At 57.3% G+C, this 84,767-nt stretch carries 78 protein-coding genes and 1 riboswitch (1 of these 79 running past the window's edge); of the genes, 38 read left to right on the top strand and 40 right to left on the bottom strand.

Annotated features, from left to right (window positions below; genetic code table 11):
- Positions 1–115 (bottom strand): hypothetical protein (locus tag DW56_RS22925; RefSeq protein WP_412778676.1); only part of this gene is annotated, 115 nt, incomplete at its 3' end.
- Positions 116–329: 214 nt separating this feature from the next.
- Between DW56_RS22925 and DW56_RS17210 the strand changes: the two genes are divergently transcribed.
- Positions 330–956: a glutathione S-transferase family protein gene (locus DW56_RS17210; RefSeq protein WP_024553158.1), complete on the top strand. Its 627-nt coding sequence runs from the start codon at positions 330–332 to the stop codon at positions 954–956.
- Between the two features lie 3 nt (positions 957–959).
- Here the strand turns inward: DW56_RS17210 and DW56_RS17205 are convergent, their stop codons facing one another.
- Both DW56_RS17205 and DW56_RS17200 read right to left on the bottom strand, forming a co-directional pair.
- Entirely contained in the window at positions 960–2,078 is a 1,119-nt protein-coding gene (locus tag DW56_RS17205; protein ID WP_024553157.1) for a PQQ-dependent sugar dehydrogenase, read from the bottom strand.
- Positions 2,079–2,185: 107 nt separating this feature from the next.
- A complete protein-coding gene (locus DW56_RS17200; protein WP_024553156.1) occupies positions 2,186–2,569 on the bottom strand; it encodes a biofilm formation regulator BssR in 384 nt (127 codons plus the stop codon).
- 610 nt (positions 2,570–3,179) lie between these two features.
- Here DW56_RS17200 and DW56_RS17195 point away from each other — a divergent pair.
- Positions 3,180–3,581: a hypothetical protein gene (locus tag DW56_RS17195; protein WP_139152816.1), complete on the top strand. Its 402-nt coding sequence runs from the start codon at positions 3,180–3,182 to the stop codon at positions 3,579–3,581.
- A gap of 204 nt (positions 3,582–3,785) precedes the next feature.
- The gene (rimO, locus tag DW56_RS17190) at positions 3,786–5,093 is read left to right on the top strand and encodes a 30S ribosomal protein S12 methylthiotransferase RimO (protein ID WP_024553154.1); all 1,308 of its coding nucleotides are present in this window, start codon (positions 3,786–3,788) and stop codon (positions 5,091–5,093) included.
- Positions 5,094–5,136: 43 nt separating this feature from the next.
- On the opposite strand, the gene gsiD is transcribed toward rimO, so the two are convergent.
- The 5 genes from gsiD to iaaA form a co-directional block, all read right to left on the bottom strand.
- Positions 5,137–6,048 carry a glutathione ABC transporter permease GsiD gene (gsiD, locus tag DW56_RS17185; protein WP_024553153.1) on the bottom strand — a complete coding sequence of 304 codons (912 nt, stop codon included), beginning with the start codon at positions 6,046–6,048 and terminating at the stop codon, positions 5,137–5,139.
- Positions 6,049–6,050: 2 nt separating this feature from the next.
- Positions 6,051–6,971: a glutathione ABC transporter permease GsiC gene (gene gsiC / locus DW56_RS17180; protein ID WP_024562199.1), complete on the bottom strand. Its 921-nt coding sequence runs from the start codon at positions 6,969–6,971 to the stop codon at positions 6,051–6,053.
- Positions 6,972–7,155: 184 nt separating this feature from the next.
- Positions 7,156–8,694, bottom strand: a complete 1,539-nt coding sequence (gene gsiB, locus DW56_RS17175; RefSeq protein ID WP_024553151.1) for a glutathione ABC transporter substrate-binding protein GsiB — start codon at positions 8,692–8,694, stop codon at positions 7,156–7,158.
- A 35-nt stretch (positions 8,695–8,729) separates the two neighbouring features.
- Positions 8,730–10,604, bottom strand: a complete 1,875-nt coding sequence (gsiA, locus tag DW56_RS17170; RefSeq protein ID WP_024553150.1) for a glutathione ABC transporter ATP-binding protein GsiA — start codon at positions 10,602–10,604, stop codon at positions 8,730–8,732.
- A gap of 9 nt (positions 10,605–10,613) precedes the next feature.
- A complete protein-coding gene (iaaA, locus tag DW56_RS17165; RefSeq protein WP_024553149.1) occupies positions 10,614–11,555 on the bottom strand; it encodes a beta-aspartyl-peptidase in 942 nt (313 codons plus the stop codon).
- Between the two features lie 204 nt (positions 11,556–11,759).
- On the opposite strand from iaaA, the gene moeA reads away from it, so the two are divergent.
- Together moeA and moeB are read left to right on the top strand one after the other, a co-directional pair.
- Positions 11,760–12,989, top strand: coding sequence for a molybdopterin molybdotransferase MoeA (gene moeA, locus DW56_RS17160; RefSeq protein ID WP_024553148.1), 1,230 nt, complete (start codon positions 11,760–11,762; stop codon positions 12,987–12,989).
- Position 12,990: 1 nt separating this feature from the next.
- Positions 12,991–13,743 (top strand): molybdopterin-synthase adenylyltransferase MoeB, encoded by a 753-nt coding sequence (moeB, locus tag DW56_RS17155; protein ID WP_024553147.1) that lies wholly within the window; start codon positions 12,991–12,993, stop codon positions 13,741–13,743.
- A 33-nt stretch (positions 13,744–13,776) separates the two neighbouring features.
- Here the strand turns inward: moeB and DW56_RS17150 are convergent, their stop codons facing one another.
- Complete coding sequence (locus DW56_RS17150; RefSeq protein ID WP_161808554.1) at positions 13,777–14,856, bottom strand: LacI family DNA-binding transcriptional regulator; 1,080 nt, start codon at positions 14,854–14,856, stop codon at positions 13,777–13,779.
- A gap of 288 nt (positions 14,857–15,144) precedes the next feature.
- Between DW56_RS17150 and DW56_RS17145 the strand changes: the two genes are divergently transcribed.
- Together DW56_RS17145 and DW56_RS17140 are read left to right on the top strand one after the other, a co-directional pair.
- A complete protein-coding gene (locus DW56_RS17145; RefSeq protein ID WP_071789772.1) occupies positions 15,145–16,458 on the top strand; it encodes an MFS transporter in 1,314 nt (437 codons plus the stop codon).
- A 14-nt stretch (positions 16,459–16,472) separates the two neighbouring features.
- Entirely contained in the window at positions 16,473–18,836 is a 2,364-nt protein-coding gene (locus DW56_RS17140; protein ID WP_024562200.1) for a glycoside hydrolase family 31 protein, read from the top strand.
- A 457-nt stretch (positions 18,837–19,293) separates the two neighbouring features.
- Here the strand turns inward: DW56_RS17140 and DW56_RS17135 are convergent, their stop codons facing one another.
- Positions 19,294–20,886 carry an ABC-F family ATPase gene (locus DW56_RS17135; RefSeq protein WP_024553160.1) on the bottom strand — a complete coding sequence of 531 codons (1,593 nt, stop codon included), beginning with the start codon at positions 20,884–20,886 and terminating at the stop codon, positions 19,294–19,296.
- A gap of 218 nt (positions 20,887–21,104) precedes the next feature.
- On the opposite strand from DW56_RS17135, the gene ldtB reads away from it, so the two are divergent.
- Entirely contained in the window at positions 21,105–22,025 is a 921-nt protein-coding gene (gene ldtB / locus DW56_RS17130; protein ID WP_024553161.1) for a L,D-transpeptidase, read from the top strand.
- A gap of 52 nt (positions 22,026–22,077) precedes the next feature.
- Here the strand turns inward: ldtB and DW56_RS17125 are convergent, their stop codons facing one another.
- The 10 genes from DW56_RS17125 to mntR all read right to left on the bottom strand — a co-directional run bounded on the left by DW56_RS17125 (position 22,078) and on the right by mntR (position 32,705).
- Positions 22,078–22,794: a GntR family transcriptional regulator gene (locus DW56_RS17125; protein WP_024553162.1), complete on the bottom strand. Its 717-nt coding sequence runs from the start codon at positions 22,792–22,794 to the stop codon at positions 22,078–22,080.
- 25 nt (positions 22,795–22,819) lie between these two features.
- Positions 22,820–24,142 carry a PTS sugar transporter subunit IIC gene (locus DW56_RS17120; protein WP_024553163.1) on the bottom strand — a complete coding sequence of 441 codons (1,323 nt, stop codon included), beginning with the start codon at positions 24,140–24,142 and terminating at the stop codon, positions 22,820–22,822.
- A gap of 51 nt (positions 24,143–24,193) precedes the next feature.
- The gene (locus DW56_RS17115; protein WP_024553164.1) at positions 24,194–25,570 is read right to left on the bottom strand and encodes a glycoside hydrolase family 1 protein; all 1,377 of its coding nucleotides are present in this window, start codon (positions 25,568–25,570) and stop codon (positions 24,194–24,196) included.
- A 150-nt stretch (positions 25,571–25,720) separates the two neighbouring features.
- The gene (locus tag DW56_RS17110) at positions 25,721–26,227 is read right to left on the bottom strand and encodes a YqhG/Tai3 family protein (protein WP_024553165.1); all 507 of its coding nucleotides are present in this window, start codon (positions 26,225–26,227) and stop codon (positions 25,721–25,723) included.
- Positions 26,227–26,595, bottom strand: a complete 369-nt coding sequence (locus tag DW56_RS17105) for a hypothetical protein (RefSeq protein WP_024553166.1) — start codon at positions 26,593–26,595, stop codon at positions 26,227–26,229. The genes DW56_RS17110 and DW56_RS17105 overlap by 1 nt, the downstream gene beginning before the upstream one ends.
- Positions 26,596–26,758: 163 nt before the next feature.
- Positions 26,759–28,300, bottom strand: a complete 1,542-nt coding sequence (locus DW56_RS17100) for an efflux transporter outer membrane subunit (RefSeq protein ID WP_024562201.1) — start codon at positions 28,298–28,300, stop codon at positions 26,759–26,761.
- 1 nt (position 28,301) lies between these two features.
- Positions 28,302–29,873 (bottom strand): DHA2 family efflux MFS transporter permease subunit, encoded by a 1,572-nt coding sequence (locus DW56_RS17095; protein WP_024554399.1) that lies wholly within the window; start codon positions 29,871–29,873, stop codon positions 28,302–28,304.
- Positions 29,870–31,018 carry an HlyD family secretion protein gene (locus DW56_RS17090; RefSeq protein WP_024554400.1) on the bottom strand — a complete coding sequence of 383 codons (1,149 nt, stop codon included), beginning with the start codon at positions 31,016–31,018 and terminating at the stop codon, positions 29,870–29,872. The genes DW56_RS17095 and DW56_RS17090 overlap by 4 nt, the downstream gene beginning before the upstream one ends.
- Positions 31,019–31,119: 101 nt before the next feature.
- Positions 31,120–32,235, bottom strand: a complete 1,116-nt coding sequence (locus DW56_RS17085) for an SLC13 family permease (protein WP_035890169.1) — start codon at positions 32,233–32,235, stop codon at positions 31,120–31,122.
- Entirely contained in the window at positions 32,232–32,705 is a 474-nt protein-coding gene (gene mntR, locus DW56_RS17080; protein ID WP_024554402.1) for a manganese-binding transcriptional regulator MntR, read from the bottom strand. Before mntR ends, DW56_RS17085 begins: the two co-directional genes overlap by 4 nt.
- 191 nt (positions 32,706–32,896) lie before the next feature.
- Between mntR and mntS the strand changes: the two genes are divergently transcribed.
- Positions 32,897–33,031, top strand: coding sequence for a manganase accumulation protein MntS (gene mntS, locus DW56_RS17075; RefSeq protein WP_035890167.1), 135 nt, complete (start codon positions 32,897–32,899; stop codon positions 33,029–33,031).
- A gap of 300 nt (positions 33,032–33,331) precedes the next feature.
- A complete protein-coding gene (locus DW56_RS17070; protein WP_024554403.1) occupies positions 33,332–34,915 on the top strand; it encodes a phosphoethanolamine transferase in 1,584 nt (527 codons plus the stop codon).
- A 71-nt stretch (positions 34,916–34,986) separates the two neighbouring features.
- On the opposite strand, the gene ompX is transcribed toward DW56_RS17070, so the two are convergent.
- Positions 34,987–35,502, bottom strand: a complete 516-nt coding sequence (gene ompX / locus DW56_RS17065; protein ID WP_024554404.1) for an outer membrane protein OmpX — start codon at positions 35,500–35,502, stop codon at positions 34,987–34,989.
- Between the two features lie 354 nt (positions 35,503–35,856).
- Between ompX and rhtA the strand changes: the two genes are divergently transcribed.
- The 6 genes from rhtA (at position 35,857) to ybiO (ending at position 42,615) form a co-directional block, all read left to right on the top strand.
- Positions 35,857–36,744, top strand: coding sequence for a threonine/homoserine exporter RhtA (gene rhtA / locus DW56_RS17060; protein ID WP_024554405.1), 888 nt, complete (start codon positions 35,857–35,859; stop codon positions 36,742–36,744).
- A 303-nt stretch (positions 36,745–37,047) separates the two neighbouring features.
- Positions 37,048–37,551, top strand: coding sequence for a DNA starvation/stationary phase protection protein Dps (gene dps / locus DW56_RS17055; RefSeq protein WP_024554406.1), 504 nt, complete (start codon positions 37,048–37,050; stop codon positions 37,549–37,551).
- 369 nt (positions 37,552–37,920) lie between these two features.
- Positions 37,921–38,664 (top strand): glutamine ABC transporter substrate-binding protein GlnH, encoded by a 744-nt coding sequence (glnH, locus tag DW56_RS17050; RefSeq protein ID WP_007711680.1) that lies wholly within the window; start codon positions 37,921–37,923, stop codon positions 38,662–38,664.
- A gap of 82 nt (positions 38,665–38,746) precedes the next feature.
- Positions 38,747–39,406 carry a glutamine ABC transporter permease GlnP gene (glnP, locus tag DW56_RS17045; protein ID WP_024554407.1) on the top strand — a complete coding sequence of 220 codons (660 nt, stop codon included), beginning with the start codon at positions 38,747–38,749 and terminating at the stop codon, positions 39,404–39,406.
- Positions 39,403–40,125: a glutamine ABC transporter ATP-binding protein GlnQ gene (gene glnQ, locus DW56_RS17040; protein WP_024554408.1), complete on the top strand. Its 723-nt coding sequence runs from the start codon at positions 39,403–39,405 to the stop codon at positions 40,123–40,125. Before glnP ends, glnQ begins: the two co-directional genes overlap by 4 nt.
- 219 nt (positions 40,126–40,344) lie before the next feature.
- Entirely contained in the window at positions 40,345–42,615 is a 2,271-nt protein-coding gene (gene ybiO / locus DW56_RS17035) for a mechanosensitive channel protein (RefSeq protein WP_024554409.1), read from the top strand.
- Here the strand turns inward: ybiO and rlmF are convergent, their stop codons facing one another.
- Positions 42,616–43,545, bottom strand: a complete 930-nt coding sequence (rlmF, locus tag DW56_RS17030) for a 23S rRNA (adenine(1618)-N(6))-methyltransferase RlmF (protein ID WP_024554410.1) — start codon at positions 43,543–43,545, stop codon at positions 42,616–42,618.
- A 113-nt stretch (positions 43,546–43,658) separates the two neighbouring features.
- Between rlmF and DW56_RS17025 the strand changes: the two genes are divergently transcribed.
- The 3 genes from DW56_RS17025 to bhsA all read left to right on the top strand — a co-directional run bounded on the left by DW56_RS17025 (position 43,659) and on the right by bhsA (position 45,217).
- Entirely contained in the window at positions 43,659–44,285 is a 627-nt protein-coding gene (locus tag DW56_RS17025; RefSeq protein WP_024554411.1) for a flavin reductase family protein, read from the top strand.
- 93 nt (positions 44,286–44,378) lie between these two features.
- Positions 44,379–44,645 carry a DksA/TraR family C4-type zinc finger protein gene (locus tag DW56_RS17020; protein ID WP_024562202.1) on the top strand — a complete coding sequence of 89 codons (267 nt, stop codon included), beginning with the start codon at positions 44,379–44,381 and terminating at the stop codon, positions 44,643–44,645.
- 314 nt (positions 44,646–44,959) lie between these two features.
- Positions 44,960–45,217: a multiple stress resistance protein BhsA gene (gene bhsA / locus DW56_RS17015; RefSeq protein ID WP_024562203.1), complete on the top strand. Its 258-nt coding sequence runs from the start codon at positions 44,960–44,962 to the stop codon at positions 45,215–45,217.
- A gap of 66 nt (positions 45,218–45,283) precedes the next feature.
- On the opposite strand, the gene ybiB is transcribed toward bhsA, so the two are convergent.
- The gene (gene ybiB / locus DW56_RS17010) at positions 45,284–46,246 is read right to left on the bottom strand and encodes a DNA-binding protein YbiB (protein WP_024555126.1); all 963 of its coding nucleotides are present in this window, start codon (positions 46,244–46,246) and stop codon (positions 45,284–45,286) included.
- A 332-nt stretch (positions 46,247–46,578) separates the two neighbouring features.
- On the opposite strand from ybiB, the gene DW56_RS17005 reads away from it, so the two are divergent.
- The 5 genes from DW56_RS17005 (at position 46,579) to DW56_RS16985 (ending at position 51,964) form a co-directional block, all read left to right on the top strand.
- Positions 46,579–47,115, top strand: coding sequence for a fimbrial protein (locus DW56_RS17005; RefSeq protein ID WP_029697481.1), 537 nt, complete (start codon positions 46,579–46,581; stop codon positions 47,113–47,115).
- A gap of 69 nt (positions 47,116–47,184) precedes the next feature.
- Positions 47,185–47,856, top strand: coding sequence for a fimbrial biogenesis chaperone (locus tag DW56_RS17000; protein WP_024555129.1), 672 nt, complete (start codon positions 47,185–47,187; stop codon positions 47,854–47,856).
- Positions 47,857–47,897: 41 nt separating this feature from the next.
- Positions 47,898–50,444, top strand: coding sequence for a fimbria/pilus outer membrane usher protein (locus DW56_RS16995; protein WP_024562204.1), 2,547 nt, complete (start codon positions 47,898–47,900; stop codon positions 50,442–50,444).
- A 22-nt stretch (positions 50,445–50,466) separates the two neighbouring features.
- The gene (locus DW56_RS16990) at positions 50,467–51,447 is read left to right on the top strand and encodes a fimbrial protein (RefSeq protein ID WP_024555131.1); all 981 of its coding nucleotides are present in this window, start codon (positions 50,467–50,469) and stop codon (positions 51,445–51,447) included.
- Positions 51,448–51,457: 10 nt separating this feature from the next.
- Positions 51,458–51,964 carry a fimbrial protein gene (locus tag DW56_RS16985; RefSeq protein WP_024555132.1) on the top strand — a complete coding sequence of 169 codons (507 nt, stop codon included), beginning with the start codon at positions 51,458–51,460 and terminating at the stop codon, positions 51,962–51,964.
- Here the strand turns inward: DW56_RS16985 and dinG are convergent.
- From dinG to rhlE, 5 genes are all read right to left on the bottom strand, one after another.
- Positions 51,958–54,132 (bottom strand): ATP-dependent DNA helicase DinG, encoded by a 2,175-nt coding sequence (gene dinG, locus DW56_RS16980; RefSeq protein ID WP_024555133.1) that lies wholly within the window; start codon positions 54,130–54,132, stop codon positions 51,958–51,960. The genes DW56_RS16985 and dinG overlap by 7 nt on opposite strands.
- A gap of 153 nt (positions 54,133–54,285) precedes the next feature.
- Complete coding sequence (locus DW56_RS16975; protein WP_024555134.1) at positions 54,286–55,611, bottom strand: 6-phospho-alpha-glucosidase; 1,326 nt, start codon at positions 55,609–55,611, stop codon at positions 54,286–54,288.
- 12 nt (positions 55,612–55,623) lie between these two features.
- Entirely contained in the window at positions 55,624–57,225 is a 1,602-nt protein-coding gene (locus DW56_RS16970) for a PTS transporter subunit EIIC (RefSeq protein ID WP_029590046.1), read from the bottom strand.
- A gap of 125 nt (positions 57,226–57,350) precedes the next feature.
- Complete coding sequence (locus tag DW56_RS16965) at positions 57,351–58,085, bottom strand: GntR family transcriptional regulator (RefSeq protein WP_024552805.1); 735 nt, start codon at positions 58,083–58,085, stop codon at positions 57,351–57,353.
- 69 nt (positions 58,086–58,154) lie between these two features.
- Positions 58,155–59,594, bottom strand: a complete 1,440-nt coding sequence (gene rhlE / locus DW56_RS16960) for an ATP-dependent RNA helicase RhlE (RefSeq protein ID WP_024552804.1) — start codon at positions 59,592–59,594, stop codon at positions 58,155–58,157.
- A gap of 238 nt (positions 59,595–59,832) precedes the next feature.
- Between rhlE and cecR the strand changes: the two genes are divergently transcribed.
- Genes cecR through DW56_RS16935 form a run of 5 tightly spaced genes read left to right on the top strand, consistent with a single transcriptional unit; the run spans position 59,833 to position 65,489 of the window.
- A complete protein-coding gene (gene cecR, locus DW56_RS16955; protein ID WP_029590043.1) occupies positions 59,833–60,513 on the top strand; it encodes a transcriptional regulator CecR in 681 nt (226 codons plus the stop codon).
- Positions 60,510–61,517, top strand: coding sequence for a secretion protein HlyD (hlyD, locus tag DW56_RS16950; protein ID WP_024552802.1), 1,008 nt, complete (start codon positions 60,510–60,512; stop codon positions 61,515–61,517). Before cecR ends, hlyD begins: the two co-directional genes overlap by 4 nt.
- Positions 61,504–63,237, top strand: a complete 1,734-nt coding sequence (locus tag DW56_RS16945) for an ATP-binding cassette domain-containing protein (protein WP_024552801.1) — start codon at positions 61,504–61,506, stop codon at positions 63,235–63,237. The genes hlyD and DW56_RS16945 overlap by 14 nt, the downstream gene beginning before the upstream one ends.
- Positions 63,234–64,373 carry an ABC transporter permease gene (locus DW56_RS16940; RefSeq protein ID WP_024552800.1) on the top strand — a complete coding sequence of 380 codons (1,140 nt, stop codon included), beginning with the start codon at positions 63,234–63,236 and terminating at the stop codon, positions 64,371–64,373. The genes DW56_RS16945 and DW56_RS16940 overlap by 4 nt, the downstream gene beginning before the upstream one ends.
- 9 nt (positions 64,374–64,382) lie before the next feature.
- The gene (locus DW56_RS16935) at positions 64,383–65,489 is read left to right on the top strand and encodes an ABC transporter permease (RefSeq protein ID WP_024552799.1); all 1,107 of its coding nucleotides are present in this window, start codon (positions 64,383–64,385) and stop codon (positions 65,487–65,489) included.
- Here DW56_RS16935 and DW56_RS16930 read toward each other — a convergent pair.
- Positions 65,451–65,867, bottom strand: coding sequence for a YbhQ family protein (locus DW56_RS16930; protein WP_024552798.1), 417 nt, complete (start codon positions 65,865–65,867; stop codon positions 65,451–65,453). The two genes, DW56_RS16935 and DW56_RS16930, sit on opposite strands and share 39 nt — an antisense overlap.
- 135 nt (positions 65,868–66,002) lie before the next feature.
- Here DW56_RS16930 and DW56_RS16925 point away from each other — a divergent pair, with 135 nt between their 5' ends.
- Genes DW56_RS16925 through DW56_RS16915 form a run of 3 tightly spaced genes read left to right on the top strand, consistent with a single transcriptional unit; the run spans position 66,003 to position 69,060 of the window.
- Positions 66,003–66,764 carry an endonuclease/exonuclease/phosphatase family protein gene (locus DW56_RS16925; protein ID WP_024552797.1) on the top strand — a complete coding sequence of 254 codons (762 nt, stop codon included), beginning with the start codon at positions 66,003–66,005 and terminating at the stop codon, positions 66,762–66,764.
- Positions 66,761–68,005, top strand: coding sequence for a cardiolipin synthase ClsB (gene clsB, locus DW56_RS16920; RefSeq protein WP_024552796.1), 1,245 nt, complete (start codon positions 66,761–66,763; stop codon positions 68,003–68,005). The genes DW56_RS16925 and clsB overlap by 4 nt, the downstream gene beginning before the upstream one ends.
- Entirely contained in the window at positions 68,005–69,060 is a 1,056-nt protein-coding gene (locus DW56_RS16915) for a lysylphosphatidylglycerol synthase transmembrane domain-containing protein (RefSeq protein WP_024552795.1), read from the top strand. The genes clsB and DW56_RS16915 overlap by 1 nt, the downstream gene beginning before the upstream one ends.
- Before the next feature lie 287 nt (positions 69,061–69,347).
- Here DW56_RS16915 and DW56_RS16910 read toward each other — a convergent pair whose 3' ends face one another.
- The 6 genes from DW56_RS16910 to moaA all read right to left on the bottom strand — a co-directional run bounded on the left by DW56_RS16910 (position 69,348) and on the right by moaA (position 72,831).
- Entirely contained in the window at positions 69,348–70,055 is a 708-nt protein-coding gene (locus DW56_RS16910) for a Bax inhibitor-1/YccA family protein (protein ID WP_024552794.1), read from the bottom strand.
- Between the two features lie 73 nt (positions 70,056–70,128).
- Positions 70,129–70,578, bottom strand: a complete 450-nt coding sequence (gene moaE, locus DW56_RS16905) for a molybdopterin synthase catalytic subunit MoaE (RefSeq protein WP_024552793.1) — start codon at positions 70,576–70,578, stop codon at positions 70,129–70,131.
- Positions 70,579–70,580: 2 nt separating this feature from the next.
- Positions 70,581–70,826 (bottom strand): molybdopterin synthase sulfur carrier subunit, encoded by a 246-nt coding sequence (moaD, locus tag DW56_RS16900; RefSeq protein WP_024552792.1) that lies wholly within the window; start codon positions 70,824–70,826, stop codon positions 70,581–70,583.
- A complete protein-coding gene (moaC, locus tag DW56_RS16895; RefSeq protein ID WP_024552791.1) occupies positions 70,819–71,304 on the bottom strand; it encodes a cyclic pyranopterin monophosphate synthase MoaC in 486 nt (161 codons plus the stop codon). Before moaC ends, moaD begins: the two co-directional genes overlap by 8 nt.
- Before the next feature lie 3 nt (positions 71,305–71,307).
- Entirely contained in the window at positions 71,308–71,820 is a 513-nt protein-coding gene (gene moaB, locus DW56_RS16890; protein WP_024552790.1) for a molybdenum cofactor biosynthesis protein B, read from the bottom strand.
- Between the two features lie 21 nt (positions 71,821–71,841).
- Positions 71,842–72,831, bottom strand: coding sequence for a GTP 3',8-cyclase MoaA (gene moaA, locus DW56_RS16885; RefSeq protein WP_049291960.1), 990 nt, complete (start codon positions 72,829–72,831; stop codon positions 71,842–71,844).
- Positions 72,819–72,950, bottom strand: a riboswitch (molybdenum cofactor riboswitch). Its footprint overlaps the gene before it by 13 nt.
- Before the next feature lie 228 nt (positions 72,951–73,178).
- Here moaA and yvcK point away from each other — a divergent pair.
- Entirely contained in the window at positions 73,179–74,087 is a 909-nt protein-coding gene (gene yvcK, locus DW56_RS16880; RefSeq protein WP_024552788.1) for a uridine diphosphate-N-acetylglucosamine-binding protein YvcK, read from the top strand.
- 88 nt (positions 74,088–74,175) lie between these two features.
- Here yvcK and uvrB read toward each other — a convergent pair whose 3' ends face one another.
- Entirely contained in the window at positions 74,176–76,197 is a 2,022-nt protein-coding gene (gene uvrB / locus DW56_RS16875; RefSeq protein ID WP_024552787.1) for an excinuclease ABC subunit UvrB, read from the bottom strand.
- A gap of 896 nt (positions 76,198–77,093) precedes the next feature.
- Here uvrB and DW56_RS16870 point away from each other — a divergent pair.
- On the top strand, positions 77,094–77,804 hold the full coding sequence (locus DW56_RS16870) for an ABC transporter ATP-binding protein (protein WP_024552786.1): 711 nt from the start codon (positions 77,094–77,096) through the stop codon (positions 77,802–77,804).
- Between the two features lie 114 nt (positions 77,805–77,918).
- Here the strand turns inward: DW56_RS16870 and bioD are convergent, their stop codons facing one another.
- The 4 genes from bioD to bioB are packed head-to-tail and all read right to left on the bottom strand — an operon-like array spanning position 77,919 to position 81,525.
- Positions 77,919–78,602, bottom strand: a complete 684-nt coding sequence (gene bioD / locus DW56_RS16865) for a dethiobiotin synthase (protein WP_024552785.1) — start codon at positions 78,600–78,602, stop codon at positions 77,919–77,921.
- The gene (bioC, locus tag DW56_RS16860) at positions 78,595–79,353 is read right to left on the bottom strand and encodes a malonyl-ACP O-methyltransferase BioC (protein ID WP_024552784.1); all 759 of its coding nucleotides are present in this window, start codon (positions 79,351–79,353) and stop codon (positions 78,595–78,597) included. The genes bioD and bioC overlap by 8 nt, the downstream gene beginning before the upstream one ends.
- Positions 79,334–80,488 carry an 8-amino-7-oxononanoate synthase gene (gene bioF, locus DW56_RS16855; RefSeq protein ID WP_024552783.1) on the bottom strand — a complete coding sequence of 385 codons (1,155 nt, stop codon included), beginning with the start codon at positions 80,486–80,488 and terminating at the stop codon, positions 79,334–79,336. Before bioF ends, bioC begins: the two co-directional genes overlap by 20 nt.
- Positions 80,485–81,525, bottom strand: coding sequence for a biotin synthase BioB (gene bioB, locus DW56_RS16850; RefSeq protein WP_024552782.1), 1,041 nt, complete (start codon positions 81,523–81,525; stop codon positions 80,485–80,487). The genes bioF and bioB overlap by 4 nt, the downstream gene beginning before the upstream one ends.
- A gap of 86 nt (positions 81,526–81,611) precedes the next feature.
- On the opposite strand from bioB, the gene bioA reads away from it, so the two are divergent.
- The 4 genes from bioA to DW56_RS16830 all read left to right on the top strand — a co-directional run.
- On the top strand, positions 81,612–82,901 hold the full coding sequence (gene bioA, locus DW56_RS16845; RefSeq protein ID WP_024562005.1) for an adenosylmethionine--8-amino-7-oxononanoate transaminase: 1,290 nt from the start codon (positions 81,612–81,614) through the stop codon (positions 82,899–82,901).
- 78 nt (positions 82,902–82,979) lie between these two features.
- Positions 82,980–83,660, top strand: a complete 681-nt coding sequence (locus DW56_RS16840) for a type 1 glutamine amidotransferase domain-containing protein (RefSeq protein WP_024554372.1) — start codon at positions 82,980–82,982, stop codon at positions 83,658–83,660.
- A 17-nt stretch (positions 83,661–83,677) separates the two neighbouring features.
- Positions 83,678–84,154, top strand: a complete 477-nt coding sequence (locus tag DW56_RS16835; protein WP_024554373.1) for a kinase inhibitor — start codon at positions 83,678–83,680, stop codon at positions 84,152–84,154.
- A gap of 111 nt (positions 84,155–84,265) precedes the next feature.
- A protein-coding gene (locus DW56_RS16830; RefSeq protein WP_024562006.1) for a putative acyl-CoA thioester hydrolase crosses the window boundary here: on the top strand, positions 84,266–84,767 show its 5' end (the start). It continues 809 nt past the right edge of the window; the window shows 502 of its 1,311 coding nt (coding positions 1–502); its start codon is at positions 84,266–84,268; its stop codon lies off the right edge, out of view.

Below are 84,767 nucleotides of genomic sequence, written 5' to 3'. Positions count from 1 at the left end.
CTTCAGCGGCATTAACGGCGGGAACCAGAGCAAGTAACAGAACGGAGCCCGCCGTTACGGCGCGCAGTAAAGGGGAGAGAGAGAAAGGGTTGGTAAGTGCCATCCGAGTATCCATTCCAGAAATCACGTCAAAATAAACGCATCGAGTGAAGTGGTGAGTAATAACGCACATTAGCTCGTAATGAAACAGGAAGCGGGTAAAGTTTTTTCAAGTGTCAGCGGGATCGGGTTCCGCATGGCCGGTTTTTACGAGAGTTGCGAAAAAGTGGGCTTTATCTCACCATAAGTTTTGACCACCCTGTCACCCTACCCGTTTTAAGGAGCGAACCATGATTACCGTCTGGGGCAGAGAAAACTCGACCAATGTGAAAAAAGTGCTCTGGTGCCTCGAAGAGCTGGAGTTGCCCTATAACCGCATCCCCGCGGGCATGCAGTATGGCATCAACCATGATCCGGATTACCTGGAGATGAACCCTAACGGCCTGGTGCCCTGCCTGCGCGATGACGAAACCGGGCTGGTGCTGTGGGAATCCAACGCCATTGTTCGCTATCTTGCCGCGCAGTATGGCCAGAACCGCCTGTGGATAGACAACCCGGTGCAGCGCGCCACGGGGGATAAATGGATGGACTGGACGGCCACCATGCTGCCGCCGCCGCACCGCGGTCTGGTTTTCAGCCTGGTGCGTACGCCGCCGGAAAAGCGCGATCCGAAACTGATTGAGGAAAGCACCCAGAAATGTGACGAATTGCTGGGCATTCTGGATGCGGAACTTGCGAAAACGCCATGGCTTTCAGGCGAAACGTTCGGCCTGGGCGATATTTCTCCGGCGCCCTATGTCTATAACCTGAAAAATGTCGGCGTGGAATTTACGCCGCGCCCGCACCTGGACCGCTGGTATCAGCAGCTGTGCGAGCGTCCGGCGTTTCGCAAAATCGTTATGATCCCGGTGAGCTGAACCTTACGCGGCGGGGCTGACTTTAAGCAGTTGCCCGTCCGTTTCATCCGTCAGCACATAGAGATAGCCATCCGGCCCAACGCGCACATCGCGAATGCGCGCGTTGCGCTCGCCAAGCAGCCTGCCATCTTCAGTCACTTTATTGCCGTCCACGCTCATCTGAATCAGGTCCTTATCCTTAAGCGCGCCGATAAACAGTTTGTTTTGCCACTGCGGGAAGGTGCTGGCGTTGTAAAACGCCATACCGCTAACGGCTGGCGAGTCTTTCCAGTAAAAGAGAGGTTGCTCAGTGCCTGGCGCAGAGGTGCCTTTCGCTTCGGGAATGGGCAGGCCGCTGTAGTTAATGCCCCAGGTCGCGAGCGGCCAGCCATAATTTTTGCCCGCCTCGGGAAGGTTAATTTCATCGCCGCCGCGCGGGCCGTGTTCATTCAGCCAGAGCGCCTTGCTCCAGGGGTTGAGCGCCATACCCTGCGGGTTGCGGATACCGTATGACCAGATTTCCGGGCGCACGCCTGCTTTACCAACAAAGGGATTGTCCTGCGGCACTTTGCCGTCTTGCGTCAGGCGCACCAGTTTGCCCTGAAGCTTGTCAAGTTCCTGCGCGGTGGGCCGCTGGTTGTTCTCCCCCAGCGCGATAAAAAGATACCCTTTGCCGTCAAAAACCATCCGGCCGCCAAAATGGTTGCCGACGGAAAGCTTCGGCTGCTGGCGAAAGACCACGGTGAAATCCTCAAGCTGCTGCATATCTTCGCTTAAGCGTCCGTAACCTACCGCGGTGCCTGCTTTCCCGTCATCGCCCGCTTCAGCGAAGCTCAGCCACACTTTGCGGCTTTGCGCGAAGTCTGGCGCCAGCGCCACATCCAGCAGTCCGCCCTGCCCCTGCGCCCAGACTTTCGGCACGCCGCGAATAGCAGGAGAAAGCCCTTTGCCAGGCTGCCAGCGTTTAAGTTCGCCGCCTTTAAGGGTGATTAAAATACCCTGATCCTGCGGCAGAAAAGCGAGCGCCCAGGGATGGGCGAGCCGGTTTTGCAACACATCGACTTTCACTTCTGCGGCCTGAACCTGCGAAGCGGTAAGCAGCGCGATAGCGGCGAGCCAGTGACGGGATGAGAGCAGCGGCATGAGAGTCTCCTTTATCGGTTATCCCGATAAGGGTAGCCAGCGGCAGCGTCGGCAGGTTTACTTTTACAAAAACTTAAGCAGGACGGGGGAGTCGCCTCCCCCGGGTTTCAGGCCTCAGCGGGCTTTTTGCTGTCGGTCAGCAGACGGGTGCATTTCTGAAGCGTGGCGATGGCGCGTTCAAGCTTTTCGGCATCAACCGTGATATAAAGCGGGCAATCATGCTGGCCTGTCATCAGGCACACCGCTGCGCTGGAGAGCGCATCCAGGCTTTGCGTAAAGGCGGCTAAATCGCTGCTTTCCTGAGTCTGTTTCAGCAGCGCGTAGTGCCGCCGGTACTCCTTACAAAGTTCAAACAGGTTCTCCCTCAGGCAGTGGCTTTCAGCGACCGACATATACCCCTTCGCCTTCCTCAGTTGTAGATAAGCCATGAGGTCAACTTTTGCGATGATCGTCTTTTTCAAGAGATCATGCCGGACTCTGTCAGAGATCATACTGCTTCCTCCCTGTGGTACATCGATGGATCGATCCAAGCATATGGTCACTTTTTGAGCTTAATCATGCGCTGGGTCAATATTTCGACACTAATTAACATTCTTTACAATACAATAACCTAACGGCAGAAACCGGTAGCGTCAGGCTTCGCACCGCTTAAAGCATGAACCAACACGGCCCGATAAAAGATCGTTAATGTTGTCAGGGATAAGCAAAACCTTTTCAGGAATAAGCCGCCATAAATAAAAAAGATGATATTGCCTGCTTCCGGTTAAATAAGAACGGCGCATAAAAATATAACGCAACAGCTTTTGTCTGACTGAATAATGTAATAAGCAAGAGAGAAATAAATAAGGCGAACTGATAAAAAATGCGCAGGCAGTAAAAAAATTTATAAACAGAATAAGTAACTAATTATTAATTTTTAAGCCGTGAAGATGTAGCCTGGCGATTATTTTATGTCGGTAAGCCAGAACGCAAAAGGCGGCTCATACTTTTGTCTTAGCGCTTTATTTAAACATGACGACATGCAGAATTACATAACGACACATTTACCCCGCAGGCGCTGTACTACTGTTGAGATCATCGAGCCGGAGTGGGGAATATGCTATGTATCACAAAATGTTATTGTGTTCTGGTCTGGCGCTTTTCGGTTGTCATCACCCTTCTCAGCAGCAACCTGTGCGTGCAATTAATACTTTTGATGAACAACAAATGAGAGAGATCAGCGGTGATGCTTTTTTGCGTTTATATAATACCCGGTCGATGGATGAAGGACGGGTATCGCCTTTTGTTAACCTCGAAGATTTATGTTCCCGCTATAGCCCGCAAGCCGCCCCCTCGAAAAACAAAAATCAATTCACCGAAGCGATGCGTGAAGGCTTTAACGACACATTTAAACCGATGATGAAAACGGATTACGATAAAGACATTTATATGAATATGTCAGTCAGTTTCGTCAGCGTTGCTTTTAACGTATGCGAAAGCGCTTATCAGCGAAGGCCCACCTGAAAAAAAGCGGGCGGCCGCCACCCGTTCATAAAGTGATTACATGACAGCGCCAGAGATACGCCAAAGCCCGCGCCCGGCGCCTGTAGCGCAGAGACGCCCTGGCTGTTTCATCCTCCGGCGGCCTGAAGGTAAGCGCATGTATAGCTGTCTCGTTTGCTCATGATGTATACTCCGCGTTTTCCCGAGCAATGTATTGTATAAAAAATGTCCAAGATTGGTTTCATCTCGTTAGGCTGCCCGAAAAATCTGGTGGATTCTGAGCGCATCCTGACCGAACTGCGTACTGAAGGCTATGACGTTGTGCCGAGCTATGACGATGCCGACATGGTCATCGTCAACACCTGCGGTTTTATCGACAGCGCCGTACAGGAGTCGCTGGAAGTGATCGGCGAGGCGCTGAACGAAAACGGCAAAGTGATTGTCACCGGCTGCCTCGGCGCAAAAGAAGATCAAATCCGTGAAGTGCATCCGAAGGTGCTGGAAATCACCGGGCCGCACAGCTACGAGCAAGTCTTAAAGCATGTTCACCACTACGTGCCGAAGCCGAAACATAATCCTTTCTTAAGCTTGGTGCCGGAACAGGGCGTGAAGCTGACGCCGCGCCATTATGCCTACCTGAAAATTTCCGAAGGCTGCAACCATCGCTGCACTTTCTGCATTATTCCTTCCATGCGCGGCGACCTCGACAGCCGTCCGATTGGCGACGTGCTGGCGGAAGCGAAACGCCTTGTGGAAGCAGGCGTAAAAGAGTTACTGGTGATTTCGCAGGATACTTCCGCCTATGGCGTGGATGTTAAACACCGTACCGGCTTCTGGAACGGCGAACCGGTGAAAACCAGCATGGTCAGCCTGTGCGAACAGCTGGCGAAGCTCGGCGTCTGGGTGCGTCTGCATTACGTTTACCCCTATCCGCACGTTGATGACGTTATCCCGCTCATGGCGCAGGGCAAAATCCTGCCTTATCTGGATATCCCGTTGCAGCACGCCAGCCCGCGTATTCTGAAGCTGATGAAACGCCCCGGCTCGGTAGACCGCCAGCTGGCGCGTATTAAGCAGTGGCGTGAAATCTGCCCCGAGCTGACGCTGCGCTCTACGTTTATCGTCGGCTTCCCGGGTGAAACCGAAGAAGATTTCCAGATGCTGCTCGACTTCCTGAAAGAAGCGCGCCTCGACCGCGTTGGCTGCTTCAAATACAGCCCGGTAGAGGGCGCCGGCGCGAACGATCTGCCGGATCAGGTGCCGGAAGAGGTGAAAGAGGAGCGCTGGAACCGCTTCATGCAGCTGCAACAGCAGATCTCTACCGAGCGTTTGCAGGAGAAAGTGGGCCGCGAAATCCTTGTCATGATCGACGAAGTGGATGAAGAAGGCGCCATCGGCCGCAGTATGGCGGATGCGCCGGAAATTGACGGCGCGGTCTACCTTAACGGCGAAACCAACGTGAAGCCTGGCGATGTGGTTCGCGTGAAGGTGGAAAACGCCGACGAATATGATCTGTGGGGCAGCCGCGTTTAACGTTTTTGCCTGCGAAAAGGCCGCCGTCAGGCGGCCTTTTTTATTACCCTTTCAGCCTGGGATCGAGCGCGTCGCGCAGCCCATCGCCCAGCAGGTTAAAGGCCAGCACGGTCAGGAAAATCGCCAGGCTTGGGAAAATCGCCACGTGCGGCGCTATCACCATGTCGGCCCGCGCTTCGTTGAGCATGGCGCCCCACTCCGGCGTCGGCGGCTGCGCGCCCAGGCCGAGAAACGAGAGGCTCGCCGCCGAAATAATCGAGGTGCCGATGCGCATGGTGAAATAGACCACGATTGACGACACTGTGCCCGGCAGGATATGGCGAAACAGGATAGTGGCGTCAGAAGCGCCAATGCTGCGCGCCGACTCGATAAACGTCTGGTGTTTCAGCACCAGCGTATTGCCGCGCACCAGACGCGCAAAGGCCGGAATACTGAAGATCGCCACCGCGATAATCACGTTCGCCATGCCGCTGCCCATCACCGCCACCACCGCGATGGCGAGCAGAATGCCCGGGAAAGCGAACAGCACGTCGCAAATACGCATGATGATGCGGTCCCACCAGCCCTCGTAATAGCCCGCCAGCAGCCCGAGCACCGTACCGATAAGCGCGCCGATCAGCACCGCGAACACCCCCGCCGCGAGCGAGATTTGCGCGCCGACCAGCACGCGGCTAAAAATATCGCGTCCCAGAGAGTCCACGCCAAACCAGTGCATCATCGACGGCCCCTCGTTGAGCCGGTCGTAATCAAAATAATTTTCCGCATCGAAGGGCGCTATCCACGGCGCGACGACGGCAAGCACGATAAGCATAAGCACGAACGCGCCGGCGATAAGCGCCACCGGCTGGCGTTTGAACCGCCGCCAGAACTCATGCCAGGGAGTGCGTACCTGCTGCGGGCGTATTGTCGGCATTGCATTGAGAATGGCCTGTCGGCGCCAGTTGAAAAGTCGCATCCTTACTTATACCTGATAGCCGGGTTAATGGCGGCATAGAGCACATCCACCACTAAGTTGATAAGAATAAATTCCAGCGAGAAGAGCAGCACCTCCGCCTGAATCACCGGATAATCGCGCATCTCGACGGAATCCACGAGCAAACGGCCAAGCCCCGGCCAGTTAAATACCTTTTCCACCACAATCGAGCCGCCGAGCAGGAAACCAAACTGCAACCCCATCATGGTCACGACCGGGATCATGGCGTTGCGCAGGCCGTGTTTAAGAATCACCCACTTTTCACTCACCCCTTTGGCGCGGGCGGTGCGCATATAATCCTCGCCCAGTACATCCACGAACGAGGCGCGGGTGAAGCGCGCCATGACCGCCGCTACCGCCGCGCCAAGCGTAATGGAAGGCAGAATATAGTGCAGCCAGCTGTCGGCGCCCACGGTCGGCAGCCAGCCCAGCTCCACTGAAAACACCTGCATCAGCAACATGCCGAGCGCAAAGGCGGGAAAGGAGATGCCGGAGACGGCGAGCGTCATGCTGATTCTGTCCGGCCAGCGGTTGCGCCAGACGGCGGCGATAATACCGGCGAAGAGCCCGAACAGCACCGCCCACACCATGCTGGTCACGGTAAGCAAAAACGTCGGCATAAAGCGACTGGCGATCTCTTGCGAGACTGGACGGCGGGAGACCAGTGAATAGCCGAAGTCGCCTTGCACCACATGGCTGATATAGTGCCAGAACTGCCGCCACAGCGGCTGGTCCAGCCCCAGTTGCGCGCGCACCATCGCGATAACCTGCGCATCCGCCTCCGGGCCTGCAATTAAGCGCGCCGGGTCGCCTGGCAACATATGGACAAATAAAAACACCAGCACCGCCACAATAAGCAGCGTCGGGATAAGCCCCAGCAGGCGTTTTACGACGTAACTAAACATGCGTAACCCTGTAGTTTTTTCTTCATTGTTTCTTCTTGATTGTCTCTTCTTGCCGTATTACCCGTAACACAGCATGACCACTGCCCGCCCTTCCCTGCACGGCGAGGGCGAGGCGCCGGGGTTCTTTTCGTCGCCCCGGCCGCTCTGCATCGGAAAAAGATCAGGCTAAGGGAAAAGCGCGCTTTTATTTCAGGTCCGCATTTTCAAAGCTGAACCCGGTGTCCGGCATGACGTAGAAACCGGTCAGGGATTTGCTGTGCGCGGAAACCAGTTTTTCCACCACCAGCGGCACCCACGGCGACTCTTTCCAGATAATCTCCTGCGCTTCTTTATAGAGCTTCGCTTTTTGAGCGTTATCGGTGGTTTTCAACGCGTCAGCCAGATCGCTATCCACGTGTTTGTTGCTGTAAAACGCGGTGTTGAAGAGCGTCGGCGGCCAGTTCTGGCTGGCGAACAGCGGCGAAAGCGCCCAGTCCGCCTCGCCGGTTGACGCGGTCCAGCCGGTATAGAACATGCGCACGCCGCTCTCTTTCTGCCCTTTGCCTTCCACTTCCGCCGCGCGCTGGCCAGCGTCCATCGCCGTGACCTTCGCTTTGATACCCACCTGCGCCAGCTGCTGCTGCGTAAACTGCAACACTTTCTGCGCGGTGCTGTGGTTATGGGAAGACCAGAGCGTGGTGCTAAAACCGTTCGGCAGGCCAGCTTCTTTCAGCAACTGACGCGCTTTCGCCGGGTCGTAGGGCCACGGCGAAAATTGCGCAGCATAAGCGATGGAAGGCGGCACTACGCCGGTAGCAGGCGTCGCATAACCGGCAAAGGCCACTTTTACCAGCGCCTGGCGGTTAATGGCGTAATTAATGGCTTCACGCACCTTTGGGTTATCGAACGGCTTTTGCGTCACGTTCATGCTGATATAGCGCTGCATGATGGAGGGCGAAGCGACCAAATCGAGCTTGTCGTTTTGCTCCAGCAGCTTCGCCTGCTCGTAAGGGATCGGGAAAGCGAACTGCGCTTCGCCGGTTTGCAGCATCGCCGCGCGGGTATTGTTGTCGACGACCGGGCGCCAGGTGATGGTATCGAGCTTCGGCAGCCCCTGCTGCCAGTAACCGGCGAATTTCTTCACCTTCACAAAATCGGTCTGGTTCCAGGTGACAAGCTCATACGGGCCGGTGCCTACAGGGTGAAAGCCTATCTCTTTGCCATATTTTTGCAGCGCGGCGGGCGAAATCATGGCCGTGGCCGGGTGCGCCAGAATATTAATAAAAGCCGAGAACGGCTGTTTTAAGGTGATTTTTACGGTGGCGGGATCGACCGCCTCGGTGCTGGCGATGTTTTTATAAAGGTTGTAACGCTTGAGGCGATTATCCGGGTTGCTGGCGCGATCAAGGTTCGCTTTTACCGCTGCGGCATCAAAGGCCGTGCCATCCTGAAACTTCACGCCGGATCGCAGCTTAATGGTGTAAATCAAACCATCGTCAGAAACGGTGTAGCTTTCCGCCAGTACGTTTTGCAGCTTCATGTCCTTATCCAGCCCGAATAATCCCTGGTAGAAGGACTTCGCCACCGCCTGGGAGAGCGTGTCGTTCGCGTCATACGGGTCGAGCGTGGTGAAGTTAGAGGCTACCGCGACCACCACATCTTTAGCGGCGAAGGCGGGCGCGGCGGCAAGCGCGGAGGCGATACCCACCGCGGCCAGCCACTTACGAGTTGCGTGTTGAGTCATTTTGTTATTCTCCTTATTATCCCTGCCCTAATGAATTAATAGTGGTGCGAAGCGCCGCCTATTTCGTGGCGCGCCACAAAATGGCCAGGCCCCACGGCCACCAGCGGCGCGACGAAAGGTTCGTCGCCGCGCTTGCGGGTGGCGCTGGGTATCTCATCGGAAAGCAGCACCGGCTGACGGCGCGGATGATCCGGGTCAGCCACAGGCACGGCCGCCATCAGTTTGCGGGTATAGGGGTGCTGCGGGTTCTCAAACACCGCCCGCCGCGGGCCTATTTCCACAATCTGCCCCAGGTACATCACCGCCACGCGATGGCTGATGCGCTCAACGACCGCCATATCGTGCGAAATAAATAAAAACGCGATGCCGAACTCTTTTTGCAGGTCGAGCAACAGGTTGATTATCTGCGCGCGTATAGAAACATCGAGCGCAGAAACGGATTCGTCGGCGATAACCACTTTCGGGTTCAGCGCCAGCGCCCGGGCGATGCAAATACGCTGTCGCTGCCCGCCGGAAAACTCGTGCGGATAGCGCCACGCATGTTCAGGCTTAAGCCCTACGCGCTCCAGCAGCCAGGCCACGCGCTGCTGCGCCGCTTCATCGCTCATCATCTTGTGCACTAACAGCGGCTCCATAATGGAATAGCCCACGGTGAGGCGCGGGTCGAGCGAAGCGTAAGGATCCTGGAAGATAATCTGGATATCGCGCCGCACCGGCTGCAAAGCGTGCTGCGCCAGCGTATCGATTCGCTGACCGGCGAACGTGACGCTGCCGCCCTGGGTTTCGACAAGCCGCAGCAGCGCGCGCCCGGTGGTGGATTTACCGCAGCCCGATTCGCCGACAAGCGAAAGCGTTTCGCCGGGCCACAGGTCAAAGCTTACTTTCTCTACTGCGTGCACCTCGCTTTTCACGCGGTTGAGAATGCCGCTGCGCACCGGGAAACGGGCTACCAGCTCCCGCACCTGCAAAATGGGGCCGCGGTCGGAAAGCACCGTATCCTGCGCGCCTTCAGCCTGGTCCAGGCCCGCCTGCGCATGAAAATCGTGCGGAAATTTTTGCGGCAAATCGGTGCCGTTCATGGCGCCGAGGCGCGGCACCGCCGCCAGCAGTTTTTGGGTATAGGGATGTTGCGGGGCGCGGAAAATATCGCGCACGCTGCCGGTTTCCACCGCTTCGCCCTGATACATCACCAGCACGCGGTCAGCCATGTTCGCCACTACGCCCATATCGTGCGTGATGAAAATCACCCCCATCGCCATTTCGTCCTGCAACACCCGAATGAGCTGGAGGATCTGCGCCTGAATAGTGACATCCAGCGCCGTGGTCGGTTCATCGGCTATCAATACCGCCGGGCGGCAGGAGAGCGCCATGGCTATCATCACCCGCTGGCGCATACCGCCGGAAAGCTGATGCGGATAACGCTCCAGAATGCTTTGCGCTTCGGGAATACGCACCAGCTCCAGCATGCGCTTCGCTTCCCGCAGCGCTTTTTCCCGGCTTAACCCCTGATGCAGGCGAATAGATTCCGCTATCTGCTCCCCTACCGGAAACACGGGGTTAAGCGAGGTCATCGGCTCCTGGAAAATCATTGCTATGTCGGCGCCGCGTACCGAGCGCATCTGCGACTGGCTCATTTCGCGCAGGTCAATAACCTGCTTATTGCGTCGGCGCAGCAATAAATGGCCGCTCTGGGTTTCGCCCCCCGCCTGCTCAATCAGGCGCATCAGGGAGAGCGCAGTCACTGATTTGCCGGAGCCGGATTCCCCCACAATAGCGAGCGTCTCGCCGCGCCTGAGGTCGAAAGAGAGCTGGCGCACCGCCTCGGTCGTCTGTTCTTGCTGGCGAAAGCGCACGGTTAAATCGGCAACCGAAAGCACCTGATCTTCAGGTAATGCGTGGCTGTATGGCACCGTAACTCCTTATTCGCGATAGATCCCAACGCAGGGCGCATCGCCTGCATAACCAAAACCGCGATACATCCCCTCGCTGTTAAAGGGCATCGCTACGTTGCCTTCACGGTCGACGGCGATAATGCCGCCGCTGCCGCCAAGGGCAGGCAGCTTTTCCATCACCACCCGCTCGCTTGCCTGTTGCAGGCTTAGCCCGGCGTAGTCCATCAGCGCGGCAATGTCATAAGCCGCAAGCGTTCGGATAAACACTTCTCCCGTGCCGGTAGCGGAAACCGCAACGCTTGCGTTGTTGGCGTAACAGCCAGCGCCAGGCAGCGGCGAGTCGCCCACCCGGCCCGGCAGCTTGTTGGTCATGCCGCCTGTAGAGGTCGCCGCCGCCAGATTGCCATGCTCGTCGAGGGCAACGGCGCCGACGGTGCCGAATTTTTGGTCTTCGTCCAGCGGGCCGCTGTCGTGATCAAGCCGCGTTTCGCCCTGCTGGCGGGCGCGCGCAAGCTGTTCGCGCCGTTCGGGCGTGGAGAACAACGACGGCGAGACAGGCTCAACGCCATGCTCAAAAGCGAACAGCTCGGCGCCTTCGCCAGTCAAAAGCACATGCGGACTCTGCTCCATCACAAGCCTTGCGGCCAGGATCGGGTTGCGCAGACGGCTGACGCCCGCTACCGCGCCCGCTTTAAGCGTGTTGCCATCCATCACGCAGGCGTCGAGTTCGTGGGTGCCTGCCCGGGTAAAAACCGCGCCGATGCCGGCGTTAAACAGCGGACACTCCTCCAGCAGACGCACCGCTTCCGTTACCGCATCAAGCGCGCTGCCGCCCTGCGCCAGTATCGTCTGGCCCGCTTCGATTACGCCCGACAGCGCCTCAATGTAACGTTGCTCTTGCTCTGCGCTCATCTGCGCGCGGGCAAGCGCGCCCGCTCCGCCGTGTATGGCGATTACCGCTTTTGCCATTGACCCATCGCTCTGTTTTTGTGACCTGGCCGCACTTTTTTTATAAATATCATTATCGTTGCCGCGACTTCATATGAATTTTGAATATAGAAAGAGCCAATAGTGATGTAAAGCCCGCGCGTGGCTTGCTACGCGAAACATGCCTATCAGTTACCCTTTCTGCCATAATGGGCGCTTTCCCTTTTCCCGCGCAGGAGTAATAAGATGGAACCTACCGCCGGACTGATGGCGCTCGACGCCGCCCTTGAAAAGATGCTCGCGTCGCTTTCTCCCCTTACTGACGCTGAAACCTTGCCGCTTTCGCAGTGCTTTGGCCGCATACTGGCGCGCGATATCAGCTCGCCCATCGACGTACCGGGGTTTGATAACTCCGCCATGGACGGCTACGCCGTGCGGCTGGCAGATCTGACGCCTGAGAAACCTCTGCCGGTGGCGGGCAAAGCGTTTGCCGGCCAGCCGTTTAGCGGCGAATGGCCAGCAGGCAGCGTTATTCGCATTATGACCGGCGCGCCGGTGCCTGCCGGTTGCGAGGCGGTCGTTATGCAGGAAGAGGCCCAGGTTGTTGATGACGGCGTGCTGATCCGCGCAACGGTTCGCGCCGGACAGAATATTCGCCTGCGCGGCGAGGACATCGCGAAAAACGCGGTGGTGTTTAAAGCCGGTCAGAAAATGAGCGTGGCGCAGGTGCCCGTACTCGCCTCGCTGGGCGTTGCCGAGGTGGAAGTGGTGCGCAGGCTCCGCGTTGCGGTTTTCTCTACCGGCGACGAGCTGCGTCTGCCGGGCGAGCCGCTTGATGAAGGCCAGATTTACGATACCAACCGCCTTGCGGTGCAGCTCATGCTAGAGCAGCTTGGCTGCGAGGTGATCAATCTCGGGATTATTCGCGATGACCCGGCGGCGCTGCGCCAGGCGTTTATTGAAGCCGACCGTCAGGCGGATGTGGTGATAAGCTCCGGCGGCGTCTCGGTAGGCGAAGCGGATTACACCAAAACGCTGCTGGAAGAACTGGGTGAAATCAGCTTCTGGAAGCTTGCTATCAAGCCGGGCAAACCTTTTGCTTTCGGCCGCCTGCCCAACAGCTGGTTCTGCGGCCTGCCCGGCAACCCGGTTTCCGCCGCCCTGACTTTTTATCAACTGGTGCAGCCGCTGCTGCTGAAGCTTTCCGGCGCGCAGCCTGTAGCGCCTCTGCGCATGAAAGTCCGCGCGGCGGGACGTTTTAAAAAATCCCCTGGCCGCCTCGATTTTCAGCGCGGCGTACTGCGCAACGGCGAGGACGGCCAGCCGGAAGTGGTCACCACCGGCCACCAGGGCTCGCATATTTTTAGCTCCTTCAGTCAGGGCAACTGTTTTGTCGTGCTGGAACGCGAGCGCGGCAACGTCGAGCCTGGCGAATGGGTCACCGTTGAATGTTTTAATCACCTGTTTGGAGGCTGATGTGGAAGCGTTAACCGATGCTGAAATGCTGCGCTATAACCGGCAGATTATTTTGCGCGGTTTCGATTTTGACGGCCAGGAGCGGCTGAAGGCGGCGCGGGTGTTAATTGTCGGGCTTGGCGGGCTGGGTTGCGCGGCGGCGCCTTACCTTGCCGCCGCAGGCGCGGGCCACCTTACGTTGCTGGATTTTGATACGGTCGCGCTTTCTAATTTGCAGCGTCAAATTTTGCACCGCGACGCGGCCATCGGCACCCCAAAAGTGGAGTCCGCCCGCGCGATGCTGGCGGCAATGAATCCGCATATCGTTATTGAAACCGTTAACGCCATGCTGGATGACGCGGCGCTCGGCGAGCTTATCGCCCGCCATGACCTGGTGCTCGACTGTACCGACAACGTGGCGGTGCGTAACCAGCTTAATCAGGGCTGCTTTAGCCATAAAGTGCCGCTGGTCTCCGGCGCCGCTATACGTATGGAAGGGCAAATCAGCGTCTTTACTTATCAGCCCGGCGAGCCTTGCTACCGTTGCCTGAGCCGCCTGTTTGGCGAAAACGCGCTGACCTGCGTCGAAGCGGGCGTGATGGCGCCGCTGGTCGGCGTTATCGGCGCGTTGCAGGCGATGGAGGCGATCAAACTGCTCGCGCGCTACGGCGAACCGTGCAGCGGGAAACTGGTCATGTATGATGCCCTTCGCTGTCAGTTCCGCGAGATGAAGCTGCCGCGAAATCCCGGCTGCGAGGTGTGCGGCGGGCAGTAAACGAAAACCGCCCCGCCGGCGGTCTTTACAGGCTTAATCGTAAAGGCCGTCGCGCTGTACGGCGGTGTGGCCTTTGCCGGAGCGAATACGGCGCACTGAATCGCGCACCGCCAGCGTGCCGTTCAGCAACAGCGTGCCGCAGGCCGCCTGCGGGCGCACCAGCCGGTGCTGCAACATCCGCACCGCCTCCTCCCCCAGTTCATCACGCGGAACGTGTACCGCCGTCAGCGGCACATCCTGGATAGCCGCCAGGTTGAAACCATCAATGCTCATGACGGAAATGTCCTGCGGCACCCGCAGCCCCGCTTTTTGCAACGCATTCATCGCGCCCTGCGCCATAAAATCGCCCCCCACCAGCAGCGCGCTTGGCGGCGGGCCGTTAAGGGCGGAAAGATACGCAGCGACCAGCGCCTCGCTCTCTTTAGCGCTAAAGCTCTGCGCGGCGATAAGGTGCTGTTCTTCGTCGAAATGCAGGTTCTGCGCCTCCCAGGCGTCCCGGATGCCAGCCAGACGCAGCTCCATAGTGTAACGGCGCAGGCAAAGCAGGTTCAGCACCTGCCGGTGGCCCATTTCAAAAAGGTAGCGGGCGGCGAACTCGCCAATCAGGCGGTGATCGGGCGAGACGGCGGGCAGACGCATGCGGCTGTCGCGACAGTTAATTAACACACAGGGTTTGCCAAGGTCGGCGGCGAGATCGTGAATATGCGGATCGTCAATGCCTAACAGCACTACCGCTTCCGTTTCCGGCTCGTTCATTCGGGCCAGAAAAAGGTTGGCGTCGCTGTCGTTCTCTTCCAGCGCGCAGTAGCGCAGCCTGACTTCATAAGCCTGCAACGCGCCGCTGATGCGCTGGATAACGCGGTGATAAAAGATGTCTGAGCGCTCATCAAAAGCCCGTTGCGGCGCAAAGACCAGCAGACTGTTCAGCAGCATTCGCCCTGCCGCCAGGCCATCCATTACGCCAAGCTGGGCGGCGCAGGCGCGCACCTTACGCCGCGCTTTTTCGCTGGTATTGGCCTTGCCCGCCAGCACGCGTGAAACCGTACTGACGGAAAGCCCGGTTTGCGCCGCGATTTCGGCGATCTTTAACTTTTTACTCATTTTGTGATCCATCTCCGTTTGTGAAATGAATAAATTTTCATGAATAAAAAAGGCTGCAATAGTGGCTCATAACGTTATTCATTTCCGTAATAGCGTCATTTTATGAAAATTTTTGCATAAATTACACTACTACCATTCCAGTGCTTGCCCTACTCTCAAAATCGCGACCACATACTGGCGCGCCACTTTTCGTTTAACCCTACATAAATCGCGTTGATTCAAAGAGATAAAGAAATCTCTGCCGTCTCTCGCCCTGCGGGGGACGCACAGTCCGAACAGGTACGGCAACGCCAACCGAACGTGGAGAAAGAGATGAGCCAAGGTATCAATCAGGAGATGACGGCGGTGAAAAGCAAACGCGTCATCCGCAACCTGCGCTGGTGGGTGTTGGTGCTGTTTTTAATGGGCGTGACCGTTAACTACATTACCCGCAACTCGCTGGGCATTCTGGCGCCGGAGCTGAAAACCAGCCTCGGCATTACTACCGAACAGTATTCGTGGATTGTGGGCGCGTTTCAGCTTGCCTACACCCTTTTCCAGCCTTTGTGCGGCTGGCTTATCGATGTTATCGGCCTCAAGCTCGGCTTTTTAATTTGCGCTTCGCTTTGGGCGCTGATGTGCATTTTCCACGCTGGCGCCGGAAGCTGGCTGCATCTGGCCATTCTGCGTTTTCTGATGGGCGGCGCCGAAGCGGCGGCCACCCCCGCTAACGCCAAAACGCTGGGCGAATGGTTCCCTAAAAAGGAACGTCCTGTCGCCGCAGGCTGGGCGGGCGTCGGTTTTTCGATTGGCGCTATGCTTGCCCCGCCGATTATCTACTTTGCGCATGCGACTTTCGGCTGGCAGGGCGCGTTTCTCTTCACCGGCATCCTGGCGCTGGGCTGGGTCGTGCTCTGGTGGCTTTTTTACTACAACCCGGAACAGCACCCGCGGCTGAGCAAAGAAGAGCTGGCGTTTATCAAGCAGGATAACGAACCGCCCGCCGTCAAGCTGCCGTTCTTTACCGCGCTGAAGACCGTTTCGAAAAACAAGCGCTTTTACGGCATCGCCATTCCCGCGTTTATGGCGGAACCCGCCTGGGCGGTGATGAGTTTCTGGGTGCCGCTGTATCTCGCCAAAGAGCACGGCATGGATTTAAAACAGATAGCCATGTTCGCCTGGCTGCCTTTCCTTGCCGCCGATCTCGGCTCTATCGCCAGCGGCTACCTGACGAAGCTTTATGTGAGCTGGTTCGGCTGCACCCGCGTTAACTCTGTGGTGGCAAGCTCGGTGACCGGCGCGTTCCTGATGGTGTCGCTCGCTATCGTCACCCTCACCCGCGACCCGTATATCACCATCGTGCTGATCTCCATCGGCGGCTTCGGCCACCAGATTATCTCCTGCATGCTGAGCGCGCTGGTGGTGGAGTCGTTCGATAAAGGCCAGATGGCGACGGTAAACGGCATGCGCGGCTCCTGCGCATGGATTGCCAGCTTTATCTTTTCGCTGATTATCGGCGTAACCGCCGACAAAATCGGCTTCAACCCGCTCTTTATCGCCATGGGCTTTTTCGACCTGATTGGCGCCTTCTTCCTTATCGCTTTTATTGCTGAACGCCGCGCAAAACGCGCCTGAAATGGATAGTTAAGATGAAAACGCTCAAACACTGGAAATTAACGCAGTCAGACAAGCACCACGTCGAGTTAACGGTGGATGGAGAACATCGGCTTTGCCTCTGCGTGCTGGAGCAAGGGATGTTCCGCGTACTGGTCAAACGCCGCGGCGAACTCGCCCTTAACCGCACCTGGAGCATCGCGCCGGAAAACGACGTGCCCTGGGAAGGACGGGATCGGGAAAGCCTTGAAGGCTTCAGCCTGCCTGGGTTTACGCTGGAAGAGACGCCGGAGCGGTTAACGCTTGCTACCGATAAGCTGCGCGTTACTGTGCATCAGCCGCTGTGGCTTGAGTGGCACTACCGCGACGAGGCGGGCGAGTGGCAGTTCCTGACAGCCGATCGCCCCACCAGCGCTTATCTGCTCAACGCGCATGGCGACGGCGTGGCGCACTATCAGCGTCGTCAGAAAAACGACCGCTTTTATGGCCTTGGCGAAAAGGCCGGGCCGCTTGAGCGCACCGGCAAGCGTTATGAAATGCGCAACCTGGACGCCATGGGCTATAACGCGGCAAGCACCGACCCGCTCTATAAACATATTCCGTTTACCATTACGCGCCGCGACGAAGTGAGCTTCGGCCTCTTTTACGACAACCTGAGCAGCTGCTGGCTCGATCTGGGCAACGAAATCGACAACTATCACCAACCCTACCGCCGCTGGCAGGCGGAAGCGGGCGATATCGATTATTACCTGTTTGTCGGCCCGCGCGTGCTGGACGTAACAAAAGCCTTTGTGCGGCTGACCGGCAAGACAGTCTTCGGGCCAAAATGGAGCCTCGGCTACAGCGGCTCGACCATGCATTACACCGACGCGCCGGACGCGCAGAACCAGCTGATGAATTTTATTCGTCTGTGCGAAGAGCATGCGATCCCGTGCGACTCCTTCCAGCTCTCTTCGGGCTACACCTCTATCAACAATAAACGCTACGTCTTTAACTGGAACTACGACAAAGTGCCGCAGCCGAAAGCGATGAGCGGCGCATTCCACGAGGCGGGGCTGAAGCTTGCCGCCAACATTAAGCCGTGCCTGTTGCAGGATCATCCTCGCTATAACGAAGTGGCGCAGAAAGGGCTGTTTATTCGTGATTCCGAAAGCGACGCGCCGGAGCGTTCGAGCTTCTGGGACGACGAAGGGTCGCACCTTGATTTCACCAACCCGGCGGCCATCGCCTGGTGGCAGGAAGGCGTAACCACCCAACTGCTGGAGATGGGGATTGACTCCACCTGGAATGATAATAACGAATACGAAGTGTGGGACGGCGAAGCGCGCTGTCACGGCTTCGACGCTCCCATCGCCATTAAGCATATTCGCCCGGTCATGCCGCTGCTGATGATGCGCGCCTCAATGGAAGCGCAGCAGCGTTTCGCGCCGGAAAAACGCCCTTATCTGATCTCCCGTTCCGGCTGTGCGGGCATGCAGCGTTATGTCCAAACCTGGAGCGGCGATAACCGCACCAACTGGGAAACGCTGCGCTATAACATCCGCATGGGCGTGGGGATGAGCCTTTCAGGGCTGTATAACGTGGGCCACGACGTAGGCGGCTTTTCCGGCGACAAGCCAGACGCGGAGCTGTTTGTCCGCTGGGTGCAGAACGGCGTTATGCATCCGCGCTTTACCATTCACTCGTGGAACGACGACCATACGGTTAACGAACCCTGGATGTACCCGGCGGCGACGCCTGCCATTCGCGCGGCTATTGAGCTTCGCTACCGGCTGCTGCCTTACCTTTATACGCTGCTGTGGCAGGCGCATGCCGACGATGAACCCATGCTGCGTCCGACCTTCCTTGACCATGAGCATGACCCCCGCACTTTCGAGGAGTGTGACGAGTTCATGCTGGGCCGCGACCTGCTGGTGGCAAGCGTGGTGGAGCCAGGGCAGCGCGAACGTACGCTGTGGCTGCCGGCCAACGATGCAGGCTGGTATGACTTTTACACCGGCGCCTGGTACAGCGGCGGCCAGCAGATAACGCTGAACGCGCCGCTGGAAACCCTGCCGCTGCTGGCGCGCGCTGGCGCGGGCCTGCCGCTCTCCTCGCGCCTGCGCCATGTTGATGCGCAAAGCGACGACAAGCGCGAACTGAAGCTTTTCCCGCTAAAAGGCGCTGGCGAAGCGCGCGGTGAGCTGTTTGAAGATGACGGCGAGTCATGGGGATATAAAGACGGCAATGCGCTGTGGGTAAACTGGCAGATGCAATGCAGCGCTGACGCTGTGCATGTCAAGCTTGACGCCAAAGGCGACTACCGCCCGGCATGGCGCGAACTGCGCGTCACGCTGCCTGCGGGTGAAACCCGCCGTCTGGTGATTAACGGCGTGGAAACGGATCGCTGGGCACTCTGAAGGCAAGCAAAAAGAGAAGGCGGGCCAATGGCCCGCCTTTTGTTTTATGGCGTTGCGTCTGTCGCGGTTGGCGCAGCCAACGAGGCTGCGGCGCGAAAAGCAACGGGCACCGCCTGCCGCTTTCCCTGTGGCTTTCGTGTTGCAGCCAACGAGGCTACGGCGCGAAAGACGACAGGAAAACTGCCGCTTTCCCTATGGCTTTCGTGTTGCAGCAAGGCGGCAAGCCTGCAAATCCCCGGGAGCTTACTTCAGTAAGTGACCGGGGTGCGCAGGCGCAGCCAACGCCGCTGCGGCGCGAAAGACGACGGGAAAATGCCGCTTTCCCTATGGCTTTCGTGTTGAAGCAAGGCGGCAAGCCTGCAAATCCCCGGGAGCTTACTTGAGTAAGTGACCGGGGTGCGCAGGCGCAGCCAACGCCGCTGCGGCGCGAAAGACGACGGGAAAGACGACGGGAAAATTATTCGATGCCTTTACTGCGCAAGTAATCCTCGTACCCACCGGAGAAATCCACCACGCGCTCTGGGGTTATCTCCATGACGCGGGTCGCCAGGGAGCTGACAAATTCACGGTCGTGAGACACGAAAATCAGCGTGCCCTGGTACATTTCCAGCGCAGCGTTGAGCGACTCGATAGATTCCATGTCCAGGTGGTTGGTTGGTTCGTCCATGATGAGAATGTTCGGTTTTTCCATCATGAGCTTGCCGAACAGCATGCGGCCTTTCTCACCGCCGGAAAGCACTTTCGCCGGTTTTTTGATGTCGTCCTGGCTGAACAGCAGGCGGCCCAGGATGCTGCGCACTGCCTGCTCGTCGTCCCCTTCTTGCTTCCACTGGCTCATCCAGTCGAAAACGGTCAGATCGTTTTCGAACTCATATTCGTGATCCTGCGCGTAGTAACCGATTTGCGCGTTTTCAGACCATTTAACGGTGCCGTTATCGGGTTGCAGCTCGCCGACCAGCGTTTTCAGCATCGTGGATTTACCCACGCCGTTAGCGCCGAGGATTGCCAGCTTTTCGCCCACTTCCAGCAGCAGCCCGACATTTTTAAACAGCGGGCCGTTGTCGAAGCCTTTGGTCAGCGCTTCTACCTCAAGGGCGTTACGGAACAGTTTTTTATCCTGTTCGAAGCGAATGAACGGGTTTTGACGGCTGGAGGCTTTCACCTCTTCCAGCTTGATTTTATCAATCTGGCGGGCGCGGGAAGTCGCCTGACGGGATTTCGAGGCGTTGGCGCTAAAGCGGCTGACGAAAGATTGCAGGTCGGCAATCTGCGCTTTTTTCTTGGCGTTATCCGCCAGCAGACGCTCGCGGGCCTGCGTCGCGGCGGTCATGTATTCGTCATAGTTGCCCGGGTAGACGCGCAGTTCGCCATAGTCCAGATCCGCCATATGGGTGCAGACCATGTTCAGAAAGTGGCGGTCGTGCGAAATGATGATCATGGTGCTGTCGCGCTCGTTGAGCGTCTGCTCCAGCCAACGGATGGTGTCGATATCCAGGTTGTTGGTCGGTTCGTCGAGCAGCAGAATATCAGGGTTGGAGAAGAGCGCCTGCGCCAGCAATACGCGCAGCTTCCAGCCCGGCGCCACTTCGCTCATCGACCCGTAATGCTGCTCCAGCGGAATGCCCACGCCAAGCAGCAGTTCGCCTGCCCGCGCTTCGGCGGAATAGCCGTCCATTTCGCCATATTGCACTTCGAGGTCAGCCACTTTGTAGCCATCCTCTTCGCTCATTTCCGCAAGCGCGTAAATGCGGTCGCGCTCCTGCTTCACTTCCCACAGCTCCGCATGGCCCATGATAACGGTATCCAGCACGGTGAACTGTTCAAAAGCGAACTGATCCTGGCGAAGCTTACCGATGCGCTCGTTAGGATCGAGCGAGACGTTGCCGGCGGAAGGCTGTAAATCGCCGCCGAGAATTTTCATAAAGGTGGACTTGCCGCTCCCGTTAGCGCCAATCAGGCCGTAACGGTTGCCGCCGCCAAATTTGACGGAAATGTTTTCAAACAGCGGCTTGCTGCCGAACTGCATGGTGACGTTGCTGGTAACTAACACGGGAATGTCCTGCAAAAAAGTGTGATAAACCCCGCAGTATGCCACAACTCCTAATTTAATTCGCCCGGTGAATGCGGCGGCTAAAATGTAAACGAGGGGAAAAAATGTGATTTCATACACATCTGAATTCCCTGGGGGGGAGAATGCACATATAATGCGCTCCCGTATCGGTTTGTTACTTAACTACACGGCCAGTCTGGCACACAACTTCGCATAAGATGAATATGAAATTACGTACGCTTTTAGTGGCAGCTTTTGCTGTTGTCGGTTTTTGTAAGACCGCCGCTGCCGTGACTTATCCTTTACCAACGGACGGCAGCCGCCTGGTTGGACAAAACCAGGTTATCACCATTCCGGAAGGCAATACCCTGCCGCTGGAAGATTTTGCCGCTCAATATCAGTTGGGTCTTTCCAACATGCTGGAAGCTAACCCGGGCGTGGATCCGTACCTGCCGAAAGGCGGCACCATCCTTAATATTCCGCAGCAGCTGATCCTGCCGGATACGCCGCATGAAGGTATCGTTATCAACAGCGCCGAAATGCGCCTTTATTACTATCCGAAAGATACCAACACCGTGATTGTGCTGCCTATCGGCATCGGCCAGCTCGGTAAAGACACCCCGATGAACTGGGTGACCAAGGTGGAACGTAAAAAAGCGGGCCCGACCTGGACGCCGACGGCCAAAATGCATGCGGAATATGCTGCGGCAGGCGAACCGCTGCCAGCCGTTGTCCCGGCAGGCCCGGACAACCCGATGGGCCTGTACGCGCTCTATATTGGTCGTCTTTACGCTATTCACGGCACCAATGCGAACTTCGGCATCGGCCTGCGCGTAAGCCACGGCTGCGTGCGTCTGCGTAACGATGACATCAAGTTCCTGTTCGAAAACGTGCCGGTCGGCACACGCGTGCAGTTCATCAACGAACCGGTGAAAGCCACCACCGAGCCGGACGGCAGCCGCTATATCGAGGTGCACAACCCGCTCTCCACCAGCGAAGATCAGATCAACAACAACGAAGTTGTGCCTGTAACGCTGACCAGCGCGGTGCAAACCGTCTCCAGCCAGGCTGATGTGGATCAGAACATTGTTGAGCAGGCTATTCAGAACCGCTCCGGTATGCCGGTGCGCCTGAACTAACCTCAGCGATAAAACACGGACAAAAACGGCGGGCGCATAACCCGCCGTTTTTTTATCCGTGATTGACCATAATGATGCCGCCGTGATCGTAGCGGTAATGACAGTGGGCATATTCCAGCGGCGTGCCGTCATCCAGATAAATGACCTGCTCTACCTCCAGCACCGGGTCAGTTTCACTGCACTGCAAATATTCCCGGTCTTTATCATTCGGCTTGAGCGCCCGCACCACGCGGTAAGATCCCATTAGCGTTAGCCCGAGCGTCTCTTGCACGTAGCGAAACACCGAACTTTCCAGATGGCTTTTGTTTAGCCCCGGCACCAGCTGCACCGGCATTAACGTAAACTCAAGCGACACCGGCTCGCCATCAAGCAAACGCAGGCGAATAAAATCATAAACGGGCGCATCGGCGTCAATCAGCAGCGAAGCTTGCTCTTTTTCATCCGGGAAGCGCAGCTCGAACTTGATTATCCGGCTGGTTACCGTGCCGACATTTTCCCAGGTTTTGGTGGCGCCGAAATAGTCGCTGCCCGGCAGATCCCACTGCGAAAGCTGCAAGGCGTTTTTGCGAATAAAAGTGCCGAGCCCCTGGCGGGTATAGACCAGCCCTTCGACAATCAGCTGGCGCATCGCCTGTTGGATCGTCATCCGGCTGGTGTTGAACTCCCCGGCAAGCGCGAACTGATCGGGCAACGGCTCGCTCGCGGGATACTGCTGGCTGATGATGCGTTTTTTAATTTCCCGCGCGATAGTAATGTATTTCGCCGCCATCCGCCGTTCCCTTTTCTCAGTGTGATTAATCCGCTAACTCGCTGTTTTTTATCGCCACCCGCTCGGCAATGCGCAGGAAAGGCAGGTAAAAGAATACACCAAAAACAATGATTGCCAACTGCACCACCACCGCCCGCCAGTCGCCAGCGGTGGCAAGCCAGGCGCTTAATACCGGCGGCGTAGTCCAGGGGATCATGACCACGCAGCGCGACATTAGCCCAAGCGTGGTGCAAACCCAGGCGAACAAAATGCCAAAGGCGGGCAGCAGCACAAACGGGATCATCAGCGGCAGGTTAAAGACAATCGGCAGCCCGAAAATCACCGGCTCGTTGATGTTAAACAGCCCCGGCGAAATGGCGAGCCTCGCCACCTGCTTTGACGATTTCTGCCGGGCGAAAAGAAAGATAGCGATCAGCAGCGACAGCGTGCTGCCGGTGCCGCCAATCATGCCGAAGGTCGGGACGAAAATATTATTGATGATGTGCGGGATGGGCTGGCCGTTGGCGAAGGCCAGCATGTTCTCATTGGTGTTAATCAGTAAAAAAGGCTCCAGCACCACGCTGTTCACCACCGACTGATGAATACCGAGCGTGAAGAGGAAATTGCCGAAGCTGTAGATAAAAAGGGTGCCCGGCAGGCTGGTATTAATAAGCCGCAGCGGCTGCTGGATAAGCGTGGTGATGAGATGAATCAAATCCGTGTGCAGCACCGAAGCCAGCAACGCCGCGACGATAGCGAAAATCGACAGCGTAAAAATGGTCGGCAACAACGCTGAAAATGACTGGCTGACCGCGGGCGGCACATTCTCGCCAAGGGAGATCTTCAGGGCGTTAATGCCGGAGATACGAATAAACAGCTCGGTGGCGACAAGACCTGTCAGCACGCCGGCGAAAATGCCGGTTGAGCCGATATTGGCGAAGGAGAGCACCTGTGTCACGTTTACCGTCGCCTGCCCGCCCTCCGGCACAATTTGCAGCCGCAGGGGCATCATGATGATAAAGCTGCACAGCGAGATGACCACCGCCGACACCGGGTTGCCGAAGTTGCGGTTACGCGCCAGCGACCAGGCGATCATCGGCGCAATCAGCAGCGCGGCGATGTTCAGCGTGCCGTTAATTATCGCCTCGCCCCAGATTTTAAAGCGCGCCAGCGTCTCGCCTTCCAGTACCCACGGAAACACGACGTTATTCACCAGCACCGCCAGCCCGGCAAGAATAAACACCGGCATTACCATGGCGAAGGCGTCGCGCAGCGAGCGCAAATGCACCTGCCCTGCCAGACGCGCGGAATAATCTACAAACCGGTCGACAAAAGACTGCATATTCGGTGTTATTTTTGTTTCAGACATAGCGGATATTTCCCATTAATCAGTCACAAAAACGGCCCGGCAGCGTACGGCTTACATCTCGCGTCCGTTGGTATGGATAACCTGTTTTAACCACGCGTAGCTTTTCTTCGGCACGCGCTTCAGGTCTTTGAGATCGTGATTTTCACGGTTGACGTAGACCACGCCGTAGCGCTTACGCATGTCGCCCTGCGAGCTGAGAATGTCGATTAAGCCCCAGCCGAGATAGCCAATAACCTCTGCGCCATCCTCGAACATTGCGTCTTTCATCGCCTGGATATGCGCCCGGTGATAGTCGATGCGGTAGGTGTCCTCAATCGGATTCACGCCATCCCAGGACTCAATCACGCCAATCCCGTTTTCGATCGGGAAGACCGGCATCCGCCAGTCGTTGGCATAGCGGGTGATGATAGTGCGAAAGCCCAGCGGGTCGATCTGCCAGTTCCACTCGGTGGCCTTCAGGTACGGGTTGTTCTTTTCGCCGTGCAGCAGGTAATAGTTCACCGGCGTGCCTTGCGGGATGGCATCACTGTCCAGCGTTTTACTGGCGTAGTAGCTGAAGGCCATAAAATCGTTCTTCGTGCGCGCGAACAGCGCGAGATCGTCTGCGCGGTAGATATCACCGAAGCCCTGCTGCTCCACCACCGCCATCACCGCCGGGCTGTAACCCTGGCCTGCGAAGACGCGCAGCAGGTTCTGGTTGAGGAATTCGTCGTACTGCTGGGCGCAGAAGATATCGCGTGGTTTACAGGTGGCCGGGTAAATCAGCTGGTGCGCCAGCATGCCGCCCATCAGCTTCCCCGGTTTCGTCTGGTGTAGATATTCGGTCAGCGTCATGTGCGCCACCATCGCATGGTGCTGTAGCTCATACAGCTCGCGCAGGGTTTGCTCGCCTTTCAGGTAACCGGAAATGCGAAAGGCTTCCGGCATGTGGAAAATGTTCTGCTCGTTAAAGGTCAGCCAGTACTTCACCCTGTCGCCATAGCAGTCGATCATCTTTTTGCCGTAGCGGATAAACGCCTCCACCACGCGGCGATCGTTGAAGCCGTTGTATTCCTGCGCCAGCGCCAGCGGCATATCAAAGTGATAGAGGCAGACCATCGGCTCGATACCGCGGGCGATGAGATCGTCAATAAAGCGGTCGTAAAAGGCGATACCTTCGTCGTTGAACTCGCCGTCACCCAGCGGGCAAACGCGGCTCCAGGAGATCTGGAAGCGGTAGCAGTTCATGCCCAGATCCTGCATCAGGTCGAAATCTTCCCGGTAGCGGTGGTAGGAGTCGGTCGCCACTTTCCAGTCGGAGACGTTCTCCCCGGCTTCGCGAATGTCGTAGACCGACATGCCCTTTCCGCCCTCATTCCATGCCCCTTCCGTCTGCATGCTGGACACCGAGTTGCCCCATAAAAAGTTGGCTGGCAGCGAATTGTTCATGCTCTCTCCGTATATGACTAGTCATTTAAATTTCATGACTAGTCATATAGGTGAAGATGAAAATTCGATCAAAGGGGAGGTACGTTTTTTGTGAGGTTGATGGAAATAAAAAGCCCCGACAGGCGTCGAGGCTTATTGAAAGTTTAATGTTTAAAGCCCACTTTGTGCTGCAACTCTTGCCTGGGTAATTGCTCCGGCATTGAATATGGGGTGCTCGTGATTGTTCGTTATGTCTCGAACGCGGTAGATTTTCCATGCACCATCTTCACGACGAAGAAATACTTCAAGGTGTATGCTTCTCCCGTCACCCGCCCCCTCAATTACCTGGACTACTTCACCGTTTAAAAATGGCCTTGCGTTTTCCACCCGCAACGCAGGTAACCATTCGCGAGAGTAATCCTGGGTATAGGTAAAATAGTCAGACTCTATTAACTCTTGTTCAGAGATTTCCTGAATGGCGCCAATGCGCGCAATAGTATCAGCAGAAACATATTTACGCAGTTCGTCGGCAGGATAAGGCCTGGCTTCATCGCTGCCGAATGCGCAAAGATAGGATTTATAAAATGATTCGGTGGCCTCTTGCGCACTCTGATCTTGATTAGCAGCAGAATTACATCCCGCCAGCAACATAACGACTGATAAAAATATCCTTTTCATCAATGCATCCTGTAAATTTTAAAGGATGGTTGCATTTTGCGGTAGCCCGGCCCTGGATACATGCTTTTTTGAACAAAGTCAGAAATCCACTGCCTGCCGTCATACATAGTCATGTGACCTATGCCATTTCCACCGGGGTACGGCTGTATCACAGCCACATCGCCAGCTATTAAAGTTGAACCGGGCGGCAGCTCGCGGAATCCAGCACGTAATAATTCCGCCCCATAATCTTTTGCATAATCTGTCTGAGGCACCTTTACACCTCCAGCCAGAATGGCCAGGCGGGTAAACTTAGCACATTCACTATGAGAGTGCCCCAGAGCGTGCGAACGGAGATACGAAACAGCAACATCTTTATTCCAACGCATTCTTAGTTCCCTTAAGTAAGTAAAAGCGGAATTATTCCGCCAGTCATTAACTTATGTGGGGTAAAAAATGCTTAAATTTGTCCGGTCAAAATATTATTTTCGCGCCCAGTAAAAAGGCCGGATTCGCTGCGCGTATCCGGCCAGAGTCGTCGCCGTTAGCAGATTATCCGCGCGGGGCGTCGCCGAAAACGCTGTAATCCGGCAGCCGGACATTCTGGTAAGGCTCCCAGCCGCCGCCGAGCGCCTTGTAAAGCGCCACCAGATCAAGGCTGCTCTGCACCCGCGCCTGCGCGCGCTGCTCTTCGGCTTGCGCCAGCTGGCGCTGCGCGTCAAGCACATCCAGGAAGGTGGCAATCCCTTTGCGGTAGCTGTCATTGGCAAGATCAAACGCCGTTTGCAACGCCTGGATAGTGTTGTTCAGCCCCGCTTCACGCTGCTGATCGGTGCGGTAGCTCACCAGCGCGTTTTCCACATCGGAGAGCGCGGTCAGCACCGTCTGGCGATACTGCAACACGGCGGCGCCCTGCTCAGCGCGGGCGACCTTGACGCTGGAGACCAGCCGTCCGCCCTGGAAAATCGGAATGGAGAGTTGCGGGCCAAAGCTGTAGAAGTGGCTGCTCCAGTCGGTGAGGTAATCCGCTTCGCTGTTGCGCAAGCCGAACTGGCCGGTCAGCGACAGGCTCGGGAATAGCTGCGCTACCGAAACGCCAATCTGCGCGGTGGCGGCATGCAGGTTTGCCTCCGCTTCGCGCACGTCGGGACGGCGGCGGGCGAGCGTGGAAGGCACGCCGACCGGAATGATATCCGGCAGTTTGGGCAGCGGCTGCGCGTTTTGCAATTCGCTGTCGAGCGCGCCTGGCGGCTTGCCAAGCAGTACCGCCAGCCCGTTCATCGCCTGGCGCGCCTGCGCCTGATACTGAGGCAGTTGCGCCTGCAAATTGCCAAGCTGGGCGCGGGCGTTTTCCACATCCAGCTGTGGAGAAAGGCCGCCGCGCTGGCGGCTTTCGGTCAGCTCCAGCGTTTGCTGCGCCGAGGCTATCTGCTGGTTTAGCGTAGTAATAACGCTTTGCGCGCCGCGCAGTTGCAGCCAGGCGCGGGCCACTTCCGCCTCCAGCGAGACCAGCGCGTCGTTGCGCTGCTCGATAGCCGCCTGCTGCTGCGCCTGCGCCGCTTCCACCTGGCGCCGTACCCGGCCCCAGAGATCAATTTCCCACTGGGCGTCGAAGCTTCCCTGGTAAAGGTTGATGGGCTGGGTCAGCGGCCCCAGCGCGCTGCTGATTTGCGGGTCAACATCGTCCAGCTGTCCATATACGTCATGGGATTTAAGCTCGCCCTTCAGCCCCAGCTGCTGGCGCGTGGCGCTGAGGTTGCCGTTAACCGCCGGAAAAAACGCCCCGCCCGCCTGGGTGATTTGCTCACGCGCCCCGGCAATGCGCAACACCGTTTGCTGTAGCGAAAGATTGCCTGCAATGGCGCGCTCAATCAGGCTGTCGAGCTGCGGCGAGTTGAATGAGCGCCACCAGCGCGGGTCCGGCGCCGTGGCGCGCGCTCTGGATGCCACGCCCGCGTCGTTCTGCCGGGCGGTTTCGCCAAATGCGCCGGGGGTGACAGGCTTCGCGCGCTGATAATCGGGCCCCACGGCGCAGCCTGCCGCCAGCAAGGCAAGCGCAGTGACTGCGGGTCGAAAAATCGCTCTCCTGGACATCTTAATGTGCTCCTGCGGAGCCTTCGCTTTTGATGGGCGAAAGCAATAAACAAAAAGGAATCAACAACAGCGCCACAACGCTTAAAAGGGTGAAAACGTCGATATAGGCGAGAATGCGCGACTGGGCGATCATCGTCTTATACATTTTCCCGGTCGCTATCCCCAGCGGGTCGCCGGCAAGGCTGGTGAAATCGCGTATCGCCTGCGCTGAATGGCGTATCGCCTGCTGGAACTGCTCGTTAAAGGGCGAAGCGTGAGCGCTAAGATAAGCGCTGTGCGCCTGCGAACGTTCCGTTATCGCCGCCGTCGAGAGCGAAATACCGACAGATCCTGCGACGTTTCGAAACATGGTAAAGAGCGCGGCGGAATCGGCATTTAACTGCCGGGGAATGGTAATAAACGCAATAGTGGTCAGTGGCACAAACAGGAAGCCAAGCCCTATGGACTGGGCGCTTCTGAACAGCACCAGCGTCTCAAAATCAATATCCGCCGTCAGGGTGCGCGACCAGAAAAACGACGCCGCCAGGCAGGCGAAGCCGAAGGCGATAATGTACCTCGTCTGCACAATCGGCATGAGCTTAAGCACGATGGGAATAGTGAGCACAATCAGCACCGCGCCCGGCGACAGCACCATCCCCGACCAGGTGGCGGTATAGCCTAAATCCTGCTGGGCAAGCTGCGGGATGACCACCGAGCTGCCGTAAAGGATCATCGCCATGCCTGCCATCAGCAGGCTGGAGACGGCAAAGTTTTTATCCTTCATGCAGCGCAAATCCACTACCGGCTTTTTGGCGTAAACCAGCCAGAAAATAGCGCCGATAATGCCGATAAGCGTCAGCACCGCGAAGGTGCGGATGAAGTTCGACAGGAACCAGTCTTCGTCTTCGCCGCGATCCAGCATTACCTGCAAGCAGCCGAGCCCCAGAGCGATAAGCCCGATGCCGGTCCAGTCAACGGTGAGCTTCTCTTGCGATTTGCGCTCCCAGGGCGGGTCTTCCAGCAGCTGATAAATCGCCAGCACCGTAATAATGCCGACCGGAATATTAATGAAGAAAACCCAGCGCCAGGAGTAGTTATCGGTTATCCAGCCGCCAAGCGTTGGCCCCAGCACCGGGGCGACGATAATCGCAATGGAAGAAAGACCGAACGCCTTGCCCCTGTCTTCAGGTTTGAAATAGTCGAGCAGCACCGATTGCTGAGTAGGTTGCAAGCCGCCGCCGAAAAATCCCTGCAAAATACGAAACAGAATGATTTCCCACAGTTCGGTCGCGATGCCGCACAGGAACGAGCAGACGGTGAACATCACAATGCAGATCAGGAAAAACTGCTTGCGCCCGAACAGACGGCTTAAAAAGGCGGAAATGGGCAGCACGATGCCGTTCGCCACCAGATAACTGGTCAGCACCCAGGTGGATTCGTCGTAGCTTGAAGAGAGCGAACCCGCCACATGCGGCAGCGCCACGTTTACGATGGTGGTGTCGAGAATTTCCATAAACACCGCGAGGGTAACGACTATCGCCACCGCCCACGGGTTGCTGGCGGGTTTCCAGTTCTCGTGGCCGTGCTCGCTCATTCCACCGTCACCTTAGGTTCCACGGAAAGCCCGAGCGGCAGCGGCTGGTCGGCGCGGAGCCCTTTATCAATAACGATTTTCACCGGCACGCGCTGAACGATTTTTACAAAGTTGCCGGTGGCGTTTTCCGCCGGGAAAGCGGAGAAGCGCGAGCCGCTACCCTGCTGGATGCTGTCGACATGCCCTTCCAGCTCCATATCCGGGAAGGCGTCTACCGAAAGCGTCACTTTGTTGCCAGGACGCATGCGCTCAAGCTGCGACTCTTTGAAGTTCGCCACCACCCAGATGTTGGGAGAAACCACGGAAAAGAGCGAGCTGCCCGCCTGCACCAGCGTGCCGAGCTGCACGTTACGTTTGGTGACGTAGCCGTCGAACGGGGCGCGCACCTCGGTATAAGAAAGGTTAAGTTCCGCCGTCTGCAACTGGGCGCGGGCCTGCTCCACCTGACGCTGGCGCGCTTCGACGTTGGTTTCCTGCTGACGGATTTGCAGTTTGACCTGCTCTGCCACTTCCAGCTGGGCTTTCGCATTGGCAAGACCCGCTTCGGCGCTGCGCAACTGAGCGCTGGCGGTATCGATATTTTGCTGCGAGGTGGCGCGCGGGTCTACGCCGCGCTGGCGTTTATATTCGGCCCGGGCGTTGGCGAGATCCGCTTCGGCTTTCAGCACCTGCGCCTGCGCCTGGTCACGCTGGGCGGGATATTGCACTTTTGCGAGCGCAAGTTGCGCCTGAGCCTGGTGCAACTGAGATTCCGCGAGCCCCACCTGCGCCTGCGCCTGGTCGCGCTGCGCCTGCGCGTCGCGCGGGTCAATAACCACCAGCAGGTCGCCTTTTTTCACCAGCTGGTTATCTTTTACCCGCAGATCCGTTACGTAACCCGCCACTTTCGGCGCGACGGTAACGGCATCGCCTTCGGTAAAGGCATCGTCGGTGGTTTCTTCGTTCCGGGTCATAATCCACCAGACCAGCGCCACGATAACCATCACGACAACGACAATGCCGAGAATGATTAACGGCTTTTTGCCGGGGCGCTTGCGCCCGTTATCGCCGCTGTTTTTCTCGTCGCCCTGCTTGTTCTCTTTATTCTCTTTTTTCTCTTCATCCTGGCGAGATTCATCGTCAGGCTTTTTGTTGTTCTCTGCCATATGCCAGCAACAGTCCTGTCAGTTAACTACGTCACAAAAGCGTTGTTAACTAAACGTAGGACGTAGCTATACATTTGCCAGGAAAAACTGACAAATAAGCACTATCTGAGAAAAAGCAGAGAGAGCAGCCCGTACCCCACCAGCGCCGACCAGATAAGCAGCGGCAGAGAGAAAAGATGAAAGCGCCACCAGATGCGACGATTGTTGGCCATACGCAGCGCGATAATATTGGCGAGCGAACCGGGCAGCAGGCCAAAGCCGCCGATATTCACCGCCCAGGCAAGCAGCGTGGAGGGCGGCACATAATTCAGCAGAAGAATGGTTCCCGGCACGTTGCTGATAACCTGTGAAAGCCCGATGCCGAGCAGATACAGTTCGCCGTGGGAGAGCTTCGCAACATGCTGCATTCCCTGTAGCAGCGGAAGCTGGGTGAGCAGGTGCACATCGATAAACATCACCATAAACACCAGCAGCAGGCTCCAGTCGATGCTGACCAACACCCGGCGCGCCAGCAGCGCAAAACCCGCCGCGACCAGCAGCACGCCCCATAGTTCAAGCTTGAGTTCGAGCGCGACCAGAAAAACAATGTAAAACGCAAGGCAGCCCCAGACCAGACGCGGTTTCCAGGCAGGGCTTTTCTCGCTTGCCTGGTAGTCGAGCTTTTTCGCCGGGAAACAGAACCAGCAGAGAAGAAGCAGGCTTGCCACCAGCGCCAGCGCCAGCGGCGCCATCTGCCAGACGAAGGCGCCGAAAGATTGCCCGGAGCGGCCCCACAGCAGAATGTTTTGCGGGTTGCCTATCGGCGTGAGCAGCGAGCCGGCATTAACGGCCAGCGCTTCGAAAATAATCAGCCGGTTAACCGGGATATTACACAGCTTCTTTAAGGTGAGCGTCAGCGGCACAATAATGAAGAGCGCCACATCATTCGTCAGAAAAGTAGATAGCAGCGCGGCGGCGCAGATAAGGAACAGCGCCAGCGCTCTTTCGCTGGCGAAACGCCGGACCATACGGCGACCCAGCACGTCAAAATAGCCGCTCAGCTCAACGCCTTTGGTGAGCATCATCAGCCCCGCCAGCGTCAGGATGGTGTGCCAGTCGATAGCGGCGGCCCATTTCTCCGGGGCGAAGGGCGTGGCGAAGAGCAACGCGACGCCAACAATCAACAACAGCTGCAAGAAACGATCGTGAAGAAAAGGCCGCGCCAGGGTTTTGATCATTCGTGGCCGAACCCGCGTTGTTCGCTGAAATGGCGGAAGATCTCCAGCGTCTCTTCACTTACATGATGCTCCATGCCTTCGGCATCACGGCGGGCGGTGTCGGGGTTAACCCCGAGCGCCAGCAGGAAATTCTCCACTATCTGGTGCCGTTCGCGGCTCTGTTGCGCCAGCTTTTCGCCTTCCGCCGTTAAAAACACGCCGCGCCAGGGGATCTGTTCGATAAGCCCCACGGAGGCAAGACGCTTAAGCATTTTCGCCACGGTCGGCTGCGAGACGCCAAGTCTTGCCGCCATATCCACTTGCCGCGCTTCACCCACTTCACGAATGAGATCGGAAATCAGCTCGACATAATCATCAATAAGCTCGCGGCGATGGGCTTCGCGCACCTGGCGAAAGCCTTCGACATGCTCTTCAACATTAACCAGCTGCGTCACTTTTGTGCTGCTGTGCTTACCTGCCCGACGGCTCATTCTACTTCCTCATTCAGTGGCGCATTGTTGGGACGCTTTCGCGGTGCGCCCATTGTAAACCACACCTTCGCCAGTACAAAAAATTAACGAGTTAGCCATAGCTAAGTAATATAGCCTGTGCTATATCTGTATGTAATGCGAACAGCCGCTCAGGGACGATCAGGCTGGCTGTTTACACGAGGAGGCGTGTTATGAATGAATTTAAGAGGTGTATGAACGTGTTTAGCCACTCCCCTTTTCAGGTACGGCTGCTGCTGCTGAACTTACTGTGCGGCTACCTGGGCGGAAAACCGCAGCCCGAAGCGGCCCCGCGACGCCGTAAATAACGCCGGGCTCGTTTTTTTACTGATGACGCCGTCATCGTATCGTCATTTATTTGGCTTATTTTGAGTAGTTTTTCCCCGTCACGTTGCTCCTTTTCCCGCTTTTTCGCCGGTTTTGTAATCTTCCTCGCAAAACAGTTTGTTAGCGCCAGTTGATCTTCTTATTCTTCGGCTTTATCTTCTTGCAGCCTTGTCAGCACAGCGGCTCCCGGATGTGAATTTCTTCCCTTCCTCTTTCCGACCGCAAAGCACGACAGACCCTCTACGCCAGGGTTAGCGCATGGCGTTTCGTTGAATCTGAATATGAACTTAACCGTTAAAGATACGCTGGCTGCGCGCGGCATCGTGCTCGATCCGTGGGTGGGCTTCTATTTCCTGCAATCGCTGTTGATCAACACCGCGCTGGGTTATGAATTCAGCCTGCTTTACGCCGTGGCGTTTAGCTGCGTGCTGCTGGTGCTCTGGCGCATTGCTCCGCGCGCGCAAAAAACGCTGCTGGCGCTTTGCTCGCTGGTCGCGGCATTCTATTTTCCCTTCGGCCAGGCTTACGGCGCGCCAAACTTCAATACGCTACTGGCCATGCACTCAACCAATATGGAAGAGTCGACCGAAATCCTCACCATTTTCCCGTGGTACAGCTATCTGGTTTCGCTGTTTATCTTCGCGCTGGGCGTCATCGCTTTTCGCCGCAAACCTTGCGAGAAACAGCCATGGCGCCTGACCGATCACCTGTGCCTTGCCGTGAGCGTGGCGGCTTTTTTTGTCGCCCCGCTGCAAAACCTCGCTTACGGCGGCGTTTTCAAACTGAAGGACACAGGCTATCCAGTCTTTCGGTTTGTGAAAGATGTGGTGGTGAATAATAAAGAGGTAATTGATGAACAGCAGCGGATGGCGGCGCTTTCGCAGGTAAAAGATTCGTGGAATGTGCTGGCGGTAAAGCCGAAATATCACACTTATGTCGTCGTGATTGGCGAAAGCGTACGTCGCGATGCTGTCGGCGCCTTTGGCGGCCACTGGGATAATACCCCCTTCGCCAGCCACGCTAACGGCTATTTCTTTACCGATTACATTGCCGCCAGCGGCTCAACGCAAAAATCCCTTGGGCTAACGCTTAACCGCGTGCTTGATGATAAACCGCAGTATCAGGATAACTTTGTCACGCTCGCCAACCGCGCGGGCTTTCAGACCTGGTGGTTTTCAAATCAGGGGCAAATCGGCGAATACGATACCGCTATCGCCAGCATCGCTAAGCGCGCCGATGAAGTGCAGTTTCTGAAAAGCGGTGATTTCGAAGCGGATAAAAACACCCGGGATGAGGCGCTGTTGAAGATGACCTCACAGGTTTTCGCCACGCCGCGCACGCAGCCGCAGCTTATAGTGCTGCATCTGATGGGCTCGCATCCGCAGACCTGCGACCGCACTCAGGGAAAATATGAGGTATTCGTTCAGTCGAAAGAGACCTCCTGTTATCTCTACAGCATTAAGCAGACCGATCATCTGCTGGAGCAGCTTTACCAACAGCTACAAAATACGGGGCAAAGCTTCTCTATGGTCTATTTTTCCGATCACGGGCTTGCCTTTAAAGAGCGCGGCAAAGAAGTGCAGTACCTGGCGCATGATGATAAGTTCCAGCAGAATTTCCAGGTGCCGTTTATGGTGCTTTCGAGCGATGACAAAGCGCACCGCATTATTAAAGCGCGCCGTTCAGCCAATGACTTTCTGAGCTTTTTCGCTCAGTGGACCGGCATAAAAGCGAAAGAAATTACGTCGAAGTACAAATTCATCTCATCGCAAAAAGCGGGGCCGGTTTGGGTTACTAACTTCAAACTCCACAAGGTGAGCTATGATCACCTGGGCAGCGACATTTTTGAGACGAAAACGCGCTAGCGGTTCATGGCAGCTTTTTCAGGCAAAAAAAATCCGCCTCTGAGGGCGGATTTTTTATCAGCCTGAGCTGATTAGAAGCGGTAACCCACGCCAGCAATCCAGGTGCCGATATCGGTGTTACGGATACGGCTCTGCTCGTAGGAGAAGTCCAGAGCTACGTTTTCAACCGGGTTGAATTGCAGACCGGCGCCGTAAGAGAAACCGTAATCGCTGGTGTCGCTGGTTTTGGTCGGGTAGTCGGTGCTCTGGAATTTACCATAGCCCACACCCACTACGCCGTAGATGCTCGCCCAGTCATTGATACGGAAAGCCGGACCCGCAGTCAGACCATAGTACTGACCTTTGTTGTACAGGCCGTCATCGGTACGATCTTTTTCGGTATAGGTGAAGGAACCGATTACGCCCAGCGGGTTGCTGTCATCGAACTCATAGCGGTATTTCAGGTTGAAACCGTTCATTTTGTTCATTACGCCCTGCGCGTCGCTCTGAGCATAGCCACCAGAAACGGTAGCAGTACCGGCAACAGCGGAGCCCGCGGAAACGGCCAGAACACAAGCCAGTGCTGAAAGACATGCAATTTTTTTCATAACCACCTCAAATGTGCTTCAAGTAAGTCCTAAGTTTTTAATATACCAAAGACGGGTGAGAAACTCTTTGTGAATCGCGTTGTCTAACGCGCCCTTTCGTGTAACAGAACATTTCCATATGCACCTATCTTATTCAATATCCTGCGTTTTAACGCGTGGGCATCATTATGGATGCCCGTAGCGCTAACCATCATCCAGATTATTCCTAAATGGCTGTGGCGGAATAATGAGCAATATCGCTGCATAGTAACGGTTTTCCCGGTACGCTTTTTCAATAAAAGTTCAACCAGCAGCGTTTTATTTCGCTTACACTCGACCCTTTACTTATTGCTGACAAAAACTGACAGGAACAGGATGCCTACTTTGCCTCGCAAAATGCCCGTCTGGATGCCCATAGTGGTGATACTGGTCGCCATGATCTCTATTCAAAGCGGCGCATCGCTCGCTAAATCGCTTTTCCCGCTGGTAGGCGCGCCTGGGGTTACTGCCCTGCGTCTTGCCCTCGGCACGTTGATCCTCGTGATAATTTTTAAGCCCTGGCGTTTGCGCTTCACAAAGGCGCAGCGTTTGCCGTTGCTTTTTTACGGCCTGTCGCTGGGCGCTATGAACTATCTGTTCTATCTGGCGATTAATACGGTTCCACTGGGTATTGCGGTCGCGCTGGAGTTTACCGGGCCGCTGGCTGTGGCGCTGTTCGGCTCGCGCAAACCTGTCGATTTCGTCTGGGTCATCCTGGCGGTACTGGGGCTCTGGTTCTTATTGCCGCTGGGTAAAGATGTGGCGCATGTCGATCTCTTTGGCGCCGCCTGCGCGCTGGGCGCTGGCGCCTGCTGGGCGATTTATATTATTACCGGTCAGCGCGCCGGGGCCGATCACGGCCCAGCGACCGTCGCGTTAGGCTCGCTCATCGCCGCGCTGATTTTTGTGCCTGTGGGCGCGCTACAGGCGGGCGACGCGCTCTGGCATTGGTCTTTGCTGCCTTTAGGCCTGGGGGTCGCTGTGCTTTCCACTGCGCTACCCTACTCTCTTGAGATGGTGGCCTTAACGCGTTTGCCGACGCGTACTTTCGGCACGCTCATGAGTATGGAGCCTGGCCTCGCTGCGCTTTCTGGCATGGTATTTCTGGGTGAAAGCCTGACGCTAACGCAGTGGCTGGCGCTGCTGTCGATAATCATCGCCTCTGTTGGCTCCACCCTTACGCTGCGTCGTGAAACGCAGTTAAAAGAAGTAGATATCAATTAATATTTCTTTTTTATTTCCGCTTGCTGCGTTAGCGGGCGGAAATAACTTGCCCGCTTCGCGCTTTTTTCTGTGCCGCTTATTTTGTTGCAGATCAATAAATGACGAGAATATGAATTACGCGCATCATGATGTTTAAGACTCATCTGCAAAGATGATAATAACGATATGATTTTAAAGATAATAATAAAGAAGTTAATTTCTGCTATTTGACCAATAGGTATATTCTCTCCTGCACGCCTGTGAACCGGTGCTATACTTATTTCCGGTAATTGATTGGGACACCAACATCAAGAGGATATGATTATGAGTACCGCTAAACTGGTTAAATCTAAAGGTTCTGATCTGCTTTATACGCGTAATGACGTGGCAGATGAAGACAAGAAAGCCACCGTCGAGCTGCTTAATCGCCAGGTTGTTCAGTTTATCGATCTGTCGCTTATCACCAAACAGGCTCACTGGAACATGCGCGGTGCTAACTTCATCGGCGTTCATGAAATGCTGGACGGCTTTCGCACTACGCTGACTGAACATCTGGATACTATCGCTGAACGTGCGGTTCAGTTGGGCGGCGTTGCCCTGGGCACAACTCAGGTGGTTAACAGCAAAACCCCGCTGCAAAGCTACCCGCTCGATATCCATACCGTGCAGGAGCACCTGAAAGCGCTGGCCGATCGTTACGCTATTGTGGCAAACGATGTGCGTAAAGCCATCAGCGAAGCGAAAGATGAAGACACAGCGGATATTTTCACCGCTGCCTCCCGCGACCTGGATAAATTCCTGTGGTTTATCGAATCTAACATCGAATAAGCCCGACGGTTTTCACAGCCCTTCCCGCCTGGGGAGGGCTTTTTTATTTCTTCTGCACTAACAAAGTGCACGCCTTCGCTCATACCCCGCCTGCTCGTTATTTTTTTGTAACTAACCCCTCACACAATCGTTAAGTAACGATTGTTTTCAAACCGTAAACTGCGCTAATAATGCTCAATCCCTGCGAATGCGATGATATGCACTTTTTTGGTGCCCGGTTATGGTGCAATAAGCGAAATCTATGACGCCGCTGGTGCATTGTTTAAATTCGTTACGCTTGTAAAACAGCGGGTTGTAAAACTGGCACGATTTTTTCATACTGCACCCGTCTCGCAGGGGATCGCCCCGTGGATTAAAAAAGGAAATGCTATGAAGTCTGTTTTTAAAGTTTCACTGGCTGCACTTACCCTGGCTTTCGCGGTCTCTTCCCAGGCTGCGGATAAACTGGTCGTAGCGACCGATACGGCATTCGTTCCGTTTGAGTTCAAACAGGGCGATAAGTATGTTGGTTTCGACGTGGACCTGTGGGCTGCTATCGCTAAAGAACTGAAGCTCGACTACACCTTAAAGCCGATGGATTTCAGCGGCATTATCCCGGCGCTGCAAACCAAAAACGTCGATCTGGCGCTGGCAGGCATTACCATTACGGACGAGCGTAAAAAAGCGATCGATTTCTCTGACGGTTACTACAACAGCGGCCTGCTGGTGATGGTAAAAGCCAACAACAATGATGTGAAAAGCGTAAAAGATCTCGACGGCAAAGTGGTGGCGGTGAAGAGCGGCACCGGCTCTGTTGATTACGCGAAAGCCAATATCAAAACCAAAGATCTGCGCCAGTTCCCGAACATCGACAACGCCTATATGGAGCTTGGCACCAACCGCGCTGACGCCGTGCTGCACGATACGCCGAACATCCTTTATTTCATCAAAACCGCAGGCAACGGCCAGTTCAAAGCGGTCGGCGACTCGCTGGCAGGCCAGCAGTATGGCATCGCCTTCCCGAAAGGCAGCGACGATCTGCGCACCAAAGTTAACGGCGCGCTGAAGACGCTGAAAGAGAACGGCACCTATAACGAAATCTACAAAAAATGGTTCGGCACCGAACCGAAATAATTATTCTTAAAGCGTTAAGCACTCAGTCAGGGGCGGCTTTCGCCCCTGCTACGTTTGAACCACGGTAACACAGGAAATCATCATGCAGTTTGACTGGAGCGCCATCTGGCCTGCCATTCCCCTCTTGCTTGAAGGCGCCAAAATGACCTTGTGGATTTCGGTCCTCGGTCTGGTTGGCGGTCTGATAATCGGCCTGGTGGCCGGTTTCGCCCGCAGCTTCGGCGGCTGGATAGCCAATCACATCGCGCTGGTCTTTATTGAAATTATTCGCGGCACGCCGATCGTCGTACAGGTGATGTTTATCTACTTCGCCCTGCCGATGGCGTTTAACGATCTGCGTATCGATCCGTTCACGGCGGCAGTCGTTACCATCATGATCAACTCCGGCGCTTATATCGCGGAAATCACCCGCGGCGCGGTGCTCTCTATCCACAAAGGCTTTCGCGAAGCGGGCCTGGCGCTGGGGCTCTCCCGCAGCGAGACCATTCGCCATGTGATCCTGCCGCTGGCGCTGCGCCGCATGCTGCCGCCGCTTGGCAACCAGTGGATCATCAGCATTAAAGATACGTCGCTCTTTATCGTTATCGGCGTCGCCGAACTGACCCGCCAGGGTCAGGAGATTATTGCCGGCAACTTCCGCGCCCTGGAAATCTGGAGCGCCGTTGCGGTTATCTATCTGATCATTACCCTGGTATTGAGCTTTATTCTGCGTCGTCTGGAAAGAAGGATGAAAATCCTGTGATTGAATTTAAGAATGTCTCCAAGCACTTTGGCCAAACCCAGGTGCTGCATAATATCGATTTGAACATCAGCCAGGGTGAAGTGGTGGTGATTATCGGGCCATCCGGCTCCGGTAAATCCACGCTGCTGCGCTGCATCAACAAGCTGGAAGAGATAACCAGCGGCGAGCTTATCGTCGATGGTTTGAAAGTAAACGACCCGAAAGTGGACGAGCGCCTGATCCGCCAGGAAGCGGGCATGGTGTTCCAGCAGTTCTATCTCTTCCCGCACCTGACGGCGCTGGAAAACGTCATGTTCGGCCCAACCCGCGTACGCGGCGCATCGAAAGCGGATGCCGAGAAACTGGCGAAATCGCTGCTGGCGAAAGTGGGGCTTGCCGAACGCGCGCACCACTATCCTTCCGAACTTTCCGGCGGCCAGCAGCAGCGCGTGGCGATTGCCCGTGCGCTGGCGGTCAAACCGAAAATGATGCTGTTTGATGAACCCACTTCGGCGCTTGACCCGGAACTGCGGCACGAAGTGTTGAAGGTGATGCAGGATCTCGCGGAAGAAGGCATGACGATGGTGATTGTGACCCATGAAATCGGCTTTGCCGAAAAAGTGGCTTCCCGTCTCATCTTTATCGATAAGGGCCGCATCGCCGAAGACGGTAACCCGCAGGCGCTTATCGAAAACCCGCCGAGCCCGCGCTTGCAGGAATTTTTGCAGCACGTATCTTAAGGTTCCCTCCTTATGCAAACCCTCTCTCTGAGAGGGTTTTCTTTTTCTGGCGAGGCGTTCGCCCTGTTCTGCTGGGCGCGCCATTGCCGCGTCACGCAGCTAGTCTTTTTTGCCAGTACCCCTTTTCGCCATTCCCGGAATACTCCCCATTTCCGGGGTTCGCTTACACGCACACTATACTTATCTTCCTTGCCTTATTTTTTCATCCGGAGGATGCCTGTGCCGTGGATTGTGCTGCTGCTTGTCAGCCTGTTTAGCTTTTCTGTTCAGGCCGTTAGCCTGCCTGCCGCTGCCGTCGCCGCTTCCGCCACCCAAAAAGATCAGGCCGCTGCGCCCGAGCCGGACGCCGATAAAAAGAAAGCCGCTTACGCTGCGCTGGCGGACGTACTGGAAAATGAAAAATCCCGTAACGAATTAATCAGCCAGCTGCGCCAGGCCTCCACCACCCCGGCCAACGAAGCCACGCCGGTCATTAAGCCGCCGGTTGAGGAAGAAGAAGAAAAAACGGTGCTGGAAAATGTCACGGAAGTCAGCCGTCATTACGGCGGCGAAATCTCCAGCCGTTTCGCCCAGCTTTATCGCAATATCACCGGCTCGCCGCATAAGTCGTTTAATCAGCAGACGTTTATTAACGCCCTTACCCACTTCAGCATGCTGGCGGTCTCGGTTTTCGCCTTTTACTGGACGCTGCGCGCCTGCGCCATCCCGCTATACCGAAAAATGGGCGAATGGGGGCGGCGTAAAAACAAGAATCGCGCCAACTGGCTCCAGTTGCCGGTAATGATCGTGCTGGCCTTTATCTTCGATCTCGCGCTGCTGGCGCTTACGCTGTTCTTAGGGCAAATCTTCATAGATATGATGAATGCCGGCAGCCGCACCATTGCCCGCCAGCAGGGGCTTTTTCTCAATGCCTTCGCGCTTATCGAGTTTTTCAAAGCCATTCTGCGGCTTATCTTTTGCCCGCGGGTGCCCACGCTTCGGCCCTTTAGCATTAGCGACGCCAGCGCACGCTACTGGAACACGCGCCTGAGCGGGTTGAGCAGCCTGATAGGCTACGGGTTGCTGGTCGCGGTGCCGATTATCTCGGCGCAAATCAATGTGCAAATCGGGGCGCTGGCGAATGTCATCATTATGCTCAGCATTACGCTCTGGGCGCTGTGGCTTATTTTTCACAACAAGCGCGACATCCAGCAGGATTTAATTCATCTGGCGGACCGTTCGCTTGCCTTTTTCAGCCTGTTTATTCGCGCGTTCGCGCTGGTGTGGCACTGGCTGGCCAGCGCTTATTTTATTGTCCTCTTTTTCTTCTCGCTGTTTGACCCGGGCAACAGCCTGAAATTTATGATGGGCGCTTCGCTCAAAAGCCTTGCCATTATCAGCGTGGCGGCGTTTATTTCCGGCGTGCTGTCGCGCTGGCTGCAAAAAACCATCACCCTCTCGCCAGAGGTGCAGCGCAACTACCCGATGCTGCAAAAGCGCATTAACGGCTGGATTTCCGTGTCGCTTAAGCTGGCGCGCATTCTCACCGTTTGCGTCGCCGTAATGCTGTTGCTGAACGCCTGGGGGCTGTTTGACTTCTGGCAGTGGATAACCCTCGGCGCAGGCGAGAAAACCGTGGATGTGCTTATCCGCATCCTGCTCATCCTCTTTTTCTCCGCCGTGGGCTGGACGCTGCTGGCGAGCCTGATAGAGAGCCGCCTTGCTTCCGACATTCACGGCCGCCCAATGCCGAGCGCCCGCACCCGCACGCTCCTGACGCTGTTTCGCAATGCCCTGGCGGTGATTATCAGCACCATCACGGTCATGATTGTGCTTTCCGAAATCGGCGTAAATATTGCTCCGTTGCTGGCAGGCGCTGGCGCGCTCGGGCTGGCCGTGTCGTTTGGCTCGCAAACGCTGGTGAAAGATATTATTACCGGCATTTTCATCCAGTTTGAGAATGGCATGAACACCGGCGACCTGGTGACCATAGGGCCGCTGACAGGCACGGTAGAACGCATGTCGATTCGCTCAGTCGGGGTGCGGCAGGATACCGGCGCGTACCACATCATCCCCTGGTCATCTATTACCACCTTCGCTAACTTTGTCCGCGGTATTGGTTCGTTTGTGGCGAATTATGACGTCGACAGGCATGAGGATGTGGACAAAGCCGACCGCGCGCTGCGCGCCGCTGTGGAAGAGCTGATGGAGAGAGAAGATATCCGCATGCTGGTTATTGGCGAACCAAACTTTGCCGGCATCGTAGGATTGACCAATACGGCGTTTACTATCCGCGTGACCTTTACCACCCAACCGCTCAAGCAGTGGACGGTGCGCTTCGCCCTGGATGGCATGGTGAAAAAGCACTTTGATTTGCAGGGCGTGCGCGCGCCGGTGCAAACAGTACAGATGGTGCAGCCGGCGCCCGACGGGGCGCAAGCCGCCAGGGCGCAGGAGGCGGCGATGGGCGGTAACGGCGGCGTGCTGCCGCCTGCGGACCCTAAAGTGTGATTAGCGAAAACGGTTCTGCGCCCAGCGTTCGCGCTGGGCGTCGTTCTGGAAACTCCAGGCGATAAAACGGCTTTGCTTCTGCCCCTGCGACATCTCTTTTTTCACCACTTTTACCGCGCCTGTCTGCTGCAACACGCGGTAAAGGGCGGGCAGGTTATCGCCTTTTGAGACCAGAGACGTAAACCACAGCACCTGGCGGGAAAAGTTTTTGCTCTCGGCAATCATTTTACTGATGAAAGCCACTTCGCCCCCTTCGCACCACAGCTCCTGTTGCTGACCGCCGAAGTTCAGCGCGGCGCTTTCGCCAAGGCCCAGGTTGCGGCGCTTACGCTCGCTGCCCGCCTGCGCGCTTTGCGCCGAATCATGGAACGGCGGGTTGCAAAGCGTGGCGTCATACAGCTCGTTTTTATGGATAATGCCCTCGAAAATCGCATCGGCGCGCTTCTGACGGCGCAGACGTATAAACCGGCTTAATCCCGGATTGCCTTCGATAATCGCCTGCGCGCTGCGAAAAGCTTCGTCATGCGTTTCGCTGCCGGTAAAGCGCCAGCCATATTCATGCTGACCGATAAGCGGGTAAATGCAGTTGGCGCCCACGCCGATATCCAGCACGCTCGCCTGCGCGGGTAGCGCGCCGCCGTTGCCCTCGGCAAGCAGATCCGCCAGATGGTGAAGATAATCCGCCCTTCCCGGCACCGGCGGGCAAAGAAAACCGTCCGGAATAGCCCAGTGCTTCACGCCGTAAAAATGGGCCAGCAGCGCCTGGTTGAGCGTTTTTACCGCCTGCGGGTCGGCGAAATCCACCGTCTCCTCGCCCTGGGGCGAAAGGCGCACATAGCTGGCGAGCGCCGGGCAGCTCTGCTTAAGCGCAGCGAAATCATAACGGTGTTGGTGGCGGTTGCGTGGGTGCAGGCCCGGTTTACGGTTCATCGGCTTTCTCCTTTGTGGGCGCGTAAGATACCTGCTGAGGCCAGAACGGTAAATAAGCGAGGGAAAATTTGCCGCCTCAGCTATGATAGTTTTTTTATTTTCAGGAGCGCGCTATGCCGGAACAACGTTATTACTACGAACCTGCCCGCGGCCACGGCCTGCCGCATGATCCGCTGAACGCCATTGTCGGCCCTCGCCCCATCGGCTGGATTGCCTCGCTTGACGCGCAGGGAAACCGCAACCTGGCGCCGTACAGTTTCTTTAACTGTTTTAACTACCGCCCGCCTATTATCGGCTTCGCCAGCAGCGGCTGGAAAGACAGCGTGCAGAATATTGTCGAGACCAAAGAGTTTGTCTGGAACCTCACCACGCGCGCGCTGGCGGTGCCGATGAACGAAACCTCCGCCTCCCTGCCCCGCGGCGAAGATGAATTTGCCCGCGCCGGGTTAACCCCTGCGCCGTCGCGGCTGGTTAACGCCCCGCGCGTGGCGGAAAGCCCGGTGAATTTTGAATGCCGGCTCTCCCAGTGCATTCAGTTGACCAGCGCAAACGGCGATCTTATCGACAGCTGGCTGGTGCTGGGCGAAGTGGTCGCCGTTCACATTGATGAAGCGCTGCTGGAAAACGGCATTTACCAGACGGCAAAAGCGCAGCCCGTTTTACGCGCTGGCGGCCCCAGCGCTTACTATGCGATTGATGAAGCGCAACGCTTCGATCTTGTCCGTCCCGACGCCCGCTAACCGCGCTGCAAAGCCCGCTGCGGCGGGCTTCTTCCTGCAAACACCCCGCATTTTGCTATAATTATCACTCTGTTTAACCGTTATGGAGGTCTTATGGCTTCAGGTTGGGCAAATGACGGCGCGGTCCAGGATCAAATCGACAGCACCGTAGAAGATGCCGTAGCGCGAGCGCGTCGCGACTTGCCGACAGGCGAAAGCCTTGAGTTTTGCGAGTTGTGCGACGAACCTATCCCCGAAGCGCGTCGCAAGGCTATCCCCGGCGTACGCCTGTGCGTAAATTGCCAGCAAAAGCAGGATGATCACCACCAGCGTTTTTCGCCCTATAACCGCCGCGGTTCTAAAGACAGCCAGCTGCGCTAGCGCCACGACTGGTTCCTTATTGCGCACCATTCAAATAACGCGCCAAAAAATGCGCTTTGCAGACGCCAATGCAAATCCCTGTAAAGGTCTGTGAAGCGCGCAGGGCTTTTTATTTTCGCCAACGAATGCATCAAGAACAAACTCTTGAAATAAAAGAACCTTTATTCAAAACTTCGCGTAAAAAAACTTCAGGATATATCGTTCAAAAAATAAGCTATTCACCATCAATTTTTTGCGGCGATGGCGTTTCATACCCTTCCTACACTTAGATGGCTGACGTTGTGTCTTGTCGTCTCTCCCGGGAGGAGGTCAAAATGAAAAATGTGCTATCGCTCTGCGCCGGACTGGCTTTCGCCACACTCTCTTTTTCTGCGTTTTCGGCTCCGCAACTGCTGGATAACAATCAACAGTTGCGCCCGGCAGGCACCGTATCTGCGCAAGGCGCCCGAAATCTGGACGATCTTGAAGAGAAACTTGCCGAAAAAGCGCGGCAGGAAGGGGCAAAGGCGTATGTTGTGGAATCTGCCAGCGGTGAAAATCATATGTTCGGCACCGCCACCATCTATAAATAATCGTCGCATGCTTAGCCCGCCTTTCGGCGGGCTTCATCTTTCTGACGCCTGACGGCGTCGTTACGCTCAGAACGTTTCGTTAATTCTCTTGCGCGCCGCTTCCATGTCCGCCGCCTCGCCCGTGGCGACCAGGCAGCAGGCGAGCTGCGTTTTCATCGCCTCCGGCACTGGCTCAAGCCCGGCGGCGCAGCGTTCGGTCCAGCGCGCCGTCTCCTGCGCTTCTTTTGACGCAAGCAAGGCCGCCGCGTCCGTGGCGGTTTCGCGTTCACACAGAACCTGCTGGCCTGATTCATTAATCAGCATCATTTGCGGGCAGCGTTGCGGGTTGGCGTAAACCTCCCCTTCGGTGCCGTGCATTAATAGCGCCCGCCCGCCGATATCGGTAAAAAAGGTGGCGACTCTGCCGACATATTCCGGATGCGAAACGCTGGAAAGCCGCAGCGCGGCCGCTTCGGCAAAAGGCGTGGCGAGCTTCGCCAGAGTGTGGGCGCTGTTGCGAACGCCGAGCCGCCAGCGCATGCCAAGCTGTTTTTCCAGCGGCGGACAAAGCGCGCTGACCGGGATATAGACCGGGCGGGGACCTTCAAGCTTCGCCTGCGCCTGGCCCGCATGATGGGTGGCTTCGATGCCCATCAGGGTAAAAATGGTTTCCGTCAGCACCCGCGTTGGATCTTCGCTTACGCCATGCACTACCACCGGAAAGCCGAGGCGGCTTAACAGCATCGCCAGCAGCGGCGTCAGGTTCGCCTGCTTGCGCGCGCCGTTATAGCTTGGAATAACAATGGGCATCGGTTTGGCGACGGGCGGCGTCAGGCGCATCATATGCTGCTGCATCGCCTCGTAAAAACCGCGCATTTCCGCCTCGCCTTCCCCTTTAATGCGCAGCGCAATAAGGATAGCGCCCATCTCCAGCTCCGGCACGTCGCCATTCAGCATGTGATGGTAAAGGCTGCGGGCAGCATCGAAATCAAGATCCCGGGCGTGATTCTTCCCCCGGCCAACCTCTTTGATAATCGCACGGTAATCCATCGTTCTCTCCTCTGTCTCACAGCCTGAATATAGACCCAATCAATGATTCCAGCGCAACGTTCTGACCTTTCGCACCGCTGGCATTTAACCTGCTTTTTTTCTGATGCGCGATAAAAGTCTTATATCACAAGCGACTGCATCATTACTCGCTTTATTATGCACGTAATAAATGCGTATTAATCAACACTTCATTAACGTAATAAGTATTCACTAAAAGAATGATTAAGCGTTCATAAATTGTACATTAATCCTCATAACGGCATATTTAGCAGCGAAACAATTCATGCCTTAAATATTTAAGGTGCAGTTCATCTCTTTATTCAGGATTAATGATGAAAAGAATTTTGTTAACTACCGCCGTTGCCGGAATGGCATGCTGCTCTGTGTCATCGTTCGCGGTGACAACGGGTGAAGGCCAGGTCAACTTTACCGGCGAAATACTTGAATCCGGCTGTGACGTGGTGAATACCCAGAGCAGCCCGCTGACCGTGGATTTAGGTAAAATATCTAAAACTGTGTTTACTGGCGTAGGCTCCTCGGCAAACAGCACGACATTTTCGTTGCAGCTAAAAAACTGCCCGGTAACCGTCACTAAAGCCTCTATTACCTTTGGCGGCACGGCAGACACCAGTAATACCAATGTCCTGGCGCTGACCGCGGGTACCGGCGTGGCCGCCGGCGTAGGCGTCCAGTTGCTGGACTCCACCGGCGCGCCGTTAAATCTGTATACCGCCTCGGCGGATTATGCGCTGACAACAGGCACCACGACAAATAACCTGACCTTCGGCGCGCGTTATATTCAGACCGACGCCACGGTGACGGCAGGCACGGCCAACGCTTCATCAACCTTTACGGTTGCCTATAACTAAACTCCCTCCTCGGGCTATTAACTATCGCCCGGTAGTTAATAGCCTTAATTAAATTAAGTGGAATTCACCATGCGTAAAATAGTTATTGTCTCTGCATTATTAATGGCTGCGACAGCAGCGCAGGCTGGCGTTGTGGTTGGCGGCACGCGTCTTGTTTATAACGGTGATAAAAAAGAGGCGCCAATTTCGGTCGTCAATAACGATGATATTAATTACCTGCTCCAGTCCTGGGTAGACAGCGACGAACAGGGCGGGGAAAAGGCGCCCTTTATGGTTACGCCGCCCCTGTTCCGCATGGAGGCGCACCAGGATAACACGCTGCGCGTGGTGCGTACTGGCGGCACCCTGCCGGAAGACCGCGAGTCGCTCTACTGGCTTAACGTTAAAGCGATCCCCTCGGCCAAAAAAATGGAAAGCGTTAATAGCCTGCAAATCGCCATTAAAACGCGGATTAAATTAATTTACCGTCCGCACGGAATTTCAGGCAAGCCTGAAGAGGCAGCCGATAAATTACACTGGCGCAAAGAGGGAAATACTCTGGTGGTTGAAAACCCCACTCCCTTTTATATGAATTTCTACAGCGTCACGGTTAATGGCAATAAAGTCAACGACGTGAATTATGCAGTGCCAAAAGGGGAAAGCCGCTTTCCTTTAAAAAGCAGCGCCAGCCTTAATTCGGTTTCCTGGAAAATTATTAATGATTATGGCGCCGTGAGTAAGAGCTGGTCGCAGAACGGGTAATTTTACCCTGACTCTATTCCATCACTAATCTGGTAATTATTATGATCCTCAATAAAGCCCGACGGTCAGCGCGTTTGCGCGCCCGCCATCTCGCCTTATTGATATCCTGCATTTGCGCGGGCTTATCAACAGGGCAAACGCGGGCAGAGGATTATTTTAATCCGGCGCTGCTGGATATTGATAACCCGAACCAGGGAAAAACCGATCTCTCGCTTTATGAAAACGGCCCCGGCCAGGCACCGGGAAAATATCGCGTTGAGATTTACGTAAATAATAACCGTATCGATTCCCGCGAAGTGGTCTTTACGCTAAAAACCGCGCCCGACGGCAGCAGCGCATTACAGCCCTGCCTGTCGACGGACGATCTGAAAAGCCTTGGCGTGCAGACGGATAAATTTCCGGCGCTGCGCGAACCGGCCGAGTGCGCCGACCTGTCGGCCATCCCGTCCGCCAGCGCCAGTTTTAAAATCAGCCAGCAGCAGCTACTGCTCAGCATTCCGCAGAGCGCGCTGGGCGACGTGCCGCGCGGCTATGTGCCGCAGGAAGAGTTTGACGAAGGCATTACCGCGCTGTTGTTTAACTACAGCCTCAACGGCAGCCAGCAGAAAGCGCTGACGGCGGACGCGGCCGACAGCAGCAGCCTTTATGCAAACCTGCGCCCCGGCGTCAACATCGGGCCGTGGCGCTTTCGCAACTACTCTACCTGGAGCCGCAACGAAACCGCACAGGGAACGCAAACGGATTTTTCCCCGGTTTACACCTACGCGCAGCGCGACATCCTGTCGCTGAAAAGCGAGCTTACGCTCGGGCAAAGCAACGCCCCGGCGGATGTGTTCGACAGCGTTCCGTTTACCGGCGCGCAGCTCGCTTCAGACGATGAAATGTTGCCGGACAGCCTGCGCGGTTATGCCCCGGTGGTGCGCGGCATCGCCCGCAGCAACGCCCAGGTGACGATCCGCCAGAACGGCTACCTCATTTACCAGAACAGCGTCGCCCCCGGCGCGTTTGAGATTAACGATCTCTACCCCAGCGGCGGCAGCGGCGATCTCTACGTGACGGTAAAAGAGACTGACGGCAGCGAACAGCACTTCGTGGTGCCCTACGCTTCCGTGCCGGTATTGCAGCGCGAAGGACGCTTAAAATACAGCCTCACCGGCGGCCGCTACCGGTCGTATGACGATCAGGTAGTGCCGACGCCCTTTCTCCAGGGCACGGCGATTTACGGCCTGCCGCACGGCTTTACGCTTTATGGCGGTGTGCAGGCAAGCCAGCCTTACCACGCGCTGGCGCTGGGTATCGGTAAAAACGCGGGAGATTTCGGCGCGCTGTCGCTGGATGTGACCAACGCCGCCTCCCGCTTTTCTACGGGCGAGACGCGGGAAGGTCGCTCCTGGCGGGCGCGCTACAGCAAAAATTTCGCGCTCACCGATACCACGCTCTCGGTCGCAGGCTATCGCTACAACACGGCGGGCTATTACGCCATGCAGGACGTTTTCGACGCCAGGCGTTCTGACAACCTGTGGACCGCCCCGGCGCGTCGGCGCAGCCGCGAAGAGCTGACCATCGACCAGCCGCTTGGCGATGCGCTGGGTTCGCTTAACGCAAGCCTGGTGAAAGAGACCTACTGGAACAGCCCGCAGGCGATGGCCTCGCTCAGCCTGGGCTACAACAACAGCTGGCGCGGAATTAGCTATTCGCTTAACTACAGCCTGAACCGCAACGCCATGCAAGGCGGCGAGCGCGAGATGGAGAGCGAGCGGATCGTCTCATTAAGCCTGTCGGTGCCGCTGGAGCGCTGGCTGCCCAACACCTGGGCGAGCTACAACCAGAGCCAGAGCAAACAGGGAACCACGCAAAATATCGGCCTCAACGGCACGGCGTTTGCGGATAACAGCCTCAACTGGAGCGTGCAGCAGAGCCGCGGCAGCGATGGCGCCTCGCAAAGCACCTCGCTTAACGCCGACTACAAAGCGGCTTACGGCGAGCTGAGCGCTGGCTACAGCCAGGACAGCAGCCAGCGGCAGCTTAGCTACGGCGTGCAGGGCGGGATCATCGCCCATGCCGGCGGCGTCACCTTCGGCCAGCCGCTTGGGGAAACGGTGGCGCTGGTAGCGGCGGCCGGCACGCACGACACCGCCATCAGCAACCAGACCGGGGTAAAAACCGATGGCCGGGGCTACACCATCGTGCCTTTTATCAGCCCGTATCGCCGCAACACGGTGGCGCTGGATACCGAAACCTTGCCTGGCGACGCCGACGTCACCCAGGCCGTACAGACCGTAACGCCGACCCGCGGCGCCGTAGTGCGCGCCAGTTTTGATACCCGCGTGGGCGAGCGCGTGCTGATGACGCTGCGGCGGGCGGACGGCATGCCGGTGCCGTTTGGCGCGACCGCCAGCCAGGCCGGGGAGCCGGAAGCGTTTATCGTCGGAGAGGACGGCCAGGTTTACCTGACCGGCGTGAAGCCGCAGGGCACCCTGCGGGTGAGCTGGGGTAGTCGCCCTGACCAGCGCTGCGAAGCCAGCTGGACCCTGCCTGCGGCGCAGGCTGACAACCCGTTTATTAACCTTTCCGCGCAGTGCGACTGACGCGGTGACGAGAATATTGACTATGCGAGCCATTCATTATTTCTGCACGCTGCTGGCGCTGGCTGGCGGCCTTTTATTTATGCCGGACGCCAAAGCGGCCTGCACCGCGCCGATGTTGCCCTACACCATCGCCATCGCCTCTACCGCGGTGACCAGCGATTTGCCGGTAGGCTCGATAATCCCCGGCAGCGACGAAACGGTAAATATTCACGGCTCCTGCGCCGAGAATTATTCAGGCATGGTGATTATCGGCTGCTACTACGGCAACGGCGGCGAGGTGGCGGGCTTTCCCGGCGTTTACCACACCGGCGTGGCGGGGATCGGCATCGCCCTGATTAACGATAAAGGGCAGCGCATTATTGGCGGTGGCGTGAGCTGCGACACCCGCAATACGCCCCTCGGCTATGTCTCCAGCGATGGGCAAAATAGCTATAACTTTAACGTCACGCTGGCGCTGGTAAAAATTTCCGAAGACATCAGGCCGGGCACATTGCAGCAGTCGCAAACCCAGTTTGGTATCGGCGTCTTTGGCCGCGCCCCGATTGGCGCGCCCAACACCATCTCCTATGCCGGCAACGTGACGTTTAAAATGGTGACGTGTTCCGTTAGTCCGCAAAGCCTGAACATCACGCTCGGCGATTTTACGGTTTCACAATTTACCGGCGTCGGCAGCCATACTAACTGGAAAAACTTTATTATCAGCGCCACCTGCGACAACACGGTGGAGGTGGGCGTTAAGGTGGCGAGCGCAAACGGCTACGACAGCGGCAGCACCTCAACCATTAAGCTTACGCAAGAGCCGGGAGTAGCCACAGGCATCGGGGTGAAGGTATTGACGGGCGGCCAGGATACCAACTTTGGGCAATATACCAAAGTGGGAGAGATAACCCAGGAGAATGGCACGCTGAATATGCTTTTCGCCGTCCAGTATTACCAGATCGCCAGCAGCGTGACGCCAGGGGTCGCCAACAGCGTGTTCACCATCACCGTGGCCTACCGATAAGGAGATGACGATGAAATTTCTTATCGCGTTGTTAACGCTGGTTTTTACCTGCCCGCTGCTGGCCGTGGATATTACCGTTCAGCTCACCGGCTCGATCACCGCCAGCACCTGCGTGGTGGACGCGGCAAGCCAGAACAAGACGGTGGAGATGGGCGAAGCGCTTACCGCCGATTACCCCGACATCAACGACCGTGGCCCCTGGGTGCCTTTTACGCTGGATATTAAAAATTGCCCCGAATCCGTTACCATGGTCAACGCCACTTTCAACGGCGAGACGGATCCCAACGGCTTGAATACTTTTCTCAACAGCGGCACGGGAGAGGGGCTGGGGTTACAGGTAAAGAACGATAAAACGTCAATTTATATTATGCCGAACAGCTCGCCGCTTATTGAAATGGTCGACCCTCTTGAGCACAGCGCCACCTATGAACTGAGCGCCCGCTATCTGCGAACCAGCCAGACGATGAAGGCGGGAACCTTTTTAAGCACCTTGCTGGTCACCTTTACGTATCAGTAAGCTTTTCGCCGCTTTGCCGCTGCGCCTTTGCGCGCGGCGGCAGGCTTTTTCGCCCCCGCCGTTTTTTTGACTTCCGGCGCGTCGGGCTGCTCAATGGGAAATACCGGCAACGCGTCCAGCAGACGCTTGCCATAGCTTTTCGAGAGCAGACGACGGTCGTAAATCACCACTTCGCCCCAGCAGGCGTGGCTGCGGATAAGCCTGCCGACCTGCTGGATGAGGTTAAACGAGGCGGCGGGCAGGCTCTGCACTTCAAAAGGATAGCGGTTGAGGCTTTTCAGCCACTCTCCTTCCGTCACCACCACCGGGCTGTCCACCGGCGGGAAAGCGATTTTATGGATATGCACCTGGCTTAACAGCTCGCCTTTTAAATCAAGCCCCTCAGCGAAAGACTGTAGCCCTACCAGCACGCTGGTTTCGCCCTGCTCCACCCGCTTGCGGTGCAACTCCACCAGCCGGTAGCGCGGCTGGTCGCCCTGTACCAGCAGCGCCAGGCGCAGGTCGGGCACAAAGCTTAAAAAGGTTTGCATCGCCCGGTTGCTGGCAAACAGCACCAGCATGCCTTTATGCTCGCCCTTCGCCAGCTCGGCGCGGAAAAAGGCGGCCATTTCGGCAAGGTGCTGTGCTTCGTGCTCCATCAGCGGCTCGTGCTTCAGGCGCGGGATCACAATTTTACCCTGTTCGATATGGTTGAAGGGCGAATCAAGGCTGATAAACCTGTCCCCTGCCTTCTCTTTCAGCCCGCTCATCTCCTGCAAACGGTTGAAGCTGTTCAGCGAGCGCAGCGTAGCGGAGGTGACCACCACATGCGGCACCTGCCGCCAGATAAGCTTTTCCAGCTGATCGCTGACGCGGATGCCGACGCAGTGGAAGAAAATATGCGGCTGCCCGTCACGGGTTTCTCGCGTTACCCATTTGGTGACCGGCGCGCCGGAAGCCTGCACCATGGCGGAAAGCCGCCACAGCTTGCTTTGCGCCTCGAAGTGGCCCAGCGCCCGGTTCATCTGCAACAGCACCCGGTGCAGGCGCACCACGTCGTGGCTGCCAGTTTTCTCGCTCAGATCGTTTAAGAACAGCTCCGCCAGGCCGCGCAGCGTTTCCGTCAGCTTCGCCAACTGCTGGCAAATCGTCATCACCTCTTCCGGCAGTTCGCCCATGGGAAAACGGAACTCGCTCTCATCCGTCGGCGGCAGGTAAAGCGCAAGGATGCGGTTAAGGGAAGCGATAAGCTCATAAACCTGCTCGCAATGGTCCGCCAGACGTTCCGGCACCGCCAGCGGCGGCACGGTTTTCGGGCGGAACTGCTCCATGCAGGTGGCGACCAGTTTGCAGAAGAGATCGAGTTGCAGCCGCGTCCAGGGCGCGGTGATCTCCGCGCTCATCTCCAGCGCATCGCGGGCGACGTCGGGCAGATGGTGGCCTTCATCCAGCACCAGCAGCAGGTTTTTCGGCTCCGGCAATACTGACTCGCTCTCCATCGCCGCCATCACCAGCGCATGGTTGGCGACCACCACTTCCGCCTCCTGAATTTCGCGGCGGGCCACAAAAAACGGGCATTCGCGGTAGTAATGGCAGTTGCGGTTAAGGCAGCTCGCTTTATCTGTGCTGAGGCGCGCCCAGAGCGCGTCGTCTATCGCCTGGTCGGTGTGGTCGCGCAGGCCATCCCATTTATAGCTGTCGAGATCCGTCTTAAGCTTCGCACAGCGCTGCTGCTCCTCTTTGCTGTTGGGCGTCAGCTCATCGTCAAGAAACGCCAGCAGGTCGCCCTGCGCGGCGGCGTCGGTTGAAAGCGCCGCAAGGTTACGCGGGCAGACGTAGCGCCCACGCCCGAAGGCGGCGGTGAATTTCAGCTCGGGGATGATTTTGCGCAGCAGCGGCAAATCTTTGCTGTAGATCTGATCCTGCAACGCCACGTTCGCCGTACTCACCACCAGCGTTTTTTGCTCGTCGCGGGCGATAGCGATGCCAGGAATAAGGTAAGAGAGGGTTTTCCCGACGCCGGTCGGCGCCTCGATAGCCAGATGCCGCCCTTCGTCGCCGCCCAGCGTTTTCGCCACTTCGGCAATCATCTGCCGCTGAGGGGGGCGCGGAATAAAGTCCGGGATCTGCTGCTGTAACGCCTTATACCAGGCGGCGATTTGCGTTTTTTGCGTGCCAGAGAGGGCCATGAGGGGAAACCAGATACTGTATAAACAGCCACTATTGTGGCACTTTTTTCGGCGCGGCTGAACCCTTTTTTGCCCGCCGCGCCGTCAGGCTTTGCGCGCTAAACCGCAAAGCCTGATACCGTATCCCTGTTTCTGACCCCGGTAATAAGCCGGTTACTTTAACGCAGGCCAGTATTGCTTATTCGCTTCAATCAGCGCATCCAGCACCTTACGCGCTTTTTTCGCATCCACGACCGTGCGGTTGAGCGTCAGCGCCATCAGCGCTTTGGTATAAGAACCTTCCAGATACGCCTCCACCGTTAACCGTTCATAGGCGAACTGCTGCTCAATCATCCCTTTGTAGAAGGTCGGTATTTTGCCAACGCCGAACGGACGCGGGCCATTAGCGCCCATTTCAGCCGCCACTTCCACCATCACGTCGTCATCCAGGTTCGCCACCAGCCCGTTGTTTTCCACCATCACGATGAACTTCTTCTTCAGGTTAAAGGCGATGGATTCCGCCAGTTCGACAATCATGTCGCCGTGCGCGTCGTTATGCACCACATGGACATTTTTGGTGGTGCCTTCCGCCACTGCCGTGCGGCATTCATCGAATACGCGTTTCTCGCGGCCGTTTATCACTTCGTTGGCGCGGGTGTAGTTCGGGTCGAGCTTGCTGAGTTTGTAATCCGGGTAGAGGTAGTACTGTAAATAGGTGTTCGGCAAATAATCGGGGAAATCATTAAGCATGTCGGCCACGGTGGCGTAGGTCTCCAGCCAGGAGGCGTCGCGCTGCTCGGCATCCACCGGCTTAAAGCCGTTATTGGAAATAATCGCCTTCAGCTCCGGCACCAGATCCTGCCCCGTTTCATCATAGAGATGGGTAAACCAGCCGAAGTGGTTAAGGCCGAAATAGACCGGGTCGAAGGTTTCCGGGTCGCGCCCCAGCAAACGACCGTAGGAGCGCAGCAGGTTTACCGGCTGGTCGCAAATGTTGATGATGCGCTCATCTTGCGGAAAAACTTTTTTCAGGGCGTCGGCAACGATAGCCGCCGGGTTGGTGTAGTTCAGGATCCAGGCATCCGGCGAGCGCTCGCGCACGTCGTTCACCAGCGCGATCATATCGCCGATAGAGCGCATGCCGTAGGCGAAACCGCCCGGGCCGCAGGTCTCCTGGCCAATCACCCCAAGGCTCAGCGGGATCTTTTCATCTTTTTCGCGCATGGCATAGCCGCCGGTACGCATCTGGCAGAAGATGAAGTCCATGTCGCGCAGCGCCTCGTCTTTATCCGTCGTGTAAGTGAAGTTCACTTCCGGGTACTCTTCACGAAACAGGACCTTGGCATACTCGCCGATTACCGCCTGGCGTTCGGCATTGACGTCGAACATCACCAGCTTATTGAGCGGCAGGCGCGATTTGAGCTTGCACAGCGCTTTCAGCAATCCTGGCGTCCAGGTGGATCCGCCACCGACTAAAACAATATTGAAGGTTTTTTTCATGTTACGGCTCTCTTACGACTGTTGGACGAGTAGATTTTGTTTTACCGCTGTGGCGATGCTTTCCACCTGCGGCCCATAGATAACCTGAATATCATTCTGCGTGGCGCGGATAATGCCGCTGGCGCCGCTCTGCTTAAGGGCGGGTTCCTGCACTTTTTGCATATCCGCCACTTTCACGCGAAGCCGGGTGAAGCAGCAGTCCACCGCTTTGATGTTGTCGCGCCCGCCCAGCCCCTCAATGATGAGCGCGGTTTCGCCATTGCCCGCGCCCGCCAGCGCCGCCTCAGGCGCGTCGCGCGTTTCTTCCCGTCCGGGCGTACGGGCGTTGGTGCGCAGAATGATGAACCGGAAAGTGAAGTAATAAACCGGGAACCAGATGGCGCCGAGCATCAGGCTGAACCACCAGGCCGTTTTGGCGCCGCCAAGCACGCCGAAGACGATAAAGTCGATGAGGCCGCCCTGTACGTTGCCAATCATTACGCCCAGCAGTTGCGAAAGGGCGAACGACAGGCCCGTCATCACGGCATGGAAGATAAACAACAGCGGCGAGACGAAGATAAAGCTGAACTCCAGCGGCTCGGTAATGCCAGTGGTAAAAGAGGCGAGCGCCCCCGCCATCATCAGCGCTTTAACGCGCTGCTTGTGTTCCGGCTTCGCGCAGCGGCAAATCGCCAGCGCTGCGGCGGGCAGGCCAAACATCATCACCGGAATTTTGCCCTGCGCGAGAAAGCGCGTGGCTTCGCGCACAACGTTATCCGCAAGCTCTCCCGGGTGGGCCAGCGCGAAGTTAAAGATGCTCAGCGCGCCGATGATGCTTTCGTTATCCACATGCACCATGCCGCCCACCGGCGTAAAACGCACGGTTTCATTAAGAATGTGGTGCAGACCGGTTGGGATCAGAATGCGTTCGGTTAACGCATAGAAAAAGGTGCCCGCCGCGCCGGACTGGCCGATAAACTCGCCCAGCCGAATAATCGCTCCGGCGATCAGCGGCCAGATAAAAGAGAGCGCCAGCCCGACGACAGGCAAAACGATAACGGTGATGATGGGAACAAAACGGCGACCGCCGAAATAGGCGATAGCCGCAGGAAGCTGAATGGTATAGAAGCGGTTGTGCAGCAATACCGTGACGATCCCGGCGACCACCCCGCCCAGCACGCTCATCTGATAAGAAAAAATGCCAAGCGTATTGGCAAACTCGGCGGCATACATCACCGCTTCCGTCTGGCTATAGCCTTTGGCCATAAACGCGCTTACCGAGGTGGTCTCTGGCGTGAGTCCCTGCGCGGTAAGGCTGAAGTTAACCCCCACATGCAAGGTGATAAAGCCGATCACGGCGGCAAGCGCGGCGGTAGGCTTTTCATCACGCGCCAGCCCGACGGCGGCGGCAATGGCGAACAGCAACGGCAGGTTGGCGAACAACGCCCCTGCGACTTTACGGATAAACCCAATCACCTGCTGCATCGCCTGGGCATGAATCATCCCTTCGCCCACGATAGCCGGGTTTTGCAGCGCCGCAGCCAGACCTAAAAAGATCCCCGCTGCGGCGATAACCGAAATGGGCATCATCAATGCCTTACCCAAATCCTGAACAAACTCGCCTGCACGACTCATATGCTTATCCCTGAATAGTGGAAAGAGGCTCAACGCATGCAGGGAGTATAACGCCCTTACTTGTATAGTTGTCTATACAAGTAAGCTGAGAACATGAAGCGGGTCACAAGTCGGCGGGGTAAAGGTCAGGGACGTTCAGCGGTGATAGTGAAAACGTAATGCTGCTGGTTGTAATAGATTTCAGAGACTTCGAAGGGGCGTCCGGCGCTAAGCCAGGCAAGCGAGGTGGCGTGCAGCACAGGCTCTTCGCGTTTTATGCCGAGCATATCGCGCACCCGCTGGGCAGGCAGTTCGGCGCGAATTTGCTTTTCACTGCGGGCAACGTGGAAACCTTTACGGCTGATATAAGCGTATTTCGATGCGTTCAGATCCGCCGCGCTCAGATCAGGGAAGAGATCGCACACCATCCAGGATTGCTCAAAGACGAAAGGCACTTCGCCCACCAGTCGCAAACGCTCCATAAACCACACCTCGTCGCCCGCGCGGATGCCAAGCTGTCCGGCAAGCTCGCGGCTTGCGGCCTGGCGCTCAAGGCAGATAAGCCGGTTAACCACAGGTTCGTTCAGGGCGGTTATCGCTTCGCTGGAGGTAAGATGGCGGTCCAGCGGCAGCGCAATGCGCAGCGGCGCTTTCTCTTCGGCGACAAAGGTTCCCTGCCCCCGACGACGCTCCACTTTGCCCTGGCGCACCAGGTAATCCACCGCTTTGCGCGCCGTCATGCGGGCAATGCCAAACTGCTGGCAGAGCGCCATTTCAGAAGGCAGCGCGTCGCCAGGCTTCAGCGCGCCGGACTGGATTTGCGCCGTCAGGAAAGCTTCAAGCTGGAGGTACACCGGAACCGTGGAGTGTTTATCGATCATGAGGGAGGCTCGCAAAACAGACTGCGGGGTATGTTAGCTACCCCGCAGCGGACTGGCAACGTCTGGCAATTATTCGCCGGACGGTTTGCGCGGCGCGCGACGACGACGGGCGCCTTCGCCGCCGGTACGCGCGCCGTTATCGCCAAGGCGACGCGGGCGATCGCCTGCGGGCTTTCCTTCTGCGCTCTGACGACGCGGACGATCGCCTGCGGGCTTCGCATTGTCACCCTGCGGGCGGCGCGGGCGCTCGCCTGCGGGCTTCGCGTTTTCTCCGCCTTCGCGGCGCTGCTGCTGACCGCGGCCGCCGCCCTGTCCACGACCGCCGCGCTGCTGCTGGCGACCATTGACGATAGGCTCCGCTTTAATGCTCGGGTCCGGCTCAAAGCCCGGAATGGCCAGGCGCGGAATTTCACGCTTGAGCAGGCGTTCGATATCGCGCAGCAGTTTATGCTCGTCGACGCAAACCAGCGACAGCGCTTCGCCGGTGGCGGCAGCGCGGCCGGTACGGCCGATGCGGTGCACGTAATCTTCCGGCACGTTCGGCAGCTCGTAGTTCACCACGTGCGGCAGCTCTTCAATATCCAGACCGCGGGCGGCGATATCCGTCGCCACCAGTACGCGCAGGTCGCCGGACTTAAAGTCCGCCAGCGCCCGGGTGCGCGCGCCCTGGCTTTTATTGCCGTGAATGGCAGCGGAACGAATGCCGTCTTTGTTAAGCTGTTCGGCGAGGTGGTTAGCGCCATGCTTGGTGCGGGTAAAGACCAGCACCTGCTCCCAGTTCTCTTTGCCGATAAGATAAGAGAGCAGCTCCCGCTTGCGTTTCTTATCAACGAAGTGCACCTGCTGCGAAACCTGTTCAGAAGCGGTATTGCGGCGAGCCACTTCCACTTCTTCCGGGTTATGCAGCAGCTTTTCCGCCAGCGCTTTAATGTCGTCGGAGAAGGTGGCGGAGAAAAGCAGGTTCTGGCGCTTCGCCGGCAGCTTCGCCAGCACGCGGCGGATGTCGTGGATAAAGCCCATGTCGAGCATGCGGTCCGCTTCGTCGAGCACGAGAATTTCCACATGGCTCAGGTTTACCGCGTTCTGGTGTTCGAGGTCGAGCAGACGGCCCGGCGTCGCCACCAGCACGTCAACGCCGCCGCGCAGCTTCATCATCTGCGGGTTAATGCTGACGCCGCCAAACACCACCAGCGAGCGGATATCAAGGTATTTACTGTAATCGCGAACGTTTTCGCCCACCTGCGCCGCCAGCTCGCGGGTTGGGGTGAGGATCAGCGCGCGCACCGGGCGACGGCCCCTGGCGTGCGGTTCGTTCTGGGTAAGACGTTGCAGCAGCGGCAGCGTAAAGCCCGCCGTTTTACCGGTGCCGGTCTGGGCGCTCGCCATCAGATCGCGGCCGGACAGCACGACAGGGATCGCCTGGCGCTGGATAGGGGTCGGTTCGTGGTAGCCCTGTTCGGCAACCGCGCGAAGAATTTCCTGGCTTAAACCAAGTGAATCGAAAGACATATTTAATCCTGACTCGTCCCGACCGCAGAGGGTGTAGTTTCAGGGAGTCGAATGGCCGTCTGGCCGGAGCGGGACACAAACCACAATGTCGTGAAGGGGCGGAGTGTAGCAGTTTTTGTGAGGCGCCGCATAAATTCTCACATTCGCCCGGCTTTGCAAAATAATTTACTGGCGCTCTGGCGCGGTTAAAAGATAAGCATAAACTTAATCAATCGATTGATTAACTTTATGGTGTTCGATGAATAGCGCGTCATCCCCTTCAACCCTGCGCGGCGAGCAGGCGCGAAACCAGCTTATTGCCGCCGCCATCGCCCAGTTCGGCGAGTATGGCCTGCATGCGACAACACGCGACATCGCCGCCGCCGCCGGGCAAAACATCGCCGCCATCACCTATTATTTCGGCTCGAAGGAAGATCTTTATATGGCTTCAGCGCAGTGGATAGCGGACTTCATCAGCCGCAACTTTCATCCACAGGCCGAGGCCGCTGATGCGCTGCTCCGCGAGCCGTCGCCGGATAAAGCCGCGATTCGCGCCCTGATAGACGACGCCTGCCGCCAGATGATCCGCCTGCTTACCGCCGATGACACGCTCAACATCAGCAAATTTATCTCCCGCGAGCAGCTCTCGCCGACCGCCGCTTACCAGTTAGTGCATACGCAGGTGATCGCCCCGCTGCATGAGCATCTTACCCGGCTGATTGCCCGCTATACCGGCTGCGACGCGCAGGCGACAGAAACCATTTTGCATACCCACGCGCTGCTTGGCGAAATTCTCGCTTTTCGCCTCGGCCGGGAAACCATTCTGCTGCGCGCAGGCTGGTCGCAGTTTGACGAAGAGAAAGCGGCGAGCATTCACCGGGTGGTGGCGCGCCATATCGACTGGATCCTGCTGGGTCTGACGCAAGGAGAGAAACCATGAAAAACAAAAAGCCGTTGTGGCTTGCGTTAATCGTGCTGGCGGCGCTGGCAGCGGCCTGGGGAGGCTGGCGCTGGTACGAAAGCCGCCACCCTGAGACACTTACGCTGTATGGCAACGTCGATATCCGCACCGTGAACCTGAGCTTTCGCGTTGGCGGGCGGCTTAACGCGCTGGCGGTGGACGAAGGCGACACGGTAAAAGCCGGGCAAAAACTGGGCGAACTGGATAAAGCGCCTTACGAAAACGCGCTGTTGCAGGCAGAAGCCAATGTCGCCACCGCCCAGGCGAAATATGACCTGGTGATGGAAGGCTATCGCGCAGAAGAGATAGCGCAGGCCGCGGCGGCGGTGCGCCAGGCGCAGGCCGCTTACGACTACGCGCAAAACTTTTTACAGCGCCAGCAGGGGCTGTGGCAAAGCCGCGTGATTTCCGCCAATGACCTGGAAAACGCCCGCTCCACCCGCGACCAGGCCCAGGCGCAGCTGAAATCGGCGCAGGATAAGCTAAGCCAGTTTCGCGCCGGCAACCGTCCACAGGAGATAGCCCAGGCAAAGGCAAGCCTGCAACAGGCGCAGGCGCAGCTCGCCCAGGCGAAACTTGACCTGCAAGATACGCAACTGCTCTCCCCTTCCGACGGCGTACTGCTGACGCGCGCCGTGGAGCCTGGCACCATGCTGAACGCAGGCGGCGCCGTGCTGACCGTTTCGCTGACGCATCCGGTCTGGGTGCGCGCCTATGTCGATGAGGTAAACCTGAGCCAGGCGCAGCCGGGGCGCGACGTGTTGATTTACACCGACAGCCGTCCCGACAAGCCTTACCACGGCAAAATCGGCTTTGTCTCCCCCACCGCCGAGTTCACGCCAAAAACCGTGGAAACGCCGGACCTGCGCACCGATCTCGTTTATCGCCTGCGCATTATTGTCGCCGATGCGGATGGCGCGCTGCGCCAGGGGATGCCGGTGACCATCGCCTTCAGCGACGGAGCGCGCGATGAACGCCGCTGAGAACGCCATTCGCCTGCGCGGGCTGGTTAAACGCTTTGCGGGGATGGAAAAACCTGCTGTCGCCAGGCTGGATGCGCAAATCCGGCCGGGCGGCGTGACGGGTCTTGTGGGGCCGGACGGCGCCGGAAAAACCACGCTTATGCGCATGCTGGCGGGGCTTTTGCGCCCGGATGAGGGCGAGGCGCAGGTGGCAGGGCTGGATCCGGTACGCGACGACCATGCTTTGCACGCCGTGCTCGGCTATATGCCGCAAAAATTCGGCCTCTATGAAGACTTAACGGTGCTTGAGAACCTGAATCTGTATGCCGATCTGCGCAGCGTCACCGGCGAAGCGCGCCGGGAAACGTTCGCCCGGCTGCTGGAATTTACCGCGCTCGCGCCCTTTACCGGGCGGCTGGCGGGCAAACTTTCCGGCGGCATGAAGCAAAAACTCGGCCTCGCCTGTACGCTGGTGGGCCAGCCGAAGGTCTTGCTGCTGGATGAACCGGGCGTGGGGGTAGACCCTATTTCGCGGCGCGAGTTGTGGCAGATGGTGCATGAGCTGGCCGGCGAAGGGATGCTTATCCTCTGGAGCACCTCTTATCTGGATGAAGCAGAGCAGTGTCGCGACGTGCTGTTGATGAATGAAGGAGAGCTGCTTTACCAGGGCGAACCGAAAAAACTGACGCAGCAGATGGCCGGCCGCAGTTTTTTAATGAACAGCGCCGCGGTCGGCAATCGCCAGCTGTTGCAGCAGGCGCTTAAGCGCCCGGAAGTGAGCGACGGCATGATTCAGGGGCGCTCGGTGCGCCTGATTTTACGCCAAAACGCAAAGACAGAGACGCTCGGGCAGGCGTTGCCCGGGATAACCCTTGAAGAGACCGCACCCCGCTTTGAAGACGCGTTTATCGATCTGCTGGGCGGCGCCGGTTCGCGTGAATCGCCCCTCGGCGCCATTCTGCATACCGTGGAAGGCAACGCGGGAGAAACGGTTATCGAAGCGCGCAATCTGACGAAAAAGTTCGGCGATTTCGCCGCCACCGATGATGTGAGCTTCACCGTGCAGCGCGGCGAAATTTTCGGGCTGCTCGGCCCAAACGGCGCGGGCAAATCGACAACCTTCAAAATGATGTGCGGCCTGCTGGTGCCGACGTCGGGCAAAGCGCTGGTGCTGGATATGGATCTCAAAACCAGCTCCGGCAAAGCGCGTCAGCATCTCGGTTACATGGCGCAGAAGTTTTCGCTTTACGGCAACCTGACGGTAGAACAGAACCTGCGCTTTTTCTCCGGCGTTTACGGCCTGCGCGGCCGGGCGCAGAACGATAAAATCGCCAGCATGAGCGAGGCGTTTGGCCTGAACGCGATTTTCCGCCAGCCCACCGACGCCCTGCCGCTCGGCTTCAAACAGCGGCTGGCGCTCGCCTGCTCGTTAATGCACGAGCCGGATATTCTCTTTCTGGATGAGCCGACATCGGGCGTAGACCCGCTTACCCGCCGCGAGTTTTGGCTGCACATCAACAGCATGGTGGAAAAAGGGGTAACGGTGATGGTGACGACCCATTTTATGGATGAGGCGGAGTACTGCGATCGCATCGGGCTGGTCTATCACGGGCAGCTTATCGCCCAGGGCACGCCGGACGCCCTCAAGCGCCAGGCGGCGCAGAGCGAGCAGGAAGATCAGACCATGGAGCAGGCGTTCATCCGGCTGATAGAGCAATGGGATAAGGAGCATGCGAAATGAGCGCGCATTCTCAGGCGTTTTCCTGGCGGCGCGTGCGGGCGCTGTGCGTTAAAGAGACGCGGCAAATTCTGCGCGACCCAAGCAGTTGGCTTATCGCCATGGTCATTCCGCTTTTGCTGCTTTTTATCTTCGGCTACGGCATTAACCTGGATTCAAGCCGTCTGCACGTCGGCGTGCTGCTGGAAGAGCGCAGCGAAGAGGCGCTGGATTTTTCCCATGCCGTCAGCGCGTCGCCGTTTATCGCGCCCACCATCAGCAGCAACCGCCAGCAGCTGGTCGACCTGATGCAGGGAGGGAAAATCCGCGGCATCGTGGTGATCCCAAACGACTTCGCCGCCCGCATGGCGCGCAGCAACGAAACCGCCCCCGTGCAGGTGATAACCGACGGCAGCGAGCCTAATACCGCCAACTTCGTCCAGGGTTATTTACAGGGAATATGGCAAATCTGGCAGGCGCAGCGCGCGCAGGACCGGGGCGAAAGCTTCGAACCGCTTATCGACGTACAGTTGCGCTACTGGTTTAACCCCGCCGCCATTAGCCAGCATTTTATTATCCCCGGCGCGGTGACCATTATCATGACGGTGATAGGGGCGATTCTTACCTCGCTTGTGGTGGCGCGGGAATGGGAGCGCGGCACCATGGAAGCCTTGCTTTCCACTGAAGTGACGCGCACGGAACTGCTGCTGTGCAAGCTTATCCCCTATTACTTTCTTGGCATGCTGGCGATGCTGCTTTGCATGCTGGTTTCCGTGTTTATTCTTGATGTGCCTTACCGGGGCTCCTTGCTGCTGCTGTTTCTGCTCTCCAGCCTGTTTTTGCTCAGCACGCTGGGAATGGGGCTGCTTATCTCCACGCTGACCCGCAACCAGTTTAACGCCGCCCAGGTGGCGCTGAACGCGGCGTTTTTACCTTCCGTTATGCTTTCAGGATTTATTTTCCAGATAGACAGCATGCCCGCCGCCATTCGCGTGGTGACGTACATTATTCCGGCGCGCTATTTCGTCAACACGCTGCAAAGCCTGTTTCTGGCCGGGAATATTCCGGCGGTGCTGGTGATGAATACGCTCTTTCTGGTGGCCTCAGCCGTGGTGTTTATCGGGCTGACCTGGCTTAAGACGAAACGGCGTCTCGATTAAGGAGGCAGGATGTTTTATCGCTTATGGACGCTTATCCGCAAAGAGATGCAGTCGCTGCTGCGCGAGCCGCAGACCCGCGCCATTCTTATCGTGCCGGTGGTGATTCAGGTCTTGCTGTTCCCGTTTGCCGCCACGCTTGAAGTAACTAACGCCACCATCGCCATTTATAACGAAGACAACGGCGCGCATTCCATTGAGCTTACGCAGCGCTTCGCGCGCGCAAAAGCCTTCAGCGAAGTGAAAATGCTCAACAGCGCGCAGGAAATTCGCCCTACTCTCGATACGCAAAAGGCGCTGCTGTTGATTCGCTTTCCGGCGGATTTCTCACGCAAGCTCTCTCGTCTGGAGCCGGCTACGCTGCAAATCATCCTCGACGGGCGCAACTCCAACAGCGCGCAGATCGCCGCCAACTATGTGCAGGAGATCGTAAAGGATTATCAACTGGCGCTGCTGGAGGGTAAACCCAGGCCTAACAACAGCGAACTGGTGGTGCGCAACTGGTACAACCCGAATCTTGATTACAAATGGTTCGTGGTGCCTTCGCTTATCGCCATGATAACCACTATCGGGGTGCTGATCGTCACTTCGCTTTCGGTGGCGCGGGAGCGCGAACAGGGCACGCTCGACCAGCTGCTTGTTTCGCCGCTGGCGACCTGGCAGATTTTTGTCGGCAAAGCAGTGCCGGCGCTGATTGTCGCCACTTTTCAGGCCACCGTGGTATTGGGCGCAGGTATCTGGGGGTATGACATCCCCTTCTCCGGCTCGCTGGCGCTGTTTTATTTTACGATGCTGATTTACGGGCTTTCGCTGGTGGGCTTCGGGCTGCTGATTTCGGCGCTCTGCTCCACACAGCAGCAGGCGTTTATCGGCGTGTTTGTCTTTATGATGCCGGCTATTTTGCTCTCCGGGTATGTCTCGCCGGTGGAGAACATGCCGGTGTGGCTGCAAAACCTGACCTGGGTTAACCCGATCCGTCACTTCACTGATATTACGAAGGCGATTTACCTGAAGGATGCGAGCCTGGAGATTATCTGGCGGAGTTTGTGGCCGCTACTGGCGATAGCGGCCACGACGGGGTCAGCGGCCTACGCGATGTTTCGACGCAAAATCGCCTGAGTGGCGCTTGCGCTCTTTTACCAGCAGCGAGACCAGCGCCGGGCCCGCCAGCATGGCGAGGCCTGCCAGCGCCAGCAGCCAGTTGTTGTGCAGCACGCGGGAAAGCAGCCACAGCGCGATAAGCGACGTGCCGAAATACCAGGTGGTGGTGAGCTCTTCGAGGAAGTCGCCCACGTCGCGCCAGATGCCCTCCTGGTGGCGTTGCAGCATCACCATCAGCAGCACCGTTACGCCGTAAAGCAGGCATAAACCGAGCCCGACATGCACCAGCGAGCCGCTAAGCCAGCCAGCGACAAGAAGGGCGATAACCGCCAGATGCAGAACAATCTGCCAGCAACTCAGGCCCGTTACGACGCGAATTTGTTGTTGCCACCTCATGGCTTCCATCCTCCGGGATTTTTCACTGATAACTGAGAGTACCGCACTTTACGGAAAATTCCGTAAGCCCGCACCTTTTTGTGACTAAGACTACACTTTATTTCCAACAGGACAGCGAAACGTGACGGGAGAATCATGGCAGGGCAAACACAGCGATTTTCATTCAAAGTGCTCACCATTAACACACACAAGGGATTTACCGCTTTTAACCGGCGCTTTATTTTGCCGGAACTACGGGACGCGGTAAGGACGGTTTCCGCCGATATCGTCTGCCTTCAGGAGGTCATGGGCGCGCATGAGGTGCATCCGCTGCACGTGGAGAACTGGCCGGACACCACGCACTACGAGTTTCTGGCCGACACCATGTGGAGCGACTACGCCTACGGGCGCAACGCCGTTTATCCTGAAGGCCATCACGGCAACGCGGTGCTTTCCCGTTTCCCTATTGAGCAGTATGAGAACCTCGATGTGTCCGTGGACGGGCATGAAAAGCGCGGATTGCTCCACTGCCAGATAACGCCCCCCTCGTTTGATAAAACGCTGCATGTCATTTGTGTGCATTTGGGCCTGAAGGAAGCGCATCGTCAGGAACAGCTCAATATGCTGGCGGAGCTGGTCAACAGCCTGCCGGATGGCGAGCCGGTAGTGGTGGCGGGCGATTTTAACGACTGGCGGCAGCAGGCGAACCGCTTTTTGCACCAGCATACGGGGTTGGATGAGGTGTTTACCCGGGCCTATGGCCGCCCGGCGCGCACCTTTCCGGTGAGCTTCCCGCTGCTGCGCCTCGATCGCATTTACGTTAAAAACGCGACCGTCAGCGCGCCTACCGCGCTGCCGCTGCGTACCTGGCGACACCTTTCCGATCATGCCCCCCTGGCTGTGGAGATCCATCTATGAAACCGACCTGGCGTGATGGCAACCGCATTCAATTGCTGGAAAACGGGGATGAATTTTACCCGGCGGTTTTTTCCGCCATCGATAAAGCGAAAAGCAAAGTTTTTCTCGAAACCTTTATCTGGTTTGAAGACAACGTTGGCCGCAAGCTGCATGCGGTGATCCTGCGCGCGGCGCAGCGCGGCGTGAATATCGAAGTGTTGCTGGACGGCTACGGCTCGCCGGACTTAAGCGATAAGTTTGTTAATGAGCTTACCGCCGCAGGCGTCGTGTTTCGCTACTACGACCCGCGAAAACCGCTGTTTGGCATGCGCACCAATCTCTTTCGCCGTATGCACCGCAAAATTGTGGTGGTAGACGAAGAGGTGGCTTTTGTCGGCGGCATTAACTACTCCGCCGAACACATGTCGGACTATGGCCCGGAGGCGAAGCAGGATTACGCGGTACGGGTGGAAGGCCCGGTCGTGCAGGATATCTACCAGTTTGTGCTGAGCAACCTGCCGGAAAACGAACAGAACAGGCGCTGGTGGCGTCGTCGTCGCCAGCAGGCGGCGGACAACACCACGCCCGGCGAGGCGCAGGCGCTGTTTGTCTGGCGCGATAACGACGAACACCGTGACGACATTGAACGTTATTACCTGAAAATGCTCGCCAACGCGAAGAAAGAGGTGATCATCGCCAACGCCTATTTCTTCCCTGGCTACCGGCTGCTGCACGCCATGCGCAACGCGGCGCGGCGCGGGGTACGCGTGAAGCTTATCGTGCAGGGTGAGCCAGATATGCCTATCGTTAAAGTAGGCGCGCGGCTGCTTTATAACTACCTGGTGAAAGGCGGCGTGCAGGTATTTGAATATTTGCGCCGCCCGCTGCATGGCAAAGTGGCGCTGATGGATGACCACTGGGCGACGGTCGGCTCCAGCAATCTCGACCCGCTGAGCCTCTCCCTGAACCTGGAGGCGAACCTTATCATTCACGACCGCCAGTTTAACCAGACGCTGCGCGACAACCTTAACCGGCTTATTCGTGAAGATTGCAAGCAGGTTGATGAGTCAATGATGCCGCGCCGCACCTGGTGGAACCTGACGAAAAGCGTGCTGGCGTTCCACTTTTTGCGCCACTTCCCGGCGCTGGTCGGCTGGCTGCCTGCGCATACTCCGCGTCTCGCGCTGGTCAATCCGCCTGTTCAACCTGAAATCGAGACCCAGGACCGGGTCGAGACCGAGAATCCAGGAGTGAAACCCTGATGGCGAAATCACATCCGAAATGGCGTAAAGCGAAAAAGATCCTCACCTGGCTGTTTTTTATCGCCGTCACCGTTCTGATTGTGCTGTACGCGCAAAAAGTGGACTGGGAAGAGGTGTGGAAAGTCATCCGCGATTACAACCGCACCGCGTTGTTAAGCTCCGTTGCGCTGGTGATAGTCAGCTATGTGCTGTATGGCTTTTATGACCTGCTCGGACGCGCTTACTGCGGCCATAAGCTTGCCAAAAGACAGGTCATGCTGGTGTCGTTTATCTGTTATGCCTTTAACCTGACGCTCAGCACCTGGGTTGGCGGCGTAGGGATGCGCTACCGGCTTTACTCGCGGCTTGGGCTGCCGGGCAGCACCATTACGCGCATATTCTCGCTGAGTATCGCCACCAACTGGATTGGTTATATCCTGCTTGGCGGGGTGATTTTCAGTATCGGCGTGGTGCAACTGCCTTCTCACTGGTATATCGATGAAAGCACGCTGCGCATTATCGGTATCGCGTTGCTGGCTTTTATTGGCTTTTACCTGTGGGCTTGCGCGTTCGCTAAGCGTCGCCATCTCACTATCAAAGGCCAAAAGCTGGTCTTGCCGTCGTGGAAGTTCGCTCTGGTTCAGATGGTCATCTCCAGCGCTAACTGGATGGCGATGGGGGCGATTATCTGGCTGCTGCTCGGCCAGCAGGTGAACTACTTCTTTGTGCTGGGCGTATTACTCGTGAGCAGTATCGCCGGGGTTATTGTGCACATTCCGGCAGGCATCGGCGTGCTGGAGGCGGTGTTTATCGCCCTGCTGGCGGGCGAACATGTCAGCCACGGCGCCATTATCGCCGCCCTGCTCGCCTACCGTATGCTTTACTTCTTCGCGCCGCTGCTTGTCGCCATTATCTGTTATCTGGTGCTGGAGAGCCGCGCCAAAAAACTTCGGGCGAAGAACGAGAAAAAGCTTGCCAGCGCGGAGAAAAAATCTGGCACGCCGGATGAGAGCCGGGCAGAGAGCCGTGCGCCAGAGAGAGGGTTCCGGGCGCAGGAAGGCGAAGCGAAAAGCTAGTTAGCCGACGTCCCGCCCGATCGCGCTTCGGCAGTTAAAAGCGAAAACGCTCAAACAGGTAGCTCCCGTTTGAGCGTTTTCATTTCCAGGCGGGTATGCGCCCGCCTTTGTTCTGTCACACGGTGAGCGCTGCGCTTACCCGTCGCGTAAGAATGCCTTTTCGGCGCGCATGTTTTATGCGCTGATTAGCGCGTTTTGTTGAGTGGCAAAGTCGCCGGGCCGGAGCACGGCCTGCCTTGCGCCCATAAAAAAACCCTCCGCAGAGGGTTTTTGTCTATCCCGTTCGCTTAGCGACGGTTGCCGAAAATTCGCAGCAGCATCAGGAACAGGTTGATGAAATCAAGGTAAAGCGTCAGCGCGCCGACAATCGAGTACTTGCGCAAGTTTCCGCGATCGTTAACGTCGATTTGCTCGCCCAGGTTTTTCAGCTTCTGGGTGTCATACGCCGTCAGGCCCACAAAGACAATCACGCCAATATAGGTTACCGCCCACATCAGCGCGGTGCTCTTCAGCCAGAAGTTCACCAGCGAGGCGATAAGAATGCCTATCAACGCCATAAACAGCATATTGCCGAAGCCGCTGAGATCGCGTTTGGTGGTATAGCCATAAAGGCTCATGACGCCAAACATCCCCGCTGTGACAACGAACGTGCTGGCGATAGAGGCGTAGGTATAAACCAGAAAAATGCTGGCGAGCGTTAAGCCGGTCAGCGCCGAATAGAGCATGAACAGCGCGGTCGCTACCGCCGGGCTTAATTTATGCACCAGCCCCGACAGCACAAACACCACCGCCAGCTGCGCGATGATAAGCCCGAAAAAGGTGATGCGGCTTGAGAACACATACATCATCACTGCGGGCGTGTTAGCGGCATACCAGGCGACAAAGGCGGTAAGCAGTAATCCGCAGGTCATCCAGCCATATACTTGCGCCATAAAAGTCTGCAACCCGGCGCGCGGTTGCACAATAGTGTCACTTGAACGTGGATATCGGTCCATGACGGCTCCTCTTGATGATAAATACCGGGCTTACGCCCCCTTGTAAAAGCCTGGCACATTCTGCGAAACCCGCTTACCAGCGCTTCGCCGCCTGCTGGTCGCTCTCCCGCGCCTCGACCCAGCGGTCGCCTTCCGGCGTGGCTTCGCGTTTCCAGAACGGCGCGCGGGTTTTCAGATAGTCCATGATAAACTGCGCCGCTTCGAACGCCTGGCTGCGGTGAGCGCCAGTCACGCCGACAAAAACAATCTCATCGCCCGGCCAGAGTTCGCCGATACGGTGGATAACCGACACGCGCTGCAACGGCCAGCGGGAACGGGCCTCGTCGACAATTTCCGCCAGCGCTTTTTCTGTCATGCCGGGATAGTGCTCCAGCGTCAGCGCGCTAACGCTGTCGCCAAGATTGTGGTTGCGCACCTTACCGGTGAAGGTGACGACGGCGCCATCTTCATCGCACCGGGCGAGCCACTCATACTCATCGCCAACGTGAAAATTTTCATGCCCGACGCGGATACGCGTTTCCATCGTCATCCTCCCGTCACCGGCGGGAAAAACGCCACTTCATCGCCCGCCTGCAAGGGATGATCGAAGGCCACCAGCGTCTGGTTTACCGCAGCCAGCAGCTTGCCGGATTCCAGCGCCAGCGCCCAGCGGTCGCCCCGCGCGCAAAGGTGCGCGCGCAACGCTTCAACCGTGGCGAAATCCGCAGCCAGCTCCAGCGCGTCGGTGGCGACAAGCTCGCGCACCTGCGCGAAAAAAAGCACTTTAATCATTGTCGTTTACCTGAAAGTCGCCCGATTTGCCGCCGCTTTTCGCAAGCAGCCTCACCGGGCCAATCACCATATCTTTCTGCACCGCTTTGCACATATCGTAAATGGTGAGCGCCGCCACCGATGCCGCCGTGAGCGCTTCCATTTCAACGCCGGTTTTCCCCGTCAGCCGGCAAAGCGACTCAATGCGCACGCGGCTGTGCTCGGGTTCGGCATGCAGCTGAACTTCAACTTTGCTGAGCAGCAAGGGATGACAAAGCGGGATCAGCTCCCAGGTGCGCTTGGCCGCCTGAATGCCGGCAATGCGGGCGGTGGCGAAGACATCGCCTTTATGATGGCTGCCGTCGATAATCATCGCCAGCGTTTGCGGGCGCATCGTGACGAAGGCTTCGGCGCGCGCCTCGCGCACCGTCTCCGCTTTAGCGGAAACGTCGACCATGTGGGCCTCGCCCGCGGCGTTAATGTGGGTCAGTTGCGACATAACTTATTTCTTAAGATGAGGATGGAAATTACAGGGCCGGGTGCGGGCGTCGAGCTGCGGCACAATGATATTTTCCCACGCCGTACGGCAGGCTTTCGTCGAGCCGGGCATCGCAAAAATCAGCGTCTGGTTGGCGATACCCGCCACCGCGCGCGACTGCATCATCGCCGTGCCTATCTCCTCAAAAGAGAGCATGCGAAAGAGCTCGCCGAAACCGGCTATTTCACGGTCGAATAGCGGCAACAGCGCTTCCGGCACCACATCGCCCGCGGTAAAACCGGTGCCGCCGTTGATCAGCACCACCTGAATATCGTCGCTGGCTATCCATTCAGACACCCGCGCGCGAATAGCGTACATATTCTCTTTAACAATGGTTTTATCCACCACCTGATGGCCTGCCTCCAGGGCGGCGTCACGCAGGTAATGGCCGGACGTGTCTTCGTCTTCGCCGCGACGGCTGGAGACAGTAAGAATAGCAATATGCGCCGGAACAAACTCCGCGCTAACCTGGCTCATGCTCTACTCCTTGTAAAAAGGTTAACCGCCGATGTACGAGAGGTTCTGGGTAATGCCGGTGTTGCCGTCGTGCAGGAAGTGGGTCTGCTTTTTATACGTCAGCGCCTCTTCAATGCGGGCCACCAGCGCCCCCTGCTGGCTGTCATCGGCAAGCAATTCACGCAGCGAAACGCCGCCGTCGCCGAACAGACACAGATGCAGCTTGCCGACGGACGACACGCGCAGCCGGTTGCAGCTGGCGCAGAAGTCTTTTTCGTACGGCATGATAAGGCCGATTTCCCCAGCGTAATCGGGGTGGCAGAACACCTGCGCCGGGCCGTCTGCCCGGTTGCGGATCTGGTGGATCCAGCCGCGTTTAAGCAGTTCTTCGCGGATAGTGGCACCGGAAATATGGTGTTTGCGAAACAGCGAACCGCCCTCGCCTGTCTCCATCAGCTCAATAAAGCGTAGCTGGATCCGTCTTGGCTTGATCCACGCAAGAAACGTATCAAGCTGATGATGGTTTACGTCGCGCATCAGCACGGTATTGACCTTCACCCGCTCAAACCCCGCCGCGAAGGCGGCGTCGATGCCTTCCATCACCTGACGGAACTTATCCTGCCCGGTAATAGCGTGAAACTGACGGGCATCAAGGCTGTCGACGCTGACGTTAATGGCAGTCAGGCCGGCGTCGCGCCACGCGTTGACATCACGCGCAAGGCGGTAGCCGTTAGTGGTAACGGCAATCTGGCGAATGGCGGCGTTTTCGCGCACTGCGGCGATGATATCCGTGAAATCGCGGCGTAATGAAGGCTCTCCGCCCGTCAGGCGCACTTTTTCCGTGCCGAGCGCGGCAAACGCGCGCGTCACGCGGCGGATCTCATCGAGCGAAAGGAAGCTTTTGTTGGTTACGCCGCCGGGCTTGTAGCCATCCGGCAGGCAGTAAGTACAACGAAAATTGCAAACGTCGGTAATCGACAGGCGTAAGTAATAAAACTTACGCGCAAAAGCATCGGTAAGTTGAGAAACCATGTACACCTTTCCAAATACGGGAGATGCAGTCATTTCTTCCTGCACCCTGGTGGCGTCGCCACGGCCAGAGCGCCATATCACGAGGACTTAGGGGCAAAGGCTTTGAGTGTCTGTTTCATTTTGCTGAAACGTGGTAATGGCGATAGTAGCGCGTGAAACAGGGTTTCGCCAACGCCGTTTTTCGCTATATAAACTTATACATAGCGGTTTATTCGCCACATTTCGCAACAGAATACGCAAAAGTCACTTTTTTGCCTTGATATGAGTCATTTTAAGGCGGATGGCGGATCGTCTTTCGCCGCACTTTACGTTAACGTAGGCCGTTTTTGGGTTCATAAGGATTCAACATGCGCAATCGCACATTTGCGGACCTCGACAGGGTGGTGGCGCTGGGCGGCGGTCACGGCCTTGGCCGGGTCATGTCGTCGCTCTCTTCGCTGGGTTCAAGGCTTACCGGCATCGTCACCACCACCGACAACGGCGGCTCCACCGGGCGTATTCGCCGTTCCGAAGGCGGTATCGCCTGGGGAGATATGCGCAACTGCCTTAACCAACTTATTACGGAACCCAGCGTTGCTTCAGCCATGTTTGAATACCGTTTTGGCGGTAACGGCGAACTTTCCGGTCATAACCTTGGAAACCTGATGTTAAAGGCGCTCGATCACCTGAGCGTGCGGCCTCTTGAGGCGATAAATTTAATTCGCAACCTGCTGAAGGTAGACGCCTTTTTAATCCCGATGTCTGAACAGCCCGTGGATTTAATGGCGATTGATGCCGACGGCAACGCGGTGTATGGCGAAGTCAGCATCGACTTACTTACCCAGTCGCCTAAAGAGCTGATGCTCTATCCGAAAGTCCAGGCGACGCGAGAAGCGATTCAGGCGATTGGCGAAGCCGATCTGCTTATTATCGGGCCGGGCAGTTTCTATACGAGCCTTATCCCGCTGCTGCTGGTGGAAGATCTGGCCCAGGCGCTGCGCCGCACGCCCGCGCCGATGGTTTATGTCGGTAATCTTGGGCGCGAGCAGAGCGCGGCGGCGGATAACCTGTCGCTCGCAGAAAAACTGGCGGTGATGGAGCAATATGTCGGCAAACCGGTAGTGGATGCCGTGGTGGTTGGCCCGCATATGGATGTCAGCGGCCTGCAAAATCGCGTTATTGTGCAGCAACCGCTGGAGGCGAGCGACGTTCCGCATCGTCATGACCGGCATTTGCTGCGCATTGCGCTGGAAAAAGCGATTCAGGCGCTGGGATGAATAGCCGCAACGTGCGTTGAGAGAGAACGCATTGCTGCGTCTGAAGTGAAGCCCTCTCCGGTTAAGAAGAGGGAGTGCGCGACGTTAATCAGGACGCGGCGATAAACAGCTCACGCAGTTGATGAAGCTGGTCGCGAATTTGCGCGGCTTCCTCAAACTCCAGGTTCTGGGCATGCTGCACCATTTGCGCTTCAAGCTGGTGTATTTTCTGCTGTAGCGCTTTAGGCGTCAGCGCCAGCTCCGCCGCTTCCACATCGGCTACGCTGCGGCTCTTGCCGCGGCCTTTCGGCTTGGTTTTGGCAATGTTTTCGCCCAGCGCCAGAATATCCACCACCTTCTTGTTCAGGCCCTGCGGCACAATGCCGTGCTCTTCGTTATAGCGCTGCTGTTTCTCACGACGACGCTCCGTTTCGCCAATCGCTTTGGCCATTGACGGCGTGATTTTGTCGCCATAAAGAATGGCTTTACCGTTGACGTTACGCGCCGCGCGGCCGATAGTCTGGATAAGCGAACGTTCAGAGCGCAGGAAACCTTCTTTATCGGCGTCCAGAATCGCCACCAGCGACACTTCCGGCATGTCCAGCCCTTCACGCAGCAAGTTAATCCCCACCAGCACGTCAAACTCGCCCAGACGCAGATCGCGGATGATCTCCATACGCTCTACGGTATCGATATCGGAGTGCAGATAACGGACTTTCTCGCCGTGCTCTTCAAGGTATTCGGTCAGGTCTTCCGCCATGCGTTTGGTCAGCGTGGTCACCAGCACGCGCTCGTTAATGGCCACTCGCTTGCGGATCTCCGACAGCAGATCGTCCACCTGCGTCGCCACCGGCCGCACTTCGATAATCGGGTCGAGCAAGCCGGTTGGGCGCACAACCTGATCAACAATCTCGCCGCCCGATTTTTCCAGCTCATAGTTGCCAGGCGTTGCCGAAACATAAATGGTCTGCGGCGCCAGCGCTTCGAACTCTTCAAACTTCATCGGACGGTTATCCAGCGCCGAGGGCAGACGGAAACCATATTCCACCAGCGTCTCTTTACGCGCGCGGTCGCCGCGATACATGCCGCCTATCTGCGGGATAGTCACGTGCGATTCGTCAATCACCAGCAGCCCGTCGGCAGGCAAGTAGTCGAACAGCGTAGGCGGCGCTTCGCCCGGGCCGCGGCCAGACAGATAGCGCGAATAGTTTTCAATCCCCGAGCAGTAGCCCAGCTCGTTCATCATTTCGAGGTCGAACTGGGTGCGCTGAGTGAGGCGCTGCTCTTCCAGCAGCTTGTTATTGGCAAGCAGCACCTTGCGGCGATCCGCCAGCTCAATTTTGATCTCTTCCATCGCCTGTACGATGCGCTCGCGCGGCGTAACGTAGTGCGTTTTAGGGTAGACGGTGAAACGCTGAATAACCGATTCCACCGTGCCGGTGAGCGGGTCGAACAGCGAGAGGCGCTCCACCTCTTCGTCAAACAATTCCACGCGCAGCGCCTGGTCATCCGATTCCGCCGGGAAAATATCAATCACTTCGCCGCGTACGCGGAAAGTGCCGCGCTGAAATGCCTGATCGTTGCGGGTATATTGCAGCTCCGCCAGACGGCGCAGGATATCGCGCTGGTTGATGATCATGCCCTTCGTGAGGTGCAGCATCATCTTCAGATACAAATCCGGGTCGCCCAGACCGTAAATGGCGGAAACGGAAGCCACCACCACCACATCGCGGCGCTCAAGCAGGGCTTTGGTGGCGGAAAGGCGCATCTGCTCAATGTGCTCGTTCACCGAGGCGTCTTTTTCAATAAACGTATCGGAACTGGGTACATAAGCTTCAGGCTGGTAGTAGTCGTAGTAAGAGACGAAATACTCGACCGCATTATCCGGGAAGAATTCTTTCATTTCGCCATACAGCTGCGCCGCCAGCGTCTTGTTTGGCGCGAGCACCATCGTAGGACGTTGAAGGTCGGCGATAACGTTAGCGACGGTAAAGGTTTTACCGGAACCGGTTACGCCAAGCAGCGTCTGATGCGCCAGACCATCTTCCAGCCCTTCTTTCAGACGGCGGATCGCTTCAGGCTGGTCGCCGGAAGGTTTAAAAGCGGAATTGAGTTTGAAAGGTTTGCTCATGAAATGACTACCTGATGCAGATTTGGGCGGGCCGGAGGTCTAATTTTACTCTTACGCTGAATTTTTGCCAGCACTAAATACTGGATGAAAACACAGTATCTTGCGCGCAGAAGCGGTCACGCCGCGTTTAAGCATGCTGCATAGCGACATTTATTCGGCCTGCTCGCGTAAAAAATCAGCGGTACGGGGTTATCCCCAGAAGATTTGCCCTTTTAACATTTGTCAAGCGAAGCTGTGATGGTTTTATTGCAGCAGGTGACACTTTTCTTACTGCCATTGATTTTACATAACAAGCTGAAATAAAAAGGATATTTTTTCGAGACGGCTTTAGCGCCAATCAGCCGCAAACCCGCATCCGCTCTCGCTTGCGGCACGTTTTCTAACTCTAATGCACAAGGTTATCCACAGGAATAGTGGATAACTGCCTGCAAGCCGTTAACCGCGCCGTCCCGCGAAAACCCTGATTTTTGTATAACGAGACGGAAAAAATTTTTTATTGCCCGCTTTAGACGTTTTTTGACGCTTTATGTTCAGCTTTGTTATGCAATAAAGCTCACATATTGCCCAGTCAGTGTTTAAAAACCAGGCAAACCGCTGCACCAGAGCGGCAAGCTTTTTATCGCATCAGCACCCTTTAAGTGCAGTTTGCTGGCGGAGTCTTAGGCGCAGGGCGTTTTCTCACCCTTTTTTATCAGTTTTATCTCAAAGACCAGGCGATTCCACCGCCTTTCTTCTCTCTGGCAAGAGAATTGCAGCTTGTCCATACCGGAACTCGACCCTCTCTCCCGGTTGGGAGAAGCGACGCAGGACGCTGGTGATCTGGTGAATAAAACGCTCGTAACGCTGCGCAGTCAGCGAAGTGGTTATCTCTTCACCCTCTCAGAAAGGAGTTTGCTATGTTGAGTTTACGCGCTGTGAATCAGTATTACGGTACGCAGCACACGCTGTGGAATGTCGATCTTGATTTGCTGCCCGGCGAGTGCACCTGCGTTATGGGGGCGCCGGGCATGGGCAAGACAACGCTTGTGAATTGTATTGCCGGCTACCTGCCTGTGGAAAGCGGCAGCATCATGTGGCATGAAGCAGGCAAGCCCCCGGCGGAGCTGCTGGCGCTCGCGCCGGAACATCGGGCGGCGCTTGGCATCGGTTTTCTGTCGCAGGACAGGCGCATTTTTTCGCAACTTACGGTTGAGGAAAACTTACGCATCGCCATGCTCGCAGCAACAGACCAGCCCGGCCCTTTGCCGGAGATGATATTTGATCTTTTTCCCGAACTGTATGCGCTGCGCCATCTGCGCGGGGCGGATCTTTCAGGCGATGATCAACAGCTGCTGGCGCTCGCCAGGGCGCTGGTCAACCACCCCAAATTGCTTATCCTGGACGAGCCGACACGCGGCATCGGCCAGGGTCTCATTCAAAAATTAAGCCTGCTGATAGTACGCCTGAACCGCGATTTCGGCCTGACCGTGCTGCTGGTGGAACAGCGCCTGTCGTTCATTCGCCGGGTCGCGGATCGCTTTTGCCTGTTGCATCGCGGACGCGCCGTCGCTCGCGGCAGCGTTGCCCAGCTGGATAACGAAAAGCTGACGCACTGGATAACGCCCTGAAAGCAGCGACAGCGAAGCATAACGCTTTATTGCGGCCACCGCCGGGATGGCTGAAACAGCAGGCAGGCTCGTAAACGCTTACGCGCCTTGTGCAAAAGCACGAGCCAAAGCGGCTTAAGCCGAAAGCGCCTCAAGCGACAGATAGCGCCCGAGCGGCTGCTGCCCGGCACTTTCGCCAAGCCACGGGATCTCTCCCAGCAGCGGCACGGGCAACAAGCGTTTCAGCGTGGCCATGTATTCCTGATGGCGCTTGCCTGGGGGCTGGACATCGTTAGCTATCCAGCCTGCGAACGGCAGCCCGGCCGCCTGTATCGCCTGGGCGGTAAGCAGCGCATGGTTGATGCAGCCAAGCTTCACGCCCACCACCAGAATCACCGGCAGCTGCGTTTCTCTGACCCAGTCTGCAAACGTGGCGGTCTCAGACAGAGGCGTAAACCAGCCGCCCGCGCCTTCCACCTGAACCCAGTCGGCAAGCGGCTCCAGCGCGGCGAGCCCGGCGCTGAGCGTGGCGAAATCGACAGGCCTGCCCTCCTCTGCGCTGACGATATGCGGCGAAGTAGGCTCCATAAAAGCCAGCGGATTAACCTGCTCATAGCTAAGCGGCACGCTGCTGTTGCGCTGCAACGCCAGCGCATCGCTGTTGCGAATGCCCTCTTCGGTCATCTCGCTGCCGGACGCCACCGGCTTGTAACCTGCGGTGCGGTAGCCTGCAAGCGCGGCCGCCTGCAACAGCGCGCAGCTCGCCACGGTTTTCCCTACTTCGGTATCCGTTCCGGTAATAAACCAGCGTTTAGTCACGTTCAATCACTCCAAAAATCAGATGGTATGAGAGCGGGAAGCTGTCCGCCCGCTGCGGCCAGGCCAGGGTCAGTTGCTGCAACTCGCGACGCGTGAGCGTGCGGTTTTGCCGCCCGTCATGCAGATGCGTCGCCCCAATGCCTTTGAGCGAGCGCATGGCGCTCATGGCGTCGTCAAAGTTCAGGGTAATGCTCTCGTGATACAGCGACACGCGCGCAGGCGGACACGCATGGGCGACCGCCTCGGCGGACAGAAACCGGTTGGCGTGCGGGTTGTCATCCACTGCCCGCCAGGCCTGGCGCAGCTCCGGCAGCGACCCTTCCGCCAGCGTGCTGAAGGCAACGCGCCCGCCGGGACGGATGACGCGAAGAAGCTCGCCGAGGCCCTGCGAAAGATCGTCGCACCACTGCACCGCCAGATTGCTCCAGACCAGGTCAAAACTGCGGCTTGCAAAGGGCAGCGCCTCGATATCGCCCTGCGTATAGTGGTGAGCGGTCTGTTGGCTGCGCGCCTGCGCCAGCATCTGCGCGCTGAGATCCAGCGCCGTCACCTCGCTTCCCCGCTCGCGCCAGCGGCGGCTGAAAGCGCCGGTTCCGCAGCCTGCGTCGAGCACCTGCGCAAACTTTTCATTCGGCAGGCAGGCCATCAGCCGCTCGCCGCTGATGCGCTGAAGCTCGGCGAAACGATCATAGTTCTGCGCCGCGCGGCCAAAGGCGTTCGCTACGGCGCGTTTATTCACGGCAAGCGTCATAAAGCGCCTCCAGCAACGCGTCGATGTCTTCATTTTCATGGGCGGCAGTTAACGTAATGCGAAGCCTGGCGGTGCCCGCTGGCACCGTTGGCGGGCGAATAGCCGTGACCCAGCAGCCGCGCTCGCGCAACCGCTGCGCCAGCGCCTGGGTGCGCAGGTTATCGCCCACAATCAGCGGCTGGATAGCGGTGGCGGAGTCGACAAGCGCGAGCGGAAGCCCGGCGGCCCCGGCGCGAAAGCGCGCGATGTTTTGCGCAAGCCGCTTACGTAACCCATCGCCCTGCTGAATAACGTTCAGCGAGGCGCGCAACGCCGCCGCCTGGGCGGGAGGCATACTCGTGCTGTAAATAAGATGGCGGGCAAACTGCGTCAGATAATCCGCCACGTCGCCGTCGCACAACACCGCTGCGCCGCTCACGCCGAAGGCTTTGCCGAATGTCACGACCAGAATGTCCGGTTTGATGCCGCTGGCGAAACAGCTGCCGCGGCCCTCTTCGCCCACCACGCCGATGCCGTGCGCGTCATCCACCATCAGCCAGGCGTTCGCTGCGCGCGACGCCCGGGCGATTTGCGCCAGCGGCGCGCTGTCGCCATCCATGCTGAACACGCCCTCCGTCACCACCAGCGTCTCTCCGGCGCAGGGTTTCGCCAGCAGGGTTTGCAGCGCCGCCGTATCGTTGTGCGCAAAGCGTCGCAGCCGCGCCGGGCTGAGGCTTGCCGCCTCAAGCAGCGAGGCGTGGCTCAGGCGGTCCGCCAGCAGGCAGTCCTCTTTTTGCATCAGCGCGCTAATCACCGCCTGGTTGGCGGCGAACCCGGAGATAAACAGCAGCGCTCTGTCGAAGCCGAGCCACTGCGCAAGCGCCGTTTCAAGCGCCGCGTGTTCGTGATGATACCCCGTCACATGACCGGAGCCGCCGCTGCCCACGCCGTAACGCTCCGCCCCCTGCCGCCAGGCGCCCACGACATCCGGATGCTGGCTCAGGCCGAGGTAATCGTTGCTGGAGAAATTGCGCCAGCGCTGCTCCCCGCGCACCAGCCAGCGGCCGCTGCCCTGTTCATTCGGCTCCCGGCTGCGAAAGGCGTGGTTTTCACGCCGCTCGCTCAGGGCGGCGTCGATGCGCGCCTGCCAGCTCATACCGCGGCCGCGTTGTAATAGTGCTGGTTATCGGCGTCGCGAAGCGCATGTTCAAGGCGCTCCTGCTGCTCGTTATCGCCTGCCAGCACGGCCGTTTGCTGCAGATTGAGGCCCAGCTTGCGAAAGAGCTGGAGATCTTTGTCTTCTTCCGGGTTCGGCGTAGTCAGCAGCTTGCAGCCGTAAAAAATTGAGTTGGCGCCCGCCATAAAGCACATCGCCTGAGTCTGCTCGCTCATCTGCTCGCGGCCTGCCGAAAGGCGCACGTAAGAGGTCGGCATCATAATGCGCGCCACGGCGATAGTGCGGATGAAGTCAAACGCGTCAACGTCTTCGTTATCTGCAAGCGGCGTGCCTTTCACTTTTACCAGCATGTTGATCGGCACGCTTTCCGGCGGCGTTGGCAGATTAGCGAGCTGCATCAGCAGGCCAGCGCGATCGGTCACCGTTTCGCCAAGGCCGACAATGCCGCCGGAGCAGACCTTGATGCCCGCGTCGCGGACTTTTTCAATGGTGTCGAGGCGCTCCTGGTAGGTACGCGTGGTGATGATGTTGCCGTAAAACTCCGGCGAGGTGTCGAGGTTGTGGTTGTAGTAATCGAGGCCCGCCTGCCCCAGACGCTGCGCCTGGGCATCGCTCAGCGTGCCGAGCGTCATGCAGGTTTCAAGCCCCATCGCTTTAACGCCCTGCACCATTTGCTCAAGGTAGGGCATATCGCGATCGTTGGGGTTTTTCCATGCTGCGCCCATGCAGAAGCGGGTGGAGCCGGCCGCTTTCGCTTTGCGGGCGGAGTCCAGCACCTGCTCCACTTCCATCAGCCGCTCCGCCTCCAGGCCCGTTTTATAGCGGGCGCTCTGCGGACAATATTTGCAGTCTTCCGGGCAGGCGCCGGTTTTGATAGAGAGCAGCGTGCTGACCTGCACCTGCTGCGGGTCAAAGTGCTGGCGATGCACCTGCTGCGCTTCAAAGAGCAGATCGAGCAGCGGTTTTTCAAACAGGGCGTTAACTTGCGACAAAGTCCAGCGTGCGTGGTGAGCCATAAGGGCGTCTCCAAAGTTTTTTTTCGTTGGGGTTATAGATATACTTGTAAACCTAATTCTTTTTAATTTGGTTTACAATAGCCCTTATGACCCCCGATGACATCGCCTTCGATCAGCGCCACATCTGGCACCCCTACACCTCCATGAGCGCGCCGCTGCCGGTTTACCCGGTTAACGGCGCGCTGGGCTGCGAACTGCATCTTGCGAGCGGAGAACGCCTGGTGGACGGCATGTCCTCCTGGTGGGCCGCCATTCACGGGTATAACCATCCGCGCCTGAACGCCGCGCTGAAAAACCAGATTGATGCGGTTTCGCACGTGATGTTTGGCGGCATTACCCATCCGGCGGCGGTGGCGCTGTGCCGTAAACTGGTGGCGATGACGCCGCAGGCGCTGGAGTGCGTCTTTCTGGCCGACTCCGGCTCGGTGGCGGTGGAAGTGGCGATGAAAATGGCGTTGCAGTACTGGCAGGCGAAGGGCGAACCGCGCCAGCGTTTTCTCACTTTCCGCAACGGCTACCATGGCGACACCTTCGGCGCGATGTCGGTCTGCGACCCGGATAACTCCATGCACAGCCTCTGGAAGGGATATCTGCCGGAAAACCTCTTCGCGCCCGCGCCGCAAAGCCGCTTCGACGGCGAATGGGACGAGCGCGACCTTGCGCCTTTTGCCCGCCTGCTGGCGGCGCATCGCCATGAAATCGCGGCGGTGATCCTTGAGCCTGTCGTGCAGGGCGCAGGCGGGATGCGCATCTATCACCCGACCTGGCTTAAGCGCATCCGTAAAATGTGCGACCGCGAGGGGATCCTGCTGATTGCCGATGAGATCGCCACCGGCTTTGGCCGCACCGGCAAGCTCTTCGCCTGCGAACATGCGGAGATCGCCCCGGATATTTTGTGTCTGGGCAAAGCGCTGACCGGCGGCGCCATGACCCTTTCAGCCACCCTCACCACCCGTGACATCGCTGAAACCATCAGCAACGGCGAGGCGGGCTGTTTTATGCACGGCCCGACGTTTATGGGCAACCCGCTCGCCTGCGCCGTAGCCGCTGAGAGCCTGGCGCTGCTGGAAGAAGGCGAATGGCAAACGCAGGTAGCGGCCATTGAGCAGCAGTTGCGTGACCAACTTGCCCCCTGTCGCGAAGCACCGCTGGTGGCTGACGTGCGCGTGTTAGGCGCAATCGGCGTGGTGGAAACGCGCCATCCTGTGGATATGGCGGCGCTGCAACGCTTTTTTGTCGGCAAGGGCGTCTGGATACGTCCGTTCGGCAAGCTTATTTATCTGATGCCGCCTTACATCATCACGCCGGAACAGCTCGCGAAGCTTACGCAGGCGGTACGTGAAGCCGTTAAAAACCCGCTCTTTTTCAGAATGTAATTCAGCTTCTGCGCCCGGCGTCGGCAAGCGCGATGCACTACACTTCAGGGATTTGAAGCAAAAAATCAGGAGGAAACGATGAAGATTCTGATGGTGCTGACCTCTCACGACCAGCTTGGCGATACCGGTAAAAAAACGGGCTTCTGGCTCGAGGAGTTCGCCGCGCCCTGGTACGTTTTTCGCGATGCGGGCGTCGAGGTGACCGTTGCCTCGCCGAAAGGCGGCCAGCCGCCGCTGGACCCGAAAAGCGACGAGCCGGACGCGCAGACCGAAGCCACCGAACGGTTTCGTGACGACAAAACCGCACAGGATGCCCTGGCTAACACGCTGAAACTTGACGATATTAACGCCGATGCTTACGACGCGATTTTCTTCCCGGGCGGCCACGGCCCGCTCTGGGATCTGGCAAACCACCCGGTCTCTATCGCGCTGATTGAAAATTACTGGTCCGGCGGCAAGCCGGTAGCGGCAGTGTGCCACGCCCCAGGCGTGCTGCGTTATGCGAAAAAACCGGACGGCTCGCCGCTGGTGGAAGGCAAGCGCGTGACCGGCTTTACCAACAGCGAAGAAGAGGCGGTAGGCTTAACGCAGGTGGTGCCGTTCCTGGTGGAGGAAGCGTTGAAAGAAAAAGGCGGGCAGTTCGAGCGCACCGAAGACTGGGGCGAGTATGCGGTCACCGATGGTCATCTCGTGACCGGCCAGAACCCGGCTTCGTCCGCCGCGACCGCTCAGGAGTTACTCAAGCTTTTGGATCTCTGAACAGGAGCAACGCAACAATGAAGTTAATCAGCCACGATATTAAAGAGGGCGAAAAGCTGCCGCTGCGCCATGTCTTTAACGGCATGGGTTATGAGGGCGACAACATCTCCCCGCACCTGGCGTGGGACGAAGTGCCGCCTGGCACAAAAAGTTTCGTCGTGACCTGCTACGACCCGGACGCCCCAACCGGCTCCGGCTGGTGGCATTGGGTGGTGGCGAATCTGCCTGCGGATACCCGCGTGCTGCCGCAGGGCTCCGGCTCCGGCCAGGCGGAGTTGCCGGACGGCGCTATTCAGACCCTGACCGATTTCGGCAAAACGGGTTATGGCGGCGCGGCGCCGCCGAAAGGCGAATCGCACCGTTATATCTTCACCGTTCATGCGCTGGATATTGAGCGTCTTGAGGTGGATGAAACCGCCAGCGGCGCGATGGTCGGTTTTAACGTGCATTTCCATCGGCTTGCCAGCGCTTCCCTCACCGCCCTCTATATCTGATCCGATTTAAAGCCGATTGTCACAATCGGCTTTTCGTTTCGCTCAACTTAGTATAAAAATGCAGGCTTTCGTGGATAACCTCTTTTTAACTTGCTAAGCAAGGAGCAACCCTTGAACACATTTTCGGTCTCCCGTCTGGCGCTGGCTTTCGCCTTTGGCGTGACACTGACTGCATGCAGCTCAACTCCGCCGGACCAACGCCCCTCAGAGCAAACCGCGCCGGGCACCGCGTCGCGTCCCGTGCTTTCCGCTGATGAAGCGAAAAACTTTACCCCGGCGCGCTATTTCGCCGCGCTGGACCCCAACGCCGCCGCCTGGTCCCCTTCCGCTATTCGCCTGCCGCAGCAGCCTGACTTCGTGGTCGGCCCGGCGGGCACCCAGGGCGTGACCCATACCACCATTCAGGCGGCGGTTGATGCGGCGATTATTCGCCACTCCACCAGCCGTCAGTACATCGCCGTGATGCCAGGCACCTATGAAGGCACCGTTTATATTCCGGCCGCTTCCGGCAGCGTGACCCTGTACGGCACCGGTGAAAAACCGGCAGATGTGAAGATTGGCCTGGCGCTGGACTCCGAAATGGACGCCAACACCTGGCGCCATACCGTGAATC

Source organism: Franconibacter helveticus LMG 23732 (assembly GCF_000463115.2).
GTDB lineage: Bacteria > Pseudomonadota > Gammaproteobacteria > Enterobacterales > Enterobacteriaceae > Franconibacter > Franconibacter helveticus.
The sequence above is the reverse complement of the archived record's forward strand: the minus strand, read 5'-3'. Positions and strand labels throughout refer to the sequence as shown.

Excerpts from the sequence above, each read along its gene's own strand:
- DW56_RS16970 (WP_029590046.1), bottom strand. The coding sequence starts at position 57,225 with ATGAGTCGTGCAGGCGAGTTTGTTCAGGATTTGGGTAAGGCATTGATG.
- DW56_RS17090 (WP_024554400.1), bottom strand. The coding sequence starts at position 31,018 with ATGGCAGAGAACAACAAAAAGCCTGACGATGAATCTCGCCAGGATGAA.
- bhsA (WP_024562203.1), top strand. The coding sequence starts at position 44,960 with ATGAAAAATGTGCTATCGCTCTGCGCCGGACTGGCTTTCGCCACACTC.
- moeA (WP_024553148.1), top strand. The coding sequence starts at position 11,760 with ATGGAACCTACCGCCGGACTGATGGCGCTCGACGCCGCCCTTGAAAAG.
- ybiB (WP_024555126.1), bottom strand. The coding sequence starts at position 46,246 with ATGGATTACCGTGCGATTATCAAAGAGGTTGGCCGGGGGAAGAATCAC.
- rimO (WP_024553154.1), top strand. The coding sequence starts at position 3,786 with ATGTCCAAGATTGGTTTCATCTCGTTAGGCTGCCCGAAAAATCTGGTG.
- DW56_RS17150 (WP_161808554.1), bottom strand. The coding sequence starts at position 14,856 with ATGGATCACAAAATGAGTAAAAAGTTAAAGATCGCCGAAATCGCGGCG.
- DW56_RS17005 (WP_029697481.1), top strand. The coding sequence starts at position 46,579 with ATGAAAAGAATTTTGTTAACTACCGCCGTTGCCGGAATGGCATGCTGC.
- bioC (WP_024552784.1), bottom strand. The coding sequence starts at position 79,353 with ATGACGCTTGCCGTGAATAAACGCGCCGTAGCGAACGCCTTTGGCCGC.
- DW56_RS16870 (WP_024552786.1), top strand. The coding sequence starts at position 77,094 with ATGTTGAGTTTACGCGCTGTGAATCAGTATTACGGTACGCAGCACACG.
- rhtA (WP_024554405.1), top strand. The coding sequence starts at position 35,857 with ATGCCTACTTTGCCTCGCAAAATGCCCGTCTGGATGCCCATAGTGGTG.
- DW56_RS16930 (WP_024552798.1), bottom strand. The coding sequence starts at position 65,867 with ATGAGGTGGCAACAACAAATTCGCGTCGTAACGGGCCTGAGTTGCTGG.
- DW56_RS17025 (WP_024554411.1), top strand. The coding sequence starts at position 43,659 with ATGCCGGAACAACGTTATTACTACGAACCTGCCCGCGGCCACGGCCTG.
- glnH (WP_007711680.1), top strand. The coding sequence starts at position 37,921 with ATGAAGTCTGTTTTTAAAGTTTCACTGGCTGCACTTACCCTGGCTTTC.
- DW56_RS17095 (WP_024554399.1), bottom strand. The coding sequence starts at position 29,873 with ATGAGCGAGCACGGCCACGAGAACTGGAAACCCGCCAGCAACCCGTGG.
- mntR (WP_024554402.1), bottom strand. The coding sequence starts at position 32,705 with ATGAGCCGTCGGGCAGGTAAGCACAGCAGCACAAAAGTGACGCAGCTG.
- moaC (WP_024552791.1), bottom strand. The coding sequence starts at position 71,304 with ATGTCGCAACTGACCCACATTAACGCCGCGGGCGAGGCCCACATGGTC.
- gsiC (WP_024562199.1), bottom strand. The coding sequence starts at position 6,971 with ATGTTTAGTTACGTCGTAAAACGCCTGCTGGGGCTTATCCCGACGCTG.
- moaD (WP_024552792.1), bottom strand. The coding sequence starts at position 70,826 with ATGATTAAAGTGCTTTTTTTCGCGCAGGTGCGCGAGCTTGTCGCCACC.
- DW56_RS16985 (WP_024555132.1), top strand. The coding sequence starts at position 51,458 with ATGAAATTTCTTATCGCGTTGTTAACGCTGGTTTTTACCTGCCCGCTG.
- DW56_RS17125 (WP_024553162.1), bottom strand. The coding sequence starts at position 22,794 with ATGGCGGCGAAATACATTACTATCGCGCGGGAAATTAAAAAACGCATC.
- bioA (WP_024562005.1), top strand. The coding sequence starts at position 81,612 with ATGACCCCCGATGACATCGCCTTCGATCAGCGCCACATCTGGCACCCC.
- moaA (WP_049291960.1), bottom strand. The coding sequence starts at position 72,831 with ATGGTTTCTCAACTTACCGATGCTTTTGCGCGTAAGTTTTATTACTTA.
- ldtB (WP_024553161.1), top strand. The coding sequence starts at position 21,105 with ATGAATATGAAATTACGTACGCTTTTAGTGGCAGCTTTTGCTGTTGTC.
- DW56_RS16910 (WP_024552794.1), bottom strand. The coding sequence starts at position 70,055 with ATGGACCGATATCCACGTTCAAGTGACACTATTGTGCAACCGCGCGCC.
- DW56_RS17100 (WP_024562201.1), bottom strand. The coding sequence starts at position 28,300 with ATGTCCAGGAGAGCGATTTTTCGACCCGCAGTCACTGCGCTTGCCTTG.
- yvcK (WP_024552788.1), top strand. The coding sequence starts at position 73,179 with ATGCGCAATCGCACATTTGCGGACCTCGACAGGGTGGTGGCGCTGGGC.
- rlmF (WP_024554410.1), bottom strand. The coding sequence starts at position 43,545 with ATGAACCGTAAACCGGGCCTGCACCCACGCAACCGCCACCAACACCGT.
- moaE (WP_024552793.1), bottom strand. The coding sequence starts at position 70,578 with ATGGAAACGCGTATCCGCGTCGGGCATGAAAATTTTCACGTTGGCGAT.
- DW56_RS17105 (WP_024553166.1), bottom strand. The coding sequence starts at position 26,595 with ATGCGTTGGAATAAAGATGTTGCTGTTTCGTATCTCCGTTCGCACGCT.
- cecR (WP_029590043.1), top strand. The coding sequence starts at position 59,833 with ATGAATAGCGCGTCATCCCCTTCAACCCTGCGCGGCGAGCAGGCGCGA.
- DW56_RS17020 (WP_024562202.1), top strand. The coding sequence starts at position 44,379 with ATGGCTTCAGGTTGGGCAAATGACGGCGCGGTCCAGGATCAAATCGAC.
- rhlE (WP_024552804.1), bottom strand. The coding sequence starts at position 59,594 with ATGTCTTTCGATTCACTTGGTTTAAGCCAGGAAATTCTTCGCGCGGTT.
- DW56_RS17195 (WP_139152816.1), top strand. The coding sequence starts at position 3,180 with ATGTATCACAAAATGTTATTGTGTTCTGGTCTGGCGCTTTTCGGTTGT.
- gsiB (WP_024553151.1), bottom strand. The coding sequence starts at position 8,694 with ATGACTCAACACGCAACTCGTAAGTGGCTGGCCGCGGTGGGTATCGCC.
- DW56_RS17210 (WP_024553158.1), top strand. The coding sequence starts at position 330 with ATGATTACCGTCTGGGGCAGAGAAAACTCGACCAATGTGAAAAAAGTG.
- DW56_RS16940 (WP_024552800.1), top strand. The coding sequence starts at position 63,234 with ATGAGCGCGCATTCTCAGGCGTTTTCCTGGCGGCGCGTGCGGGCGCTG.
- mntS (WP_035890167.1), top strand. The coding sequence starts at position 32,897 with ATGAATGAATTTAAGAGGTGTATGAACGTGTTTAGCCACTCCCCTTTT.
- DW56_RS17115 (WP_024553164.1), bottom strand. The coding sequence starts at position 25,570 with ATGAACAATTCGCTGCCAGCCAACTTTTTATGGGGCAACTCGGTGTCC.
- DW56_RS17000 (WP_024555129.1), top strand. The coding sequence starts at position 47,185 with ATGCGTAAAATAGTTATTGTCTCTGCATTATTAATGGCTGCGACAGCA.
- DW56_RS17140 (WP_024562200.1), top strand. The coding sequence starts at position 16,473 with ATGAAAACGCTCAAACACTGGAAATTAACGCAGTCAGACAAGCACCAC.
- dinG (WP_024555133.1), bottom strand. The coding sequence starts at position 54,132 with ATGGCCCTCTCTGGCACGCAAAAAACGCAAATCGCCGCCTGGTATAAG.
- dps (WP_024554406.1), top strand. The coding sequence starts at position 37,048 with ATGAGTACCGCTAAACTGGTTAAATCTAAAGGTTCTGATCTGCTTTAT.
- DW56_RS16925 (WP_024552797.1), top strand. The coding sequence starts at position 66,003 with ATGGCAGGGCAAACACAGCGATTTTCATTCAAAGTGCTCACCATTAAC.
- gsiD (WP_024553153.1), bottom strand. The coding sequence starts at position 6,048 with ATGCGACTTTTCAACTGGCGCCGACAGGCCATTCTCAATGCAATGCCG.
- moaB (WP_024552790.1), bottom strand. The coding sequence starts at position 71,820 with ATGAGCCAGGTTAGCGCGGAGTTTGTTCCGGCGCATATTGCTATTCTT.
- DW56_RS17070 (WP_024554403.1), top strand. The coding sequence starts at position 33,332 with ATGAACTTAACCGTTAAAGATACGCTGGCTGCGCGCGGCATCGTGCTC.
- glnP (WP_024554407.1), top strand. The coding sequence starts at position 38,747 with ATGCAGTTTGACTGGAGCGCCATCTGGCCTGCCATTCCCCTCTTGCTT.
- bioB (WP_024552782.1), bottom strand. The coding sequence starts at position 81,525 with ATGGCTCACCACGCACGCTGGACTTTGTCGCAAGTTAACGCCCTGTTT.
- DW56_RS17110 (WP_024553165.1), bottom strand. The coding sequence starts at position 26,227 with ATGAAAAGGATATTTTTATCAGTCGTTATGTTGCTGGCGGGATGTAAT.
- uvrB (WP_024552787.1), bottom strand. The coding sequence starts at position 76,197 with ATGAGCAAACCTTTCAAACTCAATTCCGCTTTTAAACCTTCCGGCGAC.
- ompX (WP_024554404.1), bottom strand. The coding sequence starts at position 35,502 with ATGAAAAAAATTGCATGTCTTTCAGCACTGGCTTGTGTTCTGGCCGTT.
- DW56_RS16975 (WP_024555134.1), bottom strand. The coding sequence starts at position 55,611 with ATGAAAAAAACCTTCAATATTGTTTTAGTCGGTGGCGGATCCACCTGG.
- DW56_RS16995 (WP_024562204.1), top strand. The coding sequence starts at position 47,898 with ATGATCCTCAATAAAGCCCGACGGTCAGCGCGTTTGCGCGCCCGCCAT.
- DW56_RS16840 (WP_024554372.1), top strand. The coding sequence starts at position 82,980 with ATGAAGATTCTGATGGTGCTGACCTCTCACGACCAGCTTGGCGATACC.
- DW56_RS17200 (WP_024553156.1), bottom strand. The coding sequence starts at position 2,569 with ATGATCTCTGACAGAGTCCGGCATGATCTCTTGAAAAAGACGATCATC.
- iaaA (WP_024553149.1), bottom strand. The coding sequence starts at position 11,555 with ATGGCAAAAGCGGTAATCGCCATACACGGCGGAGCGGGCGCGCTTGCC.
- hlyD (WP_024552802.1), top strand. The coding sequence starts at position 60,510 with ATGAAAAACAAAAAGCCGTTGTGGCTTGCGTTAATCGTGCTGGCGGCG.
- DW56_RS16990 (WP_024555131.1), top strand. The coding sequence starts at position 50,467 with ATGCGAGCCATTCATTATTTCTGCACGCTGCTGGCGCTGGCTGGCGGC.
- DW56_RS16945 (WP_024552801.1), top strand. The coding sequence starts at position 61,504 with ATGAACGCCGCTGAGAACGCCATTCGCCTGCGCGGGCTGGTTAAACGC.
- DW56_RS16835 (WP_024554373.1), top strand. The coding sequence starts at position 83,678 with ATGAAGTTAATCAGCCACGATATTAAAGAGGGCGAAAAGCTGCCGCTG.
- DW56_RS16965 (WP_024552805.1), bottom strand. The coding sequence starts at position 58,085 with ATGATCGATAAACACTCCACGGTTCCGGTGTACCTCCAGCTTGAAGCT.
- DW56_RS17120 (WP_024553163.1), bottom strand. The coding sequence starts at position 24,142 with ATGTCTGAAACAAAAATAACACCGAATATGCAGTCTTTTGTCGACCGG.
- DW56_RS16935 (WP_024552799.1), top strand. The coding sequence starts at position 64,383 with ATGTTTTATCGCTTATGGACGCTTATCCGCAAAGAGATGCAGTCGCTG.
- DW56_RS17085 (WP_035890169.1), bottom strand. The coding sequence starts at position 32,235 with ATGATCAAAACCCTGGCGCGGCCTTTTCTTCACGATCGTTTCTTGCAG.
- DW56_RS16915 (WP_024552795.1), top strand. The coding sequence starts at position 68,005 with ATGGCGAAATCACATCCGAAATGGCGTAAAGCGAAAAAGATCCTCACC.
- bioF (WP_024552783.1), bottom strand. The coding sequence starts at position 80,488 with ATGAGCTGGCAGGCGCGCATCGACGCCGCCCTGAGCGAGCGGCGTGAA.
- clsB (WP_024552796.1), top strand. The coding sequence starts at position 66,761 with ATGAAACCGACCTGGCGTGATGGCAACCGCATTCAATTGCTGGAAAAC.
- DW56_RS17205 (WP_024553157.1), bottom strand. The coding sequence starts at position 2,078 with ATGCCGCTGCTCTCATCCCGTCACTGGCTCGCCGCTATCGCGCTGCTT.